This window comes from Nonomuraea sp. NPDC050404 (assembly GCF_040655495.1).
Lineage (GTDB): Bacteria > Actinomycetota > Actinomycetes > Streptosporangiales > Streptosporangiaceae > Nonomuraea.
This window is the reverse complement of sequence record NZ_JBFAKB010000046.1, coordinates 1-87,537: the sequence shown is the minus strand read 5'-3', so window position 1 is coordinate 87,537 and position 87,537 is coordinate 1. Positions and strand designations below refer to the sequence as shown.

Below are 87,537 nucleotides of genomic sequence, written 5' to 3'. Positions count from 1 at the left end.
CTACCAGGAGCTTCTTGCTGTTACCGGTCGAACCACGGCATCGCGATCATGCTGTGACCAGGGCACTCGCCGCGGAGCCTGAAAAAGGTTCAGTGCTTCGTGATAGTCGGGCACGCGCAGCGGCGAGCGAAAGCGAAAGCTTTTGCGCTCTGCCCGCAATAGCTTCACCACCGCAAAACCCCTCCCCACACTTCTGTCCAGGGGCGAGCTGTGCCCTTGGAGGCTGGGGAGGCATATGTGAGACTGTTACGCAGGCGATGGAGAAGTGCTCTCGCCGCCATGATGTTCGCGGGCTCGCTGCCGGTCCTGCCTGTGCAAGCCGCGCCCGTTCCGCTCTCCGGCACAGCTGAGCCGCCACCTGTGGCGGCAGCGGTCCGCAATGCCACGCGAGAGCCTGTGGTAGACGCGATCGATCCAGGTGCCCGCGACGAGATGATGGGCGATGGCTGGCAGGCATCCAAGGACATGGCGTGGACTACCTCGGGCGATGCTGAGGGCCTGCACTTACTGGTTGCCGAGGCGAGGACGGGCTACGCGTGGCGCACCGCGGCGACGTTGACCGTACCGGGATTTGAGACTGACCGCTGGATCGGCAACGTCTGCCTGACCGGATCCGGACGGCGGGCGGTAGTCGTGTACGCGCCGCGCGAGTTCACCAACCGGGAGGAGTTGTTCCAGCGCGGCGGGTTCGCCGCTGTCGTGGATCTGGCCAAGGGCAGCGTGCGTCGGCTGGACGTTGGAGTGTCGTTGGCTTACCACAATCCAGGGTGCGGGGCCGATGAGCGGGTCGTGCTCAGCCAGTCCGGCGGGCAGCGACTGGGAGCCACGCGGCTGCACGTGCTGGACACCGTCACGGGGGAGTCTCTCGCCCGCCACGAGTTGGCGGGCCAGGTGACCGGGGCCGTACCGGTCGGTGACCGCATCGTGGCGGCAGGCGGCGAGGGCCTGCTGGAGGTGGGCCGCGACGGCAAGATCTCGTCCCGGGCCGAGGTCAAGGGGCTGCCATTCTCGCTGCGCCCCGACGCGGACGGCGGAATCAGTTTCCTGCGGGTGCATGACGAGCAGACCGCCGTCGCCGAACACCTGGCCGCGGGTGAACGCCAGACACGCGAGTTCGCGCGCGGGCCGCTCACCGATCTTGCCCTGGCGCCCGGTAGCGGTGGCAGGGCCTTTCTCACCGGCGAGCCAGCGCAGGTGACGGCGCTTCCTGATCACGTCACTCAGGTCCGGGCCGCCATGCGGGCCGAGGTGTCCACCACCGGTCGGATGTCACTGACGCATGACGGCTCGCATGCGGGACCGGGACAGTTGGTTCGGTTGCGTGGGCATCTGACAACGACCGGTGCGGTGGCGGACTTCAGGCTCCTGCCCGGCGGGGCGGCCACGAAGCCCGCGGGCACGAAGGGCGGCCAGGCGGGCGGTCGCGCTGCGATCGCCGCGGGCTCCCCCACTGATCCCGTCGACAGCCAGCGCACCTGTTCTATCGCCCGCAACGACTCGCGCCGACAGGTGATTCAGCCGCATTGGCGCCAGGTGGAGTGGGCCGCCAATCTGGCCGTGCAGGGCGCGTTGACTGTTCAGCGGCCCGCGAACTGGCATCAGTCGGGGTTGTCGGCCTGGTCGCCCCAGGGATTGTTCCCCTCGCGATCCCTGAAGGGCGGCGGTCGTGTGCCGGCGCAGATCATGCTGGGCATCCTGGCCCAGGAGTCGAATATGTGGCAGGCCTCCGGACGAGCGTTGGAGGGTGTCGCGGGCAACCCGCTTGTCGGTGACTATTACGGCAATCGCGAGACGCCGGATGGATGGACGGTCATCTGGGGCGAGGCGGACTGCGGGTACGGCGTGGCGCAGGTGACCGACGGGATGCGGGTGGGCCAGCGCAGCGAGACCTCGCAGCGGGCCATTGCCCTGGACTACGCCACCAACATCGCGGCCGGCCTGCAGATTCTGCAGGAGAAGTGGAACCATCTCTACGACCACGTCAAGATCAACAACGCTGATCCGTCTCGCATGGAGAATTGGTTCGCCGCCGTGTGGGCCTACAACACCGGCGTGCAGCCGGGCAGTCCCAGCATGGGCAACCCGACCGGCTGCAAGCCGGGCCCGGCTTGCACCGACCCGGATGGCAACTGGGGGCTGGGCTGGTCCAACAACCCGGTCAATCCCGACTACCCGGCCAATCGCCTGCCCTTCCTGGAGAACGACCCGGACGACGCGCGAACACCCAACCTCTGGCCCTATCCGGAGAAGGTCCTCGGCTGGGCCGCCTATCCCATCGTCAAAACCGACTGGCGTGACGACAGCTACGATGCCGGCTATTACCAGGCGTGGTGGACCGAGGACCTCCATCGCACGCAGGCCAAGCCGCCCCGTGGACTGTTCTGCAACGCCGGCAACCTGTGCGATGCGTCCAGGGCCCAGCCGTGCGGGTCGAACATCTACCACTGCTGGTGGCACCAGAACGCGACCTGGAAGTCCGACTGCGCCGCTACGTGCGGATATGAGAACCTGCGCTTCGAGCCGGGGACCGCGGAGCCACAGTTCGGTTCGGGGGGCCTGTTCGCCGAACATTATCCGCCCAACTGCGAGCCGTTCAGGGCTGGCGGCAGGGGTTCCAACACACTGCCGTCCAACGCGCTCATCATCGACGACGTCCCCGACTCGGTGCCGTCCGTACGCCCCAACTGCCCACGTACATGGACCAGCAAGGGCAGCTTCGCGCTCGACTTCGCCCCTGATCGCTTCGGCGCCTACCGGTCGAAGATCGACTTCCATCAGATCGGCGGCGGCTTCGGCGGGCACTTCTGGTTCACCCACACCCAGCAATGGTCCAACACGGCCCATCAGGTCACCGGCACATGGACGCTCGACCAGCAACTGCACGGCTGGGCACGCGTCCTGGTCCACCTGCCCGACCAGGGCGCACACACCCAGCAGGCGGTCTATACCGTCGACCTCGGCAACGGCAAGCGCAAGAAGCGGGCCGTGCTGCAGCGTGCGCAGGAACATCGCTGGGTGTCGCTGGGAGTCTTCGCCTTCGACGGCATACCCAAGGTCTCGCTGTCCAACCTGACCGACGACGGCGAATGGGTGGAGGACATCGCCTGGGACGCCATCGCCTTCCAGCCCCTGCCCGCCAAGCCACGCCACCTCATGGTCTCGCTCGGCGACTCCTACGCCTCAGGGGAAGGAGCCTCCACCGATGCTCGAACCGACTATTACGCCGAGACGGATGACGACGGTGACCGCGTCAAAGGCACCTACAACAACCCCAACTACACCTGGAAGTACGGCAACGCCTGCCACCGGTCCAAGCACTCCTGGCCCCGCATGGCCGTGGCCGCCGACCACACCCGCTCCCTGGGCGTCCGCCATGACAGCTGGGACGCCAATGTCGACCTGCAGCTCCACGCGTGCTCGGGAGCGGTGGCATCCAACATCGGCGGAGCCGGCCAGTTCCGCGAGCTCGGCCAGATCGCCAAGGGGTATCTGGACGAGAACACCACCTTGGTCACCCTGTCGATCGGCGGCAACGACGCGCGCTTCGTCCCCATCCTGCAATTCTGCGCCTCACCTGGTCAGGTAGCCTGTCCGGCGCAGATCATGCCGGGTGACACCGTGCCGCTGCGCGACAGCGAGCCCGCGCTCATCACCACCAAGGTCAAAGCCTCGGTCGTGGCGGAGATCACGGACATCGCCCGCGCCGCACCCAACGCCAAGATCGTCTTGATGGGCTATCCCATCCTGTTCGAGGACGACGCGAGCTGTGTCCCGTACATCGACCATGTCGAGGGATCTTGGCTGAACGAGATAGGCGCCCTGCTTTCCACCACGATGCGCGAGGCGGCGGCCCAGGCGGACGCAGCACTGCCGGACACCCAGGTGGTCTTCGCCGACCCGGTCCCGGACTTCCAGGGGAAAGCCGTGTGCGCCGAGCCGTCAGCGATCCACGGCATCATCCTCGACCGCACCCAGGGTGAAAGCCCGTCCTTCCCCGGGGTGATCTCACAGCAGTCCTTCCATCCCACGATCTGGGGAGCCGGAATCTTCGCCACCACGCTGAATCGGACGCTACGACAACTGGGCATGTAGCACCGGCGCGAAGAGGGAGCGCCCGTCGCCGTGGCCGCGCTCCTGCCGCCCCGCCCCCCGCACCGCAACCCCTTCTATGCCGCGCTCAACCGGGCGCTGCGCCACAGTGTCAACGATCTCGGAGGTATCACATGTCACGTCCGCTCATTCACCGCCACGCTGCCGCTGGCCTGACGGCCCTGCTCGCCATCCCGCTGTCTGTGGCTCTTTCCGCTGCTCCCGCTCAAGCCGCCACCACGTGCGCACGAGCGGCAGCGTCGCACAACACGATCTACCAGTCGCCCTGGCAAGTCTCGTCGTCGACGGTGGCGTCGAGGACGTACGACGGGCGCCGGGTCAGTGTCCAGCGCGGGTGGGCCTATGTAGCCGGAGGCGGCGGGGCCACGCAGGAAGTCGCCTTTGGCGCGCTGGTCAGCGCGGGCAAGCCGGTCGGCAACGCTGACGGGGTCAAGATGGAGATAACCACTGACGGCGGCAGCACCCACATCGACTGCACCGAGTCCCTGGTCCGCGGGTCGGAGAAGTACACCTGGTTCTACATCCCGCACCCCAACGACTCCAACTACCTGTTCCGGGCCTGCTACTACGTCGTGCAGACCGGGAGCAACCGGGCGTGTACCGGCTGGTGGTAACGCTGCTACGTGTCAGGTAGATGTGGCGGGCAGCCGGAGGGTCTCCCCCTCCGGCTGCCTCAGACCGGCAGGGCGATTCGTCGGCCTCCTCGGTTCGTCTCTCACGGGCAGCCCTGACGGGAATGGTGTTGACAGAATGGAGGCCGCCGACGACGCTCGCTCGGCGAACACGCCCGGGTACGGCACCGCCGTCGTCGGCTGCGAAGCGGGCGGGGTCGCGGGCCGCGAGGATGTGGCGTGCGACCGCGTCGACGGCCACCGATCGAGCCGCCGGCGCCCCGATCGTTTAGAAGGCGGACCCCTTGACCAGAGCGTCGCCAAGAGGCGAGCGGGTATGCAGCACGCGCTGGCCCTGACGGCTGGTATGGATCAGACCCGCTCTACGCAGCGCGGTGGCGTGTCGGCTGGCTGATGACGAGCTTGTGCTCAGCGCCGCGGCCAGGGCGGTGGTACTGAGCCCATCATCGATCGCCAGGAGCACTGCGGCGCGCACGGGACCGAGAAGATCCGACAGCGCGTGCAAGCGCTGTCGGGTTCTCTCCTCGCGCAGCTGCGGTTCCCACAGCTGTGCCCGGTTGATGGGGTAGGCAAGCACGGGTAGCAGCGCCCGGTCGGCGAGAGCGATGGGCTTGTGGATCCCGAAAAAGGTGGGGATCAGCAACAAGCCCCTGCCGTCCAAGTGAATGTCGGCCTCGACCGGATAGTCCACCCGCAAGATAGGCGGCTCCCACCGGGTCGATGGGTGCAGTCCCCGCAGCAACGCCTCGACCCCGTTCGTGGCCAGCATCTGCCGTCGCTGTGCGAGGTCCGCCTCGACGGCCGCCGAGAGTTCCTCGTCATACTGCGCTATCGCCACGGCATGGTAGCGGCGGATCGCGTTACCGAGCTGGGCCAGTACGCTCGCCTGACCGCCAGCGAGTGTGGCAAGCCAGGACGGGGGTTGCCGGTAGGTGGCGGCCAGGATCTGGATCTCAGCTCGCAGCCGTGCGCGGGGCGTGGCCAGCACGATGTCCAGGCTTGAGCCGAGGCCGGAAGGATGGGATGGGGGAGTGAGAAAGTCTGGGAAGTATGCCGCCGCGGGCATCAGTTCGGCCAGTTGACGCACTGTTGCCTCCAGGCCCGTCCTCTCGACCATGCTGATAGAGCTGCGTCTCCAGGTGGCGAAGAAGGGGACGTGCTGGGCGGGGAAGGCGAGCTGATGGATGCTTAAGACGATTTCCCACATCGCGTGGTAACCAGACGCGAGTCGGACCCGGGTCAAGTCCTGCTGACCAAAATGAAGGCGCAGCGTCTTCATGCGCTCCCTTTCGTGGTTGCCGGGACGATCGCCTACGGAGCGGCGTCGCCGCGTCCACCTGCTTGGTGGGGTACAGGATCCTGCGGGGGCATCGCGAGGCATCGAGCACAGCGAAATGACCGACACATCGACACAGTGGGACAGGCAGGAGGAGAGCGAGTACCAGCCGCTGCAGACGGACGCGCTGCCGGCGACAGCCCACCTTCAGGCGCGGAAGACCAGGTTGGCGACGGGCTGGGGCATGCGCTGAAGTCGGCGAAGAGCCTGAATAGCCCGGTTCTTGAACGGGCCGCACGTACATCCACACGACGTTGCTGTCGTGAGAGATGTCCCCTAGTAAAGGGCCGCCTCGTGGCCATGCGGCATCTGTGCGGCGCCGGTGCCCCCGCCGTTCAGCACGCCGAAGTACAGGTTGTTAGCTCCCGGGTTTCAGTGTCACCGTTTCAGCGATCTCCTCGTGCACGGGGGCTGCCGGGAGGCGTCCGGCGGGCGCAGTCTCGCGCAGTGGCTGACGCTTGTCCTGCCGTGGCGACGGCGGCCGAAAGAGACTGAGCCAGAGCACCTAGCACCGAGCCGCATCCGCATGGACTTCATTCGTTGACCTTTCGATGTGTGATCAGGAGATTGCTCCTCGCCACCCGACCAGTCGGCACACTCCGCTGAACGGGTTCGGCCCATGGCTGTGTTAAGTCTCGGCAGGCGAAGGATTGTCTAACAGCCCCCTTCACCAGTGCAGACAAAATTTCCCGGCACCCGAACGTCCGCATCGGGCCCGCTGCATGCTCCGTACTCCCTGCTACTGTCAAAGGATCTTGAGCGGGTCGGACCGGGAGACATGTCGGGTCGTCGCGAACAGCCACTGGATCCGGCCGGAGGGCCCATCGCCCGCTTCGCCTACGAGCTGCGCGAGTTACGCCAAGAGGCTGGCGGGCCGAAGTATCGGGCCATGGCGGGCCTTGCGCATTACTCTGCCGCCACGCTCGCACAGGCCGCAGCGGGAGATCGGCTGCCCTCGCTACCCGTTGCCCTGGCCTACGTCGAAGTCCGCGGTGGGGACGCCGAAGAATGGGGGCGTCGCTGGCATGAGGCCGGCCGGGAAGCACGCGACCAGGCGGCAGCTGAGGACCGGACCACCTCTCCCTATCTGGGGCTGGCCCGGTTTGAGCAGAGCGATCGCGACCTGTTCTTCGGCAGGGACGCGATGATCAAACGGATGACGGCATTGGTGCGCGACCATCGCGTGGTCATGCCCGTCGGCCCGTCGGGCGGCAAATCCTCACTGCTGCGAGCCGGCCTCATTCCGCATCTGCACGACGAACGGCCACGCTCGATCCACCTGCTCACACCAGGTCCGCACCCCCTTGCTCCTGCGGCGAGTTCACCGACGACGTCATCGTCGTCGACCAGTTCGAAGAGGTGTACACCCCTGTGCGACGACCCTGATGAGCAAAACGAATTCATCGACGCGCTGCTGGCCGCGGGCACGACGACGACAACAGGCGCATCGTCCTCGCCCTGCGCGCCGACTTTTTCAGCCACTGCGCGGAACATCCGGAGTTGGCCGCGACCGTCCGCGATTCCACCGTGCGACTCAGTCCGATGACCGAGGCCGAGCTACGCGAGGCGAGTGGGTCGAGCGGCCGCATCTGGTGGGTCGGCTGCCGGCGGCGGGCGGGGCCCGGCTGGTGGTGATCGCGGCTGCGGGCGGGTACGGCAAGTCGACGTTGCCGGCGCAGTGGCGGGCCGACGTGCGGGAGCAGCGGGCGCCGGCGTGGCTGTCGGTGGAGGGGCTGGGCCAGGATCCGGTACGGCTGTGGACGGGCGTCCTGGGGGCGGTCGGCCGGTCGGCTTGATCACCGCTTTTATATGAGCAACGGCCGGTGGGATGGAATGTGCGCTCGAAGTCGGGTCATTGTCGACACCATTTCTGGACGTTCTCGGGGTTGTCCGTAGTACGCCGTCCGCGGCTGAATCCTCGCTGCCTGGCGCGGCAAGCGTCTGCTGCGGTCAGCTAGGCCAAGACTGCATCTGACGTGCAATTCTCTATAGGCCAATGCGGAGGTAAAGCGGACGTGGGCCCAAATGCCTTAATCTGCAGCGCGGAGCCGGACTGTTGTCGTTGTATCTGGTCTGGTTGGGGCGTCGTGCCGACGGTGTCGTTCTTGTCTTCGGTTGCTGCGGCTACTTCACAGTCGTCGGCGTCCCGTTGTGGCGGTATGAAGGGTTCGGCCTGGGCGGACCGGGTGCGACGTTAGGGGCGGCTAGGGGTACAGCTGGGGCGGAGGCCCGGCTTAGCCTGAACTCCGCGCTGCCTAGGGAGATCGTCGATTATGCTGAATAACCGGCCGAGATACAACGGGACATTTATCCACGACTTTCTCGACCAAAGCGCCGCGGAGTTTTCCGAGTCGCCAGCGGTGAGGGACTCCACGGGGGTATGGACCTATCACGAACTGGATACGATCAGCCATGCGGTAGACCGCTGGCTGGACGACCGCGGCGTCGGCCCGGGCGTACGGGTGGTGGTGCACGCCCCCACCGACCGCCGGTTGGCCGCGCTGTTCTTCGGCGTATCGCGCCGCGGCGCCGTCTTCGTGCCGCTCAACCCGGCGATGAAGAGCTTTCACCTGCGTTCGGTGCTTGAGAACGCCGACCCCGCGCTGGTGATCGTCGAATCCGCCGGCGGGAAGCCCGACGCCGTGCGCGCACTCACCGGCGCACCGGTCCACGACCTCGAAGCGGTCTGGGCCGAGGTGACCGAGCTCGCGAGCGAGCGGGCGCGGGTGGCCGTACCGAGTGAGATCGACCCCGCGGACCTGGCCGCGCTGGTGTACACCTCGGGCAGTACGGCGGAGCCGAAAGCGGTGATCTGCCCCCACTCCCAGGTCTGCTTCGCCACCGTGGCGCTCGTCGAGGCGCTCGGCTACCGCCCGGACGACGTGGTCTTCTGCCGTTTCCCGATGTCCTGGGACTACGGGCTGTACAAGCTGCTGATGACCTGCGCCGTGGGCGCCGAGATCGTCTTCGCCGACGCGGGCGCCGACCTGCGGCTGGTCGATCAGCTCCGGAAGACCCGGGCGACGGTGGTGCCGATCGTGCCCTCGCTGGCCAACATGATCATCGCCTCGGCGCAGCGGAAGAGTGAGCCCACCGCCGGGGTGCGGTTGTTCACCAACACCGGCGCGGCGCTGCCCGCCACCACCATCGAGGCGCTGCGGACCCACTTCCCCGGCTCCCGGGTGATCCGCCAGTTCGGCCAGACCGAGTGCAAGCGCATCTCCGTCATGCCTCCGGAGGAGGAGCGGGAGCGTCCGGACTCCGTCGGAAAGCCGCTGGCCGGCACCGTCGTACACATCCTCGACCCCGACGGGAACCCGGTGCCGACCGGGACGACCGGGGAGATCGTGGTGACCGGCCCGCACGTGATGCCGGGGTACTGGCGCAACCCCGAAGTGAGCGCGAAGACCTTCCGCCGCGACCCGCGGACCGGGGAGCTGCGCCTGCACACCGGCGACTACGGCCGCCTCGACGATGACGGATACCTCTACTTCGACGGCCGGCGGGACGACATGTTCAAACGCAAGGGCATCCGGATGAGCACCGTGGAGATCGAGGCCGCGGCGCTCGACATCGCCGGGGTACGGGCGGCCGCCGCGCTGCCCCCCGACGGCGAGCACGATCTCGCGATCTTCGTCGAGGCCGCCAACGGGGCGGAGCTGGAACCCCACGCCGTCCTCCGCGAGCTGGCCGCCCGGCTGGAGCCGGCCAAGGTGCCCGCGGTCTGCCGGGTGGTCGTGGAGATCCCGCAGTCCGCGCACGGCAAGCACGCCCGCGACCAGCTGCGCCACCTGCACGCACAGGAAACCCGTCAGGCCACGCCCAACTCCGACGATTCCAAGCAGGCGGAGCCGCACCGGAAGGCGCCGGGGATCGACCGTGACGAGCTGGTACGCCGGTTCGGGTCCCCGCTCTACGTGTACGACCTGGACCGGGTCACGGCGGCGTACCGGGATCTGGCCGACTTCGTGCCGGAAGGCACGGCGATCTACTACGCGCTCAAGGCCAACCCGCACCCGGACGTGGCCCGCGCGCTGCGCACGGTCCCGGGCGGCGGCGCCCGTGCGGAGATCAGCTCCACCGGGGAGCTGGCCGCCGCGCTGGCCGCCGGGTTCACCGGCGCGGACTGCCTGTACACCGGGCCGGGCAAGACCGCGGGAGAGCTGGCCGAGGCGCTCGCCGCCGGGGTGCGGCTGTTCTCCGTGGAGTCGCTCACCGACCTCGAACACGTCGGCGCCGCGGCCACCGCGCAGGGCACCGTCGCGAAATGCCTGCTGCGCATCAACAGCGCCACCGCCTCCGCCGCCACCAGCATCCGGATGACCGGCACCCCCTCCCAGTTCGGCAACGACATGGAGGAGTTGCCCGCGCAGGTGGACGCGATGCGCGCGATTCCGGGCACCCGGATCGTCGGCGCCCACTTCTTCCCGCTCAGCAACACCGCGGACGAGGACGCCCTGATCGGCGAGTTCCAGCACACCGTGACGGTCGCCGCGGAGGTGCAGCGCATCCTGGGCGAACCGCTTGAGCTGGTGGATCTCGGCGGTGGGTTCTCCGCGCCGTACGGCGTGCCCGGTACCAGGCCCGGCTACCCGAACCTGCGCAAGGGCCTGGAAGAGGCGCTGGACCGGCACCTGCCGCAGTGGCGGGAAGGCCGGCCGAGCATCGCCTGTGAGTCCGGCCGGTACCTGGTGTCCGACAGCGGCGAGCTGCTCTGCACCGTGGTCAACGTCAAGGAGAGCCGGGGCCGCACCTTCGTCATCCTGGACGCGGGGATCAACGCGTTCGGCGGCATGTCCGGGCTCGGCCGGCTGCTCCCGACCCAGGTCAAGCCCACGCCACCGAACGGCGACACGCCGCACGCCCCCGGCCGCCGTGCCGCGCTGGCCGGGCCCCTGTGCACGCCCGGCGACCTGCTCGCCCGTGAGGTCGAACTGCCCGACCCGGCCCCCGGCGACCTGGTGACCATCCCGCACGCGGGCGCCTACGGCCTCACCGCCAGCCTGTCCCTGTTCCTCGGCCGCCCCGCGCCCACCGAAGTGGTGATCCGCGGGGACGAGATCGTCTCCGTCTCCCAGCTGCAACGTCAACGGGTCTACGACCCGCCGCTGAACCCCGACGACTCCCGGAGCGCATGATGGCAACCCCAGGCGAGCACGGCGTCCCTTCCGAGGCCGGGCTCGACGGCCTCGACCAGCTGCCCGCCGCGGAGCAGCTCCGGGTGCTCCTGGAACTGGTGCACCGGGAGACCAAGGAGGCGCTGCTCGGAGTGGAGGGCGGCGATCTGGTCGAGGTGACCTCCAGCCGGCCGTTCCGCGAGCTCGGCCTCGACTCGCTGGCCGCGGTGGACCTGCACGACCGGCTCGTCGATGCCATCGGCGTGACGCTGCCGATGACCCTGGCCTTCGACTACCCCACGCCCGCGCTGGTCGCCGAGTACGTCCGCGCCGCCGTACTCGGGCTGCCCGTGCCGGAGCCCGCCGGGGGCCGCGCGGAGGCCCTTGAGGCCGCGTCGGACGCCCACGACGACCCGATCGTCATCGTCGGCATCGGCTGCAAGTTCCCCGGCGGCGTCGAAACGGCCGAGGACCTGTGGCGAATCTTCGCCGAGGAACGCGAGGTGCTCGGCGAATTCCCCACCGACCGAGGCTGGGACCTGGAGAACCTCTTCGACCCTGACCCGGACTCCCCGGGCAAGAGCTACGTGGACCGCGGCGGCTTCCTGCCCGACGCGACCGGGTTCGACGCGGACTTCTTCGGCATCAACCCGCGCGAGGCCCTGGCCATGGACCCGCAGCAGCGGATGACGCTGGAAACCTGCTGGGCCGCGCTGGAGCACGCGGGCATCGACCCGACATCGCTGCGCGACCAGCCCGTCGGCTCGTTCTTCGGCGCCGAGGTGCACGAGTACGGCGTACGCGTGCACCAGGCGCCGGAGGGCCTGGACGGCTACCTGATGACCGGCAACGCGCCGAGTGTCGTCACCGGCCGGCTCGCCTATCTGCTCGGCCTGACCGGGCCGGCGATCACGGTGGACACCGCCTGCTCCGGCGCGATCGTCTCGCTGCACCTGGCCTGCGCCTCGCTGCGTTCGGGCGAGTCCTCCCTCGCCCTGGTCGGCGGGGTGGCGGTGATGGGCAGCCCGGGCATGTTCACCGCGTTCAGCCGGCAGCGCGGGCTGGCCCCGGACGGCCGCGTGAAGGCGTTCGCCGACGCCGCGGACGGCACCGCGTTCTCCGAGGGTGTCGGGGTGCTGGTGGTGGAGCGGCTGTCGGACGCCCGCCGCAACGGGCACCAGGTGCTGGCCGTGGTACGCGGCACCGCCATCAACCAGGACGGCAGATCCAACGGGCTGACCGCGCCGAGCGGTCCCGCGCAGCGCCGGCTCGTCCGGGACGCACTCGCGGCCGCCCGGCTGCAGCCCGCGGACGTGGACGCGGTCGATGCGCACGGCACCGGCACCGGGCTTGGTGACCCGATCGAGGCGCACGCGCTGCTGGCCACCTACGGGCAGGATCGGGAGACGCCGCTCTGGCTGGGCTCGGCCAAGTCGAACCTGGGGCACACCCAGGCGGCCGGTGGCATCGCCAGTGTGATCAAGATGGTCCTGGCGATGCGGCACGAACTGCTGCCCAAGACGTTGTACGTGGACGCGCCGTCGTCGAAGATCGACTGGTCCGGCGGGTCGGTGGAGTTGTTGACCGAGGCCCGGGAGTGGCCTCGGGTCGAGGGCCGGTCACGGCGTGCGGGGGTGTCGTCGTTCGGCATCTCCGGCACCAACGCTCATGTGATTTTGGAAGAGCCGCCCGTCGATGAGCCTTCGGCTGAGGAAGGGCCGGCTGAAACGGAAGGCACGGCCGTGCCGGTGCCTGTGGTGGTGTCGGCCAAGAATGAGGCGGCGTTGCGGGCGCAGGCCGGTCGGCTGGCCGAGTTCGTGGCCGGGCATGACGCGGCTGGTCCGGTGGAGGTGGCAGCCGGGCTGACGCGCCGGGCGGCCCTGGAGTACCGGGCGGTGCTGCCGGCGTCGGACCGGGACGGTCTGCTGACCGAACTGCGGGCCCTCGCGGCTGGCGAGTCGGAGTCGGTGGTCGGTCGGGTGCGGCCGGGCCGAGTAGCGGTCTTGTTCTCCGGTCAGGGCGCTCAGCGGTCCGGAATGGGTCGGGAGCTGTGTGCGGCATTCCCGGTGTTCGCCCAAGCCTTCGATGAGGCGTGCGCGCTCCTGGAGGCCGAACTCACCGACGTTTCCGAACTGGCCGGTGGGTTGAGCCTGCGGGAGATCATCCTCGGTGATGCCGGTGGGGCGCTGGATCAGACGGTGTTCACGCAGGCCGGGTTGTTCGCGGTGGAGACGGCGCTGTTCCGGTTGCTGGAATCGTTCGGGGTCCGGCCCGATTATGTGGCCGGTCATTCGATCGGTGAGATCGCCGCGGCGCATGTGGCCGGGGTGCTGGAGTTGGGCGACGCGTGCCGGTTGGTGGCCGCCCGTGGCCGGTTGATGCAGGCGCTGCCCGCTGGTGGTGCGATGGCCGCGATCGGTTGCGGCGAAGACGAGATCGCCCCGGTGCTGGCTGGGTTCGACCAGGTGGCGGTAGCCGCGGTGAACGCGCCCGGCGCGGTGGTCGTCTCCGGCGCATCCGACCAGGTTTCCGAGGTCGTGGAGTGGGCGCGGCAACAGGGGCACCGCACCCGGCAACTACGGGTGTCGCATGCCTTCCACTCCCCGTTGATGGAACCGATGCTGGCCGAGTTCGAGCAGATCGTAGCGGGACTGACGCTGCGCCGTCCGGAACTGCCGCTGATATCCAACGTCTCGGGCGAACTGGCCGGCGAGGAGATCACCCAGCCCGGCTACTGGGTCGAGCACGTGCGACGGCCGGTCAGGTTCGCCGACACCGTCACCACCCTGCGCGGACACGGCGTCAGCTGCTTCATCGAAGCAGGCCCGGACGCCCAGCTCGCCCCCATGATCGAACAAACCCTCGCCCGGCACGACGGCGAAGAATCCACAGTGGCGGCGTTGCTGCGCCGCGACCGGGACGAAACCGCCCAACTGATCACCGGACTGGGCCAGGCTTGGACCAGCGGCACCGACGTGAACTGGACCGCGTGGAGACCGGCCAGCCCCGGCCACCTGGAACTGCCCACCTACCCCTTCCAGCATCGCCGCTACTGGCTGCAGCCCGCCCCGACCGGTGATCCGGCCGCGCTTGGTCTGGGCGACGCCGATCACCCGATCTTGGGTGCGGTGGTGAACCAGCCCGACGGCGGGGCCATCCTGACCGGCCGGTTGTCGGTCACCGCTCAGTCCTGGCTGGCCGATCACGCCATCAACGCCACCCCCATCCTCCCCGGCACCGCCTTCGTCGAACTGGCCCTACGCGCCGGCGACCAGGTCGGCTGCCCGACCGTTGACGAACTCACCCTGCACAGCCCCCTGGAGCTACCGAGCCGGGGCCAGGTGACGATCCAGGTGGTCGCCGGCAAATCCGCCGCTGACGGGCGGCGGCCCGTGGAGATCCACTCCATCGGCGAAGAGGGTGTCTGGCTGCAACACGCCACCGGCTTCCTCTCCCCCGCCCAGGCTCCTGCCCCGACGGCGGCACACGAGTTCGCCGACTGGCCCCCGCCGGGCGCGGAACCGCTCGACGTCACCAACCTTTACCCGGCGATGGCCGACCGTGGCTACGGCTACGGCCCCGCTTTCCGTGGCCTCACCCGAGCCTGGCGTCGCGGCGATGAGGTGTTCGTCGAGGTGGCGTTGGCCGACGGGATGGAGGCGACGGGCTTCGGCGTACACCCGGCGTTGCTCGACATGGCCCTGCACGCCACCGACCTGCTGCCCGGCCACGACCAGGACACGGCGTTGCCGTTCGCCTGGCGTGGGGTGTCACTGCATGCCGACGGGGCGCGTGCGGCGCGGGTCAGGCTGAGCCAGGACGACGAGTCCGGGGTTCGGCTCGACCTCGCCGACCCTGCGGGCCAGCCGGTGGCCTCGGTGACGTCACTGGCTTACCGCGCAGTGCCCGCGCAGTGGTCGAGCTCGCGCTCGGCGGCACACCAGTGGCTGTACGAGGTGGTGTGGCGGCCGGTGGACGTGACGGTGTCCTCCGGCGACATCGGCGCGGACCTGGTGATCGACGCCACCGAGTGGGCCAGGGCCGGAGCTGACGACAACGAGCTGCTGGACCGCCTGCGCAGTGGCGTGGGCTCGGTGCTGGCCCGCTTGCAGGAGTCGCTGACTCGTGAAGACGCCCGGTTGGTGGTGGTGACCCGTGGTGGGGTCGCCGCCGACGGCGGGCAGGTGGATCCGCTTCAGGCCGCGGTCGTCGGGTTGGTACGTGCGGCGCAGGCCGAGAATCCGGGCCGGATCACACTGGTCGATCTGGAGACGGCACCTGGTGAGGCGGCGCTTGCCGACTCGGTGGCGGCGGCACTGGCTTCCCGTGAGCCGGAGGTGGCGCTGCGCGGCGGCCGGGTGTGGACACCGCGTCTGGAGCGGGTGACGTCGCCCGGTTCGGAAGAGGAGCCCGTGGCGGGCTGGCCGACCGATGGGACCACGTTGATCACCGGTGGTACCGGTGGGCTGGGTGCGTTGACGGCCCGGCATCTGGTGGCCGAGCACGGGGTGCGGCATCTGCTGCTGGTCTCCCGCCGGGGTCTGGACGCCCCGGGCGCCGCCGAGTTGCGCGATGGGCTGGCCGGGCAGGGCGCCGAGGTCACCGTGGTCGCGTGTGATGTGGCGGATCGGGACGCGCTGGCGGTGTTGCTGGCGGAGATCGATGAGGCGCAGCCGTTGCGGGCGGTGGTGCACGCGGCGGGCGTGGTGGACGACGGAGTGATCACGTCGCTGTCGGCTGCGCAGGTGGAGACGGTGTTGCGGCCGAAGGTGGACGCGGCCTGGCATCTGGACGAGCTGACCCGTGATGGGGAGCTGGCCCGGTTCGTGGTGTTCTCCTCGCTGGCCGGCGTGGTGGATGGGGCCGGGCAGGGCAATTACGCGGCGGCGAACGCGTTCGTGGATGCGTTGGCGGTGGCGCGGGCCGCGGCCGGTTTGCCGGCGGTGTCGCTGGCGTGGGGACCCTGGTCGGAAGAGCGCGGCATGGCCGGGCGGATCGGCGCGCGTGATGAGGCGCGGATGCGGGCGGCCGGTGTGCTGTCGCTGACCGGGGATCAGGGTCTGGCTTTGCTGGATGCCGGTGTGGGTGCGGGCCGGCCGCATCTGGTGCCGGCCCGGTTCGATCCCGGCGCGCTGGGACGGCGTGGAGCTGATCTGCCGGCGCTGCTGCGGGCGCTGGCCGGTCCCCTCGCGCGGCGCAGCGCTGACTCCTCGGGTACGGCTGAGCCGGCCGACCCCGCCGGGGGGTCGGGGCTGGTGGCGGCGCTGGCGCAGTTGTCGGCACCGCAGCGGCAACGGCAGCTGCTGGACGTGGTGTGCGGTCAGGCTGCGGCCACGCTGGGCCATGACAGTGCGCAGGCGATCGAGGCGGATCGGCCGTTCCAGGACTTCGGGTTCGACTCACTGACCGCGGTGGAGTTGCGGAACCGGTTGCAGACGGTGACCGGGCTGCGGCTGAGCCCGACGCTGGTGTTCGATCACCCAAGCCCCCGCGCGCTGGCGACGCATCTGGATACCGCCCTGTCCGGAACGGTGGTCCGCCGTCCGGTACAGGCTGTTGCGTCGGGCGACTCTGCGGGCGATGGCGATCTGATCGCCGTGGTCGGGATGGCCTGCCGGTTCCCCGGTCAGGTCACCAGTCCCGAAGAGCTCTGGCAGTTGTTGATCGACGATCGTGACGGGGTCACTGACTTCCCGACCGACCGAGGCTGGGACATTTCCGGCATCTACGACCCGGAGCCCGGCAAACAGGGTCGCACCTACACCCGGCAGGGCGGGTTCCTGCACGACGCGGCGTACTTCGACCCCGCTCCGTTCGATATCGGCCCGCGTGAGGCCACCGCCATGGACCCGCAGCAGCGGTTGCTGCTCGAAGCGTCCTGGGAGGCCCTGGAGCGCGCCGGCATCGACCCGTCCGGGCTGCGCGGCACCCCGACCGGGGTGTTCGCCGGAGTGATGTACCACGACTGGGGCACCCGGCCTGGCCAGGTACCGGAGGAGTATGCCGGTTACCTGGGCAACGGCAGCCTGGCCAGCGTGGTGTCCGGGCGAGTGTCGTACGCGTTCGGTCTGGAAGGGCCGGCGGTTTCGGTGGACACGGCGTGTTCGTCGTCGCTGGTGGCGCTGCACCTGGCGGCACAGGCGCTGCGTGCCGGGGAGTGTGACTTGGCACTCGCCGGTGGAGTGACGGTGATGTCCACGCCGGACACCTTCACCGACTTCGGCCTCCAGCGAGGGTTGGCCGCTGACGGGCGGTGCAAGTCGTTCGCCGATGCGGCCGACGGGGTCGGCTGGGGCGAGGGCGTGGGTGTGCTGGTGGTGGAGCGGCTGTCGGACGCCCGGCGTCGTGGGCACCGGGTCCTGGCGGTGCTGCGTGGCAGCGCGGTCAACCAGGACGGTGCGTCGAATGGCCTGACCGCTCCCAATGGTCCTTCGCAGGAGCGGGTGATCGAGGCGGCGCTGGCTTCGGCAGGACTCGGTCCTGCCCAGGTGGATGTGGTTGAAGGCCACGGCACCGGCACCTCGCTGGGTGACCCGATCGAGGCGCAGGCGCTGCTGGCCGCCTACGGCCAGGACCGCCCATCGCCGTTGTGGCTGGGTTCAGTGAAGTCGAACCTGGGTCACACTCAAGCGGCGGCCGGGGTGGCCGGTGTGATCAAGATGATCCTGGCGATGCGGCACGAGACGCTGCCCAGGACCCTGCACGTGGACGCGCCGTCGTCGAAGGTCGACTGGTCCGGCGGAGCGGTGGAGCTGCTGACCCGGCACCAGCCCTGGCCGCAGGACGCGGACCGGCCGCGCCGGGCAGGGGTGTCGTCGTTCGGCATCTCCGGCACCAACGCCCATGTGATTCTGGAAGAGCCGCGGGCCGAGGAAGAGCAGGACAACGGCACGACCGCAGGCGGCAACGCGCCGGTTCCGGTGGTGGTGGCGGCCAAGAGCCAGGCGGCGTTGCGGGCGCAGGCCGGACGGCTGGCCGGGTTCATGACCGAGCACGAGGCGGCCGGTCCGGTGGAGGTGGCCGCCGGGATGACGCGCCGGGCGGCCCTGGAGTACCGGGCGGTGCTGCCGGCGTCGGACCGGGAAGCTTTGCTGGCCGAACTGCGGGCCCTGGCGGCTGGCGAGTCGGAGTCGGTGGTCGGTCGGGTGCGGCCGGGCCGGGTGGCGGTGTTGTTCTCCGGCCAGGGCGCGCAGCGGCCTGGGATGGGTCGCGAGCTGTATGCGGCGTTCCCGGTGTTCGCCCAAGCCTTCGACGAGGCGTGCGCGCTCCTGGAGGCCGAACTTACCGACGCTTCCGAACTGGCGGGTGGCTTGAGCCTGCGGGAGATCATCTTCGGCGACGCCGGCGGGGCGCTGGATCAGACGGTGTTCACGCAGGCCGCGCTGTTCGCGGTCGAGACGGCGCTGTACCGGCTGCTGCAATCGCTGGGCATCCAACCCGATTACGTCGCCGGTCACTCCATCGGCGAAATCACTGCGGCGCATGTGGCCGGGGTGCTGGAACTGGCCGATGCCTGCCGGTTGGTAGCCGCACGCGGCCGATTGATGCAGGCGCTGCCCGCTGGTGGCGCGATGGCCGCGATCGGCTGCGGCGAAGACGAGCTCGCGCCAGTGCTGGCCGACTACGACCAGGTGGCGGTAGCCGCGGTGAACGCGCCCGGCGCGGTGGTCGTCTCCGGCGCGTCCGATCAGGTCGCCAAGGTCGTGGAGTGGGCTCAGCGGCAGGGGCACCGGACCCGGCAGCTGCGGGTGTCGCATGCCTTCCACTCGCCGCTGATGGAACCGATGCTGGCCGAGTTCGAGCAGGTCGTAGCGGGACTGACGCTGCGCCGTCCGGAGCTGCCGCTGGTGTCCAACGTCTCAGGTGACCTGGCCGGTGAGGAAATCACCCAGCCCGGCTACTGGGTCGAGCACGTACGGCGGCCGGTGCGGTTCGCTGACACCGTCACCACCTTGTCCCGAAATCAGGTCGGTTGTTTCATCGAGGTCGGCCCGGACGCGCAGCTGGCCCCCATGATCGAACAAACCCTCACCGGGCACGACGGCGAAGAGCCCACGGTGGTGGCGTTGCTGCGCCGCGACCGGGACGAGACCGCCCAGCTGATCACCGGACTGGGCCAGGCTTGGGCCAGCGGCACCAGCGTGGACTGGACCGCCTGGCCGGCCTGGACCACCAAGGTCGGCGACCTGAACCTGCCCACCTACGCCTTCCAGCATCGCCGCTACTGGTTGCAGCTCGCCTCGACCGGCGACCCGGCCGCGCTCGGCCAGGCCGCCGCCGATCACCCGATCTTGGGTGCGGTGGTGGAGCAGCCCGACGGCGGGGCCATCCTGACCGGCCGACTGTCGGTCACGGCTCAGTCCTGGCTGGCTGACCACGTCATCAACGCCGTCCCGATCCTGCCCGGCACCGCCTTCGTCGATCTGGCCCTGCGCGCCGGCGAACAGGTCGGCTGCCCGACCATCGACGAACTCACTTTGCAGGCCCCGCTGCCCATCCCCGACCCCGGTGACACCAACAGCGGCACCGTCGTACAGGTCACCGTGAGCGCACCGGACGAGGACGGCCGACGCCAGATCGGCATCCACTCCAAGGACCACCACGGACAGTGGACCCGGCACGCGACCGGCGCGCTCACCCCCACCGTCCCCCAGGGCACCCCTGCGGACCTGGGCCACACCTGGCCACCGCCGGACGCCCAGCCGCTGGACACCACCGGTTTGTACGACCGGCTGGTCGATCACGGCTACGGCTACGGCCCGTCCTTCCACGGTCTCACCCGAGCCTGGAAACACGGTGACGACCTCTACGCCGACATCATCCTTCCCGAAGAAGCCGGACAGACCAGCCGATACGGCCTGCACCCCGCCCTCCTCGACGCCGCGATGCACGTGGACCTGGTGGCCGGGCCGAAGGCGACGCTGATCCCGTTCAACTGGAACGGCGTCACCCTGCACGCCGCCGGCGCCGACGCGGTGCGGGTACGGCTGCGCCGGCTGGACGGTGACGAGGTCACCCGGCTGGACCTGGCCGACTCCGAAGGTCAGCCGGTGGCCACGGTGGAGACGGTGGTGTCCAGGCCGGTCCAGGCCGAGCAGCTGGCACAGGCCCGCCCGGCCTCGGATTCGCTGCTCGCGGTGACGTGGCGGCAGGTCCAGCCGTCCGGTCCCCTCGGCGCGGTGGACGCCTCCGACGCGCTCGTCATCGACGCCACCGGTGTCGCCGGCGAAGCCTCGGGCGGCGATGTGCCGGATCGGGTGCGGCGTACCCTGCGTCCGGTGCTCACCGGCCTGCAGAACTGGTCGGACGAGGCGAACACCAGGCCGGCAGTGGTGATCACCCGGGGTGCCGTGGCGGTGCGTGACGCCGAGGCGCCGGACCCGGCGCGGGCCGCAGTCTGGGGCCTGGTGCGGGCCGCCCAGGAGGAGAACCCCGGCCGGATCATCCTGGTCGACCTGGATCCGGGCGGCGACCTGGCAGACGGCGCACGCGTCGCCCCAGCCACCGGCAAACCCGACCTGGCGAACGGCGCACGCGTAATCACCGGCGAGCCCGATCTGGCGGACGGCGTACGTGTCGCCCTGGCGACCGGCGAGCCCGAGCTGGCGATCCGTGACGGCAGGCCGTGGGTGCCGCGGCTGACCCGCGCCGCAGCCGTTGAGCCGTCCGACACGGCCTGGCCGGCCGACGGGACCACGCTGATCACCGGCGGCACCGGCGGGCTGGGCGCCCTGATGGCCCGGCACCTGGTGGCCGAGCACGGCGTGCGGCGTCTGCTGCTGGTCTCCCGCCGGGGCCTGGACGCCCCCGGGGCGGCCGAGTTGCGCGATGAGCTGAGCGGGCTGGGCGCCGAAGTCGCGGTGGCCGCCTGTGATGTGTCCGATCGGGACGCCCTCACCGTACTGCTGGAGGAGATCCCCGACAGCCACCCCCTGCGCGCGGTGGTGCACACCGCGGGTGTGGTGGCCGGCGGCGTGCTCGGCACGCTGACGGAGGAAGGGCTGGACCGGGTGCTGCGGCCCAAGGCGGATGCCGCCTGGCACCTGCACGAACTCACCCGGAAACATGACCTCACCCACTTCGTGCTGTTCTCCTCCGCCGGCGGAATGGTGCTCGCCGCCGGGCAAGGCGACTACGCGGCGGCCAACGCCTTCCTCGACGCGCTCGCCGCGGATCGTGCTGCCGCCGGGCTGCCCGCCACCTCGCTGACCTGGGGAATGTGGGCGGTGGACACCGGGCTCGGCGGGCCGCTGCAGGACACCGACCTGGCCAGGGTGAGCAGGCTCGGCATACCGGCGATCTCCGCGGAGACCGGGCTGGCGCTGTTCGACGCGGCGCTGCGTGTGCCCGCGCCGGTGCTGGCGCCGATCCGGCCGGACGTCCGCGCGCTGCGGGCCCGTGGCGACGATCTGCCCGCGCTCCTGCGGGACCTCGTGGGCACGCGCCGTACCACCACCGTGGCGGCGGCACGGGCCAACGGGTCGGACGGCGCGGCCGGGCTGCGGGAGCGGCTGGCCGGGCTGCCTGCCCGGGAGCGGGACCGCATGTTGCTGGAGCTGGTCCAGGCGGAGGCCGCGGTGGCGCTCGGGCACGACAGCGCGGACATGATCGACGCCGAGCGCGGCTTCGTTCAGCTCGGCTTCAGCTCCCTGGCCGCCGTCGAGCTGCGGAACCGGCTGCGCGGGCGGACCGGGCTGCCGCTGCCCGCCACGCTCGCCTTCGACCAGCCGAACGCCACCGCGGTCGCCCGGTACCTGGCCGAGCGGCTGGCCCCGGCTGAGCCGGAGGCTCCCGAGCCTCTGCCCTCCGCGGTGGAGGACGACCGGCTCGCCGCGGCCTCCACGGAGGACGCCGAGCGGATCGCGGCGGCTTCTGCTGAGGAACTGTTCGAGATGCTCGACCAGGAGCTGGGCGGCGACGTGTAGCCGAGGTACTCGGAACCGGGCGTCGGGTCACCCGCAGAGAAGGCGGGTGACCCGGCGCCCGGTTTTCATGCGGGGAGGGACCACTTGTTCACGATCCGCTGTCAGCCCTGAAATTCGCCCGATACCCCGGGTGCACGGTCACACGTCAAAGAAGAAGGGGATCATACGGGTCCGTATGATCCCCTTCTTCGGTGTTATGCGAGGTCAGCGGCGGTAACCCCTACGTGAACCCCTATGCGCTCTCCCACCAGGAGCGGTTGTTCCGGTACCACTCGACCGTCTCGGCCAGGCCCTTCTCGAAGTCCACTGCCGGGTGGTACCCCAGCTCAACGCGGATCTTGGTGTCCTGGACGGAGTAGCGGCGGTCGTGGCCCATGCGGTCCTCGACGAACTCCACGCGCCCCCATCCGGCGCCACAGGCCCTCAGGAGCAGTTCGGTCAGCTCGCGATTGGTCAGCTCGGTGCCGCCGCCGATGTTGTAGACCTCTCCCGGCCGGCCGCCCTGCCGTACCAGCTCGATTCCCGCGACGTGGTCGGTCACGTGGAGCCAGTCGCGCGAGTTCAGGCCGTCCCCGTACAGCGGGACCTTGCCGCCGTCGAGGAGGGTGGTGACGAACAGCGGGATGACCTTCTCGGGGAACTGGTACGGCCCGTAGTTGTTGGAGCAGCGGGTCACCCGCACGTCCAGCCCGTACGTCCGGTGGTAGGCGAGGGCGAGCAGGTCGGCCGACGCCTTCGACGCCGAGTACGGCGAGTTGGGCGACAGGGGCTCCTGCTCGCCCCAGGAGCCTTCGAGGATGGAGCCGTACACCTCGTCGGTCGAGACGTGCACGAACGTGCCGAGCCCGTGCTCGACCGCCGCCGCGAGCAGCGTGTACGTCCCCGTCACGTTGGTGCGGACGAACTCCCCCGCACCGCTGATGGACCGGTCGACGTGAGACTCGGCGGCGAAGTGCACGACCTGATCGTGCGCGGCCACCAGCTCGCCGACGAGGCCGGCGTCACAGATGTCGCCCTCCACGAACGTGAAGCGGCCGTCTGCGGGCTCCAGGTTGGCCAGGTTGCCGGCGTAGGTGAGCTTGTCGAGGACCGTCAGCGTGCAGTCGCGCCGCTCGGCCAGGGTACGGACGTATTGGGAACCGATGAAACCGGCGCCGCCGGTGACCAGGATTCTCATTGCGTGTAACTACTCGCGATGCTCATCACGTACTGGCCGTAGCCGGACTGCGACTGCTCGGCTCCGAGCCGGTAACACTGCTCCGCGTCGATGAAGTCCATGCGGAGCGCCACCTCCTCCAGGCAGGCGATGCGTACGCCCTGGCGTTGTTCGAGGGTCTGCACGTACTGGCCCGCCTGGAGCAGGGTCTCCGGCGTACCGGTGTCCAGCCAGGCGAATCCTCTGCCGAGATCCACCAGTTTCGCCTTGCCCTGCCGTACGTAGGCCAGGTTCACGTCGGTGATCTCCAGCTCGCCACGATCGGACGGCTTGAGATTCTTGGCGATGTCGATGACGTCGTTGTCGTAGAAATACAGGCCGGTGATGGCTCTGTTGGAGAGCGGCTTCGCCGGTTTCTCCGCTATCGAGACCAGGCGCCCGCTCTCGTCGGTCACCCCGACTCCGTATGCGCCGGGATCGCTCACCGGATACCCGAACAGCACGCACCCGTCCACGTCCTTAACGTTCTCTTCCAGCACGTCCGAGAAGGAGGGCCCGTGGAAGATGTTGTCGCCGAGGATCAGCGCGGCCGGGCCGCTCCCGATGTGGGAGGAGCCGAGGAGAAACGCCTGGGCTATCCCGTCCGGCGATTCCTGGGAGACGTAGGAGATGTTCAGTCCGAAGCGGGAGCCGTCGCCCAGCAGCCGGGCGAAGTTCGACACCTGGTCGGGCGAGGAAATGAGGAGGATATCCCTGATTCCGGCCAGCATGAGCACCGATATTGGATAATAGATCATCGGCTTGTCACTCACCGGGAGCAGCTGTTTGGAGACCGCGGCGGTTATCGGGTGCAGCCGCGTTCCCCGACCTCCCGCGAGAACGATTCCTTTCACGGCCTATTACCTCTCTGCAGCGTGGAAATGTCCCGAGGATAAGTGGAAGTATCACGAGGCTAAGCAGGGGCGTAGTGAGGCGGCAACATCGGCGACCGGAGAGAGGGGGAGCATTAGGGGGTTTCGGTACGGGTCGCCACGCCCCGGTGACCGGCGATTAGGGGACCGTCCGCGCCCGACCGCGAATGGGAACGGTGAGCTACCCGAATTAGGGGAGGGTAGGGGCTGACCCGGTCTCCCCCGGCAACGAGAATCTTTCCACATTGACATCTATGGGAGGAGCCCGGCGGTGCGGATTCTCGCCTTACGCCGTGCCGTCACCGCGATCATGGCCACGGTGGTGTCACTCACACCGGCCGTCTCGGAAGCGGCGGCGGCGACGCAGGACACGGAGGACGCCTCCACGCGCGAGGTTCCCGGGCTGCGCGAGCCGGTGCGGCTGGTGGTGGACCGCTGGGGCGTACCGCACCTGTACGCGCGCAACACCGACGACGTGTTCCTGGCGCAGGGCTACAACGCCGCGCGGGACCGGTTGTTCCAGCTCGACCTGTGGCGGCGGCGCGGCCTCGGCCAGCTGTCGTCCGCCTTCGGACCCCGTTACGTCGAGCAGGACCGGGCCGCCCGGCTCTTCCTGTACCGCGGTGACATCCAGCGGGAGTGGGCCGCCTACGGGTCCGGCACGCGCCGCTCCGTGACCGCGTTCGTGCGCGGCATCAACGCCTACGTCGACTGGGTCAACGCCCACCCGGAGGCGTTGCCGCCGGAGTTTCGCAAGCTGGGCCACCGGCCGGACCGCTGGCAACCCGAGGACGTGGTACGGATCCGCAGCCACGGGCTGGCGCTGAACGCCTACCCGGAGGCGTTGCGCGCGGGCGCGATGTGCACCGGTGGGCAAACCGCCGCCCGTGCCCTCGTCCGCCTGGAACCCGCGCACGAGCCCAAGGTGCCGGACGGGCTCGACCCGTGCGCCGTGCCCGCGGACGTGCTCAGCACCTACCTGCTCGGCATCGCACCGGTCACCTTCGACGGCGTCGCGGTACGGTCGGCCCCGCTGCCGTCGCCCGGAGGGTCGAACGCGTGGGCGCTCGCGCCGTCGCGTACCGCCACCGGCCGCCCGATCCTCGCCGGCGATCCGCACCGGTCCACCACGGCGCCGGCGCTGCGTTACGTCACCCACCTGTCCGCGCCCGGCCTGGACGTGATCGGCGCCGGCGAGCCGGCGCTGCCCGGGATCTCCATGGGGCACAACGGCCGCGCCGCCTTCGGGCTCACCGTCTTCGCCGCGGACCAGGAAGACATTCAGGTGTACCGCCTGCACCCGGACGACCCGGGCCGCTACCGCTACCGTGACCGCTGGGTGCGCTTCACCACGGTGCGGGAGGAGGTGCCGGTGGCCGGCTCTACGCCCCGTGAGGTGGAGCTGACCTTCTCCCGGCATGGCCCGGTGCTCAAGGTGGACGCGGCCAAGAACATCGCGTTCGGCCTGCGTACCGCCTGGTCGGAGCCGGGCACGGCGCCGTACCTCACCGGTCTGGACGCCATGACCGCGCGTAGCTTCCCCGAGTTCACCGCCAAGATTCGCCGCTGGGCCTCCCCGCCGGAGAACCTGATCTACGCCGACACCACGGGCGACATCGGCTGGGTGCCCGGCGCCCTGGTCCCCCGGCGGCCCCGGCACGACGGACTGCTGCCGGTGCCCGGCGACGGCCGCTACGAATGGAACGGCTTCCACAACGGGGCCGAGCTGCCCAAGGTGAGCAACCCCAAGAGTGGCTTCATCGCCTCGGCGAACGAGTTCAACATGCCACCGGGGCACCCGCTGCGCGTCGGCTACGAGTGGGAGCCGGCGGCGCGCAAGGAGCGCATCGAGGACGTGTTGTCCGCCTCGACCCGGCACACCACGTCCGAGATGGCGAACCTCCAGCGGGACCAGGTCGACGAGTACGCCCGGCGCGTCGTCGCGTTGCTGCGTGACATTCCGGCCGGTGACGACCCGGACACCGCGGCGGCGCTGAAGCACCTGCTCGGCTACGACGGCACGGCGAGCGCCGACTCCGCAGGCGCGGCGCTGTTCGAGCCCTGGATCTCCAACCATCTCGGCCCAGCGTTCCTGGCCAAGTTCGTCGACCCGGCGGTGGCCGCCCGGGTGCCGCGCGCCGACCTCCGGCAGATAATCGACGCGTTCGAGCGGCCGGACCAGTGGTTCGGGCCGAACGGCGCGGCGGTGCGGGACCAACTCGTGCAGCAGACGCTGCGCGCGGCCTACGCCGAGGTCCGCGGCCGGCTCGGCGCGGACCCGGCCGCCTGGCGCTGGGGGAACCTGCACCACGCGTTGTTCTCCAACCCCCTGGGCGACACGGTGGGTCCGTTCCCCCGGGGCGGCACCGTGACCACGGTGGACGCCTCAAGCTACTTCCGTGGGGCCTACCGGTCGACGTCCGGAGCCGCGTACCGGATGGTGCTGGACGTCGGGGCCTGGGACAACTCCACCTTCGTGAGCGCCCCCGGTCAGTCCGGGGACCCGACGAGCCCGCACTACGCGGACCTCGCCGACGCCTGGAAGTCCGGCACCCAGGTGCCGCTGCTGTACAGCCCCGCCGCGGTCGCGCGGAACACGGAAAGCGTCATCACCCTGGTGCCCGCGGCGTCCGGCCGCGGGTGACCGCCGCCGCCCGCCGGCGTTCACCGGTGGGCGGCGAACGAAACACGGCAGAAGGAACGATGTGGACGAGCGTTGGATCAAGCACTTTCACCCCGCACCGGACGCCCCTGCGCGAGTAGTCCTGCTGCCGCACGCCGGCGGCGCGGCCAGCGCCTACTTCAAGCTGTCCGCCGCGCTGCACCCGGGGCTGGACGCCTACGCGGTGCAGTACCCGGGACGGCAGGAGCGCCGGCATGAGCCGCCCCTGACGGACGTGCGCCTGCTGGCCGCCGGCATCGCCGACGCGCTTCCCGACGACGAGCGGCCCACGCTGCTGTTCGGGCACAGCATGGGTGCGCTGATCGCCTTCGAGCTGGCCCTGCTCCTGGAACGGCGCGGCACACCGCCGCACACGCTGGTCGCCTCCGGCCGGCGCGGCCCGTCCACCTACCGCGACGAGTGGGTGCACCGGCAGGACGCGGCCGGTGTGGCGGCCGAACTTCGCCGGCTCAGTGGCACCGATCCGGCGTTCCTGCAGGATCCGGAGCTGTTCGAGATGGTGCTGCCGGCGTTGCGTGCCGACTATCGGACGGTGGAGACGTACAAGTGCGAGGCGGGCGCGGCGGTCGGCTGCCCGCTGATCGTGTTCGTCAGCGACGACGACCCGAAGACCACGGTCGAAGAGGCTCGGGCCTGGAAAGAGAACACCACCGGCGACTTCGACCTGCGGGTTTTTCCCGGCGGGCACTTCTACCTGGATGACCAGGTGGCGGAGGTGTCCGACGCGCTCATCGCGCTGTCGTCCAGGTAGGGGTCCGGAAGTCACACGTCCGGGTGAGCGCCACGCTCACCCGGACGTTTGCGGTTCTGGCGGGTGAGTTGCGCTCACCCGGTTCTGGAGGCACACGTCCGGGTGAGTCACACAGTCACACTCACCCGGACGCCTGCGCGCGCCGTTCATTCGGACGTCTGAGCCAGCCACTCCTCGATCACGGCGGCGGTCTGCCCCGCCTCGGACTCCAGGATGTTGAAGTGGTCCGCGCCCACCTCACGCACCGTCATCCCGGGGGTGAGGACCGGACGCCAGCCCTCGCCGACGCCCGCGACCGCCCCACCGGGCGTCGCCGCCGCGTTGTCGGCGTGGATGAACAGCGTCGGCGCCGCCAGTTCGGTCAGCCGCCACTGCGAGAGCATCGCCGCGTACCAGCCCATCGCGGACAGCCGGGCGGCGGTGAACGGCCCGAACACGGCCTCCCGCTCAAGCAGGCCGCCGACGATCGACGACCACACGTCGCTGCTCTCCCCCACCCCGGGAACGTGCGTGTCGAGGAGGATCACCGCGGCCGGGCCCTGCCCGGCCTCCGCCAGCACGCCGGCGAGCGCGTGCGCGAACACCCCGCCCGCCGAGTACCCGACCAGCGCGTACGGCTCCGCGGCGGCCTCATCCCCGCCGGTCACCATGCGGGCCAGCCCGTGCACGAGGGCGTCCAGCGAAGCCGGCAGGCTCTCCTCCCGGACGAACCCCGATATCGGCAACACGGACAGGTCGCGCACGTCGCGGAATTGCGCGGCCAGCGGGGCGAACTGGTGCGGCCCGCCGAAGGCCATCGGTGAGTTCAGGCAGAACAGTCGTGGCCGGCGCGGGCCGGTGGACAACACCACCGGGGTACGGGCCGGGGCATCGCCCACGTCGTACCGGGGACGGACCGCGGCGGCGGCGTGCAGCAGCGTCATCCCCTCCTCGATCTTGCCGGCGTCGGCCGCCGCGCGGAACAGGCCGCTCAACGTCTCCGCCTCACTCGGCAGGTCCTGTGTGGCCGGTCCGTCGCCGTGCGCCGTGGCCGATCCGTCGTTGGCGGTTGCGGCCTCACCGGGCGGCACTGCGGCGACCGGAGCGATCTCCTCGGCCAGCAGCCGGGCCAGCGCGCTGACCGTCGGGTAGTCGAAGGCGGCGGTGGCCGGCAGGCGGACGCCGGTGGCCGAGTTGAGCGCGTTGCGCAACTCCATGGCGGCCAGCGAGTCCAGGCCCAGCCCGACCAGGTCCGCGTCCGGCTCGACGGGCTCCGGGTCCGCGTGCCCGAGCACCTGGGCCGCCCGCCTCCGGACCAGCTCGACCAGGCGCTCAAAGCGCTCCTCCGGGTCCAGTGCGCCCAGCGGTTCCAGCTCGATCTCGTTGCCCGCCGCCGCCGCCGTACGTCGTACGGCCGGTGCCAGGTCTTGAAGCAGCGCGGGCACGCCGTCCGCGCGGGCCCGCACGGCGGCCGGGTCCAGCCGGATCGGCGCCAGCACGGCGGCGTCCGCCCGCCGCGCCGCGTCGAACAACGACAGCGCCGCGTCCACCGGCAGCGGCAGCATGCCCCAGCGGCGGATTCTGGCCAGGTCGTCGTCGCGCAGTTGGCTCTGCATGCCCGCCTCGCCGCCCCACAGGCCCCAGGCCAGCGTCCGCGCCGGCAGGCCCGCCGCCCGGCGGTGCTCGGCCAGCGCGTTGAGGAAGGCGTTCGCGGCCGCGTAGTTCCCCTGGCCGGGGTTGTCCACCAGCGATGCCGACGAGGAGAACAGCACGAACTCGGCCAGGTCCTGCTTCTGGGTGAGTTCGTGCAGGTGCCAGGCGGCGTCCGCCTTGGGGCCCGCCACCTCGTCCACCAGCTCGGGCGTGAGGTCGGCGAGGACCGCGTTCGCGCTCGCTCCCGCCGTGTGCACCACTGCGCGCAGGGGGTGGGTGCCGGGAATGTCCTCCAGCAGTACGGTGAGGGCGTCGCGGTCGGCCACGTCACAGGCGGCGATAGTGACCTCGGCGCCCTGTTCGGTCAGCTCGTCGCGGAGTTCGGCGGCGCCGGGGGCGTCCGGGCCCCGGCGGGAGACCAGGAGCAGATTCCGCACGCCGTGTTCGGTCACCAGGTGCCGGGCCATCAGGGCGCCCAGTCCGCCGGTGCCGCCGGTGATCAGTGTGGTCCCATCGGTGGGCCAGGCCGTCACGGGCTGCTCGCCGAGGCGGGCCCGCTCCAGCCGGGGTGCCCAGAGCTGGTCGCCGCGCAACGCGACCTGTGGTTCTCCGCTGCGAAGGGCCGCTTCGTCGTCGGGTTTGATCGCAGTGCCGCCAGAGTTCGCCGCATTCCGGGCGCTCTGCTGCCTGGGGTCGAGGTCGATCAGGGTGATCCGGCCGGGTTCCTCCGACTGGGCGGCTCGTACCAGGCCCCATACCGCTGCCTGGGCCGGATCCGGGACCTCGTCGTCGGTCACGGCCACCGCGCCTCGGGTCACCACGGTCACCGGGCGCGTGTCCGCCTCGGCCAGCCAGGTCTGCAACTCGCCCAGCACGTCCCCGACGACGCGCCGCACCTGCGCCGGAACCGGGACGTCATCGTCCACCGATCCGCCGCCACCGGTCCGTGTCGAGGAAGCGACCTCCAGCACTCTGGCGGCGGTTCCCGTGATCTCGGCGGCACGCTCGTCCACTGGCCGCCAGGCCATTTCGTACAACCATTGGGTCGGGGCCGTGCCGCTCAACTGGCCGGGAGCCAGCGATCGCGCGGTGAGCATCTCCACCGACACCACCGGCCGACCGGTCGGATCGGCCAGGTCCAGCCGGGTGACCGCGTCGCCGTCCAGGCGGCGCAGCCGTACTCGCAGGGCGGTGGCGCCGGCGGCGTGCAGGGTGACGCCGTTCCAGTTGAACGGGATCAGCGGGCCTTCCTCGCTCGCCCCCTGACCGGATTCCTGTCCGGCCAGCATGCCCACGTGCATCGCCGCGTCAAGCAGTGCGGGGTGTACGCCGTAACCCTCCGCGTCGGTTGGCAGCGATACCTCGGCGTAGAGGTCGTCCCCGTGTTTCCAGGCTCGGGTGAGGCCGTGGAAAGACGGGCCGTAGCCGTAGCCGTGGTCGACCAGGCGGTCGTACATGCCGGTGGTGTCCAGCGGCTGGGCGTCCGGCGGGGGCCAGGCGTGGCTCAGGTCCGCTGGGGTGTTTTGAGGGGTGGGGGTAAGGGTGCCGGTGGCGTGCCGGGTCCACTGTCCGTGGTCGTCTTTGGAGTGGATGCCGATCTGGTGTCGGCCGTCTTCGTCGGGTGGGCTGAGGATGATTTGGAGGGTGATGCCGTCTTTGTCGGGGATGGGTAGGGGGGCGTGCAGGGTGAGTTCGTCGATGGCTGGGCAGCCGACCTGGTCGCCGGCACGCAGGGCCAGATCGACGAAGGCTGTGCCGGGCAGGATCGGGACGGCGTTGATGACGTGATCGGCCAGCCAGGACTGAGCCGTGACCGACAGTCGGCCGGTCAGGATGGCGCCGCCGTCGGGCTGCTCCACGACCGCGCCCAGAATGGGGTGGTCGGCGGCGGCCTGGCCGAGAGAGGCCGGGTCGCCGGTCGAGGCGAGCCGCATCCAGTAGCGGCGATGCTGGAAAGCATAGGTAGGCAGATCCAGATGGCCGGGGCCGGCCGGTCTCCACGCGGCCCAGATCACGTCGGTGCCGCTGGTCCAAGCCTGGCCCAGTCCGGTGATCAGCTGGGCGGTCTCGTCCCGGTCGCGGCGCAGCAACGCCGCCACTGTGGATTCTTCGCCGTCGTGCCGGGCGAGGGTTTGTTCGATCATGGGGGCGAGCTGGGCGTCCGGTCCTGCTTCGATGAAGCAGCTGACGCCGTGTCCGCGCAGGGTGGTGACGGAGTCGGCGAACCTGACCGGCCGCCGCACGTGCTCGACCCAGTAGCCGGGCTGGGTGATCTCCTCACCGGCCAGTTCGCCCGAGACGTTGGATATCAGCGGCAGTTCCGGACGCCGCAGCGTCAGCCCGGCTACGACCTGCTCGAACTCGGCCAGCATCGGCTCCATGAGCGGCGAGTGGAAGGCATGCGACACCCGTAGTTGCCGGGTGCGGTGACCCTGCTGCCGAGCCCACGCCACGACCTCGGAAACCTGATCGGATGCGCCGGAAACAACCACCGCGCCGGGCGCGTTCACCGCCGCCACCGCCACCTGGTCGAACCCAGCCAGCACCGGGGCGATCTCGTCTTCGCCGCAACCGATCGCGGCCATCGCACCACCGGCGGACAGTGCTTGCATCAACCGGCCGCGTGCGGCCACCAACCGGCACGCGTCGCCCAGTTCCAGCACTCCGGCCACATGCGCCGCGGCGATCTCACCGATCGAGTGACCGGCCACATAGTCGGGCCGGACCCCGAACGATTCCAGCAACCGGAACAGCGCCGTCTCCACCGCGAACAACCCGGCCTGCGTGAACACCGTCTGATCCAGCGCCCCACCAGCATCACCGAGGATGATCTCCCGCAGGCTCAACCCACCAGCCAGTTCGGAAACGTCGGTGAGTTCGGCCTCCAGGAGCGCGCACGCCTCATCGAAGGCTTGGGCGAACACCGGGAACGCCGCACACAGCTCCCGACCCATCCCGAACCGCTGAGCGCCCTGACCGGAGAACAAGACCGCCACCCGGCCCGGCCGCACCCGACCGACCACCGACCCCGACTCACCAGCCGCAAGGGCCCGCAGTTCGGCCAGCAGACCCTCCCGGTCCGCCACCGGCAACACCGCCCGGTACTCCAGGGCAGCCCGGCGCGTCAGCCCGGCCGCCACCTCCACCAGACCAGCCGCATCATGCCCGGCCACGAACTCGGCCAGCCGACCGGCCTGCGCCCGCAACGCCGCCTCATTCTTGGCCGACACCACCACAGGCACCGGCACGGCCGTGCCTTCCGATTCAGCCGGCCCTTCCCCGGCCGAAGACTCATCGACGGGCGGCTCTTCCAAAATCACATGAGCATTGGTGCCGGAGATGCCGAACGACGACACCCCCGCACGCCGCAGCCGATCCGCGTCCTGCGGCCAGGGCTGGTGTTCGGTCAGCAGTTCCACCGAACCGTAGGACCAGTCCACCTTCGACGACGGCGCGTCCACGTGCAATGTCCTGGGCAGCATCCCGTGCCGCATCGCCAGGATCATCTTGATGATGCCGGCCACCCCGGCCGCCGCCTGGGTGTGACCCAGGTTCGACTTCACCGAACCCAGCCACAACGGCGATGGACGGTCCTGGCCATAGGCGGACAGCAACGCCTGCGCCTCAATCGGGTCACCCAGCGCGGTGCCCGTACCGTGTGCTTCCACAACATCGATATCGCCGGGCGTGAGCCCGGCAGCCGCCAGCGCCTGGGCGATCACCCGCTCCTGGGAGGGGCCGTTCGGCGCGGTCAGCCCGTTCGACGCGCCGTCCTGGTTCACCGCCGAGCCGCGCAGCACCGCCAGCACCCGGTGCCCACGGCGGCGGGCCTCCGACAGCCGCTCCACCACCAGCACGCCGACACCCTCGCCCCAGCCGACCCCATCGGCCGCCTCGGCGAACGACTTGCACCGCCCATCAGCGGCCAATCCTCGCTGGCGCGAGAACTCCACAAAGGCATCCGGCTCGGCCATCACCGTCACCCCGCCCGCCAGAGCGAGGTCACACTCCCCTGACCGCAACGCCTGCGCCGCCAGATGCAGCGCGACCAGCGACGACGAACACGCCGTGTCCACCGACACCGCCGGCCCTTCCAAGCCCAAGGAATACGCCACCCGGCCGGAGATCGTCGCTCCACCCGTACCCGAGGGGGCATAGTCGTGGTACATCACCCCGGCGAACACCCCGGAATTGGTCTCGCGCAGCGATGTCGGGTCGATCCCGGCTCCCTCCAAGCCCGACCAGCACACCTCCAGGAACTGACGCTCCTGCGGGTCCATCTCCGCCGCCTCACGCGGGCTGATCCCGAAGAAGGCCGGATCGAAGTCAGCGGCGCCGTACAGGAAACCGCCCTCACGCGCGTAGGTGCGGCCCGGCTTGCCGGGTTCCGGATCGTAGAGACCGGCGTCCCAGCCACGATCGGCCGGGAACCCGCCCACGGCATCCACGCCGTCCATCAACAACCGCCACAACTGCTCCGGGTCATCCACCCCACCCGGATAACGGCAAGCCATCCCCACAATCGCGATCGGCTCCCGAGCGCGGGCCGTCAGCGCGCGGTTCTGCTGGCGCAGCTTGGCCGTCTCCCGAACAGATGCGCGCAGTGCCTCGACGAGCTTCCCGTCACCCTCCGCCATCCTCACCCCTCCTCGATCTCGTCGTACGGTTGCCCGTTGTCCAGCGCCATCCTGATCAGGTCTTCGGCATCCAGATCGTCGATCGCGTCCACGTCCACCGTCTCGTCCGGGAGCACGGCTCCGTTCGCGCCCTCGGGACGCACTCCGGCGAGTTCCAGGAGCCCGTCCAGCAGCCCGGCCGCGCGTAGCGCCGCCAGCGGCACGGTCTGCAGCGCCTTGCGGATCGCCGCCTCGTCCCGACCGTTGGCACCGTGATCCCCGCCGTCGGTCTTTGGTGTGATTCGCTTGATCAGGTAGTCGACGACCGCTCGGACCGATGGTTGGTCGAAGACCAAGGTGGTCGGCAGCCGGAGTCCCAGCGCGGCACCGAGCCCGTTCCGCAGCTCCACCGCCGCCAGCGAGTCGACGCCCAGTTCTTGGAAGGCCTGGTCCACTGGGACGGAGTCGGGCGAGTCGTGGCCGAGCACTGCCGCTGCTCGTGCGCGTACCAACTCTGTGACTGCTGCGTGGCGTTCTGCGGTGGACATGTCGGCCAAGCGGTCGGCGAAGGAGGTGCTGCCCGCCGGGCCGTCGGACACGGCCCTGCGGCGCGTACCGACCAGATCACGCAGTAGCGCGGGCACCCGCTCCGCCGATTGGGCACGCAACGTACCCACCGACCAGCCGGCCGCTACCACCACACCCTGCCGGCCGTCGGCCACCACCTGGTCCAGCACCGACAGACCGACATCGGCCGACAGCGGGATCAAACCCTCCCGTACCATCCGCTCGCGTTCCCGATCGGACAACCGACCGGCCATTCCTTCCTCGGCGTCCCACACACCCCACGCCACCGAGATCGCCGGCAACCCGGCACCGACCCGGCCCACAGCCAGCGCGTCCACTGCGGCATTGGCCGCCGCGTAATTCCCCTGACCCGCCGCACCCAACGTGCCGGCCAGCGAGGAGAACACCACGAACCGCGCGACATCATGCTTTCGCGTCAGCTCATCCAGATGCCAGGCCGCATCCACCTTCGGACGCAACACCGACTCCACCCGCTCAGCAGACAACGACGTGATCACACCGTCGTCCACCACGCCCGCCGCGTGCACCACCGCCCGCAACGGCCGCGCCTCATCGACCTCCGCCAGCAGGGCGGTGAGCGCGTCCCGATCCGCCACGTCACAAGCGGCGATGGCGACTTCGGCGCCTTGTGCGGTCAGCTCGTCGCGGAGTTCGGCGACGCCGGGAGCGTCCAAGCCCCGGCGAGAGACCAGCAGCAGATGCCGCACCCCATGCTCGGCCACCAGGTGCCGGGCCACCAGCGCACCCAGCCCACCGGTACCACCGGTGATCAGCGTGGTCCCATCGACCGGCCACATGGCGTCGGCGTCCACCTGGTCGGCTGTCCCGAGTGATGGGGAGGCTTCAGCGTCCGGGTCGGGGGATGTGATGTGCGTCATCCGGGACGCCCACAACCGGCCGTCGCGCAACGCCACCTCCGGCTCACCGGTGGCCAGTGCGGCTCGCACACCATCGGTAAGGCGGTTCTCGGTGCTCGTCGATGCCTCTTCTGGATCGAGGGCGACCAGCGCGCCTTCCGGCGAAGCGGCGTCTGGGTCGAGGTCGATCAGGGTGATCCGGCCGGGTTCCTCCGCTTGAGCGGCTCGTACCAGGCCCCATACCGCCGCCTGCGCCGGATCCGGGATCTCGCCGTCGGCCACGGCCACCGCGCCTCGGGTCACCACGGCAACCGGGCGCGTGTCCGCCTCGGACAGCCAGGTCTGCAGTTCGCCCAGCACATCCCCGACGGCCCGCCGTACCTGCGCCGGAACCGGCCCTCCGCCGCCTCGGGCAGGAGATCCCGCTCTCATTGAAGAAGCGACATCCAGCACCGCGACGTCCAGCGCCCCGGGCGCAGCCTCCGCGTCACGCTCGTCCACCGTGGCCAGCGACCGCCAGGCCACCTCGTACAACCACCGGGACGGGGCCGCGCCGCTCAACTGGCCAGGAGCCAGCGATCGCGAGGTCAGCGCCTCCACCGACGCCACTGGCCGGCCGGCCGGGTCGGTGAGGTCCAGTCGGGTGACCGTGTCGCCGTCCTGCTTGCGTAGCCGTACTCGCAGGGCGGTGGCGCCGGTGGCGTGCAGGGTGACACCACTCCAGTTGAACGGGATCAGCGGGCCACCACCGTCCCCGGTGTCCTGTCCGGCCAGTATGCCTACGTGCATCGCCGCATCGAGCAGTGCGGGGTGTACGCCGTAGCCCGCCGGGTCGGCGACATCGGTTGGCAGCGATATCTCGGCGTAGAGGTCGTCGTCGTGTTTCCAGGCTCGGGTGAGGCCGTGGAAGGCGGGGCCGTAGCCGTAGCCGTGATCGACCAGGCGGTCATAGAGGCCGGTGGTGTCCAGCGGCTGGGCGTCCGGCGGGGGCCAGGTGTGGCCCAGGTCCGCTGGGGTGTTCTGGGGGATGGTCGGGGTGAGAGTGCCGCTCGCGTGCCGCGTCCACTGTCCGTGGTCGTCCTTGGAGTGGATGCCGATCTGGTGCCGTCCTTCTTCGTCGGGTGGGCTGAGGATAATTTGGAGGGTTATGCCGTCGGTGTCGGGGATGGGTAGGGGGGCTTGCAGGGTGAGTTCGTCGATGGCTGGGCAGCCGACCTGGTCGCCGGCGCGTAGGGCGAGTTCGACGAAGGCGGTACCGGGGAGGATCGGGACGGCGTTGATGGCGTGGTCCGCGAGCCAGGACTGAGCAGTGACCGACAGTCGGCCGGTCAGGATGGCACCGCCGTCGGGCTGCTCCACCACCGCGCCCAAGATCGGGTGATCGGCAGAACTCAAACCAAGCGCGGCCGGGTCACCAGCCGAAGCCGACAGCACCCAGTAGCGGCGATGCTGGAAGGCATAGGTGGGCAGATCCAGATGGCCGATGCGGGCACCAGCTTCGGTGGTCCAGGCCGGCCAGGCGGTCCAGTTCACGCTGGTGCCGCTGGTCCAGGCCTGACCCAGTCCGGTGATCAGTTGGATGGTCTCGTCCCGGTCGCGGCGCAGCAACGCCACCACCGTGGGTTCTTCGCCATCGGCATCGGGAGCGTCGATGTGCTCATCCACGTCGTCGTGGTGGCTGAGGGTCTGTTCGATCATGGGGGTGAGCTGGGCGTCCGGACCGGCCTCGATGAAACAACCGACTCCGTGTCCGCGCAGGGTGGTGACGGAGTCGGCGAACCTGACCGGCCGCCGCACATGCTCCACCCAGTAGCCGGGCTGGGTGATCTCCTCACCGGCCAGTTCGCCCGAGACGTTGGATATCAGCGGCAGTTCCGGACGCCGCAGCGTCAGCCCCGCAACCACCTGCTCGAACTCGGCCAGCATCGGCTCCATCAACGGGGAGTGGAAGGCATGCGACACCCGCAACTGCCGGGTCCGGTGCCCCTGCCGCTGAGCCCACTCCACGACCTCGGAAACCTGGTCGGACGCGCCGGAGACGACCACCGCGCCGCGCGCGTTCACCGCCGCCACCGCCACCTGGTCGAACCCAGCCAGCACCGGGGCGATCTCGTCTTCGCCGCAGCCGATCGCGGCCATCGCACCACCAGCGGGCAGCGCCTGCATCAATCGGCCGCGTGCAGCCACCAACCGGCACGCGTCGCCCAGTTCCAGCACTCCGGCCACATGCGCCGCGGCGATCTCACCGATCGAGTGACCGGCCACATAGTCGGGCCGGACCCCGAACGATTCCAGCAGCCGGAACAGCGCCGTCTCCACCGCGAACAACCCGGCCTGCGTGAACACCGTCTGATCCAGCGCCCCACCAGTGTCACCGAGGATGATCTCCCGCAGGCTCAACCCACCAGCCAGTTCGGAAACGTCGGTGAGTTCGGCCTCCAGCAGCGCGCACGCCTCATCGAAAGCGCGGGCGAACACCGGGAACGCCGCACACAGCTCCCGACCCATCCCAGACCGCTGAGCACCCTGACCGGAGAACAACACCGCCACCCGGCCCGGCCGCACCCGACCCACCACCGACTCCAACGCCCCGGCTGCCAACCCTCCGGCCTCCGGTTCGCTGGCGGCCAGTGCTCGCAGCCCGGCCAGCAGAGCCTCCCGGTCCGACGCCGGCAGCACCGCCCGGTACTCAAGGGCCGCCCGGCGCGTCAGCCCGGCCGCCACCTCAACCGGACCAGCCGCGTCGTACGCGCTCACGAACTCGGCCAGCCGTCCGGCCTGCGCCCGCAACGCCGCCTCGCTCTTGGCCGCCACCACCACCGGAACCGGCGCGTGGCCGCCTGCGGTCGTGCCGCTGTCCTGCTCGCCCAACGGCTTCCCGCTGAGCGGTTCTTCCTCGACCGGGGGTTCTTCCAGAATCACATGGGCGTTGGTGCCGGAGATGCCGAACGACGACACTGCTGCCCGACGTGGCCGGTCCGCGTCCTGGGGCCAGGGCTGGTGTTCGGTCAGCAGTTCCACTGCCCCGTAGGACCAGTCCACCTTGGTGGATGGCGCGTCCACGTGCAGCGTCCTGGGCAGCGTCTCGTGCCGCATGGCGAGGATCATCTTGATGATGCCTGCCACTCCGGCGGCCGCCTGGGTGTGACCCAGGTTCGACTTCACCGAACCCAGCCACAAAGGTGCCTGCCGGTCCTGGCCGTAGGTGGCCAGGAGCGCCTGTGCCTCGATCGGGTCACCCAGCGCGGTGCCGGTGCCGTGGCCCTCGACCACGTCCACCTGCGCGGGGCCGAGTCCTGCCGAAGCCAGCGCCGCCTCGATCACCCGCTCCTGCGAAGGACCATTGGGAGCGGTCAACCCGTTGGAGGCCCCATCTTGGTTTACCGCCGATCCGCGCAGCACCGCCAGCACCCGGTGTCCGCGACGCCGGGCCTCCGACAGCCGCTCGACCACCAGCACGCCGACACCCTCGCCCCAGCCGACGCCATCGGCCGCCTCGGCGAACGACTTGCAGCGCCCGTCGGCGGCCAGCCCTCGCTGGCGTGAGAACTCCACGAACGCATCCGGGGTGGCCATCACCGTCACGCCACCGGCCAGCGCCAGGTCGCACTCTCCGGAACGCAAGGCCTGCGCTGCCAGATGCAGTGCCACCAGCGACGATGAACACGCCGTGTCCACCGATACCGCCGGCCCTTCCAGGCCCAAGGAGTACGCCACGCGGCCGGAGATCGTCGCTCCGCCCGTACCCGAGGGGGCGTAGTCGTGGTACATCACTCCGGCGAATACTCCGGCGTTGGTCTGTCGCAGGGATGTCGGGTCGATTCCGGCCCGCTCCAGGCCCGACCAGCACACCTCCAGGAACTGACGTTCCTGCGGGTCCATCTCCGCCGCCTCACGCGGGCTGATCCCGAAGAAGGCCGGGTCGAAGTCGGCGGCGCCGTACAGGAATCCGCCCTCACGCGCATAGGTGCGGCCCGGCTTGCCGGGTTCCGGGTCGTAGAGACCGGCGTCCCAGCCGCGATCGGCCGGGAAGCCGCCCACCGTATCCACGCCGTCCATCAACAACCGCCACAGCTGCTCCGGGTCATCCACCCCACCCGGATAACGGCAGGCCATCCCCACGATCGCGATGGGATCGTCGGTGACCGCCGCCGGACGCCGCGTCTTCCGCTGGTCGGCCTTCCCGCCAAGCAGTCGGCGAAGCACGAAGTCTGTCAGCGCGTTCACCGACGGGTGGTCGAAGACCAGCGTCGCCGGCAGGGTGAGCCCGGCCGCCCGGCCCAGCCGGTTCCGCAGGTCCACTGCCATCAGCGAGTCGACGCCCAGTTCTTGGAAGGCCCGGTCCACCGGGACCGACTCGGCCGTGCCGTATCCCAGCACTGCGGCCGCCTGCGCCCGTACCAGTTCCGTCACCGTTGCCTGGCGGTCTGCGGTGGACATGTCGGCCAGGCGGTCGGCGAAGGAGGTGCTGCCCGCCGGGCCGTCGGACACGGCCCTGCGGCGCGTACCGACCAGATCACGCAGTAGCGCGGGCACCCGCTCCGGCGACTGGGCACGCAACGCACCCACCGACCAACCGGCCGCCACCACCACACCCTGCCGACCCTCGGCCACCACCCGATCCAGCACCGACAGACCAACGTCAGCCGACAGCGGGATCAAACCCTCCCGCACCATCCGCTCGCGTTCCCGATCGGACAACCGACCGGCCATTCCTTCCTCGGCGTCCCACACACCCCACGCCACCGAGATCGCCGGCAACCCGGCACCGACCCGGCCCACAGCCAGCGCATCCACCGCGGCATTGGCCGCCGCGTAATTCCCCTGACCCGCCGCACCCAACGTGCCGGCCAGCGAAGAGAACACCACGAACCGCGCCACATCATGCTTACGCGTCAGCTCATCCAGATGCCAGGCCGCATCCACCTTCGGACGCAACACCGACTCCACCCGCTCAGCCGACAACGACGTGATCACACCGTCATCCACCACACCCGCCGCATGCACCACCGCCCGCAACGGCCGCGCCCCATCGACCTCCGCCAGCAGCACGGCGAGCGCGTCCCGATCAGCCACATCACAAGCGGCGACGGCGACCTCGGCGCCTTGTGCGGTCAGCTCGTCGCGGAGTTCGGCGACGCCGGGAGCGTCCAAGCCCCGGCGAGAAACCAGCAGCAGATGCCGCACCCCATGCTCAGCCACCAGATGCCGGGCCACCAGCGCACCCAGCCCACCGGTACCACCGGTGATCAGCGTGGTCCCATCGGTGGGCCAGGCCGTCACGGGGTCCTCGCCGAAGCGGGGGCGCTCCAGGCGGGGTACCCATGGCCGGTCGCTGCGGATGGCCACTTCTGGCTCGTCGCCGGGTAGCGCCGAGCTCTCCAGGATGCTCAGCGCCGGTTGTGCGGCAGTTCCATCAGTGGCTGCCGTCCGTAGCGGCTCCAGGTCGACCAGGGTGATCCGGCCCGGGTGTTCCTGCTGGGCCGCGCGGACCAATCCCCAGACCGCCGCGCCCGCCGGGTCCGGCGTCTCTCCGTCGGTCACGGCGACCGCGCCACGGGTGGCCACCAGTACGGGTCGCGGATCCTCGTCGGCCAGCCGGTCCTGCAGTTCCGCCAGTACCGTGCCAACGCGGCGCCGTACCCTGTCCGGCAGGTCACCGGCATCGTCGCCGCCGCCGGTGGCGTCCACCACGGCGGTGCCGTCACGCAGGGTCGGCTCGTTGTCGGCGGTGGGGGCTCCGGTCAGCGGTCGCCACGCCACCTCGGTGAGCCAGCGCGCCACCGACGCCGCGGTCGGTGCCGACGGATCCGTCTCGGCCACCGGCCGGGATGCCACCGTCTCCACCGTGGCCACCGGCTGGCCGGTGGGGTCGGCCAGATCCAGCCGGAATCCGCCGTCCGGCTCCGGGTGCAGCCGTACTCGCAGCGCGGTGGCGCCGGTGGCGTGCAGGGTGACGCCACTCCAGTTGAACGGGATCAGCGGGCCGCCCTCCCTGGCGTCCTCCCCGGCCAGCAGTACCACGTGCGTGGTCGCGTCGAAGAGGGCGGGGTGGAGGCCGTATCGGGTGGTCTGTCCGGCTTGTTCGGGGAGGGTGATGTCGGCGTAGAGGTCGTCGCCGTGTTTCCAGGCGCGGGTGAGGCCGTGGAAGGCCGGGCCGTAGCCATAACCCTGGTCGACCAGGCGGTCGTACAGGCCCGTGGTGTCCAGCGGCTGAGCGCCCGGCGGAGGCCAGGCATGACTCAGGTCCGCCGCCGCCTCGGCGGCGGGGACGGCGGGTGTGAGGGTGCCGCTCGCGTGCTGGGTCCACTGCCCGTGGTCGTCCTTGGAGTGGATGCCGATCTGGCGGCGGCCGTCCTCGTCGGGTGCGGTCACGGTGACCTGTACGACGACGCCGCCGTCGCTGCTGCTGCTGGGGATGGGCAGGGGGGCTTGCAGGGTCAGTTCTTCGACGGCTGGGCAGCCGACCTGGTCGCCGGCGCGCAAAGCCAGTTCGACGAAGGCGGTGCCGGGGAGGATCGGGACGGCGTTGATGGCGTGGTCCGCGAGCCAGGACTGAGCGGTGACCGACAACCGGCCGGTCAGGATGGCGCCGCCGTCGGGCTGCTCCACGACCGCACCCAGGATCGGGTGATCGGCGGCATCCAGACCAAGCGCAACCGGATCGCCGGACGGTGCCGACAGCAGCCAGTAGCGGCGGTGCTGGAAGGCGTAGGTGGGCAGATCCAGGTCACCGATGCGGGCACCGACCGACCCGGCCGACCCGTCAGAGTCGGCTCCGGTGGTCCAGGTCGGCCAGGCAGTCCAGTCCACGCTCGTGCCGCTGGTCCAGGCCAGGCCCAGTCCGGTCACCAGCTGGGCGGTCTCGTCTCGGTCGCGGCGCAGCAACGCCACCACCGAAGCATGCTCTGCGCCATCGGCACCGCGGACCTTGGTGTGGTCGCCGTCCCCATCGCCGGTTTCGTCGGTGTAGTGGTGGGCGAGGGTTTGTTCGATCATGGGGGTGAGCTGGGCGTCAGGGCCCGCCTCGATGAAACAACCGACTCCGTGTCCGCGCAGGGTGGTGACGGAGTCGGCGAACCTGACCGGCCGCCGCACGTGCTCAACCCAGTAGCCGGGCTTGGTGATCTCCTCACCGGCCAGTTCACCCGAGACGTTGGACACCAGCGGCAGCTCCGGACGCCGCAGCGTCAGCCCCGCAACCACCTGCTCGAACTCGGCCAGCATCGGCTCCATCAACGGGGAGTGGAAGGCATGCGACACCCGCAACTGCCGGGTCCGGTGCCCCTGCCGCTGAGCCCACTCCACGACCTTGGCGACCTGATCGGACGCGCCGGAGACGACCACCGCGCCGGGCGCGTTCACCGCCGCCACCGCCACCTGGTCGAACCCAGCCAGCACCGGGGCGATCTCGTCTTCGCCGCAGCCGATCGCGGCCATCGCACCACCAGCGGGCAGCGCCTGCATCAATCGGCCGCGTGCAGCCACCAACCGGCAGGCATCGGCCAGCTCCAGCACCCCGGCCACATGCGCCGCAGCGATCTCGCCAATCGAATGCCCGGCGACGTAATCGGGTTGAATGCCCAGCGACTCCAGCAACCGATACAGCGCCGTCTCGACCGCGAACAGCCCGGCTTGCGTGAACACGGTCTGATTCAGCGCCTCGACAGCAGCAGACTCGCTGGCCTCGCTGGCCTCGCTGGCCTCGCCCAGGATGATCTCCCGCAGGCTCAACCCACCAGCCAGTTCGGAAGCGTCGGTGAGTTCGGCCTCCAGGAGCGCGCACGCCTCATCGAAAGCGCGGGCGAACACCGGGAACGCCGCATACAGCTCGCGACCCATCCCAGACCGCTGCGCGCCCTGACCGGAGAACAGCACCGCCACCCGGCCCGGCCGCACGCGGCCCACCACCGACGGCTCCAGCACCCCGGCCGTCAACCCTCCGGCCTCCGGTTCGCTGGCGGCCAGCGCCCGCAGCCCGGCCAGGAGAGCCTCCCGGTCCGCTGCCGGCAGCACCGCCCGGTACTCCAGAGCGGCCCGGCGCGTCAGCCCGGCCGCCACCTCCACCAGACCAGCCTCATCGTGCCGGGTCATGAAGCCGGCCAGCCGTCCGGCCTGCGCCCGCAACGCTGCCTCGCTCTTGGCCGACACCACCACCGGAAGCGCGGCGGTGTCTTCCGTCTCGGTCGAGGCTGCGGCGGGGATGGCAGCTTGCCCTTCGGTGGGCTCCTGCACCGCGCCGGCCACGACCTCCGCCGACGGCTCAACCGTGCCGGCGGCGACGGGCGACGGCTCCTCAAGGGGCGGTTCTTCCAAGATCACATGGGCGTTGGTGCCGGAGATGCCGAACGACGACACCCCTGCCCGGCGCGGCCGGTCCGCGTCCTGGGGCCACTCCCGGGCCTCGGTCAGCAGTTCCACCGAACCGTAGGACCAGTCCACCTTCGACGACGGCGCGTCCACGTGTAGCGTCCTGGGCAGCGTCTCGTGCCGCATCGCAAGGATCATCTTGATCACACCGGCTACCCCGGCGGCCGCTTGAGTGTGACCCAGGTTCGACTTCACTGAACCCAGCCACAACGGCGATGGGCGGTCCTGGCCATAGGCGGCCAGCAGCGCCTGCGCCTCGATCGGGTCACCCAGCGAGGTGCCAGTGCCGTGCGCTTCGACCGCGTCCACATCGCCGGGCGTGAGCCCGGCAGCCGCCAGCGCCTGGGCGATCACTCGCTCTTGGGAGGGGCCGTTGGGTGCGGTCAGGCCATTCGACGCGCCGTCCTGGTTGACCGCCGATCCGCGCAGCACCGCCAGGACCCGGTGCCCACGGCGGCGGGCGTCCGACAGTCGTTCCACCACCAGCACGCCGACACCCTCGCCCCAGCCGACCCCATCGGCCGCCTCGGCGAACGCTTTGCTTCGGCCGTCGGCGGCCAGGCCGCGCTGCCTTGAGAACTCCACGAACGCATCCGGGGTGGCCATCACCGTCACGCCACCGGCCAGCGCGAGGTCGCACTCTCCGGTGCGCAGCGCCTGTGCCGCCAGGTGCAGTGCCACCAGCGACGACGAACATGCCGTGTCCACCGACACGGCCGGCCCTTCCAGGCCGAACGCGTACGACACCCGCCCGGACACCACACTGCCCTGAGTTCCGGTGGCCACCAGGCCCTCGGCCTCCGGTGTGGCGAGCGCGCCGGAGCCGTAGTCGTTGGCCATTACTCCGGTGAACACCCCGGTCGGGGTGCCGCGCAGCTTGGACGGTTCGATGCCGGCGTGCTCAAGGGCCTCCCAGGAGGTTTCCAGGATGAGCCGCTGCTGGGGGTCCATCGCCAACGCTTCGCGAGGGCTGAGCGCGAAGAACTCCGGGTCGAAGTCGGCGGCACCGGACAGGAATCCGCCGGTACGGACGTACGACGTTCCCGCGTGGTCGGGATCCGGATGGAACAGCGATCCCAGGTTCCAGCCTCGGTCGGTGGGAAAGTCGGTGATACCGTCACGATCGTCGATCAACAACTGCCAGAGCTCTTCGGGACTGGTGACCTGACCAGGGAACCGGCAGGCCATCCCGACCACGGCGATCAGATCACCCTCACCCGCAGAGTCGCCCGACGCAACAGCCTGCACCGGACGGCGGACCACCGTTCCGGACAGGGCGGTATCCAGATGAGCCGCCAAAGCGCGGGGACTCGGGTGATCGAACACCAGCGTCGGGCTCAGCCGCAGCCCGGTCACCGTCTGCAGCCGGTTCCGCAACTCCACCGCGGTCAGTGAGTCGAACCCGAAGTCCTGGAACGGCCGATCCGCCTCGATCGCCTGCGCGCTGTCGTGGCCCAGCGTGGCGGCCGCCTGACCGCACACCACGTCCAGCAGGTGCCGTTGCCGCTGCGGTGCCGACAGTTGCGCCAGCGCCGCCACCAGCCCCGACCCCCCGGCGGGGTCGGCCGGTTCAGCCGTACCCGAGGAGTCAGCGCTGCGCCGCGCGAGGGGACCGGCCAGCGCCCGCAGCAGCGCCGGCAGATCAGCCCCACGCCGTCCCAGCGCGCCCGGATCGAACCGGGCCGGCACCAGATGCGGCCGGCCCGCACCCACACCGGCATCCAGCAAAGCCAGACCCTGATCCCCGGTCAGCGACAGCACACCGGCCGCCCGCATCCGCGCCTCATCACGCGCACCGATCCGCCCCGCCATGCCGCGCTCTTCCGACCAGGGTCCCCACGCCAGCGACACCGCCGGCAGACCGGCCGCGGCCCGCGCCACCGCCAACGCATCCACGAACGCGTTCGCCGCCGCGTAATTGCCCTGCCCGGCCCCATCCACCACGCCGGCCAGCGAGGAGAACACCACGAACCGGGCCAGCTCCCCATCACGGGTCAGCTCATCCAGATGCCAGGCCGCGTCCACCTTCGGCCGCAACACCGTCTCCACCTGCGCAGCCGACAACGACGTGATCACCCCGTCGTCCACCACACCCGCCGCGTGCACCACCGCCCGCAACGGCCACGCCTCATCGATCTCCGCCAGCAACACCGCCAGCGCGTCCCGATCAGCCACATCACACGCCACCACGGTGACCTCGGCACCCTGCCCGGCCAACTCATCACGCAGTTCGATGGCGCCCGGGGCGTCCAGACCCCGGCGGGAGACCAGCAGCAGATGCCGCACCCCATGCACGGCCACCAGATGCCGGGCCGTCAACGCACCCAGCCCACCGGTACCACCGGTGATCAACGTGGTCCCATCGACCGGCCAGCCCGCCACGAGCTGGCCGGTAGATGACGAGGCTCCACCGTCCGGGCCGACAGATTCCACGTGCGACAGCCGCGGCACCCACAACCCGCCGCCACGCAGCGCCACCTCCGGCTCACCGGAAGCCAGCGCGGCACGTACCTCATCCGCAAGGCCGTCCTCACCACGATCATCGGTGGCCGATACGGCACTCGCCGATGCGCCCTCCTCACCGAGAGCGGTCTGCGGGTCCAGATCGACCAGTGTGATCCGACCGGGCTCTTCCGACTGGGCGGCCCGTACCAGGCCCCATACCGCCGCCTGCACCGGATCCGGGGCCTCGCCGTCGGCCACGGCCACCGCGCCCCGGGTCACCACGACCACCGGCCGCGGGTCCGCCTCGGTAAACCAGCCGTGCAAGTCGGCCAGGACCGTACGCAGCGCGCTCCGTACTCGATCGAGCACGTCACCAGCGTCCTGAGCGCCGTCCGTGGGATCGATGACGAGCGGGGAGACGGTGTCCACCGCACTGAGGGAGGCCGACACCGGCCCCAACTGCTGCCATGCCACTTCAAACACGGACGGACGGTCGGTGACGGCGGCTCCACCCGATTGCGGGCGGCCCGGGGGAAGCAGCCAGTAATGCCGCCGCTGGAAGGCGTAGGTGGGCAGGTCCAGATGGCCGGTGGGGGCCGGTCCGGCCTCGGCGATCCAGGCGGTCCAGTTCACGCTGGTGCCGCTGGTCCAGGCTTGGCCCAGTCCGGTGACCAGTTGGGTGGTCTCGTCCCGGTCGCGGCGCAGCAATGCCACCACCGAGGCGGGCTCCGCGTCTCCGCGGCCGTCGTCGGCGTAGTCGTGGTGGGCGAGGGTTTGCTCGATCATGGGGGTCAGCTGGGCGTCGGGTCCGACCTCCAGGAAACGGCCGACCCCGAGCCCGCGCAGGGTGGTGACGGTGTCGGCGAACCGCACCGGCCGCCGTACGTGCTCCACCCAGTAGCCGGGCTCGGTGATCTGCTGCCCGGCCAGTTGCCCGCTCACTCCCGACACCAGCGCCAGGGTCGGCGGGTGGAACGCAAGCGAGGCCGCCACCGCGGCGAACTCGTCCAGCATCGGTTCCATCAGCGGGGAGTGGAAGGCATGCGACACCCGCAACGGCCGGGTCCGGTGACCCTCCTTCCGCGCCCACTCCACGACCTCGGAAACCTGATCGGACGCGCCGGAAGCAACCACCGCGCCGGGCGCGTTCACCGCCGCCACCGCCACCTGGTCGAACCCAGCCAGCACCGGAGCAAGGACATCCTCGCCACAGCCAATCGCCGCCATCGCACCACCAGCCGGCAGCGCCTGCATCAACCGGCCACGCGCAGCCACCAACCGGCACGCATCGCCCAACTCCAGCACCCCGGCCACATGCGCCGCGGCGATCTCACCGATCGAATGCCCCGCCACATAATCGGGCCGAACCCCGAACGACTCCAGCAACCGGAACAGCGCCGTCTCCACCGCGAACAACCCGGCCTGCGTGAACACCGTCTGATCCAGCGCCCCACCAGCATCACCGAGGATGATCTCCCGCAGACTCAACCCACCAGCCAGCCCGGAAACATCGGCGAGCTCAGCCTCCAGCAGCGCGCACGCCTCATCGAAGGCTTGGGCGAACACCGGGAACGCCGCACACAGCTCGCGCCCCATCCCAGGCCGCTGCGCGCCCTGACCGGAGAACAACACCGCCACCCGGCCCGGCCGCACCCGACCCACCACCGACTCCGACTCACCAGCCGCAAGGGCCCGCAGTTCGGCCAGCAGACCCTCCCGGTCCGCCGCCGCGACCGGCAACACCGCTCGATGTTCCAGGCCGGCCCTTCGGGTCAACTGGACGGCCACATCCAGCACATCGGTCTCGGTGTGCTCGGTCATGAACCCGGCCAGACGGGCGGCCTGCGCCCGCAACGCCGCTTCATTCTTGGCCGACACCACCACAGGCACCGGCGCGGCTGTGCCTTCCGTTTCAGCCGGCCCTTCCTCAGCCGAAGGCTCATCGACGGGCGGCTCTTCCAAGATCACGTGGGCGTTGGTGCCGCTGAAGCCGAACGACGACACCCCGGCGCGGCGCGGCCGGCCCTCGGTCTGCGGCCACCGCCGGGCCTCGGTCAGCAGTTCCACCGCGCCGCCGGACCAGTTCACCTTGGTGGACGGGGCGTCCACGTGCAGTGTCTTGGGCAGCAGCCCGTGCCGCATCGCCTGGACCATCTTGATCACACCGGCCACCCCGGCCGCCGCCTGGGTGTGACCCAGGTTCGACTTCACCGAGCCCAGCCACAACGGCGTCCGCCGCCCCCGGCCATAGGTGGCCAGCAGCGCCTGCGCCTCGATCGGGTCGCCCAGCGCGGTACCTGTACCGTGTGCTTCGACCACGTCCACGTCCGCGGCCACCAGTCCGGCGGCCGCCAGCGCCTGCGAGATCACCCGCTCCTGGGAGGGGCCGTTGGGCGCGGTCAGCCCGTTGGAGGCGCCGTCCTGGTTGACCGCCGATCCGCGTACCACCGCCAGCACCCGGTGCCCACGGCGGCGGGCGTCCGACAGCCGCTCCACCACCAGCATCCCGACGCCCTCGCCCCAGGCGGTGCCGTCCGCGCCGTCGGCGAACGCCTTCACCCGGGCGTCCGGGGCCAGACCCCGCTGCCGGGCGAATTCGGTGAACGTCTCCGGCGTGGACATCACCGTCACGCCACCGACGAGTGCGAGGTCACACTCCCCGGTACGCAGCGCCTGCGCCGCCAGGTGCAAGGCGACCAGCGACGACGAACACGCCGTGTCCACCGACACCGCCGGCCCTTCCAGGCCGAACGCGTACGCCACCCGCCCGGACACCACGCTGCCGTGCGAGCCGGTGCTGAGCATTCCCTCGGCCTCGGGCACGTCCCGGCCGTAGCCGATCGCGTAGTCCGGAGCCATCACCCCGACATAGACCCCGGTACGGCTGCGCCGCAGCCCGGTCGGGTCGACGCCGGCGTGCTCCAGGGCCTCCCAGGAGGTTTCCAGGATGAGCCGTTGTTGCGGGTCGGTGGCGGTGGCCTCGCGCGGGCTCATGCCGAAGAAGTCCGCGTCGAACTCGCCGGAGCTCCCCAGGAACCCGCCACGGTTCACGTAGCTGGTTCCCGGGCGGGTGAGCTCCGGATCGTAGAGCTCCTCCAGATCCCAGCCCCGGTCGGTGGGGAAGCCGGAGATGCCCTCCCGCCCCCCGGCCACCAGGGTCCACAACTCCTCCGGGGTGCCCACCCCGCCCGGGTACCGGCAGGCCATGCCGACGATCGCGATCGGCTCCCGGGCCCGCTCCGTCACATCGCGCAGTTGCCGCCGGGTCTCCTGGAGATCCGCGGTGGCCCTACGCAGGTAGTCACGCAGCCGGTCGTCGCCCGACATGAGTCATCTCCCCCGTTCAAGACGTCCCGTCCGGGCCGCCCAGCTCACTGTCCAGCACCGCGAAAAGCTCTTCGTCGGTCGCCGCGGCGTAGTCCCGCACCTCATCGCGCGGAGCTCCGTTGCCGTCGGCACGGCGGTGCGCCTCCCGCCACCTGCGGGCCAGCGCCTCCAGCCGGGCCGCCACCGCCTCCACGTCGGCCTGTCCGGGCGGAGCCTCGGCGAGCGGCTCGGCCATCGTGGCTTCCAGTCGTTCGAGTTCGTCGAGTACGGCGCGCGCCGGGTCGGCGTGCTCCGGGTCGAGTTCCTCAAGGAGGTACTCGACCAGTGCCTCCGGGTTGGGATGGTCGAAGACCAGCGTCGCCGGGAGGCGCAGCCCGGCGTCGGCGGCCAGCCGGTTCCGCAGCTCCACCGCGGTCAGCGAGTCGAAGCCCAGCTCGGCGAAGGCCCGCTCGGCCGCGATCGCGTCCACGCCGACGTGCCCGAGCACCGCGGCCACGTGCGAGCGGACCAGGTCGAGGAGGATGCGGCGCTGTTCCGCCGGGAGCAGCCCCGTCAGCCTTTCCGTCAGCGACTCCTCCGCCACGGGCGTGTCCGCCGCGGCCCGTCGCCGCGCCGGCGCGGCCACCAGGCCACGCAGCACCGGCGGCACCGGCTGGCCGGACAGCGCGTCCGCGTCCACGTCCGCGGCGAGCACCACGGGGGCGTCGCCGGAGACGGCGGCGGCGAAGCGGCGCAGTCCGGTCTCGGTGTCGAGCTCGCGCAGCCCGGACGCGGTGATCCGCGCCGAGTCGCCCGTGCCCACGTGGGCCGTCATCGCGCTGCGTTCCGCCCACAGCCCCCAGGCCAGCGAGTGCCCCGGCAGGCCGAGGTGGCGCCGATGCTGGACGAGCGCGTCCAGGAAGGCGTTGCCCGCGGCGTAGTTGCCCTGACCCGGCGAGCCGAGCAGCCCGGCGGCCGAGGAGAACATGACGAACAGGGCGAGGTCGCGCCCTCTCGTCAGGTCGTGGAGGTGCCAGGCGCTGTCCGCCTTGGGACGCAGCACCGCGGCGAGCCGGTCCGGGGTGAGCGAGGCGATCGTGGCGTCGTCGAGGACGCCGGCCGCGTGTACCACCCCGGTCAGCGGATGTGCCGCCGGGATGTCGTCGAGCAGTGCGGCGAGTGCGTCCCGGTCGGCCACGTCGCACGCCTCGACCCGGGTCGAGGCGCCCAGCCCGGCCAGCTCGTCGCGGAGCTCGGCGGCGCCGGGCGCGTCGGCGCCGCGCCGGGTGACCAGCAGCAGGTGCCGCACGCCGGCCTGGGTCACCAGGTGGCGGGCGACGTGCCCGGCGAGTACGCCGGTGCCTCCGGTGATCAGGACGGTGCCGTCCGGGTCGAGCTCCCGTGGCACGGTCAGCGCGAGCTTGCCGACGTGGCGTGCCTGCTGGAGGTGCCGGAAGGCGTCCCTGGAGCGCCGGGCGTCCCAGGTGGTGACGGGGGCCGAGCGCAGCACGCCGTCCTCGTACAGCCGCACCACTTCGGCGAGGACCTCCTGAACGCGTTCCGGGGTGCCCTCCGGGTGCTGGGTACGCGACTGGGCCACCATGTCGTAGGCCCGGTAGACGACCCCCGGATGGGCGCCGGCCACCTCGTCGGCCTGCCGGATGTCGGTCTTGCCCATCTCCAGGAAGTGGCCGCCGCGAGGCAACAACTCCAGTGAGGCGTCGACGAACTCCCTGGCCAGCGAGTTGAGCACCACGTCCATCCCCGCGCCGCCGGTGGCGGTCAGGAACTTCTCCCGGAAGTCGAGGTCTCTGGAGGAGGCCAGGTGGTCCTCGTCCAGTCCGAGCGCGCGCAGTACGGGCCACTTGGCGGGCGAGGCGGTCGCGTAGACCTCCGCGCCCAGGTGCCGGGCGAGCTGGATGGCGGCGATGCCGACTCCACCCGCGCCCGCGTGCACCAGCACCCGATCCCCGGGACTCACGCCGGCCAGGTCGACCAGGCCGTAGTAGGCGGTGAGGTTGACGATCGGCAACACCGCGGCCGCGGCGAACGACCAGTCGTCCCTGATCGGGACGAGCAGCCGCCGGTCGCTGATCGCCACGGTGCCGGCGCCGCCGTCGACCAGACCGGTCACCCGATCGCCCGGCCGCAGGTCGGTGACGGCGGAGCCGACTTCGAGCACCACGCCCGCGGCCTCGCCGATCAGGCCGTCGTCCTCCTCCGTGATCATGTCGAGGGCGACCACCAGGTCGTGGAAGTTGATTCCGGCGACGCGGGGCGCCAGCCGTACCTCGGTGGGTGCCAGCGGGCGGGTCGCCTCCGGCGCGGGCAGCAGCGCGAGGTTCGACAGCGTGCCCTTGCCGGTGGTGGCCAGCCGCCACGGCCCGGCCGGGAGGGCGAGCGCGTCGGCGTCCCGCACCAGCCGTGGGACGTGAACCGTGCCGGCGCGCAGGGCCAGCTCCGGTTCGCCGGCTTCGATCGCCGCCCGGACCGCCGCCCATGGCAGGTCTTGCCCGTCGGTGTCGAGCAGGACGAACCGGTCGGGGTGTTCCGCCTGCGCGGCACGCACCAGGCCGGTGGCCGCCGCGTGTGCGGGGTCGGCGTCCTCGCCCGGGAGGACCGTCGCCGCGTGCCGTACCACCACGGCCAGCCGGTCGCCGTCCGGCCGGTCGCCGGACAGCCACTCGTGCAGCGCGGCCAGGGTGGCCCGGGTGGCCGCGTGAGCCGCGGCGGCCGGGTCCTCGTCGGCGTCGCGGGGCACCTGGAACAGTTCGAGGCCCGGGATCGCGGCCTCGGCGGGCTCCTGCCCGTTCGGGGCGGTGAGGTGTGCCGTCGTCGCGTCGGCCGCGCCGTTGGCGTGCGGATGCGGGTCGGTCGCCGAGGCCACCGACAACAGCGAGGCCGCTGAGGCCACCGACGGCAGCGAGTCCACCGAGGGCAGCGGGGTCGCCGAGGCCACCGGGGGCAGTGCCGTCCAGGTGAGGCGGGGTGGCGCGACGGTCGTCGCCGCCGCGTGAGCCAGCTCCCCGTCGCTCACCGCACGCACCACCACGGCGTCCACCGAGGCCATCGGGGCCCCGCCGGAGTCGGCCAGTTCGATGACGAAGCGGTCCGTCGTGCCCGGGGCCGAACCGTTCTGGGCCGGCTCGCCGGCGCCGAGCAGACGTACCCGTGCGGCGGTTGCGCCTGTGCTGCGCAGCCGTACGCCGCGCCAGGTGAACGGCAGCCGGGGCGCGCCGGAGGTGTCGTCGTCGAGCAGTCCGGCGGAGTGCAGCGCGGCGTCCAGCAGCGCCGGGTGGATCCCGAACCGGTCCGCGTCGCCGGCGACCGCATCGGGCAGGGCGACCTCGGCGAAGATCTCCTCGCCGCGGCGCCAGGCACGGCGCAGCCCCTGGAACGCGGGCCCGTAGCCGTACCCGCCGGCGGCCATGGTCTCGTACAGGTCATCGACGTCCACCTGCCGCGCGTCCGCCGGCGGCCAGGCCGGCTGCGGGGCGGGCGGCTCCGCGTCGGCGGCCGTCGCCAGTGTGCCGGTGGCGTGCCGGGTCCAGGCGGGGGTCGCCGCGGCGTCGCCCGTGTCCGAGGACGCCGGCGCGGCGTACACGGAGATCGGGCGGTGGCCGTCATCGGCGGCGCCGACCACCAGGCGTACCCGGGTGGCGCCGTCGTCGGGCAGCACCAGCGGGCGTTCCAGGATCAGTTCCTCCAGCGTGTCGCAGCCGGCCCTGTCGGCGGCGTGCAACGCCATCTCCACCAGCGCGGCGCCGGGCACCACGATCCGGTCGGCCACCCGGTGGTCGGCGAGCCACGGCTGACCCGCGATGGACAACCGGCCGGAGAAGACCAGCCCGTTGCCGTCCGGGTCGTCCAGCACCGCGGCGAGCAGCGGATGGTCGGCGGAGTCCAGGCCCGCGGCGCTCAGCCCGGCCGGGCTGCCCGACGTGGCCGGCTTCCAGTACTTGTCGTGCTGGAAGGGATAGGTGGGCAGTTCCACGCGCCGCCGCGCGCCCGGCAGGACCTTCGGCCAGTCCACCGGCACTCCGCGCAGCCAAGCCTCGGCCAGCGCGGTGGTGAACCTGCCGCCCTCGTCACGGCGCAGCGTGCCCAGTGCGGCCACGTCCACGCCGTCCGCGGCGGCGGTCTCCTCGATCGCGGGAGTGAGCATCGGATGCGGGCTCATCTCCAGGAAGAGCCGGCGGCCCCGGGCCAGCAGTGCCCGGGTGGTCTCCGCGAACCGCACGGTCCGCCGCAGGTTCGTGTACCAGTACTCGGCGTCGAGCCCTGCGGTGTCCAGTTCGGCCGCGTCCACCGTGGAGTAGAAGGGCACCTTGGCGGTCTGCGGGCGCAGCCCCGCCAGTTCGTGCAGCAGCGGTTCGCGCAGCACTTCCACCTGCGCGCCGTGGGAGGCGTAGTCCACGGCCAGCCGCTTGACGCGGGTGCCTTCCGCCCGCAGCCGGGCCTCCAGCTCGTCCAGTGCCGTGCCGTCGCCGGCCAGCGCCACCGAGCCGGGCCCGTTCACCACGGCCACCGACACGGCGTCGCCGTACTTGGCGAGTATCTCGGTCATCTGCTCGGCGGGCAGCGCCACCGACATCATGCCGCCGTTGCGGCCGGACAGGCGTTCGGCGACCGCGCGGGCGCGCTTCACCACCACCAGCGCCCCGTCGGCCAGTGAGAGCGCCCCGGCCACACAGGCTGCGGCGATCTCTCCCTGCGAGTGGCCGACCACGGCGGCCGGCTCGACACCGGCCGCGCGCCAGGTCTCCGCCAGCGCCACCATGACCGCCCAGAGCACCGGCTGGACCACGTCCACCCGGTCGAGCATCCGGGCGTCGCCCAGCGCCTCGCGCACCCGCCAGTCCACCAGCGCCTCGATCTCCGTGGCGCAGCGCTCCAGGGCCGCGGCGAACGCGGGCGAGGTGTCCAGCAGCTCGACCGCCATGCCCGGCCACTGGCCGCCCTGTCCGGGGAAGACGAACACGGGCTGGTCGGCGCCGTCGTGCACGAGGCCCCGGACCAGCTCCGCGGCCTGCTCGCCGGCGGCCAGCGCGCGCAGCCCGGCCACCGCGGCCTCCCGGGTCTCGCCCAGTACGGCCGCGCGCCGCGACAGGCCGGCCCTTCGGGTCAGCCCGACGGCCACGTCCAGCACGTCGGCGTCGGCGTGCTCGGTCATGAGCCCGGCCAGCCGGTCGGCCTGTGCCCGCAGCGCCGCCTCGCTCTTGGCCGACACCAGCATCGGAAGCGCGACGGTGTCCGCCGACGGCTCAACTGTGCCGGCGTCGATGGCCGACGGCTCCTCGGCGGGGGGTTCTTCCAGGATGACGTGGGCGTTGGTGCCCGAGATGCCGAACGACGACACTGCCGCCCGGCGCGGCCGGTCCGCGTCCTGGGGCCAGGGCTGGTGTTCGGTCAGCAACTCGACCGAACCGTAGGACCAGTCCACCTTGGTCGATGGCGCGTCCACGTGCAGCATCCTGGGCAGCGTCTCGTGCCGCATCGCCATGATCATCTTGATGATGCCGGCCACTCCGGCCGCCGCCTGGGTGTGGCCGATGTTCGACTTCACCGAGCCCAGCCACAGCGGGGATGGGCGGTCCTGGCCATAGGTGGCCAGCAGCGCCTGTGCCTCGATCGGGTCGCCCAGCGCGGTGCCGGTGCCGTGGCCTTCGACCACGTCCACCTGCGCGGAACCGAGTCCTGCCGAAGCCAGCGCCGCCTCGATCACCCGCTCCTGGGAGGGGCCGTTGGGTGCGGTCAGGCCGTTGGAGGCGCCGTCCTGGTTCACCGCGCTGCCGCGCAGCACCGCCAGGACCTGGTGTCCGCGGCGGCGGGCGTCCGACAGTCGCTCGACCACCAGCACGCCCACGCCCTCGCCCCAGCCGACCCCGTCGGCCGCATCGGCGTACGCCTTGCATCGGCCGTCGGCCGCCAGGCCCCGCTGGCGCGAGAACTCCACGAACGACTCGGGGGTGGCCATCACCGTCACGCCGCCCGCCAGCGCCAGGTCGCACTCGCCGCGCCGCAGCGCGTCCGCGGCCAGGTGCAGCGCCACCAGCGAGGACGAGCAGGCGGTGTCCACGGAGATCGCGGGACCACGCAGGCCAAGGGTGTAGGAGACGCGCCCGGAGACCGTGGCGCCGCCTGCGCCGGCGGGCACGTAGTCGTGGTACATGACCCCGGCGAACACGCCGGCGCTGGTCTCGTACAACGACGTCGGGTCGATCCCGGCCCGCTCCAGCGCGTTCCAGCTCACCTCCAGGAACTGCCGTTCCTGCGGGTCCATCTCCGCCGCCTCGCGCGGGCTGATCCCGAAGAAGTCCGGGTCGAAGTCGGCGGCGCCGTACAGGAAGGCGGCCTCCCTCGTGTACGAGGTCCCCTCGTGCCCGGGATCCGGGTGGAACAGCGAGCCGAGGTCCCAGCCGCGGTCGGTGGGGAATTCGCCCACCGCGTCCCCGCCCTCGGTCAACAGCCGCCAGAGGTCTTCGGGCGACTCCACGCCGCCCGGGTACCGGCAGGCGAGGCCCACGATCACGATGGGGTCGGTCGTGGTGGCAGTCTCCGTACGGGCCACCTGCGCCTGCGCCGGCTTGCCTCCGGACCGGTCCGCCAGGAAGGCCGCCAGCGCGGTCACCGTCGGGTGGTCGAAGACCAGCGTCGCCGGCAGCGCCACGCCGACCCGCCGGCCCAGCCTGTTCCGCAGCTCCACGCCGGACAGGGAGTCGAAGCCCAGCTCCTGGAAGGCCCGGTCCACCGGCACCGACTCGGCCGCGCCGTACCCCAGCACGCCGGCGGTCTCCGCGCGGACCACGCCCAGCAGCAGCTCGCGCCGCTCCGCCGGGGCCAGCCGGTCCAGCTGCTCGGCGAGCGAACCGGGCCCGGCCGCGGCGGCACGGGCCGGACGGCGGCCGGCCAGCGCGCGCAACACCGCGGGTGGCTCCGTGTCCCGGCCGCGCAGCGCGGCGAGGTCCAGCCGGCAGGCCACCGGCGCGGAGTGTCCCGCGGTCAGTGCCGCGTCGAACAGGGTCAGCCCCTCCGCGGCGGTGAGCGGTCGCATCCCGGAGGCGGCCAGGCGGGCGGTCTGACGACCGTCCAGCCGGCCGGCCATGCCGAGTTCCGCCTCCCACGCCCCCCAGGCCATCGAGATCGCCGGGAGCCCGGCGGCGGAACGCCGTACGGCGAGCGCGTCCAGCGCGGCGTTGGCCGCCGCGTAGTTGCCCTGCCCGGCGGAGTCCATCAGCCCGGTCGTAGAGGAGAACAACACGAACGCCCGCAGGTCGTGCTCGCGGGTCAGCTCGTGCAGGTGCCACGCGCCGTCCACCTTGGGCCGCAGCACCCGTGCCACGCGCTCGTCGTCGAGCGCCGGGATGGTGCCGTCGGCCAGTACGCCGGCCGCGTGCACCACTGCGGTGAGGGGACTCCGCGACGGAACCTCGGCCAGGAGCGCGGCGACCGCGGCGCGGTCGGCCACGTCGCAGGCGGCCACCTTCACCTCGGCGCCCAGCCCGGTCAGCTCGTCGCGCAGCTCGGCCGCGCCGGGCGCGTCGAGGCCGCGGCGGCTGGTCAGCACCAGGTGCCGTACGCCGTGCTCGGTGACCAGGTGCCTGGCCAGCAGGGCGCCCAGACCGCCGGTTCCGCCGGTGATCAGGGTGGTGCCCTCGGCCGGCCAGGCCGTACCGGCTTCGCCGTCCTGTGCCACACCGTCGGCGGGGCGGCGGGCGTCCTGCGCCGCTCCGCCGACGGAATTCCCGGCGTCGAGACGGGTCAGCCTGGGCACCAGGAACCGGCCGGCGCGAACGGCCGTCTCCGGCTCTCCGGCGCGCAGCGCGGCTGCGGCGGCCTCGTCGATCACGGCGCGGTCCGGGTCCGGCCCGGGGTCCAGATCGACCAGGATGATCCGTCCCTGGCTCTCTTCCCTGGCGGCCCTGGCCAGTCCCCAGATCGCCGCCTGCGCCACATCCGGCGCCGTGCCGTCGGTCGAGATCGCGCCCTTGGTCGCGATCACCAGTGTGTCCTCGGCGGAGGGCTCGGCGGCCAGCCAGCGCCGCACGCGCTCCAGCGTCGCCGCCACACCGCGTTGTACCAGCTCCGGCAGGGACGCGGGCGCGACCGCCGCAGTCTCCGCAGATTCATCCAAGACGGCCACGTACACCTCGGCCGCCGCGATGGCGTCCCGCGCGGCCGGATCCTGCGCCGCGCCGTTGTCCTGCGCGGCCAGCGGACGCCACTCCACCCCGTAGAGCGGGCGCGTCGCCGCACCGCCGGCCGGGAGGTCGGCGGCGAGCGGGCGGGATTCCAGCGAGGTCACGGTGGCCAGCGGGCTGCCCGTCGCGTCGGCCAGATCCAGCCGTACGGCGCCCGCCCCGGCGGTGTCGTCCGGGCGCAGCCGTACCCGTGCCGCGGCGGCGCCGGTGGCGTGCAGCTCGACCCCGCGCCAGGCGAACGGAACCACCGGCCGCCCTTGCTCGTCCTCCGACGGCTTCGCGTCCAGCTCGGGCACCAGGCCCACGCGCAGCGCGGCGTCCAGCAGGGCGGGGTGCGCGCCGTATCCGCCGGCTTCCAGCCCTTCCGGCAGCGCCACCTCGGCGTAGAACTCGTCGCCGTGCCGCCAGGCGGCGCGCAACGCGCGGAACGCCGGGCCGTACTCGTAGCCGCGCTCGGCCAGCCGGTCGTCGAACCCGTCGACGTCCACGGGCCGCGCGTCCTGCGGCGGCCACTCGGTGAGGCCGGCGCCGTCGGCCGTGGCGGGCGCCAGGGTGCCCTGGGCGTGCCGGATCCAGCCTTCACCGGTCGTCGAGTGGATCTCCACGGTACGGCGGCCCTGATCGTCCGACGCCCCCACGGCGATCTGCACGGCTACGCCGTCCGCCTCCGACGTGGGGATGACCAGCGGGGTCTCCAGGACGAGGTCGTCCAGCCGGCCGCAGTCCACCTCGTCGCCCGCCCGGATCGCCAGCTCCACGAAGCCGGTCCCGGGGAAGATCACGGTGCCGTTCATCGTGTGGTCGGCGAGCCAGGGCTGGGTACGCGGGGACAGTTGCCCGGTGAGGGTGACGGAGCCGTCCGGGTGGGTCACGGCGGCGGCGAGCAGCGGGTGCTCGACCGGCGCCTGTCCGACCGCCGACACGTCCCCGGACCGGTGCGCCTCCAGCCAGAACCGGCGCCGCTGGAACGGGTAGGTGGGCAGGGTGATGGGACGGGGCGGGGTCTCGCGGTCGGCGAACCAGGCGGCCCAGTCCACGGCCACGCCACCGGCCCAGGCCGCGCCGAGTGCCGCGCCGAAGCCGGCCGTCTCGTCGCGGTCGCGGCGCAGCAGCGGCACCACCGGGTCCGCGTGCCCGCCGTCGGCGAGAATTTCCTCGATCATGGGGGTGAGCTGGGCGTCGGGGCCGACCTCCAGGAAGCGGGTGACCCCGCGTCGCCGCATGGCCTGTACGCCGTCCGCGAACCGGACGGGCTGCCGTACGTGCTCGACCCAGTAGCCGGGCTGGGTGATCTCCTCACCGGCCAGGTCACCCGAGACGTTTGACACCAGCGGCAGCTCCGGCCGGTGCAGCGTCAGTCCCGCTACGACCTGTCCGAACTCGGCCAGCATCGGCTCCATCAACGGCGAGTGGAAGGCATGCGACACCCGCAGTTGCCGGGTCCGGTGCCCCTCCTTCCGCGCCCACTCCACGACCTCGGCGACCTGGTCGGCCGCGCCGGAGACCACCACAGAACCGGGCGCGTTCACCGCCGCCACCGAGATCTGGCCAAGCGCGGCCAGCACCGGCGCGATCTCGTCTTCGCCGCAGCCGATCGCGGCCATCGCGCCACCAGCCGGCAGCGCCTGCATCAACCGGCCACGGGCGGCCACCAACCGGCACGCGTCGCCCAGTTCCAGCACCCCGGCCACATGCGCCGCGGCGATCTCACCGATCGAGTGACCGGCCACATAGTCGGGCCGGACCCCGAACGATTCCAGCAGCCGGAACAGCGCCGTCTCCACCGCGAAGAGCCCGGCCTGCGTGAACACCGTCTGGTTCAGGGCGGCGGCCGTCTCGTCGTTCTGGGACGCGGGCTCCAGCACCTCACGCAGTCCGAGCCCCGAAGGCCCGCCGGTGACGCCGGCCAACTCGGCCGTCAGGAGTTCGGCCGCCTCGTCGAAGGCACGGGCGAACACGCCGAAGCGCGCGTACAGGCCGCGGCCCATGCCGAGCCGTTGCGCGCCCTGACCGGAGAACACCAGGCCCAGCCGTCCGGTCCTGGCCTCCTCGACGGTTACGCCCGGCGGCAACTCGCCCGCGGCCAGGCCGCGCAGCGCGGCGAGCAGGCCGTCACGGTCGCCGGCCACCAGCGCGGCCCGGTGTGCCAGCGCGGCCCGCCCGGTCAGCGCCCACGCCACGTCCGCCGGCTCGGCGTCGGCGCCGCGCCCGGTGAGGAAGCCGGCCAGCCGGTCGGCCTGCGCGCGCAGCGCCGCCTCGGACTTGGCCGACACCACCACCGGCACCAGCGGGGACGCCGAGGACGACGCCGCGGGAGGCGCGGCCGTGTGGTCAGGGGCTGAGGACTCTGCCGGGGCGGCCTCACCGTCAGGGGTCGAGGACTCTGCCGGGACGGTCTCGTCCGGCGCTTCCTCAAGGATGACGTGCGCGTTGGTGCCGCTGACCCCGAACGCGGAGACACCGGCGCGGCGCGGATGGCCGTTCTGTGTCCATGGCCGGGCTTCGGTCAGCAGTTCCACCGAGCCGACGGACCAGTCCACCTCATCGCTCGGCGCATCCACGTGCAGCGTCTTCGGAAGCGTATTGTGCTGCATCGCCAGCACCATCTTGATGACACCGGCGGCACCGGACGCCGCCTGGGCGTGACCGATGTTCGACTTCACCGACCCCAGCCACAGCGGCCGGTCGCGGTCCTGCCCATAGGTGGACAGCAGCGCCTGCGCCTCGATCGGGTCGCCCAGCGCGGTCCCGGATCCGTGCCCCTCCACGACGTCGACGTCGGAGCGCGACAGACCCGCCGCGGCCAGCGCGGCGCCGATCACCCGCTCCTGGGAAGGACCGTTCGGCGCGGTCAGGCCGCTGCTGGCGCCGTCCTGGTTCACGGCGGAGCCGCGGATCACGGCGAGCACGGGGTGCCCGTTCCGCTGGGCGTCGGAGAGCCGCTCCAGCAGCAGCAGGCCGACCCCCTCACCCCAGCCGACCCCGTCCGCCGCCGCGGCGAACGACTTGCAGCGGCCGTCGGGAGAGAGCACGCCCTGCCGGCCGGAGTCGACGAACAGCTCGGTGGTGGACAACACGGTGGCGCCGCCGGCCAGTGCCAGCTCGCACTCGCCGCCGCGCAGCGCCTGCGCCGCCAGGTGCAACGCCACCAGCGACGACGAGCAGGCGGTGTCCACGGTGACCGCGGGTCCCTCGAAGCCGTACAGGTAGGAGATCCGCCCGGAGGCCACGCTGCGGTGGCTGCCGTGCGCGATGAATCCCTGCACGCCACGGGGTATCCGGTCGCTACGGGAGCCGTAGTCGCCGTACATGACTCCGACGAACACTCCGGTACGGCTGCCGCGCAACGCCGTCGGGTCGATCCCGGCGCGTTCCACCGCCTCCCAGGTCGTCTCCAGGAGGAGCCGCTGCTGCGGGTCCATGGCGGTGGCCTCGTTGGGGCCGATGCCGAAGAACTCCGGCTCGAAGTCGGCCACGTCGCGGAGGAAGCCGCCCTCGCGGGTATAGGTCTTGCCTGGCTTGCCGCGCTCCGGGTCGTAGATCGAGTCGATGTCCCAGCCGCGGTCGGCGGGCATGGGCGTGACCGTGTCCACCTCGTCGGTGAGCAACCGCCACAGGTCCTCGGGTGCGGTCACCCCGCCCGGGTACCGGCAGGCCATGCCGACGATCGCGATCGGCGCCCCGCCGTCCGGGCCGACGCCCAGCTCGCGCAGGCGGTCCTCGGCAGCGCGCAATCGCCGCCGAGAATCCCGCAGATCCGCCGTCGCCCTTTTCAGGTAATTGACAAGTTTCTCTTCGTTGTCCATTACCAACCTAGGTTTATCAGGAGCGTTGAGCTCACCGGGCTTGATGGTTCTCACCCTTTCGGTGCCGCAACCAAACTACGAAACGTTCGGAGTCCGACTAACCCCTAAGTGCCCCCTAAGACCAATTGTTGTCGGCGCCTAGGAGTTCGCCTGCGCGCTCGGTGAGCGCCTTTCTGTCCACCTTGCGGTTGGCGTTGAGCGGAAGTTCTTCGAGGTGGAGATATCGCTTGGGCACCATGCCGTGCGGCAGTGTGCGGCGCAGCCGGTTGGCCAGCTCGACCGGCGGGCGCACCTCGCCCGTGTAGAACACCACGAGCTCCGTGCCGACCGCGCCCTCGACCCCTACCACGGCCGCCTCGGCCACCCCGTCGCCGGAGGCCAGCAGCGCGTGCTCGATCTCCGCCAGCTCCACCCGCCAGCCCTGCACCTGTACCTGGGCGTCCCGCCTGCCCAGGTAGCACAGCTCGTCGTCGGGCAGGCGCCGCACCCGGTCGCCGGTGCGGTACCAGGTGTGCCCCGCGTGCTCCAGGAAGCGGCCCGCGCCGTCCTGCGGATCCAGGTACCCGGGGGTGAGCTGCGGTCCTGTGACGCACAACTCCCCCTCTTCCTCCTCGGTCACCTGGCCGTCCTCGGTGACGAGCAGGACCTGGTGACCGGGGTGCACCGCGCCGATCGGCACGACGCCGTTGGCCGCGAGCTTCGTGGAGCCCTCCGGCGACCAGCGATGGCCCGTGATCGTCACGGTCAGCTCGGTCGGCCCGTACAGGTTCTCCACCTCCGAGTACGGCGCCGCCCGGGTCCAGTCCTCGACGTCCTGGCAGCGCAGCGCCTCTCCGGCGAAGAAGCTCCACCGCAGGCCAGGCAGCGTGTCGGGCTGCAGCGCGCCGAGCCGGCGGGCCAGGCTGATGCCGCTGGGCGTGGAGAACCAGACGGTCACCCGGTGCCGCGCCAGGAAGGCGGGCAGGTCGGCGTGGCCGCGCGGCGGCACCGGCACCGCCGGGGCCCCGGCGCCCCAGGCGCAGAACAGGTCGAAGATCCCGCAGTCGAAGGTCAGGTCGAAGGTCTGCGAGAAGGCGTCGTCGGGGCTGAAGTCGTAGCGTTCGTCCAGCACGCCGAAGTAGTGGTGCAGGTTGCCATGGGTGAGCCGCACACCCTTGGGCCGGCCGGTCGAGCCGGAGGTGAACAGGATGTAGGCGGGCGACTCGGGCGGCACCGCGACGGGTTCGGCCGGCGCGTACGAGGCCGCCACCGGGATCCCCCCTTCGCCGCCGCCCTCGGGCAGCAACACGGCCCCGAGGTAGCCGCGTTCCCGCAGCTCAGGCAGCAGGCGGGCGCCGCGCGCGTCGGCGATCACGGAGGTGACGCCGGCCGCCGCGACCATCCGCGCCGTCCTGTCTGCCGGGAAGTCGACGTGCAGCGGCACCACCGTCGCCCCGGTGTACAGCGCCGCGAGCACCCCGGCGTAGCCCGTGGTCCCCTTCTCCGCGAGCACCCCTATCGGGCCCGTGACGCCGCTGTGGAGCAGCGACCCCGCCCAGACGAGGGCGAGTTCGTGCAACTCCTCGAAGGTGACGGTGCGGTCGCCGAGGCGCAGCGCCGCACCGCGTGGCGCGGCGGCCAGTCCGCCCAGAAAACGCCCGTGGAGGTTCCGGTGAATATCTTCGCCCATTTTCTTTCCCCCAGCGCGAGTTATTGAGGCATAATTCTGGCCATGTGGGACAAACAGTTTGAGGCGCTGCTGCGGCACCGCCTTCCCTTGCTGTCTTCCGGCGACGAGCTCACCGCGGAAACCAACCTCAGGGAATTCGGTTTGGATTCCATGGGCGCGGTGGAACTGTTGAGCGCACTGGAAGCCGACTACTCCGTACAGTTCGACGAGGAAGCTCTCGTCCTGGACACCTTCAACACCCCCGGGGCTTTGTGGGCTGCGCTCAGCGCGGCCCACAAAGCCCACTGAGTCCGCCGGGTCACCCAGCCGCCGAGGCTCGCTCCGCGCCGGATTCCCCGGCGCGGGACGAGCGGGGCCCGGCATCACGGGCAGCGGCGACGAGCAGCGGCTTCTTCGGGCCGACCGGCACCACCTTGAAGTTCCTGGTGGTGGCCGGCACCCGGCCGAACAGCGAGTCGGGCCCGGCCACGCAGACCGTGCGAACTCCCTGGGCCTGCATCGCCTCGACCGTCCCCGGCCAGTGCATCTGCTGGACGAAGCCGTCCAGCAGCAGGTTCCGCACCTGCTCCCCGGTGGTCAGCAACGACCCGTCGTGGTCGGAGATCACCGGCACCCGCGGCTCGGCGAACTCCAGCTCGTCCACGACCTCCTTCGCCGCGCGTTCCCGCAGCCGGGCGAAGGACGGAGAGTGCATCGGCGGCCGCATCGTGTACAACGACAGCCCGCCGGCGGCGCGGATTCCCTTCTCCAGCCCAGGCAGGTCGTCCTCCGACAGCGTGATCATGAAGAAGTCCTTGTCCACGCGGCAGGCCACGTCCGCCACGCCACCCCGCGCGGTCAGCTCGCCGAGCAGTTCCTCCGCCACTTCCGGCTTCACCCGGACGAAGGAGTGGGTGACCAGGCTCCGGTGTTCCCGGCTGAAGTAGTCCGCCACGCACCGGGCCAGCCGGGCGGTCATCCACACCGTGTCGGCGAAGCTCAACGAGCCCACATAGGCGGCGGCCACCTTGCCTCCGAAGCTCGGGCCCGTGCACCACCCCGGGCGGGCGGGCAGCGCCTCCCGCTCCGCCCACTCGGCCAGAGCCAGGCAGGTGACCAGGAAGGCCACCTGGGCGTACTCGGAGTAGTCGCCGTCCGCGCGGCGGAACCGGTCCAGCAGCGGGTAGCCAAGAGCCTCGTCGGCCTCGGCGAACCGCCGCCAGGCCAGCGGCACCTCGGTGGCGAATCGCTCGATGTCGGCGAAGCCGGTCGGCCCCATCCCTGGAAAAACCATCGCGAGCTCGTGGCTCGATGCGTTGTCCACCAGGGCACGCTAACCTTGGCCGCCCGGCCGGCCCCACCCCTAGTACCCCTCATCGTCATCCGGGCGGCCCCCACCATCCGCGCTCCCCTGCTCATACCCCGGCACTCAGTCCCGGCCGTCGTGCCTGCGCCGGACGTAGTGGAGCGCGTCCACCAGTTCGGTCGAGCCGACCGGGCGGGAGCGGCGCCGCGCCACCAGCCCGTCCAGCGGCAACGAGCCGACGTCCGCCCAGCGCAGCGACCCGTCGTTGTCGATGTGGCTGCGCGCCGCACCCCTGTTGTCGGGGTGCACACAGTAGGGGATGTCCAGGTAGCCCAGTTTGAACGCGCGCAGCAGCGCCCGGCCCACGTCCTCGTGCAGCTCCAGCGTGGCATCGACCAGCCGCCGCGCCTCGGCGTACACCTGCGAGTCGGTACTGCTCGGCGGCGGCGTGGCCGGCCGGGCCGCGCGCGCCGCCGTACCGGCCAGTTCCAGCGCGGCCACGTTCTCCTCGATCGTGGGGATGCGCAGGGACTCCGCCTCGGTCTTGACGATGAGCCGCTCCGCTCCGGTGCGCACGGCCAGCTCGGCGGCGGAGGTCAGCAACGACGCGGTGCCGTGCGGGGTCTCGGGATAGACGCCCATGTACGCGTAGACGACCACGTGCCAGCGGGCGCCGGCCAGGAACTCCCCGGCCAGCGCGCGCAGCGCGAGCACCGCCTCGATGTCCTGCTCGGGACTGGTCTGCTGGGCGTAGCTCAGCGAGATGTCCCGCAGGCCGTAGGACTGGAAGAACAACCCCTCCAGGACGCTGAGCGCGACGAGCTGGCTGGGCGGGCAGAGCTGGCCCAGAATGCAGCCGCCGAAGGTCTCCAGGTGCGGCTCCCTGCCCGCCGCCTGCCCACGGGTGGCCAGCAGCTCGCAGCCGCGGGCCCAGTGGTCGACCGCCTGGTTCAGCGGCATCCGGCTGTAGGGCAGGCAGTAGGAGACCGGCCCGCCCTCGGTGGCGTCCAGGCCGGCGTCCAGCAACGCCTCGAAGATCTTCCCCGGGTTGGCCGAGCCGTGCCGTACCTGAACGGGAAAGGTGGCGTCCCGTATCCCGCTCAGCAGCTCTTTGTTGGCTTCGACCCCCTGGCTGACCAGGGGGTAACCGTTGAGCGCGGCGCCGGAGGCCAGCGCCGCCGCCGCCGACTCCAGATCGCCCACCCGGGTGTAGCTGTCCACGGTGATCGTGCCGGCGGTGGCCGCGCGGGCGCGTTTGGTGGCGAGCAACCCGACGCGCATGGTCTCCACGTCGCCGAACCCCATCCGGGGCTGCACCACCAGCTCGCCGCTCGCGGCGGTGTCGGCGACGAAACCGCCGAATCCAGCGGTCACCGCGGCTCAGCCGAGCTGGACGGGCGCCCGCGCCGCAGCGCCGTCCGCCGACCAGGCCACAGCGGCGGCCAGTGTCCTGAAGTCCTCAAGGTCTTCGGGGCCGCCGCGGTCGAAGACCCCGTCACAACCGGCCGCGGTGAGCTTTTCCGCGAGGTCGTCCTCCCGCCGCCCGGTCACCCCGAGGCGTCCGCCGATCACGATCGGGACGCCGTCCAGCTCCGGCCGGGTCCGCAACTTGGGAACGACCCGCAGGCCCTCCCGGTACCCGTGACCATTGACGGTGCTGATCACCACGAGGTCGGGGCGCTGGTCCACGCACTCGGTGACCAGCAGGTCGTCCGGAACGCACGGCCCCAGGTTCACCACGTCCAGGCCCTCCTCCTCGCAGACCAGCTGCAGGAAGACCAGGTTCCAGGTGTGCGAGTCGGATGCCACTCCGCTCACCAGGGCGCGCGGGCGGCCCTTCCGCGAGATCGGGTTCTGGTCGGGCAGAATGTCGGTCACGTCAGCTCCCTGTCACAACGTCGCCCGTGCGGGTCCCCGGTTGGGTCCCGTGAACACTGGCGAGGTAGCCCAGCAGCACTTCCCGGAACCTGTCGGGTTCCTCCAGATGCGGGAGGTGGCTGGAGTTCTCGAGGATCTCCCAGCGGGAGTCCGGGATGAGCTCTTGGAACGGGCGGACGGTCTCGGGGGTGGCCTCATCGTGCCGCCCGGAGATGATCAGGGTCGGCACCTCGATGGATGGCAGCAGCTCCTCGACCGACCAGTCGCGCAACGTGCCGACGACGTGGAACTCGGTCGGCCCGTTCATCGTGTAGTAGACGGTCGGGTTGTTGTGCATCTCCATGAAGGACGCCTGGTACTCCCGCGGCCACGGGTTGACCAGGCACACGTATCGGTCGAAGAAGACGCGCATGGCGTCGAAGTAGGAGCGGGTGGCGGTGGTGCCCGCGGCCTCGTGCCGGGCCAGCGTCTCCTGCACCTCGGGCGGGAGGGTGGCGCGCAGCCGTACCATCTCCGCGCGCCAGGTGGGCATCGAGGCCGGCGAGTTCGCGATGACCAGCCCGCGCAGCCCGCGCGGGCGGGCCGCGGCGTGCGTGGCGCCCAGCATGCCGCCCCAGGAGTGGCCGTAGATCAGGTAGTTGTCGGCCACGCCCAGGCGTTCGAGCAGGTTGTCCAGCTCGTCCAGGAACAGGCGCACGGTCCAGAAGTCCGCGCCCTTGTCCGGCAGGCCGGTGGAGCCGCCGTTGCCCAGCTGGTCGTAGAGGATCACCGGCTGGCCCGCGTCGCTCAGGTCGCTCATCGGCAGCAGGTAGTCGTGCGTGCTGCCGGGCCCGCCGTGCAGCACCACCAGTGGCGCGCGCCCGCCGGACAGGTCACCGCTCACCCGATACCAGGTGCGGTACTCCCCGAACGGCACGGTGCCCTTCGCGGTCGGCCGTCGACTCATCTCAGGGCGCTCTCGGCGAGGCCGGGGTCCCCTACCGCACTGGGGTCATCCCCTGACTTGCCCGCGCGGTTCTCCGCGACCAGGCGCTCCAGCCGGGGTACGAGCTCCGCCGGGGTCGGCTCCGTGAGCATCTCCTCGCGCAGCCGGTCGGCGGCGGCCCGCGGGCCGGGCTCGTGCACCAGCTTGGCCACGGCGTCCCTGAAGCCTTGGGCGTCGAGCTTCGGCGGCGCGATGTAGACGCCGGCGCCGGAGGCGGCCAGCCGCTTGGCCTTCACCGGGGTGTCCCAGGTGTTGGCGATCATCAGCTGGGGCACCCCGTTGTGCAGCGCGGCGCCGAACGTGCCGGCCCCGCCGTGGTGCACCACCGCGGCGCAGGTCGGCATCAGCAGGTTCATCGGCACGAAGTCGACGACGCGCACGTTGTCCGGCACCTGTCCCAGGCGTTCGCGCTGCTGGGCGTCGAGCGTGGCCACCACCTCGATGTCCAGCTCGGCCACCGCTCGCACCAGCTCGGCCGGGCTGAGCGCCCAGTCGTGCAGGAAGTCGTCGCCGGTCTTGCCCAGGGTGAAGCAGACGCGGGGCCGGCCGGGCGGCTCGGCCAGCCAGTCCGGCATCACGGAGCGGCCGTTGTACGGCAGCGTCCGCATGCCCACCACCGGCACCCCGACCGGCAGCCGCAGGCTGGCCGGCGTCGTGGTGTCGATCGTGAGCCGCCCCGTGGTCACCTCCTCGGTGTACGGGCGGGAGTAGCGCGCCAGGCTCAGCGTCAGCCACTCGGCCACCGGGTCCTCCCAGTGCGCCCGGGGCTGCTGGGCACGCAGGTCCAGGAAGGCGCGGCGGGCGCTGCCCAGCACGTCCAGCCCCCACAGCGTCCGGACGTGCACCGCCCCGCAGGCCTCCGCCGCGATCGCGCCGGCCAGCGTGAACGGCTCCCAGATCACCAGGTCCGGTTGCCACCGCCGGGCGAAGCCGACCAGCTCGTCCACCATCGCCGTGTTGTTCGTGGCGGCCAGCAGCAGCGGCGCGATGATCGTGTCGAAGTCAAGAGCCTGTTCCCAGGTGACCGGCTCGTCGCGGTCCTCGTGCACCTGGGGCGGGCCCATCGCCGCGCCCGGCTGCTCCCGCACCTCCGCCAGCTCGGGATCGGTGCCGACCGGGACCGCGGTCAGCCCCGAGGCGGTGATCGCGTCGGTCAGCGAGGGCTGGCTGGCCACTCGGACCTCGTGTCCGGCGGCGGCCAGCGCCCAGCCGAGCGGCACCAGGCAGTTGTAGTGCGAGGCGAGAGCGAACGAGGTCAGCAGGACACGCATCAGTTCTCTCCAAGCCCGAGCACGGGCAGCTCGACGGGGCCGCGCGCCACGGGGGCGCGCCGCCGGTACACCGGCGTGCCGGACGGCCGCAGGTTCGGCCGCGCCTCGGCGAGAGTCCGCAGCGCCACCTCGGCCTGCGCACGCACCAGCGGGGCGACCGGGAGGTGGTGGAGCCCGCCGGCGAAGGCGAGCGGCTCCGGCTCGGCCTGCCGATCGAGGCGGAAGCGGTCCGGCTCCGGGTGCCGGGCGGCGTCCCGGCCGGCGGCCGCGGTGATCAGCACCACGTGACTGCCCGCCGGCAGTTCTGTCCCGGCCAGCTCGACCGTGGACGCGGCCACCCGGGCCTCCACCTGCACCGGCGGGTCGTACCGGAGCGTCTCCGCCACGGCCGCCGACGCCAGGTCCGGATTACGGGACAGTTCCGCCCACCGGCCCGGCTCGGCCAGCAGCGCGTGGACCGCGTTGCCCACCAGGTGCGCGGTGGCCGGGACGGCGGCTGCGGACAGCAGCACCCGCACGGCCCGGCCGGGACTTTCGGTCCCGTCCGTGGTGCCGAACAGCCCGTCGAGCCCGGCCACGGCGTCCTCGATCTGGCGGACGAGGGGCAGCGCCTGGGCGGCGAGCAGGGAGTCCGGCAGCGCCTCCGCGCCCGCGCAGAGCTCCGCGTACCGGGTCAGCGCGGCGGTGGGCACCCCGAGCAACGCGCCGGTGGCGGCGCTCGCCACCGGCCAGGCGTAGCCGGCCATCAGATCGCCGTCGGCGACCTGGTCGAGGCGGGCCAGGCACTCCCGCTCGACGGTCTTGCGGTGGGCGGCCAGCGCCTCCGGGTCGACCAGGGGCCGCCAGTGGGCTTGCAGTTCCTGGTGCTCGTCGGCCTCGGCGCCCGGCGTGCCGTACCCGTAGAAGGGCAGCAGCTGCTCGGCGGCCGGTGAGCCGTCCGGGCCCGACATCCGCCAGCGCGGGTCTGCCAGAACCTCGGCGATCACCTCTGGGTCCGTGCTCACCCAGCTTCCGGTCGGGCTGTGATAGATCGGGCCGCGCTCGTGAATCGCGGCGAAAAGAGGGTAGGGATCATCGGCACCGCGCAGAACCAGGGCGTAAGGATCGCCCATGATGCCCAGCACGCGCTGTGTGGCGCGGGCGTTGAGCAGACGCAGTCCCAACTCATAATCGGCTACCGGGTTGGCGCCTTTGGGCATGGTGCCTCCACCTAACCGGCGATCGGATCGACGATCGCCACGGTAGAGGCGGACATTCCCCCTAGATCAACCCCTAATGGACCTCACCCCGGCCCGATGAACCACGTATGAGGGCCGGGGTGGATCCACAGGGGAGCTCGCGCAACTGCGCTCGAGTGCTGCTCAGCGCACCCGTACGCCTCAGTGCACCTCGCTCTCCGCGTGCTTGATGCTGGCGCGGCGCAGCGCGAACATCGCGACGCCGGCCAGCGCCAGCATGAGCGCCGCGGTCACGTAGAGCGGCACCTGCATGCCGAGGGTGAACGCGGACCGAGCCGCCGCGGCGAGCTCCGTGCCCACCTGGCCGGGCAAGTCGGCGGCGATCGAGAGCGCCCCGGAAAGGGTCTCGGAGGCCGCCGCGCTCTCGTCTCCCGGCACCCCCTGCGGCATCGTGTCCAGCAGCGTACGGCTGTAGACGACGGTGCTGAGCAGGCCCATGAGCGCGATGCCCATCGCGGTCCCCAGCTCCAGACCGGTCTCCGACAACGCGGAGGCCCGCGCGGCCCGCTCCGGCGGCACGCTGCCGAGCACGATGTCCACCGCCACTGTGGCCACGATGCCGGTGCCCGCGCCCACCAGGATCATCCCCGGCACCAGCACCGCCAGCCCGGAGTCCACCTGGACCTGGGACATGATCAGCAGACCGACGGCCATGAGCAGGGGGCCGGCGGCGAAGATCGGACCGGGCCGGACCCGCTGCGCGAGGTAGCCGGCGACCACCGCGGCGACGATCACCCCGAGCCCGGCGGGTATCTGCCACAGCGCCGCGGGCAGCGGACTCAGCATCAGCACCTGCTGCAGGTACGGCGAGGCGAGATAGGTGCCGCCGGTGAGAGCGAACATGACCAGCGCGTAGCCGCCCACCGCGGTCGTGAAGATCGGCCGCCTGAAGAGGCCGATATCGATCATCGGGTCGTCGAGGCGGCGCTGCTGGACCACGAACGCCAGGCCGAAGACGACGCTCGCGATGATCGCGCCGATCGACCAGATCGACGCCCCCTCCAGGGCCAGTTGCTTCAGTCCGTAGATCAGCGGCAGCACCGCGGCCAGCGACAGCAGCGCACCGAGCAGGTCGAAGCGGCCCTTGCGGGGGTCACGGGACTCCGGCAGCAACATCACGCCGGCGACCAGGAGCAGCAGCATGAACGGCACGTTGATCAGGAAGACGGAGCCCCACCAGAAGTACTCCAGCAGGAAACCGCCCAGCGGCGGCCCCAGCACCACGCCCCCCGACGAGCCGGCGGTCCAGATGCCCACCGCGACCTTGCGTTGCCCGGGATCCTGGAACAGCGTGCGGATGAGCGCCAGCGTGGACGGCATGAGCGTGGCGGCGCCGATGCCCAGCAGCACCCGCGCGGCGATCAGAAGTTCGGGCGAGGTGGCGTACGCGGCGGCGGCCGAGCCGACTCCGAATACCACGGCACCGCCCAGCAGCACTTTTCGCCGGCCGATCCGGTCGCCCAACGCGCCCATCGGCATGAGCAGTCCGGCCAGCACGAACGTGTAGATGTCCATGATCCACAGCAGTTCGGCGCCGCCGGGCCTGAGACCTTCGGTGATCCAGGGAACGGCCAGAAACAGGATGGTGATCGAGTTGGACAGCAAGATCACAGGAAGGGTGAGCACGGCGAGGCCGAGCCACTCGCGACGTCCCGCGAGGGGGGGATTTTTCTGCGACATGCCCAGAATTATACAAGCGTCTAGGACGGACGTATGGATGGATGCTAAGATGTCATCATGGGACATCGAGAGCAGCTCCTTGAGGGCGCGAAGCGGTGCATCGTGGAGCGCGGTTACGCGCACACCACCGCCCGGCACATCAGCGCCGCTTCAGGGGCCAACCTCGCCTCGATCGGCTACCACTTCGGGTCGAAGGAGGCGCTGCTCCGCGAGGCCCTCATCGAGATGACCCAGGACTGGACCGACCTGTGGTCGGTCACCGTGTACGCCGACGCGGGCGACCCGTTGGAGGGTTTCGAAAAGACCTGGATGCAAATAGTCGACAGTTTCAAGCACAACCGTCCGCTGCTGGCCGCCAACTTCGAGGCGCTCACCTGCGCCGAGCACGCGCCGGACCTGAGGGAGAGGCTCGGCATCGCGCTCGCGTCGGCCGCCGCCCCCGAAGGGCTGGGCAAGCTGCTCGGCGAGGAGTCGCTCGACGAGGATTCCGCACGCGCGGTGGGCCGGCTCTACCTCACGCTGCTCCAAGGACTGATGGCGCAATGGCTGATCAGTCCTGACCTGGTGTCCGTGACCGACCTGACCGATGGCCTGCGCGTGCTCCTGCGCCGGCCACCGATCCATCCGCGCGGGGGCTATCCGCTCCCGGTACGCGAGCCGCTCGGCACCGCATCTTCGGCGAACAACAGTTAGTTGAGCTGATTCGGGGGACTCCTGTGTTCCAAAAGCCACTATCTTCTGTCTCCACGCCGTCCAACCTTCTTGTTGACAACTCGGATATCCCAGACCATTGGACCGGCCGTGACCTGTTGACCTCGGTCATCCTCTGGTACGGGCTGGATCCGGTGCTGGCCGCGCAGCGCGCGGAGGACCTGCTCGGCCCCTGGGATCTGGCCGAGGCGGAGGTCACTCCGGTGCGGGAGTACTCTCCCGGCATGATCAGGAAGATCAGCCTGCTGGTCACCCTGCTGCCGGAACCGCAACCGCTGGCTTTCGACACCTTGCTGAGCGACGCCGGCCACTCCTCAAGGACGTGGATGAGCGCGTGACCGGGCCGACCTTCCCCGAGCCGACCGCCGCGGCCAACCTCGGCCGCGACGCGTCGTACGGGGCGTCATACGGGATACGTCTGTTTCGACGAATCCCGTACGCCCAGGGACAGCTCGGTCGGCAGGTCGGCGCGCCGTTTGACGTTGAGCTTGCGATACACCCGCGTAAGGTGCTGCTCCACCGTGCTGACCGTGATGAACAGACGCTCGCTGATCTCCCTGTTGGTGTAGCCGAACGCGGCCAGCGCGGCGACCCGCCGCTCGGCGTCGCTGAGCGCCGCCGCCTCACCCAGGTCTCCGCCGCTGTCCTCCTCGCGCGGCTGCAGCCGCGCGGACAGCGGGCCGGCCTCGCACGCCTTGGCGATCTGCTTGGCCCGCCGGGCCATCAACCGCGCCCGGGTGATGTCGCCGAGCTCCTGGTAGGCGTCGCTGAGATCCGCGTACGCCCAGCCCAGCTCCAGCAGGTCGCCGGACCGTTGCAGCAGTGACATCGCCTCCTGCAGCCTCGCGGGCCGCTGCCGGAGCTCGGTGACCGACGCCAGCAGCCGCAGTGCCCGGCCGTGCACCCGCGGATGGGTGCCGCCGGGTATGGCCAGCTGCTCCGTGATCTTCTGCCGCGCCTCCTCGACCGCGCCTATCTGCAGGTACGTCCTGGCGATCGCGCAACGCCAGTCCACGAGCGCGGGGATGTCGAGATCCCATTCGCGCAGTAACTCACCACACTCGTGAAAGTCGCTCAATGCCGCCCGCGTGCGGTTCGTGGCGAGGTAGTAGTCGCCTCTGGCCTGCAGGAAGAGCGGCCACAGCGTGGTTCGCGGCATGTCGTCGGGAACGCCCCGCTTGATGATCTCAGCCGCCTCGTCCAGGTCTCCCATGGCGACGGTGGCCCGCAGCAGCACCGTCAGCGGCAGCCCGAGTATCACGCCCCAGCCCGTCCGCGACATCCCGCTCAGGGCCTGGCGCGCGTACCGCCGGGCCTCGCCCAGCTCACCGTGCTGCACCGCCAGCCACGACCGGATCCCGGCGAGTGCGGCCGTCCACCGGGAGAACCCGCGCGCAGCACCCTCGGTGCCGAGCGACTCGCACCACCGCACCGCCTCCTGGTAACGGCCCGTATGGGCCAGGGTGAACAGCGCGCCGAAGACCGCCTCCAGCTCCTCCTCGGCCAGGTTGCAACTTTCCAGCAACTCCTGGGCGGCGCCGACGATGTCCTCCTCGGCCTTGCCCAGCAGCAGGTTGCTCAGCGAGAACTCCCGGCCGATCGTGGTGTCCGCACCGGCCTGCTCCTCCGCGTCTTCCCCGACGAAAATGGTGGGAAAGATCAGCCGCACCCACTCCCGGGTGAAACAGAGCCGGGAATGTCCCCGGGACGGAACGTCGGACGAGGGCGCCGTCCAGTCGTAGACCACGGCGGCACGGCGGGTCCTGCCGTGCCACAGCAGGTACCTGCTGAGGGCGCGGGAGTCCGCGGCGGCGAGCTGACCGCGCCCGAACGCGTCCTCCAGCGGAGCCAGGAAGCGCAGCGCGGCGGCGGGCCGGTGGCACCAGTTCGCCTTGGCCAGCTCGGTCAGCATCGCCGCCTTCGTCGCCTCGTCCTCGCAGATGAGCCGGGCCAGCTCCAGGCAACTGATCGCCCGGTCCTGGTCGTCGTGCACGAGCGCCGCCTGGGCGGCCTCGCGCAACACCGCCACCATCCACGGCTCCGCCTCGGCCGGCGTGGCCGGGCTCGACGTCAGCAGGTGGTCGGCGATGTCCCCAGGCTCGGCGCCGAGCTGATACATGATCCGCGCCGCCCGCATGTGCATGACGGACTGCCGGTCCGGGCTCAGATCCCGCAGTACGGCCTTACGCATCGTCGGATGCCGGAACTGGTATCCCCGCAGCAGCCCCGCCCCGTCCAGGGCCTCCAGCGCCGGAAGCACGTACGCGGGCTTCACCCCGAGCAGTTGCGCCACCGAGCCGGTGCTGGCCGAGCGCCCGAGCAGGGCGACGCCGCGGGCCGCGTCCAGGATGCGCGGATCCCATCGGTGCAGGCAGGACAGGACCGCTTGGTGGAGATGGCGGCCGACGCCCGGCTGGGAGCCCTCCGGCGACCAGCCGCCCTGCGCCACGTCCCAGTAGTCCTGCACCATCGCGTGCAGGAGCAGGGGGTTGCCGCCGCTCAGCCGGTGGTACTCCGGGGCCAGCCGGGCGGCGGGCTCGGTGCCCATCGTGTCCCGGAGAAGCTCCTCAACCCCTGTCGGCGACAAACCGGCGACCCGCGCCTGAACGCAGTTGGGTTGCCGGGTGAGCTCCGCGCTGAACAGGGAGTTGACCGCACGGCGCTGCGACAGTGAGGTCACGGCCAGCAGCAGCGGAGCATTCGCCATGCGCCGCTGAATGTAGAGCAGGGCCTGCAGGCTCGGACCGTCCGCATTGTGCACGTCGTCAACGGACAGCAGAATCGGCTGTCGTTTGGTGAGCTCCACGAGAACCCCGCACAGCCGCGCCGCGACATACGTGAGGTTCTGCCCGAGCACCACCGGGTTGGGCACTCCGGAAATCCCATTGATCGGTTCAGGAACCAGCGTCTGTTCCACCTCGCCGGCGAACTCAGGTGGCAACTCGGCAGAACGAAACAACTGTCCGAGAGTCCCCAGGGGAAACATTCGTTCCGCCCGTGACCCGGCACTTTTCATCAGCAGGAATCCGGCTGCGCCGGCCTCGTTCGCGCAAGCCTGCAGTAACGCACTCTTACCGGTGGCGCCGGAACCGGTTATCAACATGGCTCCGCCGGTCCCGCCCAACGCCCTCTCGGTAAGGCTACGGAAGTTCGCCAGCGCCTCTGCACGTTCGATGAGCTGCATGGCCCATGCCTCCAACCAGCCACCCTAGTCGTCGTACTCGATCAGTAACTTTCTCTTTCCAGCGCATTTCAGCGACCCCCTCGGCGACTTTCATCCGAGGGAAGGTTTTTGGGGCAGGGTGACACGCAGGGGACACGGAGGTATTCGGCCGCCCAACTTTTGACGTCGGGATGCCTGTGCACGGCATAAGCCGTCATGAAAGATGCATGCCGGACCTGGGCGGCCCGACGTCGTTCCGGCGGCAACTGCAGTATGGCCGCCGCAAGTTTCATCTCGGTTACAAGACCTGTCGTCGGCGCCACGGTCCCCTGTCCGTCGCGCCACCCACACCCGGCTCCGTCACGATGGTGTGGAGCAAGCCTCGATCCCCGCGAATACGATCCGCCCCCGCCTCGCCCGGCGCGCGAATCATTGCGCGTCCAGGCCCTACGCCCCGTTTTCTTGCCGTTTCTCTCCCACACGTGCGTGCCCCCGAAATCCTCTCCCTCTAGCATGTCATGCCGAAGGAAAGGCATAGAGTGTGATTTTTGCCCCGTATTTCAAAGATCCACTCTTCAGCCGGCCAGTTCGTCAGGGTGGTGTCGGAAGGGGAGGAGGATCCTCCTGGGCGACGCTGGCCTCGTTACTATCCGTAGTGATGTCATCGCCAATTGTCGGTGAACCGGACAACATGACGGCAGTATATGTTGATAGATCACCCCTTAACCCCTAACGACCCCCCTATCTACCCGCCCGGGGGAGTCAGATGGGACAGCCGATGGTTATGGTGGGCATGACATGAGTCTGCGTCGCGTTCAGCGATCCGCACACGATGTTCACGGAGAATCGGGAACACCTCGGTGACCTGCGGCCCTTCCCCGGCACCGATGGACTTCCGCCCCCTCGGCGACCTGGCCGAACACCCTTGATGACAGCTCGCGCGGCTTGTCGCGGGCAGGGTCGGCTGACGTAACGGACCATACGTCTTTGACACCGGCAGTCGGTGCCGTGCGCACTTAGGGGGTTTGAACCGGTCGGGGGCGGTCACCCTACGCAGCGTGATCACCGTCGGCGTCCGGGAATGAAGAAGGGGTGGGCGCCCCGATCTGATCGGGGCGCCCACCCCTGGTCCCTGTTACCTCTTGGGGTCTGGGAATGGAGCAGTCGAATTTAAGGCCGAATGTCCGTTTCTGTCTTTCTACGGGATGAACACACTTCGACCGACTATCTCTTTGCCGTCGCCCGGCCACACCGTCCCCGTTTCCATGCCCCCGCAGTTCGGCAGGAGGAAGGCGACGGCCACCTGGTCGGTCCGGTTGTACACGAAGGGATCCGCGGTTCGGGCGGTGTAGCAGCCGCTGGGGTCCACGTACTCCGCCCTGTTGAGATAGAGGGTGCCAGTCGCGGCGGAGGCCGGGCTCGCCAGGCTCACGGCGAGCGCGGCGGCGGTGGTGAGGGCGGCGAGGGTGGCCGGGGTGCGGAGCATGGGCGACTTCCTGTCCTCTAGGGGTACGACGCGCCGTGGCGCTGACTGCTCCCCGATCATGCATTCTGAGTAGCCGCTCAACTACTGTCCGTCACGACATAGATCTGTTGACCCCTCGGAGGAGAGGTCAGCGCACGTCGACCGGGCGCAGCGTGAAGCCGTCGTTCGGCTTGCCGGCCAGCATGGCGGCCAGGCCGCCGCTGAGCGCGTAGGTCCTGCCCCCGGGGCCGGGCGTGACGGAGCTGGTGACCGGGTCGGTGACGGTGTCGGTGACCTTGACGGTGGCGGACTTCCAGCCCTGGCCGGGACGGACCCGCTGCACGACGGCGGCCTTGCCGGTGAGCAGCCCGCTGCTGACCACGGCGAGCGACCTGTCCGGCAGGACCCGGATGCCCGCGGTCAGAGCGCTGAGGTTCTTGGAGAGCTTGACCTTGGTGGCCTTCCCGGGGTTGTCGATTGGCACCCGCACCAGGCTGCCGTCGGCCTTGGCGACGATGAGGAGGTTGCCGGGCATCCAGGCCACGGCGCTCATGCCCACGTTGTTCAGGAAGTTCGGCACGTCCACGTTCCCGGCCAGCAACTTGTGGCTCACGAGGACGGAGGCCTTGCCGTTGCGGTCGATGCGGAAGATCGTCGAGGAGAGCTGGTCCACGGCGTACGCGGTGCCGTTCGGCGCGACCGTCACGTCGGCCACGAGGTGCTGCTTGTCGTCCTTGGCGACCTTGTTCAGGTCGGCGTACCAGAGCCGGCGTCCACTGCCGATCTGGTACGCGGCGACGCCCGCCACCTTGAACTTGGTGGCCTCCGAGGAACGTTCGGCCGTTCCGTAGTCCACGTTACCGGCCAGGATCCGGTTCCCTCTGGTGTCCACCCGCACGGCCTGCACCGACACCAGCTTCTTGTCCTCGATGATGGTGCGCACCTTCCCCTTCTGGTCGACCGAGGAGATGGTGTTGTGCGCCAGCGAACCCGTCACGAACTTCCGCGAGCCCGGGTAGTAGTCCGCGGAGTGGGGGAAGACCCCCGGCCCCTTGGCCTCGACGACGGGGGCCGCCGCCGTACGGGACTGGCCGGAGGCGGCGAGGACGTCGGTGGCGCCGGCCAGCGTGGTGCCGAGGACCGTCATGGCGGTGAGGCTCAGGGTGATCGCGGACTGCTTCAGCTTCATGGGGTGTTCTTCCTTGCTCCGGGGCCTGGCTTGCGAGGGTCGGCCCTGCGTTCTGCTCGTGGCTCAGAGTCTGCGGCCGCCGGCCGTTCGCAGCCTGCCCCTGACAAGGGCAGGCTCCTTGGCATAGGGGTGCTCGATACTCGGTGTATGAAGAAGACGACGGGGTTGGGCGAGTTCCTCCGGATGCGCCGGTCGCAGTTGCAGCCGGCGGATGTGGGGCTCCAGGATTTCGGGGAGCGCCGTCGCGTGCCGGGGCTGCGCCGCGATGAGCTGGCGCAGCTCGCCGGGGTGGGCCTGTCCTACTACACGCGGCTGGAGCAGGGGCTCTCGCTCAACGCCTCACCGGAGGTGCTGGACGCGCTGGCCCGTGCCCTCGATCTCGATGAGGTGGAGCGGGCTCACCTGCACGACCTGGCCGCCGGCGCCTCGCGCCGCACCGGCACCCGGCGCAGGGCCGCGCCGGAGCGGGCGGGGGAAATGACCCAGCAGTTGCTCGCCGCGTTCGGTGACGCGCCCGCGATCGTGCTCGGACGCCGCAGCGACGTGCTGGCCTGGAACCGTACCGGGCACTCGTTGTTCGCCGGGCATCTGGACCCGCACATCCCCGACCAGCCCGACCGGCGGCCGAACACCGCCCGGCTGGTCTTCCTGGACGCGCACACGCGGGACCTGTACGTGGAGGACTGGCCGAAGAAGGCCAGGGACGTCGTGGGAAAGTTGCGGCTCGCCGCCGGGCAACATCCGGACGACCCCCGGCTGGCCGCACTCATCGGTGAGCTGACCATGAAGAGCCCGGAGTTCGCCACCATGTGGTCGGAACACCGGGTCAGGAAGTGGGACCTGGCGACCTACCGCCTGCACCACCCGCTCGTGGGCCGCATGCAGCTCAACCTCCAGACCCTGAACGTCCCGCACGCGGACGGCCAGCGCATCGTCGTGGCGACCGCCGAGGCCGGCACCGGGTCGGCGGCGGCACTGAGCCTGCTCGCCCGGGCCGGCCTGCCGAGCGGTGAACGGTCCCGGCGCGTCAGCGGCGGGAGCGCGTTGTCAGACCGGTGATGAGGGCGTAGAGGAGGCCGCCCGACAGGAGGGAGTCGATCGACGGGATCTGGGTGAGTGAGAAGGTCCCGTACGCGGTGAGGTAGCCGACCGCGCACCCGCCCACCCAGGCCACGAACGTCGGCAGCCTGACGGCGGCCCCGTCCGACAGCACACCCGCGTCGTAGCCGTGCCGCCGGTAACGGAGGAAGTCGGCGATGATGATGCCCGCCACGGGCGGCGCGGCGATGCCGAGGAAGAGCAGGAAGTTCGGCAACCAGGCGGCCACGTCGAGGCTGCCGAGCACGGCCGCGCCCGCGCCGAGCGCGATCGAGGCCTGCCACTTCTTGACCCTGGGGACCAGCGACGACACGGCGAGCGTGCCCTGGAAGATGTTGCCCGCGTTCGCGGTGATCGCGGCGAACACCAGCAGCGCGACCGCCGGCAGCGCGGAGGCGATCATCGCCATCGCGTCGATGAGCGCGGACTGGCCCGTCAGCGCCGCGGGCACGGCGCCCGCGATGTACAGCAGCGGGTAGGCGATCCCGAAGGCGAGCACGCCGCCGGTCAGGGCCTGCCCGCGCCCCCTGGCGAAGCTGCCGAAGTCGGCGGAGGTCACGGCGAGCACCGTGCCGGTGCCCACCACCGAGGAGACGGCGACGCCCCAGTCCATCGGCGAGCCCGGCGTGACGAAGTCGCGCGCCGAGCTGAGTGAGACGTAGACGAGGTAGCCGAGCAGCAGCGCGATCACCGGGACGGCGAACTGCGCCACCTTGCCGAGGATCTCGAAGCCGAACGCCGTCGCCGCCACGAACAACACGCAGCCGAACGTCACGAGCACGGGCAGCGGCACCTGCGCCCCGGTCAGCTCCGTGACCAGGCGCTGCGCCGCCGTGCCGAAGCCGTTGGCGGTCACCGTGGCCCAGCCGAACACGCTCACCCCGAGCAGCGCGGTGATCGCCTTGGCGCCGCCACGGCCGAAGGGGAAGCGTACGACGTCATAGGTGGGCTGCCGGGCGTGCTCGCCGATCGCCAGGGTGAACACCGCGACGATCATCAGGATGAGCGAACCGGCCACCACCGAGGTGATCACGCTCGGCAGGGGCAGGCCGCTGCCGAGCGTCGGCGAGGACAACACCACCGGCGTGGTGATGATGCCCAGCAGGATCAGCGCGATCCGGTAACCGGGCGCCCCGGTCGCGGCCTCGGCCCTCTTGGCCGGAGTGTCGGTCCCCATGGTCAATCCTCCCCGAGGCCGAGCGTCGCGACGTAACGCCGCCAGCCGGTGAACTCCGTGATCTCACGCTTGCCCGCCACCAGGAACGGCTCACCGACCACGCCCAGCACCTCCGTGCCGTCGGCCAGGCTCACCTTGCCGATCGACAGGCCGGCGGGCTCGGACAGCAGCACTCCCGCCAGCCCTTCCGCGGGCACCTCCCAGACCTCCACCGCGACCGACACGCCGCTGCCGTCGGTGGTACGGATCATCGCGGGATGCCGGTCGTCGATGCTCCACAACCGGTAGCACGGCGCAGTGGCGTCCTCGCGCAGGAACGTGGCGCCCGCGTCGAGGAGGTTGCCGTTGAGTTCGAGGCCACGCATCAGGGTGCCGTTGACGGCGAGCGCTACGCCCATGGGGTTTCTCCCTTGCTGATCCAGGTGCCGGTCGCGCCGGACAACGCGTCGGCGAGCCGGTCGGGGGTGGTGATCAGGCCGCTCGCCGTGGGCCTGGCCCGCAGGAAGTCGATGATCGCCGTCACTTTGGGCCGCATGCTGCCCTCTCCGAAGTGGCCCTGCGCGGCGTACTCGGCGGCGGTCTCCGGGGTGAGGCGGTCGAGCCACTGTTCCCGCGGCGTGCCGAAGTGGATCGCCACCCGGTCCACGCCGGTCGGGATGGCCAGCAGGTCGGCGCCCAGCTCGGCGGCGAGCAGGGCGGCGGCGCGGTCCTTGTCGATCACCGCTTCCACGCCGGTGAGCAGGCCCGCGCCGTCCCTGGCGACGGCCACGCCCCCGCCGCCGCCGGCCACCACCACCGTGCCGCCGCCGACGAGGTCGCGGATGGTGCCGAGCTCGATGATCTCGATGGGTTCCGGCGAGGCCACCGTACGGCGCCAGCCGCGCCCCGAGTCCTCGGCGACCGTCCAGCCCAGCTCGGCGGCGTAGTGGCGGGCGGTCTGCTCGTCGAAGAACGAGCCGATCGGCTTGGCGGGCCGGTCGAAGGCCGGATCGGCGGGATCGACCAGGGTCCGCGTCACCAGGCTGACCACCGGCCGGCTGAGGCCGCGTACGGCCAGCTCGTTGGAGAGTGCCTTGGTGAACATGTAGCCGATCGCGCCCTGGGTGTCGGCGACCGCGTAGTCCAGCGGCACCGGGGCGACCTCGGCGGCGGCCAGCTCGGAACGGCGCAGGATGAAGCCGACCTGGGGGCCGTTCCCGTGGGTGACCACGACGTCCCAGCCCTTCGCGATCATGTCCACGACGGCCGGTACGGTCCTCACCACCGTGTCGTACTGGTACGGGATGGCTTCGTGGGCCGGGTCGCGGACCAGCGCGTTCCCACCGAACGCGACGACGGCGAGCCCGGCGCTCATGCCACCTCCCCAGCTGCGAGGCCCTCGGCGAGGGCGCTTACGGCCTGGGTGAAGCAGGGAAGCGGCGCCGTGGTGACGCCGGCGCCGATCTGCCCGACGCCGGCCTCCCTGTGGGCGATGCCGGTGTTGATGACGGGCTGGATGCCCGTGTCGGCGACGGCGCGCACGTCGATGCCCGCCGCGCTCGCGCCGAAGTCCAGCGCGGGCAGCGTGAACACCGGGTTGCTGCCGATCGTGATCTCCCGCATGCGGCGGCTGTGCGCGGTGGCGTCGGCCGGCGTGCCACCGACGAACTTGACGATGGCGGGCGAGGCGGCCATCGCGAAGCCGCCGAGCCCGGCGGTCTCGGTGATCGCGCTGTCGCCGAGGTCGGGGGCGGCGTCGGCCACGCCGTACCCGGGGAAGAAGAGGCCGTCCACAGGGTTGGCCGGCGCCTGGAACCAGCGGTCGCCGGTGCCGGAGACGCGGATGCCGAAGTTCACGCCGTTGCGCGCCATCGCGGTGACCATCGAGCTGTGCGGCACCCCGGCGGCGGCGTCGAGCATGGCCTTGCAGGCCGCCATCGACACGTTGAGGAAGAAGTGGTCGTTGCCGGTGATGAACTCGGCGGCCCGCCGCAACACGGCGTTGGCCGGCTCGGTCGCGATGAGCGCGGGCAACAACCGTTTGAGCAGCAGACCGGTGGCCGCCGCGTTGCGGTTGTGCACCTCATCGCCCATGTGCAGCGCCTGCCCGATGAGCGGCTTGAGCTCAAGACCGTCCAGCCGCCGTACGGCGGGCCGCAGCGCCCCGGCCAGCTCGTCGCCCATCCACTTCAGCCGGTCGAGCACCTCGGGGCCGTTCGCGCCGAAGCGCAGCACCTTGCCGAGTCCCTCGTTGAAGTTGCTGTAGGCGAGGTTGCCCGAGGTGGCGTCGCGTACCACCCACACCGGCATCGACGGGCTGATGACGCCGGCCATCGGGCCGACCGCGCCGTAGTGGTGCGCCGGGGAGAAGGAGACCGCGCCCGACGCGGCCAGCTCGGCCGCCCGCTCCGGGTCCGGCGCCCAGCCCTCGAAGACGATGGCTCCGGCGATCGCGCCCTTGACCGGGCCCGCCATCCGCTCCCAGGCGATGGGCGGGCCGGAATGCAGGATCAGGCGCTCGCCGGCCATCCCGGGGATGGCCTCCCCTGCCGGTGCGACGTCGGTCAGCACCGGTTGTGCGGACAGGTAGCGCTCGAAGGCGACCTGGTTGGCCCGCTCGACCTCCGGGTGGCGGACGAGCCTGGCCAGCGCCAGCGCGGCGGCCGGGTCGCCCTCCGCCGGCGGGCGCCAGTCGAGGGTGGTGACGGATCCTCCGGCATGGCGGATGTTGTCCCCGAACCCGGCGAGACCGACGTTCACCACGTCGAGGTGTTCGCTCCACATATGTCTCTGCCTTCCTTTCCCGGTCAAGGGATCATCCGGGCGGCGATCACGGCCGCCTGGGCGTTGTTCTCCGCCACCAGGGCACCGGCCTCCCGCAGCCGCGCGACGACGGCCGACCGGTCCTGCGGGTCGTCGTCGGTGCCGCAGACATGCCCGACGAACGCGAGGGCGCGGCCTTCGCGTTCGGCCCGCGCCTTCGCCTGCCCGATGGCGTCGAGCAGGCCGGAGATCGGGTCGTCCGCGGCGCCGTACCCGAGTACGACGTCGAACAGCACGACGGCGGTGGCCGGGTCGTCGGCCTCGGCGAGGAGCCGCTCGTCGCGCGGCGCCGGGTCGATCATGGGGTGCGGCCGTCCCTGCGTGAACGCGTCGTCGCCCAGGTCGAGGATCGTGTGCCCGGTACTGGTCCCGACGTCGCCGAGCGCGGAGTTGCCCGCGACTGGGGTGTTCGACGCGGCCTGAATGCCCGCGGCCCGGGCCAGCAACTGCGTCTCATAGCAGAACGTGCCGCCGGTGAGCACACCACGCAGGTAGCGCTGCGCCGGCGCAAACCTCACCCGATCGAAGTACGGCTCCCCCGCACGATCCTGCCCCTGGGCGAGCGCCACCACAGGATCCCCGGGCTGAGTTTCCCCACCGGTGAGCGCCACCGCGCGATCCTCGGGCCGGGCTTCCCCACGGGCGAGTGCCACTGCTGCATCGGCGGAGCCCGCCAGCGTGGTGGCGAAGTGCACCCCCGGGGTGTCGCCGCCGAACGCGGCGGGGTCGGCGCCGAGGAAGCAGATCACGACGGGCACGTCGAGCGTACGAGCCTCCTCGATCACGCTCTTGGCGACCGTCTCGGCCGGCGGCTTGGAGACCAGCACGATGACGTCCGTCGCCTCGTCGGCGGCCAGCGCGCGCAGCCCACGGAGCATGGAGACCGCCCCGACCTGCGCCGACAGGTCGTGGCCGCCGGTGCCCAGCGCCTGCGAGATCCCCTCCCCCAGCTGGTGGACGCGGCAGGTGATCTCCTGCATGCCGGTGCCGGACGCGCCCACCACGCCGATGCGCCCGCGCCGTACGACATTGGCGAAGCCGAGCGGCAGACCGTTGACGATCGCGGTGCCGCAGTCGGGCCCCATCACGAGCAGATCCTGCTCCTCCGCGAAGCGCTTGATCTCGATCTCCTGATCGAGAGGCACGTTGTCGCTGAAGATCATGACGTTCAGGCCGAGCCGCAGCGCCTTGAGCGCCTCGGCGGCGGCGTAGGCGCCGGGCACCGAGATCAGCGCCAGATTGTGCGCCGGGTTCTCCTCCACGGCCTGCCGCAGACTCCTGAGCTGCCGCGCCGCCACCGTGCCGGTGCCGGCGTCGCCGGGTGACTGCTCGGCCAGCAGTTCCTCGGCCAGCTCCAGCGCCCGGGCAACGGCCTGCTCCTCGCCCAGTACCGCGACGACCAGGTCACCGGGCCCCGCGTCCACCTCGCCCAGTCCGGCTTCGCGAAGGTTGTCCAGGTTGGTACCGGTCCCCATCACGACGGAAGCCGTCTGGATGCCGGGCAGCTTGGCCAGCGCCGCGGAGAGCGCCATCAGGGCAACGGAGTCCTGATAGCGGTTGGGGTAGATGCGATGTTCGCGAATGCTGATCATGCCGCCTTCCGATCTGGGCAGGAACCGAGCGCGCGCAGGCCGAGCAGGACGCCGGCGACGCCGTCGGCTCCCGAGCTCGCTCCCACGCGCAGCGCGGCTTTGGTACGGGCCGGCACCGCCGCGCGGCCGGCTCCGGTGACGAGCGCGTCCACCAGGTTCACGATCGGCTCGCCGAAGTGGCCCCCGGCGGCGAGCCGCAGATAGTGGGCACCGACATCGGTGGTGCGACCGGCGTGACGGCGCACAACGGACGCCAAGGTGTGAAACGCGGCTCCCCCACCGCCCCGCGACAGTACGGCCAACACGCCAACCAGCAGGTCATCCCCACTGGGCGTCAGACCGGGCCCAAAGCCGACCAGCCGCGCCACGGCCTCGGACACGTCACGCCGCCCAGGCTCCCCCGACGGACTCCCCGCCCGCCCGGCAAGCACTCCCGACGGACTCCCCGCCCGCCCGACCAGCGCCCCCGGCAGACTCTCCGCCCGCCCGACCAGCGCTTCCAGCAGGCTCTCTGCCCGTTCGGTGAGCCCCGGCACGACGATGCCCTCGGCTTCGACGTACTGCTCGCGGATCCTCGCGACCTCCTCGGCGTCCTCGGCGTCCTCGACGTCGACGATCACGGACGGGGCCGGGGAAGGTGGTGTCCAGACGGGCAGGGCTCGCAGGTCGAGCACGTGCTCGCCGAACGACAGGACCCCGGCCACGCAGCGGGCCGGATCCCCCGCTTGCGCCCTGGGCCGCCACCCGGTCACCCGGACCGACGTCGGAGTGTGCGGTGAGGCGGCGTCGTGCACGGTCAGCAGGCGACCATCCACGGCCAGGTTGCAGGCGGTGGCGAAGACGCTGTGGACGTTCCCGGCGAAGTCCGGCCCCGGCACCAGATAGCCCTTGGAGACGGCGACCATGACGGGTTAGCCGTTCAACAGGTCCAGGGCGCGTTTGGAGTCCGACACCCAGCCGAAGATCGCGCCCTGCGCCTTGATCATGTCGAGGCCGACCCGGAGGAACTCGGGGAAGTAGGAGCCCACACAGTCTTCCAGGACCACGCACTCGTAACCGCGGTCGTTCGCCTCGCGTACCGTGGTGTGCACGCACACCTCAAGGGTCACCCCGCAGACCAGCAACGTCTGGATGCCCCGGCCGCGCAGGATCGCCTCAAGGTCGGTCGCGTAGAACGCGCCCTTGCCCGGCTTGTCGACCACCGGCTCACCCGGGATCGGGTAGAGCTCGGGCACGATGTCGTGCCCCTCCTCGCCGCGGACCAGGATGCGCCCCATCGGCCCGTCGGTGCCGATGAACGTCTTGTCGCCGCGCGTACGCTTGGCGGGCGGGCAGTCCGCGAGGTCGGTACGGTGCCCCTCGCGGGTGTGCACCACCAGCATCCCGGCGGCCCGAGCCGCTTGCAGCACCATCCGCGTGGGCTCGATCGCCCCGCGCAGCAGCGAGACGTCGTTGCCGAGCAGCTCGCCGAAGCCGCCCGGCTGCAGGAAGTCCCGCTGCATGTCGATCACGACCAGCGCCGTCTTCGCCGGGTCCAGTTCCAGATCGAACGGCTCGGCGGCAATGCTCCTGGCAGTCACGGGCCACCCTCCTCGGTTGTTCACGCTCTGTACCCCAGGTTGCCCCCGACCAGGCTATTCTGTCCAACAGATAGAGTTGCTACACCTCATCGAAACGGTCGATAAATGGAGCTCCGGCAGCTGTCGCACTTCCTCGCCGTGGCATCCCGGCGCAGTTTCACCCAGGCGGCCCGCGACGTGAGCGTCGTACAGTCGTCACTGAGCGCATCCATCCGCCAGCTCGAACGTGAGCTAGGCGCCACCCTCTTCGACCGGACCACCCGCCGCGTCGAGCTCAGTCCGGCGGGCCGCGCCCTCCTCCCGATCGCCCGCAACATCCTCGCGGAGGCCCGCTCGGCCAAGGCCGAGATCTCCGCGGTTCAGGGGCTGCTGCGCGGCCAGGTGTCGCTCGGCACGATCCAGATGCTCACCTGGGTCGATCTCCCGCAGGCGCTGGCGCTCTTCAGAAAGGCGCATCCGGGCATCGAGATCAGCCTGCTGGAGGCGCCGGTGGACGAGATGATCGAGGCGCTGCGCAGCGGCGGCCTGGACCTGGCCTACCTCGCGTGCGGCCCGGAGGAGCTTCCCGCGGCACTGACGGTGATCGACAGTGACACCGAACCGCTGGCGGTGGCCACCGGCCGCGACCATCCGCTGGCGGAACAGGCGGGCGTACGGCTGGCCGACCTGGAAGCGGAGTCGTTCGTCGAGTTCCAGGCCGGGACCGGACTGCAGACCGTCGTCGACCGCCTGTGCCTGGACGCCGGACTCAACCGGCGGATCGTCCTGCGCACAACCCAGCTCGAACTGCTGGTCTCCCTGGTAAGACACGGACTCGGAATCGCCATCCTGCCCGTAGGGGTGGCACAGGAGGCCGGGCTGACGACCATCCCAATCCTCGGCGACCGCGCGGTTCGCACCGTCGCCCTGGTCACCCGGGCGGGACACGACAGCAACCCGGCCGTACGAGCCCTGCTCGACCTGCTACGACCCGCACACCACGACCGGCCCTCAGAAGCCCAACGCTCAGGTGAGAAACGATGACACCAGCCAGGCGACGGCCGTTGCCGCACCGCGGATAGGACCACGGCCAGGAACAACACGATGGCGGTGCACATCAGGACCGATCCGCCCCACCGCGCGGCCCGCCTCCCGTCTCAGTTCGTAACCGTTTCTTCGCCCGATGTACCGCTGAAAACCGGCCGTCCAGGTTTACAGTGCCTCCCATCCAAGGGAGCACGATGAAGTTCGGGATACTGGGTCCGCTGGCCGCGTGGCGAGAGGGTGTGCAGCTCGATCTCGGCACGCCCAAGGCGCGGGTGTTGTTCGCGGT

General features: G+C 71.0%; 38 protein-coding genes and 1 pseudogene. 15 read left to right on the top strand and 24 right to left on the bottom strand.

All coding sequences use genetic code 11. From position 1 onward, the window contains the following. The first annotated feature begins 279 nt into the window (after positions 1–279). Complete coding sequence (locus AB0I81_RS60020; RefSeq protein WP_360678659.1) at positions 280–4,092, top strand: SGNH/GDSL hydrolase family protein; 3,813 nt, start codon at positions 280–282, stop codon at positions 4,090–4,092. 305 nt (positions 4,093–4,397) lie between these two features. After that, positions 4,398–4,724 (top strand): hypothetical protein, encoded by a 327-nt coding sequence (locus AB0I81_RS60015; protein ID WP_360678657.1) that lies wholly within the window; start codon positions 4,398–4,400, stop codon positions 4,722–4,724. A gap of 286 nt (positions 4,725–5,010) precedes the next feature. Here the strand turns inward: AB0I81_RS60015 and AB0I81_RS60010 are convergent, their stop codons facing one another. Continuing rightward, the gene (locus tag AB0I81_RS60010) at positions 5,011–6,021 is read right to left on the bottom strand and encodes a helix-turn-helix domain-containing protein (RefSeq protein WP_360678655.1); all 1,011 of its coding nucleotides are present in this window, start codon (positions 6,019–6,021) and stop codon (positions 5,011–5,013) included. Positions 6,022–6,136: 115 nt separating this feature from the next. Here AB0I81_RS60010 and AB0I81_RS60005 point away from each other — a divergent pair, with 115 nt between their 5' ends. From AB0I81_RS60005 to AB0I81_RS59980, 6 genes and pseudogenes are all read left to right on the top strand, one after another. Further along, positions 6,137–6,271 carry a hypothetical protein gene (locus AB0I81_RS60005; protein WP_360678653.1) on the top strand — a complete coding sequence of 45 codons (135 nt, stop codon included), beginning with the start codon at positions 6,137–6,139 and terminating at the stop codon, positions 6,269–6,271. Positions 6,272–6,856: 585 nt separating this feature from the next. Continuing rightward, positions 6,857–7,390 (top strand): annotated as a pseudogene (locus tag AB0I81_RS60000) (hypothetical protein); the annotation flags it as partial. A gap of 86 nt (positions 7,391–7,476) precedes the next feature. Further along, entirely contained in the window at positions 7,477–7,713 is a 237-nt protein-coding gene (locus AB0I81_RS59995) for a hypothetical protein (protein WP_360678661.1), read from the top strand. Continuing rightward, positions 7,671–7,874, top strand: coding sequence for a hypothetical protein (locus AB0I81_RS59990; RefSeq protein WP_360678651.1), 204 nt, complete (start codon positions 7,671–7,673; stop codon positions 7,872–7,874). Before AB0I81_RS59995 ends, AB0I81_RS59990 begins: the two co-directional genes overlap by 43 nt. A 477-nt stretch (positions 7,875–8,351) precedes the next feature. After that, positions 8,352–11,216: an AMP-binding protein gene (locus AB0I81_RS59985; protein ID WP_360678649.1), complete on the top strand. Its 2,865-nt coding sequence runs from the start codon at positions 8,352–8,354 to the stop codon at positions 11,214–11,216. Continuing rightward, positions 11,213–22,120, top strand: coding sequence for a type I polyketide synthase (locus AB0I81_RS59980; protein WP_360678647.1), 10,908 nt, complete (start codon positions 11,213–11,215; stop codon positions 22,118–22,120). The genes AB0I81_RS59985 and AB0I81_RS59980 overlap by 4 nt, the downstream gene beginning before the upstream one ends. Positions 22,121–22,352: 232 nt before the next feature. Here the strand turns inward: AB0I81_RS59980 and rfbB are convergent, their stop codons facing one another. Then, on the bottom strand, positions 22,353–23,297 hold the full coding sequence (gene rfbB / locus AB0I81_RS59975) for a dTDP-glucose 4,6-dehydratase (RefSeq protein WP_360678645.1): 945 nt from the start codon (positions 23,295–23,297) through the stop codon (positions 22,353–22,355). Further along, positions 23,294–24,169 (bottom strand): glucose-1-phosphate thymidylyltransferase RfbA, encoded by an 876-nt coding sequence (gene rfbA, locus AB0I81_RS59970; RefSeq protein ID WP_360678643.1) that lies wholly within the window; start codon positions 24,167–24,169, stop codon positions 23,294–23,296. The genes rfbB and rfbA overlap by 4 nt, the downstream gene beginning before the upstream one ends. A 289-nt stretch (positions 24,170–24,458) precedes the next feature. Here rfbA and AB0I81_RS59965 point away from each other — a divergent pair, with 289 nt between their 5' ends. Continuing rightward, a complete protein-coding gene (locus AB0I81_RS59965) occupies positions 24,459–26,831 on the top strand; it encodes a penicillin acylase family protein (protein ID WP_360678641.1) in 2,373 nt (790 codons plus the stop codon). A gap of 61 nt (positions 26,832–26,892) precedes the next feature. After that, positions 26,893–27,621 (top strand): alpha/beta fold hydrolase, encoded by a 729-nt coding sequence (locus AB0I81_RS59960; protein ID WP_360678639.1) that lies wholly within the window; start codon positions 26,893–26,895, stop codon positions 27,619–27,621. 146 nt (positions 27,622–27,767) lie between these two features. Here AB0I81_RS59960 and AB0I81_RS59955 read toward each other — a convergent pair whose 3' ends face one another. From AB0I81_RS59955 to AB0I81_RS59940, 4 genes are all read right to left on the bottom strand, one after another. Then, positions 27,768–33,890 (bottom strand): type I polyketide synthase, encoded by a 6,123-nt coding sequence (locus AB0I81_RS59955; protein WP_360678637.1) that lies wholly within the window; start codon positions 33,888–33,890, stop codon positions 27,768–27,770. A 2-nt stretch (positions 33,891–33,892) separates the two neighbouring features. After that, positions 33,893–49,456, bottom strand: coding sequence for a type I polyketide synthase (locus tag AB0I81_RS59950; RefSeq protein WP_360678635.1), 15,564 nt, complete (start codon positions 49,454–49,456; stop codon positions 33,893–33,895). Between the two features lie 16 nt (positions 49,457–49,472). Further along, positions 49,473–61,442, bottom strand: coding sequence for an SDR family NAD(P)-dependent oxidoreductase (locus AB0I81_RS59945; protein WP_360678633.1), 11,970 nt, complete (start codon positions 61,440–61,442; stop codon positions 49,473–49,475). Positions 61,443–61,557: 115 nt separating this feature from the next. Beyond that, the gene (locus AB0I81_RS59940; RefSeq protein WP_360678631.1) at positions 61,558–63,111 is read right to left on the bottom strand and encodes an AMP-binding protein; all 1,554 of its coding nucleotides are present in this window, start codon (positions 63,109–63,111) and stop codon (positions 61,558–61,560) included. Positions 63,112–63,153: 42 nt separating this feature from the next. On the opposite strand from AB0I81_RS59940, the gene AB0I81_RS59935 reads away from it, so the two are divergent. Further along, positions 63,154–63,399, top strand: a complete 246-nt coding sequence (locus AB0I81_RS59935) for an acyl carrier protein (RefSeq protein WP_360678629.1) — start codon at positions 63,154–63,156, stop codon at positions 63,397–63,399. Positions 63,400–63,409: 10 nt separating this feature from the next. Here the strand turns inward: AB0I81_RS59935 and AB0I81_RS59930 are convergent, their stop codons facing one another. From AB0I81_RS59930 to AB0I81_RS59900, 7 genes are all read right to left on the bottom strand, one after another. Then, the gene (locus tag AB0I81_RS59930) at positions 63,410–64,414 is read right to left on the bottom strand and encodes an ACP S-malonyltransferase (protein ID WP_360678627.1); all 1,005 of its coding nucleotides are present in this window, start codon (positions 64,412–64,414) and stop codon (positions 63,410–63,412) included. Positions 64,415–64,519: 105 nt separating this feature from the next. Beyond that, entirely contained in the window at positions 64,520–65,770 is a 1,251-nt protein-coding gene (locus AB0I81_RS59925; protein ID WP_360678625.1) for a methylaspartate mutase, read from the bottom strand. A gap of 6 nt (positions 65,771–65,776) precedes the next feature. After that, positions 65,777–66,274 carry a cobalamin-dependent protein gene (locus tag AB0I81_RS59920; protein ID WP_360678623.1) on the bottom strand — a complete coding sequence of 166 codons (498 nt, stop codon included), beginning with the start codon at positions 66,272–66,274 and terminating at the stop codon, positions 65,777–65,779. A gap of 1 nt (position 66,275) precedes the next feature. Continuing rightward, the gene (locus tag AB0I81_RS59915; protein WP_360678621.1) at positions 66,276–67,220 is read right to left on the bottom strand and encodes a proline iminopeptidase-family hydrolase; all 945 of its coding nucleotides are present in this window, start codon (positions 67,218–67,220) and stop codon (positions 66,276–66,278) included. Next, positions 67,217–68,530 (bottom strand): activator-dependent family glycosyltransferase, encoded by a 1,314-nt coding sequence (locus AB0I81_RS59910; protein WP_360678619.1) that lies wholly within the window; start codon positions 68,528–68,530, stop codon positions 67,217–67,219. Before AB0I81_RS59910 ends, AB0I81_RS59915 begins: the two co-directional genes overlap by 4 nt. Beyond that, entirely contained in the window at positions 68,530–69,729 is a 1,200-nt protein-coding gene (locus AB0I81_RS59905; protein WP_360678617.1) for a P450-derived glycosyltransferase activator, read from the bottom strand. Before AB0I81_RS59905 ends, AB0I81_RS59910 begins: the two co-directional genes overlap by 1 nt. Before the next feature lie 180 nt (positions 69,730–69,909). Continuing rightward, positions 69,910–71,448, bottom strand: a complete 1,539-nt coding sequence (locus AB0I81_RS59900) for an MFS transporter (protein ID WP_360678615.1) — start codon at positions 71,446–71,448, stop codon at positions 69,910–69,912. A gap of 57 nt (positions 71,449–71,505) precedes the next feature. Here AB0I81_RS59900 and AB0I81_RS59895 point away from each other — a divergent pair, with 57 nt between their 5' ends. Both AB0I81_RS59895 and AB0I81_RS59890 read left to right on the top strand, forming a co-directional pair. Continuing rightward, the gene (locus tag AB0I81_RS59895; RefSeq protein WP_360678613.1) at positions 71,506–72,141 is read left to right on the top strand and encodes a TetR/AcrR family transcriptional regulator; all 636 of its coding nucleotides are present in this window, start codon (positions 71,506–71,508) and stop codon (positions 72,139–72,141) included. A gap of 116 nt (positions 72,142–72,257) precedes the next feature. Then, positions 72,258–72,497, top strand: a complete 240-nt coding sequence (locus AB0I81_RS59890; RefSeq protein ID WP_360678611.1) for a hypothetical protein — start codon at positions 72,258–72,260, stop codon at positions 72,495–72,497. Positions 72,498–72,562: 65 nt separating this feature from the next. On the opposite strand, the gene AB0I81_RS59885 is transcribed toward AB0I81_RS59890, so the two are convergent. The 3 genes from AB0I81_RS59885 to AB0I81_RS59875 all read right to left on the bottom strand — a co-directional run bounded on the left by AB0I81_RS59885 (position 72,563) and on the right by AB0I81_RS59875 (position 77,976). After that, the gene (locus AB0I81_RS59885; protein ID WP_360678609.1) at positions 72,563–75,343 is read right to left on the bottom strand and encodes an AAA family ATPase; all 2,781 of its coding nucleotides are present in this window, start codon (positions 75,341–75,343) and stop codon (positions 72,563–72,565) included. A 1,177-nt stretch (positions 75,344–76,520) separates the two neighbouring features. Then, entirely contained in the window at positions 76,521–76,808 is a 288-nt protein-coding gene (locus tag AB0I81_RS59880; RefSeq protein WP_360678608.1) for a hypothetical protein, read from the bottom strand. A 127-nt stretch (positions 76,809–76,935) separates the two neighbouring features. Beyond that, complete coding sequence (locus tag AB0I81_RS59875; protein ID WP_360678606.1) at positions 76,936–77,976, bottom strand: hypothetical protein; 1,041 nt, start codon at positions 77,974–77,976, stop codon at positions 76,936–76,938. Positions 77,977–78,123: 147 nt separating this feature from the next. Between AB0I81_RS59875 and AB0I81_RS59870 the strand changes: the two genes are divergently transcribed. Beyond that, positions 78,124–79,035, top strand: a complete 912-nt coding sequence (locus AB0I81_RS59870) for a helix-turn-helix transcriptional regulator (protein ID WP_360678604.1) — start codon at positions 78,124–78,126, stop codon at positions 79,033–79,035. Here the strand turns inward: AB0I81_RS59870 and AB0I81_RS59865 are convergent. The 7 genes from AB0I81_RS59865 to AB0I81_RS59835 are packed head-to-tail and all read right to left on the bottom strand — an operon-like array spanning position 79,004 to position 86,225. Beyond that, on the bottom strand, positions 79,004–80,251 hold the full coding sequence (locus AB0I81_RS59865) for a cytosine permease (RefSeq protein WP_360678602.1): 1,248 nt from the start codon (positions 80,249–80,251) through the stop codon (positions 79,004–79,006). The genes AB0I81_RS59870 and AB0I81_RS59865 overlap by 32 nt on opposite strands. Before the next feature lie 2 nt (positions 80,252–80,253). Next, positions 80,254–80,649: a gamma-glutamylcyclotransferase gene (locus tag AB0I81_RS59860; RefSeq protein WP_360678600.1), complete on the bottom strand. Its 396-nt coding sequence runs from the start codon at positions 80,647–80,649 to the stop codon at positions 80,254–80,256. Continuing rightward, on the bottom strand, positions 80,640–81,605 hold the full coding sequence (locus tag AB0I81_RS59855) for a carbamate kinase (RefSeq protein WP_360678598.1): 966 nt from the start codon (positions 81,603–81,605) through the stop codon (positions 80,640–80,642). The genes AB0I81_RS59860 and AB0I81_RS59855 overlap by 10 nt, the downstream gene beginning before the upstream one ends. Further along, positions 81,602–83,014, bottom strand: coding sequence for a DUF1116 domain-containing protein (locus tag AB0I81_RS59850; RefSeq protein ID WP_360678596.1), 1,413 nt, complete (start codon positions 83,012–83,014; stop codon positions 81,602–81,604). Before AB0I81_RS59850 ends, AB0I81_RS59855 begins: the two co-directional genes overlap by 4 nt. A 23-nt stretch (positions 83,015–83,037) precedes the next feature. Beyond that, positions 83,038–84,645, bottom strand: a complete 1,608-nt coding sequence (gene fdrA / locus AB0I81_RS59845; RefSeq protein WP_360678594.1) for an acyl-CoA synthetase FdrA — start codon at positions 84,643–84,645, stop codon at positions 83,038–83,040. Then, positions 84,642–85,550 carry a DUF2877 domain-containing protein gene (locus tag AB0I81_RS59840; protein WP_360678592.1) on the bottom strand — a complete coding sequence of 303 codons (909 nt, stop codon included), beginning with the start codon at positions 85,548–85,550 and terminating at the stop codon, positions 84,642–84,644. The genes fdrA and AB0I81_RS59840 overlap by 4 nt, the downstream gene beginning before the upstream one ends. A 6-nt stretch (positions 85,551–85,556) precedes the next feature. Further along, on the bottom strand, positions 85,557–86,225 hold the full coding sequence (locus AB0I81_RS59835) for a cysteine hydrolase (protein ID WP_360678590.1): 669 nt from the start codon (positions 86,223–86,225) through the stop codon (positions 85,557–85,559). Positions 86,226–86,330: 105 nt separating this feature from the next. Here AB0I81_RS59835 and AB0I81_RS59830 point away from each other — a divergent pair, with 105 nt between their 5' ends. Further along, on the top strand, positions 86,331–87,248 hold the full coding sequence (locus tag AB0I81_RS59830; RefSeq protein WP_360678588.1) for a LysR family transcriptional regulator: 918 nt from the start codon (positions 86,331–86,333) through the stop codon (positions 87,246–87,248). Positions 87,249–87,537 lie beyond the last annotated feature (289 nt).

What these genes read in the sequence shown, in the direction of transcription:
- AB0I81_RS59980 (WP_360678647.1), top strand. Translation starts at nt 11,213, where the DNA reads ATGATGGCAACCCCAGGCGAGCACGGCGTCCCTTCCGAGGCCGGGCTC.
- AB0I81_RS59875 (WP_360678606.1), bottom strand. Translation starts at nt 77,976, where the DNA reads ATGAAGCTGAAGCAGTCCGCGATCACCCTGAGCCTCACCGCCATGACG.
- AB0I81_RS59870 (WP_360678604.1), top strand. Translation starts at nt 78,124, where the DNA reads ATGAAGAAGACGACGGGGTTGGGCGAGTTCCTCCGGATGCGCCGGTCG.
- AB0I81_RS59895 (WP_360678613.1), top strand. Translation starts at nt 71,506, where the DNA reads ATGGGACATCGAGAGCAGCTCCTTGAGGGCGCGAAGCGGTGCATCGTG.
- AB0I81_RS59830 (WP_360678588.1), top strand. Translation starts at nt 86,331, where the DNA reads ATGGAGCTCCGGCAGCTGTCGCACTTCCTCGCCGTGGCATCCCGGCGC.
- AB0I81_RS59865 (WP_360678602.1), bottom strand. Translation starts at nt 80,251, where the DNA reads ATGGGGACCGACACTCCGGCCAAGAGGGCCGAGGCCGCGACCGGGGCG.
- AB0I81_RS59915 (WP_360678621.1), bottom strand. Translation starts at nt 67,220, where the DNA reads ATGAGTCGACGGCCGACCGCGAAGGGCACCGTGCCGTTCGGGGAGTAC.
- AB0I81_RS59850 (WP_360678596.1), bottom strand. Translation starts at nt 83,014, where the DNA reads ATGTGGAGCGAACACCTCGACGTGGTGAACGTCGGTCTCGCCGGGTTC.
- AB0I81_RS59900 (WP_360678615.1), bottom strand. Translation starts at nt 71,448, where the DNA reads ATGTCGCAGAAAAATCCCCCCCTCGCGGGACGTCGCGAGTGGCTCGGC.
- rfbB (WP_360678645.1), bottom strand. Translation starts at nt 23,297, where the DNA reads ATGAGAATCCTGGTCACCGGCGGCGCCGGTTTCATCGGTTCCCAATAC.
- AB0I81_RS59985 (WP_360678649.1), top strand. Translation starts at nt 8,352, where the DNA reads ATGCTGAATAACCGGCCGAGATACAACGGGACATTTATCCACGACTTT.
- AB0I81_RS60005 (WP_360678653.1), top strand. Translation starts at nt 6,137, where the DNA reads ATGACCGACACATCGACACAGTGGGACAGGCAGGAGGAGAGCGAGTAC.
- AB0I81_RS59910 (WP_360678619.1), bottom strand. Translation starts at nt 68,530, where the DNA reads ATGCGTGTCCTGCTGACCTCGTTCGCTCTCGCCTCGCACTACAACTGC.
- AB0I81_RS59840 (WP_360678592.1), bottom strand. Translation starts at nt 85,550, where the DNA reads ATGGTCGCCGTCTCCAAGGGCTATCTGGTGCCGGGGCCGGACTTCGCC.
- AB0I81_RS59880 (WP_360678608.1), bottom strand. Translation starts at nt 76,808, where the DNA reads ATGCTCCGCACCCCGGCCACCCTCGCCGCCCTCACCACCGCCGCCGCG.
- AB0I81_RS59860 (WP_360678600.1), bottom strand. Translation starts at nt 80,649, where the DNA reads ATGGGCGTAGCGCTCGCCGTCAACGGCACCCTGATGCGTGGCCTCGAA.
- AB0I81_RS59940 (WP_360678631.1), bottom strand. Translation starts at nt 63,111, where the DNA reads ATGGGCGAAGATATTCACCGGAACCTCCACGGGCGTTTTCTGGGCGGA.
- AB0I81_RS60020 (WP_360678659.1), top strand. Translation starts at nt 280, where the DNA reads ATGATGTTCGCGGGCTCGCTGCCGGTCCTGCCTGTGCAAGCCGCGCCC.
- AB0I81_RS59955 (WP_360678637.1), bottom strand. Translation starts at nt 33,890, where the DNA reads ATGGCGGAGGGTGACGGGAAGCTCGTCGAGGCACTGCGCGCATCTGTT.
- AB0I81_RS59905 (WP_360678617.1), bottom strand. Translation starts at nt 69,729, where the DNA reads ATGCCCAAAGGCGCCAACCCGGTAGCCGATTATGAGTTGGGACTGCGT.
- AB0I81_RS59950 (WP_360678635.1), bottom strand. Translation starts at nt 49,456, where the DNA reads ATGTCGGGCGACGACCGGCTGCGTGACTACCTGCGTAGGGCCACCGCG.
- AB0I81_RS59935 (WP_360678629.1), top strand. Translation starts at nt 63,154, where the DNA reads ATGTGGGACAAACAGTTTGAGGCGCTGCTGCGGCACCGCCTTCCCTTG.
- fdrA (WP_360678594.1), bottom strand. Translation starts at nt 84,645, where the DNA reads ATGATCAGCATTCGCGAACATCGCATCTACCCCAACCGCTATCAGGAC.
- AB0I81_RS59855 (WP_360678598.1), bottom strand. Translation starts at nt 81,605, where the DNA reads ATGAGCGCCGGGCTCGCCGTCGTCGCGTTCGGTGGGAACGCGCTGGTC.
- AB0I81_RS59945 (WP_360678633.1), bottom strand. Translation starts at nt 61,442, where the DNA reads ATGGACAACGAAGAGAAACTTGTCAATTACCTGAAAAGGGCGACGGCG.
- AB0I81_RS60010 (WP_360678655.1), bottom strand. Translation starts at nt 6,021, where the DNA reads ATGAAGACGCTGCGCCTTCATTTTGGTCAGCAGGACTTGACCCGGGTC.
- AB0I81_RS59885 (WP_360678609.1), bottom strand. Translation starts at nt 75,343, where the DNA reads ATGCAGCTCATCGAACGTGCAGAGGCGCTGGCGAACTTCCGTAGCCTT.